This is a genomic window from Arthrobacter sp. Alg241-R88 (assembly GCF_900537115.1).
Taxonomy (GTDB): domain Bacteria; phylum Actinomycetota; class Actinomycetes; order Actinomycetales; family Micrococcaceae; genus Arthrobacter.
The window spans coordinates 1-109,066 of the sequence record NZ_UNRG01000004.1 but is presented as its reverse complement, the minus strand read 5'-3'; the positions used below and the strand labels follow the sequence as shown (position 1 = coordinate 109,066).

Genomic DNA, 109,066 nt, shown 5'->3' with positions numbered 1-109,066 from the left:
ACGCCGCGCTGGTGGCCCAGATCCGTTCCGGCCGGCGTGAGGAAGCCGCCGCCGAGCTCCGGCGCTACCTGGATGCCGCGGAACAGGAACTGCTGGCCCACATGGGCATCATTCCGTCCTGAACGGCAACATGCCCTGCGGGCAGAAAGCGCGCAGGGCATGTTGCGCCGGAACCCGGCTGAGGTGCTGCTAGGGCACCAGGTAGCTGCTGTCCCGGGCGTCGGTGATCAGCATGTGGCCCGGGGCGTGCCCGATGGCCAGGGCGGGCCGGGACTCCATCACGGCGGCCTGCGGTGTTACCCCGCAGGCCCAGAACACCGGCACGTGATGGGCCGGAATGTCCACTGCGTGGCCGAAGTCGGGCCGGGAAAGATCGGCGATGCCCAGTTGTTCGGGGTTTCCCACATGGACCGGGGCGCCATGCACGGCCGGGTAGCGCGATGTTATCCGGACGGCGTCCGCAACCTGGGATGCGGGAACAGGGCGCATGGACACCACGAGCGGCCCGGCCATGGCCCCTGCCGGTTCACAGCGGACGTTGGTCCGGTACATGGGCACATTTACCCCCTGGTCGATGTGGGCAACGCGGATTCCGTTCTCCTGGAGTGCAGCCTCGAAGGTGAAGCTGCAGCCCACGATGAACGTGACCAGGTCATCCCGCCAGTAGTGCAGGATATCTGTTGGCTCGTCCGTCTTAACGCCGTCCACGTAGACGGCGTAGCGGGCAACATCGGTGCGAACATCACCGCCGGCGAGGAGGGCGCCGCTGGTTTCGCCGGCGTCGAGCACTCCCAGGATCGGGCACGGCTTCGGGTTCCGCTGCGCAAACAGCAGGACGTCGAAGGCCTGGGCTTTGGGGACAATAATCAGGTTCGCCTGGGCGTAGCCTGCGCTCCACCCTGAGGTGGGGCTGACCAGTCCTGCGCGGAACAGGGCCCGCGCTTCTGATGGCGCCAGGGCGGCAGGGTTGGCGGGGAAATCGACACCTGCGGGCAGGTTTTTTGACAAGAACATGGCTCCTCCTCCTATGCCCACAGCTTGGTCAGGCCTACCAGCGAATTCCAGCCCAGGAACAGCGTGAGCAGCCAGGCCAGGACGCCGATGATGAGCAGCCACTTGGGGTAGGCGTAGCCCTGCATCAGGTCACGCCGGCGCCAGGCCACCCAGAGCAGGACAGCAAAGCCGACAGGAAGGATGAGGCCGTTGAAGGCGCCGGCGAAAATCAGCAGCTGCTGCGGAGCCTGCCCGATCAGCAGGTACGCAACTGCACAGAAGGTGATGAAGCCCACGGTGATCAGGTTGCGGGTCCGCTCCGGAGTGGTGGATTTGGTGATGAACGAAACTGAGGTGTACGCAGCGCCGATGACGGAGGTCACGGAAGCGGCCCACAGGATCACGCCAAACATCCGCAGGCCGATTTCTCCGGCTGCTGCTTCGAACGCGGACGCCGCGAGGTTGTTGTTGGCCAACGCTACGCCGCCGGCCACCACTCCAAGGATGGCCAGGAAGAGCAGCACCCGCATCACGCAGGTGACCAGGATTCCCACGATCGAGCTCCGGGTGATTTCCTGGACGTGCTCCACTCCCGTGGCGCCGGAGTCAAGCAGCCGGTGTGCGCCGGCATAGGTGATGTAGCCGCCGATGGTCCCGCCGATCAGGGTGGTGATGACCAGGAAATCCACCTTCTCCGGCATGACCGTGTTCCGCAGTGCTTCACCCAGGGGCGGTGCGGAGACGATGGCCACGTACAGCGTCATCAGGATCATGAGTGCGCCCAGGATCACCACGATCTTGTCCAGGGCGACGCCGGCCCGCTTGCTGAGGAAGATCAGGATGGCAATGACGGCGGAAATCGCGCCGCCCAGTTTCGGGTCCAGGCCCATCATGGCGTTGGTGCCGAGCCCTGTTCCGGCGATGTTGCCGATGTTGAATACCAGGCCGCCAAGGAAAACGAGTCCGGCAAGGAACCAGCCGATGCCGGGCAGCACCTTGTTGCCCAGTTCCTGGGCACGCATGCCCGAGACGCCGATAACCCGCCAGACATTGGTCTGTACGGCGATGTCCACCAGGATCGACACGAGGATGGCAAAGGCGAAGGCGGCCCCCAGCTGCACTGTGAATGCTGCTGTCTGGGTAATGAAACCCGGGCCGATTGCGCTGGTGGCCATGAGGAACATGGCTCCCAGGAGGGCTGAACGCCTGCCGGCCTTCGTAGTGCCCGATGTCAGTGTTGCGGTACTTTCCACAGATCCGTCCAAACGTGCGGGTGACTGGAGTCACAGAGGGGATGTACCGGCAACACTACAGACTGTTCAACAATCTAGGCAAGGGATTGTTGAACAATAATTTGATTTGTGAAAGAAAACCTCGTTGATGGAGCCCCTGGGCGCTAGGCGCGGGCCCGCTTGGCTTCCTTCTTGGCAGCTTCTTCCTTGACCCGCTGGGCCTCGGCCCGGACGGCGGCGTGCGTGGCGCGCTCGGTGACCAGCCACGCCGGGGGAGCCTGCAGCAGCGCGGTGATTTCCGCCGTCGTCAAGGCTTCGTCGATGCCGCCGCGGGCCAGGCCGCTGATGGAGACGTTCAGCTTTTGGGCCACGACCGGACGCGGGTGCGGACCGTTGCGGCGCAGTTCGGCGAGCCATTCCGGCGGGTTGGCCTGGAGTTCGGCGAACTCTTCCCGGGTGATGGTTGATTCCTGGAACTCCTGCGGTGTTGCGGGCAGGTAGATGCCAAGTTTCTTGGCAACGGTGGCCGGCTTCATGGACTGGGAGTTTGCAGAGGTCATGCTTCAAGGGTATCCGGGCGGGCGGTACTGTGAAGACGTGCCCACCGACAACGCCCCCCAGACAGACGCCGGTCCCGCAGGGTCTGCTGACCCGGCCGGGCAGGATGCCCACCGCATGCTCCGGGTCGCCTACGTGGCGGGAGTGACGCCCGGCAAGTGGATCCGCCGCTGGGAAGAACGCGTGCTGGACATTCCGCTCCAGGCGTTTATGTCCGACGACGCCGCACAGGTCCAGGTGCTGCGTGACGGGTCCGCGGACCTCAGCTTCGTCCGCCTTCCGGTGGAGCGCGAGGGCCTCAGCGTGATTCCCCTGTACGAGGAGCAGCCCGTGGTGGTTGCCCCCAAGGGCCACGAGATTTCGGTGTTCGAGGAAGTGGCGCTGGCTGATGTGGAGCAGGAGGCCTTCCTGGACGTGGCTGCGCTGGGCGGTCCGGAGGCTGCGCTGCAGGTGGTGGCCACTGGGGCAGGCCTGGTGATCCTGCCCATGTCCGTGGCCCGCCATTTCAACGTCAAAGACACGGTGGCGCGGCGGCTCACCGGAGCGCCCGCGACCGAGATAGCTGTGGCCTGGCCTGCCGATTCCACGGACGAAATCATCGAGGAATTCATCGGAATCGTCCGGGGGCGTACCGCCCAGAGCTCCCGCCAGCCCTCCGCCCAGCCCGTCAAACCCAAGAAGGAACCCAAACCGGACCGGCGCGGCAGCGGAACCAAGAAGGCGCCCAAGGTGGCCCAGCGCTACGCCCCCAATCCGGACAAGGGCCGGGGCAAGGGTTCCCGCAAGAAGGGCAAGCGCTAGACAAACACTAAAGGTGGAATTCGTCGGACGTGGCCAGCAAGTTCTGCATGCATCGCCCGGTGCCGCATACTGAGCCGGAGCCGGTGACCACGCCCAGCTGGTGGGGGGCGCCCGGAGCGGCTTCCGCCGGTTGGGGGCCGCTTCACACTTAGGGTGTAGCGGGGTAATTAAGTTAGCCTTACCTTGCCCAATTCGCGTGCGGTCCAAGAACTGCCCCTTTGAGAAGAGCTACGAGTGTCCCGTCGAAGCATGATCGCTGCCACAGCAGGCCTGACCATCCTGGCGTCCGCCGTAACTGGTTGCGGCATCATTGGTGGGCAGCCCGCTGACCTCCAGATCTATTCCGCCCGCCACTACGATTTGGAGGGCGCCTTCGGGCAGTTCCAGGACGAAACGGGAATTTCCGTGGAGTTCATCAGCGGCGACGACGCCGAGCTCCTCGAACGCCTGAAGGCTGAAGGTGAGGACTCGCCGGCTGATGTTTTTATGACGGTGGATGCCGGCAACTTGTGGAATGCGGCGCGCCAGGATGAGCTCGCCGCCGTCGACTCCGCAGCCCTGGATGAAGCGGTACCCGAGGACCTCCGTGATCCGCAGGGGCGCTGGTACGGCTTGGCCATGCGCGCGCGTACCGTTACCTACAACCCGCAGAATGTGGATCCCGCTGAATTTGACGCCACGGACACCTATGCCGGGCTGGCGGATCCGAAGTGGAAGGGGCGGCTGTGCATGCGGGACGCCACCTCGTCCTACACCCAGTCACTCGTGGCCAGCCTGATCGACCTGCACGGCCGGGAGAAGGCCCTGGAGATTGCCAAGGGCTGGGTGGCCAACGACGTACAGATCATGAGCAACGACGTGCTTTTGCTTGAAGCCATCGACGCCGGCACCTGCGACGTGGGGATCAACAACCACTACTACCTGGCCCGGACGCTGGAGGACAAGCCCGATTTCAAGGCGGAGCTCTACTGGGCCAGCCAGGACGGTGCCGGGACGCATGTCAACATTTCCGGTGCGGGCGTGGTGGAGGGCTCAGATAATGCCGGGGACGCGCAGCGGCTCATCGAGTGGCTCGCCACCAAGGGCCAGAACGCCTTCGTGGACGCGAACCACGAGTTCCCGGTCAACCCTGCGGTCAAACCCGAGCCAGTAATTGCAGGCTTTGGTGACTTCAAGCGGATGCCGCTGAACGCCGAAGCCTACGGCGACCTCAACGCCGGGGCAGTGGACCTGCTCGCCGAGGCCGGATACAAATGACCGAAACGGCGGTTCTCGCAGAAGCGGGGATGCCGAAGCGCCGTCCACGCCGGACGGCCGGTGCCGGACGCCCGGCATGGTCCGCACTCGTGGTCCTGGTGGCCGTGGTTGTTGCCACCCCCGTGTTCGCTGTGGTCCTTGATGGCCTGGGCAGTATGGGCGGCACGGCGCCGCCGCGGGACCTTTCCGGCATGGTGCTCACAACCCTGCTCCTGATGCTGGGAGTGGCAGCGGGTTCCCTCCTGGTGGGCGGCGGCCTGGCATGGCTCGTCACCGCATACCGCTTTCCGCTGCGCAATGTCTTCGCCTGGTTGCTCGTCCTGCCCCTGGCCGTACCCGCCTACATTCTGGGCTTCGTCTTCCTCTCCGTATTCGACGTCTCCGGGCCGGTGCAGTCCGCCCTGCGCGCGGTACTGGGTACGGACGTTTGGGTCCCCGACGTCCGGTCGCTGCCGGGCGCTGTGCTGGTGATGTCGCTGTCGCTCTACCCCTACGTCTACCTCCTGGCGCGCACTGCGCTCACTGAGCACGCATCCGGCACCTACGACGCTGCCCGGACCCTCGGTGCAGGGCGGGGACGGGCACTGCGGCGCGTCCTGCTGCCGCTCGCCAGGCCGTCCCTGGCCGCGGGCATGGCCCTGGTGATGATGGAGACGCTCACCGACTTCGCCACGGTGCAGTACTTCAACGTCCAGACCGTTTCCGTGGGTGTCTACCTGGTCTGGAAGGGCACCTTCAACTTCCACGCCGCAACCCAGCTGGCCGTCCTGGTCCTGCTGTTCGCCGTCGCCGTGCTGGCGGGGGAGCGGGCACTCCGCGGCCGGGCACGCTATCACCGGCAGGGCGGGAGGGGTCATGGTCTGCAGCCGGAAACGCTCCACGGCGCCCGCGGCTGGGGCGCCGCAGCTCTCTGTACGGCTGCCGTCAGTACAGGGTTCCTGATCCCCGTCCTCCAGCTGCTGGGCTGGGCCGTGGGCGGGGCGGTCAAGAATCCCGGCTTCCTCGCCGATCCGCGCTTCGGTGAGTACATCGTCAATACCCTCCTGGTCGCAGCGGTCACCGCCGCGGCCTGCGTGTTCCTCTCAGTGGCAGTGGGGCACGGCGTCCGCCTCAGCGGCGGCAGGTTCGTCTCCTCGGCGGCGCAGCTCACAACCTTCGGATACGCCGTGCCGGGTGCCGTCGTGGGCATCGGCGTCCTCATCTCCTTCGCGGCTTTGGATGATGCACTCGAGGCTGCAGGCGTTCCCGGCGGCACCGGACTATTGGTCACCGGTTCGGTCCTGGGCATCCTTTACGCCTACGTGATCCGTTTCCTCGCACCCGCGTACCAGGCAGTGGACGCGAGCTTCGCGAAAATCCCGGCAACCCTCACTTTCTCGGCCCTTAGCCTGGGTGCTGCCCCGCGGCGCATCCTGGCGCGCGTGCATGTCCCCCTGGCACGGTCCGGGATTGCCGTGGCGTTGATGCTGGTGGCAATCGACGCCGTCAAGGAGCTGCCCATCGTGCTGCTGCTCCGCCCCTTTGGGTTCACTACGGCGTCCGTCTGGGTCTACGAACTTGCCCGCGAAAACTTCTGGGAAAAGGCGTCGCTGCCCGCACTGGTGATCGTCGCGGCCGCCGTCCTCCCCGTCCTGGTCCTCGTTAGGCAAGCACGCCGCGATGAAACCCCTGGAAAGGCCCCGGCATGACCATGCGCATGGCACACGGAAATCGTCCTGCGGGCACGGAGACTGCTCCGGCAGCGCTGGTCTTTGAAAGCGTCAGCAAGCACTACGGACGGGCCGTAGGCGTGGATATGCTGGACCTCGCAGTGCCGGCTGGCGAGCTGGTCACCCTGATCGGTCCGTCGGGCTGCGGTAAGTCCACTACGCTGCGCCTCGCCGCAGGCCTGGAACGGCCGGACGGGGGCACCATCCGGGTGGCCGGGGACGTCGTGGCGGACAAGCGCCGCTTCGTCGAACCCGAGCAGCGCCGGGTGGGGCTCGTGTTCCAGGACTACGCACTGTTTCCGCACATGACAGTGGCCCAGAACGTCGAGTTCGGGCTGGACCGGCTAAGCCGCGGTGAGCGCAAGGCCCGGGCCGGGGAAGTCCTGGACCTGGTGCGGCTGGCCCATTTTGCGGGCCGGTACCCGCACGAACTTTCCGGCGGAGAACAGCAGCGCGTGGCCCTGGCCCGCGCCCTGGCGCCCCGCCCCGCCGTCGTCCTCCTGGACGAACCGTTCTCCAGCCTGGACGAGTCGTTGCGCGCGCAGGTGCGCAGGGACACTGTGGCAACGCTGCGTGAGGCCGGCACCACCGGCGTCCTCGTCACCCACGACCAGACCGAGGCGCTCTCCGTCGGCACCCGGGTGGTGGTAATGCGCGGCGGCGTCATCGAACAGGCGGACACGCCGGAGAAGGTCTTCGAGCAGCCGGCCACACGATTTGTGGCCTCCTTCATGGGTGACGCGGACTTCCTTCCGGCCCATGTGCACCGTGCGCTGCTGACGTGCGAGATCGGCGTCGTTTCAACTGTTCCGGGCTGGGCCAACAGCGAAGCGGACGTAGACGTGGTGCTCCGGCCGCACGAGGTGGCGCTGCGCCCGGACCCCGACTCTCCGGCGCGGGTGTCCGCGGTGGAGTACCACGGCGCCTTCGTCCTCCACTACGTGCGGCTGGCCTCGGGACGCACAGTGCGCTCCTGGCAGCCCCACACCGTCCGCCATCCGGTTGGAACAGCGGTAGCGGTGACCGTAGCGGCAGGCACCACGCCCACGCTGCTGCTGGGCGACCATGCCATCACATCCCCACCCCCGGGCAGCTCATTGAAGCAGCGGTCGCCCGAGCCCGTCCAGCTAAGTTAGGCCAGTTTTATGTCCCCACGTATCGCCCCGGTGACGCGTTGACCGCGCAGCCAGACCTCGCCCGGGCCGCGTTCACCGACCTCGCCCGCCACGGCGACCGCCCGGCCGTACTCACCGCCGACGGCGTCCTGTCCTACCGGGAGCTTGCCGCCCGCGTGGACGACGCCGCAGCCCGCTTAGGAACAACACGGCGCCTGGTGGTGCTGGCAGCGCGCAACGACCTGGACTCGCTGGTGGCGTACCTCGCCGCGTTGTCGGCCGGCCATGTCCTGTTGCTGGCCCCGGCCGACAAGCCGGAGGCCCTCGCGTCCCTCATGGACGCTTACGACCCCGACGTGCTGCTGCGCTCCGGTGACGGCCACGGGGTGCCCGTGCTCGAGGAGCGGCGCGACGGGTCCCGGCACCACCTGCATCCTGACCTGGCGCTGCTGCTCAGCACCTCAGGTTCCACGGGCTCACCGAAACTGGTGCGGCTCTCGCATACCAACCTCACAGCCAACGCCGAGGCCATCGCCGAGTACCTGGGCATTGGGCCGGACGACAGGGCCGCCAGCACGCTGCCCCTGCACTACTGCTACGGCCTGTCAGTTGTTAACAGCCACCTGGTCCGCGGCGCAGGGCTGGTCCTCACTGACCTCTCAGTGGTGGATCCCTGCTTTTGGGATCTCTTCCGGGAACGGCAGGCCACCTCCTTCGCGGCGGTTCCCTACACCTTCGACCTCCTGGAACGGGTCGGCTTCGCGGACTCGGACCTGCCGCACCTGCGCTACGTCACCCAGGCCGGCGGCCGGCTGGCACCGGAAAAGGTGCGCTCCTGGGCGGAAACCGGGCAGCGCCGCGGCTGGGACCTCTTCGTGATGTACGGAGCAACGGAAGCGACCGCCCGGATGGCCTACCTGCCACCTGACCTGGCCGCCGACCATGCCGAAACCATCGGCGTCCCCGTACCGGGTGGATCCTTCCGCATCGAACCGGTGGAGGACCTGGCAGACGGGGAACTGGTCTACAGCGGCCCCAACGTGATGCTCGGTTACGCCGAGCACCCCGGGGACCTGGCACTGGGCCGGGAAGTCCACGAACTGCGCACCGGCGACCTCGCCCGCCGGCACCCGAATGGCCTGTACGAGGTGGTGGGGCGGCGCAGCCGGTTCGTGAAGATTGTGGGCCTGCGCGTGGATCTCGGCCAGGTGGAGCGGATCTTCGCCGACATGGGGATTACCGCCGCCGCCGCCGGCACCGATGACCGCCTGGTGGTCGCTGTCGAAGGCGGGCACGACGGCGGTTTGCTCGCCAAGACCCTGGCCGGCACGCTTGGGCTGCCGCGCGCCGCCGTCGTGATCCATGCCGTGGAAGCCCTCCCGCGCCTGACCACCGGCAAGGTGGACTACCCGGCCGTCCTGGCACTTGCCGCTCCGGCGCCCGCTGCTGCGGGTGCCGTCGGTACCGCCCGCGCCGCAACCGCCAGGCCGGCACCGGAGGGCCCAAGCCCCGCCAGCAACCCCAACGACATCCGAAGCATCTTCGCCGAGGCCCTGGAATGCCCCGTTGTGGGAGACGACGACACGTTCGTCTCCCTTGACGGTGACTCGCTGTCCTACGTGGCGGTCTCGGTTCAGCTGGAACGCGTCCTGGGACAGCTTCCCTCGGACTGGCACCTATTGCCGGTGCGGGAATTGGAGCGCCGCCGGAAGCCCATGCGCCGTAGCCCCTTTTCCTTCCTGGAAACCTCGATTGTGCTCCGGGCCGCCGCCATCGTGTGCATTGTGGCCACGCACGTAGAGCTGATCATGTTCCAGACCGCACACCTGCTCTTCGTGGTGGCCGGCTACAACTTCGCACGCTTCCAGCTGGCGGACCAGCGGCTGCCGCGGCTGCGCCGCCAGCTCCGCGGTGCCGCCCGGATGGTTCTGCCCTCCAGCGCTTTCATCGCCGTGGCCTACCTGCTCACGGACCGCTACAGCGTCGCCAATATCTTCCTGCTGAACGCCATGGTTGGGCCCGAGCAAGTAACCACGCAGTGGCATTTCTGGTTTGTGGAACTGCTGGTTTACATCCTGCTGGCGGTGGCAGCGCTCATGGCCGTGCCCTGGGTGGACCGGGTGGAGCGCCGTGCGCCGTTCGCTTTCGCCCTGGGGCTGGTGGCCATCGCGCTGCTGAGCCGGTATGACATCGTGGATCCCGGCCTGCCCAAGCCGCCGCCGGTGTTCTGGCTCTTTGCGCTCGGCTGGGCGCTCGCCCGGGCCCGCACGCACTTCCACAGGATCACTGTCTCGGTCATCACCCTGGTGACGCTGCCGGGGTTCTTCGGCAGCACAGTCCGCGATGTCACCGTCGCCGCAGGCATTCTGCTGCTGGTGTGGGTGCCCGCCCTGCCGGTGCCGGCGGTCCTGCGCCGGGTCACCGGCTGGCTGGCGGCGGCGTCCCTGTATATCTACCTCACCCACTGGCTGGTCTACCCGGTGCTGCTTCCCGTCAATCCGGTCCTGGCGGTTGTCGGGTCCCTCGTTCTGGGGGTGGGCTACTGGGCACTCTGCAGGTGGTTGCCCACGACGGCAGCGTTCAGATGGGCGGGGCGGCGGTTCACATCGTTGCTGCGCCCCGTTGAACGGGAACGATTGACGTAAGTTCCAGCCCGCAGTGCGTTATGCAAATGTGACAAATGGGGCTCCTGTGACGTAGGGTCTGAAACCGTGCCCGTTTCTCCGAACGCGGCACTCCCGAGCAGACTTGCCTAACTCTGCCGCTGCCCGGGATCCGTTCGCAAAATCGTCCGGCAGAGACGGGGAACCCAACATCGGCCTGCTTGCGGCGGGCCTTGGGGTGAAGCCGTGCCTGATGCCTTTCGTGCATCACCACGGCCGGGTGTCTCCCATCCGAATCCGACAGCTAACCTCGCAGGCAGTGGGAGAGGCCCTTTCATGCCCAATGGCAAAGCTCACGGCCGCCGCCGCGCGGTCCCCGTCCAGACCAGCCCCCTGGCGGTCCTGTCCAAATCATTCGCCGGCCACGCCGGCGGTGTAGGCCGTCAGGCCGCCGTCATCGCAGCCGCTTCCGGCCTCGTCCTGACCAGCGGCATCGCCGCCCAGGCAGCAGACGCCCCAACCCAGCGCGAAGCCGAGCCGGCATCAAACCTGGAAGTCACCAGCCAGGTACAAACCCCGCTCAGCGCAGACGCCACCGTGCAGATCGCCTTCGAGCGTCCCGCCGTCAAGACCACTCCTGCCCCCGTCGTGGAAGCACCCAAGCCGGTCACCGTCGAGGCCCCCAAAGCGGCCGCTCCTGCCGCTTCTGCCGCCGTAAAGACACAGGCGGTTGCGCCGGCCAAGGCCCAGGTCACCGTCACGCCCGCTGCTGCCGCTCCGGCTGCTGCCCCGGCAGCGGGAGGCGTAAATGCCACCATGGTGTCCTCCGCTTACGCCCAGATCGGCATGATTCAGGACTGCACGCGATTGGTCGAAAATGCCCTGAATGCTGCAGGGATCCCGGTCGGTGACCTTGGCCCGATGCAGTTCATGAACTACGGCACCGTCGTCTCCGATCCCCAGCCCGGTGACATGGTTGTCCAGTCCGGCCACGTGGGCATCTACGTCGGCAACGGCCAGGTCCTCAGCTCCGGCCTGAACGGCAAGAACGAAACCGCTGTGCACCCCCTGACCTGGATGACCTCCAAGGGCGCCGTCACCTTCGTCCGCGCAGGCAAATAGAAACCACTGAAGGCCGGTGATTCAATGCCTTGGGGGCATTGAATCACCGGCCTTAGCATGCCCTCTGCTCGTTGGGACATTGCCATTTCCGCCGTCTCGCGTGGTTATATTGCCGCATGCTTTCCCGACCTTCGGCCGCGGTGTGGCCAGCCGTACACAGCGAACGCCACATCCTCATCAAAGAACTTGAGTCGCTCACCCCGGCGCAATGGGCCCAGCCCTCGCTCTGCCCCGGCTGGGAAATTCACGACGTCGTAGCCCATCTTGTGGATTCCGCGAAAACAACCCGGCTCGGCTTTCTCCGTCGACTGATCGCCGCGAAGTTCGATTTCGACAAAGACAACGCAAACGGCATCACCAGGGAACGTGCCCCGGCCCCGGAAGCTACCCTGGCTGAGTTCCGCCGCATCCGCGAAGCAACCAAGACACCGCCTGCTGCGCTCGCAACTCGACTCGTCGAAGTAATCGTGCATGGCGAGGACATTCGGCGTCCCCTGGGGCTTTTGCGCTCCTACCCGATCGAGTCGATCGAGCCGGCTTTGCGTTATCAACTCAAAACCGGCATCTCTCTGGGCGGCGGCAAAGAACGCGCAGCCGGGTTTCGTCTGCAAGCTTCCGATTCAAGGTTTATGCACGGCTTTGGGCCACAGGTCACAGGAACCTCGTTGGCGCTTCTCATGGCTATCTCGGGCCGCCCCGTCGATAGGGAAGATTTCTCAGGTGAGGGCGCCGCCACTTTCGTACGAAAGCTGGAACAAGCGTCTCAATGAGCAGCCTCCGGCTAGCCCGAAGCCTGTGCTGATCCGACATTGGGCACTCAGCGCCTGGTCTGATACCTGGTCATGACCACACCGTCGGGAAACTTCCGGGTCTCCACCAGGTTCAGGTTCACCCAGTTGTCCAAGGCTGTGAAGAACGGCGTGCCGCCGCCCACCAGGACCGGATGCCTGACCATCATGTATTCGTCGATCAGCCCGGCCCGCATGGCCGCCGCGGCGAGTGTGGCACCGCCGATGTCCATGAAACCGCCGTCATCGGCCTTGAGCCGGGTGATCTCGGTGACCGCGTCGCCGGTGACGAGGCGGGTGTTCCAGTCGACCGTGCTGGGCGTCGAGGAAAACACCACTTTCGGCATGTCCCGCCAGCGGCGGGCAAACTGGATGTCGGCAGGCGTGGCGCCGGGCTGCTGGTCGGCCGTCGGCCAGTGGGAGCTCATCGTCTCCCACAGTTTGCGCCCGTACAGCGCCAGGCCCGTCGCCCCCACCCGGTCGGACCACCATTGGAACAGCTCGTCGCTCGGAACACTCCAGCCGAGGTCGTCGCCGGGCGCGGCGATATAGCCGTCCACGCTCACGTTCATGCCAAAGGTCAGGTTACGCATGGCGACAGTCTCCCGTGCGTCGGTATTCCTTGTACAGACCAGCACGGAGCGGTACGGATCCCAGCATCAATTTCCAGGAATGTGGTTGGTGGCTGCTTCGTCGTTGGATTTCACCTCTTTGCTGTTAGCAGCGGCCCAATTAGCAAGCAACTGCAGCCCGTCGTGGGACGCCGAGCCTGGTTCCGCGGAGAACACCAGCATTTGGAGGCTGTGGTCGGAGGCCAGGTCGAGGCCTAGGTAGTTCAGGTCGAGGTCGCCAACGATGGGGTGGTGGACGCTTTTGATGCCGGTGCGGTGGTCCCGGACGTCGTGGGCTCCCCAGAGTTTCCGGAAGAGGTCGCTGCGGGTTGAAAGTTCGCCGACAAGATCGCTGAGCTGGCGGTCGTAGGGGGAACGGCCCGCTTCGACCCGGAGGAGGGCGACGACCTGGCGGGCGGTCGATTCCCAGTCCCGGTAGAACGTCTGTGCCCTGGCGTTCAGGAACACGAAACGTGCTGCGTTCACTGGCTGCCGGGAGTCCTCGAACATCTCTGAGAATAGAGCCCGGCCAAGGCGGTTGGCGGCCACGGCGTCCAGCCGGCCGTTTTGCACGAACACCGGGACGGTGGACATCGCGTCAAGGGTCTGATGCAGGGTTGGATTAATTTGAGTTTTGCGTGCCGGGCGTCTGCGGTGCGGGTGGGCACCGGCGTTGGCTGCGCGGATGAGTTCGTAGAGGTGTGCATGCTCGGCCTCATCCAATTGGAGGGCCCGGCTGATCCCATCGATGACGGCCTCGGACGCTCCCTTGGCATTGCCGCGTTCCAGGCGTTTGTAGTATTCCGAACTCATGCCTGCCAGGAGGGCCACTTCTTCCCGTCGCAGGCCAGGGACGCGGCGCCGCCCGCCGAAGTCCGGCAGGCCAGCCTGTTGCAGGGTCAGCTTGGCCCGCCGCGAGACGAGGAACTGGCTGAGGTCGTCCTGGTTGTCCATGGTCTCGAAGGTACTCCACCTCGGACCCGCTAGCGGGTCCCTGCCAGGGAACCTCTAGGTAGGGTCTCGTTGGCCCACGCTCCGGCCGGTTGACTTGAATCATCAGCCGCCCCGGACGGGCCGGTTGGGATTTGAGAGAGGCATCATCATGACCAACGTTTGGTTCATCACCGGAGCCGCCCGCGGCCTGGGCGTCGACCTGGCCAAGGCCGCCCTCGACGCCGGCCACCGGGTTGTTGCCACGGCCCGCGACGCCGCCAAAGTCACCGCGGCCCTCGGCGAGCATAAGAACCTGCTCGCCCTGTCGTTGGACGTCACCGATGCGGCGGCCTCGGCCGCCGCCGTCGAGGCCGCCGTCGGACGCTTTGGAAGCATCGACGTCCTCGTCAATAACGCCGGCAACTTCTACGGCGGCTACTTTGAGGAGATCAGTGACGCCCAGTTCCGGGCGCAGATGGAGACAAACTTCTTCGGCCCGCTGAACGTCACCCGGGCGATCCTGCCTGTCATGCGAAAGCAGCACCGCGGACACATCATCACCATCACCTCCGCTGCCGGCATCATTGGCCAGGAGTTCTGCGCCGCCTACGCCGCATCGAAGTTCGCCCTCGAAGGCTGGATGGAATCGCTCCAGTACGACGTGCAGCCCTACGGGATCCACACCACCATCGTCGAACCCGGATTCTTCCGCACGGAGCTCCTCGTCGAGGGCGCATCCTCCATTTGGCCCGAGCTGTCCATTAACGACTACGCCGAACGCACCAGCCGGACGATCAACGCGTGGAAGGCCATGAACGGCCAGCAGGGCGGAGACCCAGCCAAGCTCGGCTCAGCCCTTGTCACCATTGCCGCCATGGACACCCCGCCGCTGCGGTTCGTCGCCGGAGCGGACGTCGTCGCCGGCGTCGAGAAGAAGGCCCAACTCCTCCTGGACCAAGTCGAAGCCCACCGCGACCTGTCCTCCACCATGGCCCTCGACAACGCTTAGGAAAATCATGAAAAAGCCCCTGTCCCTCATTGCCATCGCCGCAACGGCCGCAATCTCCCTCGCCGCATGTTCCGCACCGGCAACCGAAAACGCCGCTACCACCTCCCCGGCAGCTGCCCCCGCCCCCGAGTCACCGGCACCACCGGAGGCTTCCACGGAAGGAACCCCGATCACCATCACCGCCGGCGATGTGATGGTGACCGCGACCCTCAATGACACCAAGGCCGCCCAGGACTTCGCCGCCACCCTGCCGGTCACGCTGCCTTGGTTCCGGAATGCGGGCATCGAGTACATCACCGAACTCAACGCCCCAATGACCGAGACCGGCCCGTTCTATACGGACGTGCAACCCGGGGACATCGTCTACTACAACCCCCTCGACAGCATCACCATCATCTACGAGGAGACCAGCTCCGTCCCAACCCTCACCAAAATGGGAGAGATCACCTCGGACCTGAGCGTCTTCGAGAACCTCCCCGACGACGTAGAGATGCGCATCGAGCGTGGCTAAAACTCCACCTAGGATTCAGCCTGGCCCGGAATCCGTGCCCCCGGGCACCGCCTGCCCGAAAACCGATTCCGCCGTCGCCGATCCTCCATTGGTCAGCTGCGGGCCACGCCCACTTCCCAGGCCCTGAAACCAGATAAGAGGAAACACTATGAAGAACGCACTCCTCAGAGACCTCGAAGTCTCTGCAATCGGACTCGGCGCGATGACCATGGCCGGCACCTACACCAGCGAGGGCGCCCTGGATAATGCGGAGTCGATCCGCACCATCCACCGTGCACTGGATCTCGGGGTCACCCACATCGACACGGCCGAGGTCTACGGTCCTTTTTTGAGCGAAGAGCTCGTCGGCCAGGCGGTCAAGGGACGCCGCGACCAGGTCAGGATCGCCACGAAGTTCGGCCTGGTCTCCCACTCCGGCGGCGGTCCCGGCGTGATCGACAGCAGTGCGGCCAACGTGAAGACCGCCGTCGAAGGCTCCCTCAAGCGCCTCGGCACCGACCACATTGACCTGTACTACCAGCACCGGGTGGACCCGAACATCCCAATCGAGGAAACCGCCGGGGCCGTCGCGGACCTGATAGCCGAGGGCAAGATGCTGCACTTCGGACTGTCCGAGGCGTCCCCGGAGACCATCCGCCGTGCCCATGCAGTGCAACCGGTCACGGCCCTGCAGACGGAATACTCCCTCTGGAGCCGCGACGTGGAGGAGGAGATCCTGCCGCTGCTGCGTGAACTCGGCATCGGCTTTGTCCCGTACTCACCGCTCGGACACGGCCTGCTCACCGGTCAAATCCGCTCCGTGGACGACTTTCCCGACGACGACTGGCGCAAGACCAACCCACGCTTCACTGGCGACAACTTCCGCCGGAACCTCGCGATCGTCGACGAAGTGAAGGCTATCGGCGCCGAGAACGGCGCGACCCCCGCACAGACAGCCCTCGCCTGGCTGCTGACCCGTGGAAACGACATCGCCCCCATCCCCGGCACCCGGCGGGTCTCCCGGGTCGAGGAGAATACCGCTGCCGCCGGCATCGAACTCACCGGCGGCCAGCTCGACCGGCTGAACGCGCTCCAACCGGCCGCGGGAGAACGTCATGACGAGGCCAACATGGCATCCATCGAACACTGATCCCCGGCGGTGGTACCGCCAGGACGCGGAAAGGCCGGCCCCTGCGGGAGCCGGCCTTTCCGTGCTTAAGCAACTCTAGGTGTTTTGGACGTTGGTTTTGGCGTCGGTGGCGCGGTCTTTGACGTCGGTGACGGCGCCTTGGCCTTCGGCTTTGACGTTCTGGGCGGCGTCGGTGGCGGTGGCTTTGACGTTGTCCATGGCTTGCTGGGCTGGTTCCTTCAGGTCCTGGACCATGTCCTTGGCGGCGTCGGTGACCTGGGTGGCGAGGGGCTCGGCGGCGGTTTTGAGCTGCTGGGCTGCTTCGCGTTCCTTKTGGCTGGCCGGGATCAGGGACGAGACGAGCATTCCGGCGCCGAAGGCGATCAGGCCGGCGGCCAGGGGRTTGCCCTGGGTTCTGGCTTTGACCTGGTCCGGKGCCTGGGAGAGTGCGGTGCCGGCGTCAGAGAGTTTGGCGGCGGCGGTGTCCTTGGCGCCGTGCAGGGATTCGCCGGTGCTGTGCAGGGCGTCCCCGGTGTGGCTGGTGCCGGAGTGGACCTTGTCCTGGACCCGGGTGGTGGTTGAGTCTGCTGCTCCCATGATTTTCTCCTTGACCCCTGTCACGGCGTCCTTCACCGATTCTGTGACTTTGTCAGTCTGGCGGTGGACGATGTTGGAGGGGGTGACTTTGTCGGCGACCGCGTCCACGTTGGTGCCCAGGCGTGCGCGGGTGGCTTCTATGTCTTGGCGGATTGCGTCCGGGTTATCGCTCATCGGTTTACCTCACCTGGTTTTAGGGTTGGGGGAATTTCAGAGAGTGTTTCGCTGGTCTGCGGGATGCCCTTGATTTGTTTGAGTTCCTTGCGGCCGATCGAGGCCAGGACCGCGGCGATGATGCCCCAGATCACGGCGACGATCACGGCGGCCCAGCCCAGCGGCATCAGGGCGCCCARGGCGAACATCAGTGCCAGGGAAAGGAACAGCAGGACGAAGTGCCCGGCGACGCCGGCTCCGGCGAGCATGCCGCCGCCYTTGCCTGCCTTKGTGGCGGACTGCTTCGCTTCGGCCTTGGCGAGCTCGAGTTCCTGGCGCATCAGGGTGGACAGATCCCGGGTCACATCACCCAGCAACTCACCCAACGACGCGTTGTCCGCCTTCACATGCGCCGCACTCGGCGGCGGCTCCGGAATAGAACTACTCATCAGAACCCGCCTGACTGCCCGCCGGCGCGGCGGTCACGGGCGAGGGGATCATCATCCAGCGGATCAGCGGCAAGCCGGGGGTCACCCAGAGGGTCCTCGGCTGTCCGGGTTCCGGTCCACGGCTCCTCTTCCACCAGCTGGGGGCTGTCCAGGGGGCTCGCGGTGCGTGCTGCGTCCGGGTAGCTGGTACCCGGGGCGCCGCCGTCGTAACCCGCTGTGGTGGTGGCCGGGCCGGGGAGCTGCACCGGGGGAGGCGGGACGGTTCCGCCGGCAGGGGTGTAACCCTCGGTGTACTGGTCGCCGTAGGGGCTGGAGTACTGGCCGGAAAGTCCTGCAGTGCCCGCATTGCCGGCGGCGCCTGAAGTTCCGGTGGTGCCTGCGGTGAGGCCGCGGGTCAGGCGGCCTGCGAGGACGCCGGCGCCGGCGGCAAGCAGGAGGAAGGTGCCGGGCTTGTTGCGGGCGAACCTCTGGACCTCGTCCAGCAAGTCGCCTGGCTGCTTGTTCTCAAGCCAGGAAGCCACCGACTCGCTGCGCTGCGCAGCCTGCCGGATCAGGTCGCTGGCCATACCCTGCTGCTCCGGGGCGTCAGCCATGCTCTGCAGCTGGCTGGAAATGGTGCGGATGCCTTCGGCCGCCTTCTGCTGCTGGGTGCCGGCCTGGCTGGAAAGCCCTGATTTTGCCTGGGACAGCAGGTCCTGCGCGCTGGACTTCGCCTCGGACGCGACGTGGGCGGCTTCTTCCTTCGCCGTCTGGGCCACATTCTGCGCGGAGCCCTTCGCCGTACGGGCTACGTCAGCTGCTTCTTCCTTTGCTGCTTCCTTACGGGACGACCCGGAGGCGTCACCGATTGGAGCCTCACCATATTGGGGGGTGGCGGCGGAGGGGAAAGTGCTCGCGCTTCGCTCGCCCGGAATTCCTGTAGAGGCCGGCGGAGCCGTGTAGGCGGGATCCTCGGGCCATTGGTTCTCTGTCATCTTCGCTCTCTCTTTCCAAGAAGGCCGGTTGTTGATCAAGAACCAGCGATACTGGCCCTAAAATAATAAGCATGATTACTAATAAAAGGTAAGTACGCTTGCTAAGCGAGTTATTAACGGTTCCAAAAAGTCAGCCGGAATGGCCTCCGCCGGCCCGGTCACATCGAAGTGGAAGTGGTGGGTAATTTGGAAATGGCTCCGTGGGTTTGGGTGGTAATTGCCGTAGTTGTGGTGGTGCTGATTGTGCTGCTGCTGCTCGCAACAGGACGGCGCCGGAAGGCGATTCAGCAAAAGCGGGACAACGCGAACCGCGAGAAGGCCGCGGAAATTCGCCGTGAGGCCGAGAACAGGGAACTTGACGCCCGGGAACGGGAAGCAAAGGCGGCACGCGCCAGGGCGGACGCGGAGCAGGCCCAGGTCGAAGCAGCGCGGCTGAGCCAGCATGCGGACCAGCAGGCCACCGAGGCCAAGTCGCTCCGCGAGGACGTGGGTGAACGGACGCGGAAAGCAGACGAGCTCGACCCCGATATCAAGGGGGACCGCGACGCCAACCGCGGCGCCACCAACCACCCCAATGCGGCCCGCGATGCTGCTGACACTGCCCGCGGGGCGGGAGGAGCCCGCGACGGCGCCCGCGAGGACCGCCGCAACGATGGTGCCAATCCTGGCCAGGGCGGCTCGCATCTGGATCGCGACAATCCGCGTTCGGGCATCTAGGGCGTTAGGCGGGGCAGCACCTAGCTCTTAGGTGCACCGCCGTGCCTCGGTTTCAGGAGGGGGGAGGGAGTAATTCCTTCCCCCTTTCCTATGCCGTCCAGCACGTCAAGAACAGCCTCTACTGATGAAGTCTTCGCTTCCCAGCCCAGGATCCGGCGGGCCCGGCCGGTGTCCATTACTGGCACCCCAGCCGCCATCTCAACCCAGCCGGAGTCGGTCGGTAGCAGCCGGAGCCGCCAGGCGAGGCCCACGGCCCTGTGGAGCAGGCCCATGGGTATGGGGAGGATTCTTTGAGCCCGCACAATCCGGGCAAGTTCCTGCGGTGTGAGTACCGGCTCCGCTGCAATATTAAAGGGCCCGGAAGCCCGCTGGTCGATGACCCGCCAGTAGGCTTCAGCCACGTCGTCCGCATGGACTGCCTGGAAAATCAGGTTGTCCGGAGCGGGCAGCAGCGGAAGCCAGGGCCTTCCTGGCAGGAGCCGGGGAATGAGGGGTCCAAGGAAATACCTGCCGATCTCACTCCCGGCGTCCCGCTGGAAGATGAGCCCGGGGCGAAGCCTTGCGACGGCAATGCCTGGCTCAGCTGCCGCAAACTCGTCCAGCAGCTTTTCCTGCGCCGCCTTGTGCCGGCTGTAATGCGAGCCCGCCATACCCTGCGCAGGCCAGGACTCATCCGAGCGCCGGTCCTTGGGGGCTTTGCTGTAGGCGCCGATTGATGACGCACAGACAACCTGTTTAACCCCGGCCTTCCGCGCGGCCTCCAGCACATTCGCCGTTCCAGTGACGTTGGTCCGGTACAGCTGGTCCAGGTCCCGGTTCGGTTGGATCTGCCACGCCAGATGCACCACGGAATCCACCCCTGCCAAAGCCGATTCCAGCTTTGGGCGGTCGCCTTCAAGCCCCACGTCCAAGGTGTGCCACTCCACGCCCGCATAAGGCGCCCGGGACGTGTCCGGCAGGCGCCGGCTGATTCCCGTCAGGTGCAGGCTTTCCGGCTTCCTGGACAGCTGGCCCTGCAGGTTCCGCAGCAAGGCTGTTCCTGCGTTTCCACTGGCTCCGATAACGGCGATGCGCATGACAAAGACTCCTTGGCAGGGGCGTGCGTTCGTCTTACATGCCGAGCCTAATGCCGCGAAGGATTGTTTTATAAGCAACCTTATGATTTCCTATGGCTAAGTCTTGCCGCAGGCTTTCGGAACCAGACCGAGGGAACCAACGACAATGCCCGAATCTTTCGCCGCGCTTGCCGTGGACGTTACGCCTGTCCTTGAGCCGTGCCCGGAACCTTCGAAGGGCAACCGCTCCGCCGCCAAGGCGGGCCGGTTGCGGGAAACCTTCGAAAATGACCTTGTCCTGAGCTATCTGGACCTTGCCGAAGCCCTGGCTGCCCGCTTCGAAGCCAGGGGCCGGGAACGGGCCGACCTAAACCAGGTGGCGTATCTCGGTCTGGTCAAGGCCGCCCGCGGCTTTGACCAGACCAAGGGGGAGAGCTTTCCCGCCTACGCCGCTCCAACCATCGCAGGCGAGTTGAAGCGATACCTGCGGGACCGCACGTGGGTGGTCCGGCCGCCCCGGCACATCCAGGACCTTCGCACCAGGATGTTCCGGGTGGAGCCGGAGCTCGTGCAGTCCCTCGGCAGGAATCCCAGCGTGGCCGAGCTGGCCATGGAGCTGGGGGCGGATGCCGCCGAGGTGCAGGAAGCCATCTCGGCGTCCAGCAGCATGCATCCGGACTCCCTGGACGCGGCGAACGTCCACAGTGACGCTCCCTCGATTGGCGATTTGCTCGCTTGCCCTGAGACGCCCCTGGAACGGCTTGAGGACCTGGCCTGCCTGCGGGAGGCCATGCAGGACCTGGATGCCGCGGACAGGGAATTGCTTTACCGCCGCTATTTCTGTGAGGAGACCCAGGTTCAGTTGGGGAAGCGGCTGGGGATGTCGCAGATGCAGGTTTCGCGCCGGCTGGCACGGGTCCTCGTTGAACTCCAGCGCAGGCTTTTGAGCAGTGCCCAGGGAGACGGCGGCCGTGAGGAGCAGGAGCGCCCCACCGGGTCCACCGCTTCTGTGGGCCCTGCCCGCCGTGCTGCCGGCACCGGCTCGTCCGGCAAGAATGCTGCCCGCCGAAGCGGCCCGCGGGCCAGGAGCAGATAGCCCTGCAGAACCGTCCTGAGGCGCGGGGAGAAGGCTCCTGACGGGCCGGTTGCAGCATCAGCAGAGGTATCTTGCCTGTTCAAACCCCTGACCCAGCACGGACGGAAAGACGAGAAAAGCCGCAGCCCCTGTTTAGGAGCAGCAGCAGTGGGGAACAGGGAGGATATGGGAAGCTCCGTATCCTCCAAGCTCCGCGCTGTCCTGTTCGACCGGGACGGGACCCTGGTGGTCGACGTGCCCTACAACGGCGACCCCAGCCTGGTCACACCAATGCCCGGTGCCAAGGCGGTCCTGGATGCACTTCGTGCCGATGGGATAGCAACCGGAGTCATCAGCAATCAGTCGGGAATCGCCCGCGGCCTGATTACCGCCGCCAACGTGGCGGACGTCAACGCCCGGGTGGAAGAACTCCTGGGCCCCTTTGACGTGTGGGAGGTGTGTCCGCACTCCGAACAGGACGGCTGTGACTGCCGCAAGCCTGCGCCGGGGATGGTGCAGAGCGCCTGCCGCAAGCTGGGCATCCAGGAATCGGAGGCGGCGCTGATCGGGGACATCGGTGCTGACGTCCTTGCCGCCGAAGCCGCCGGAGCAACCGGGGTCCTGGTACCAACACCGGTGACCCGGGCTGAGGAAGTGGCCGAGGCCCAGCTCGTGGCGCGGAACCTGGCCGAGGCCGTCTCGCTGCTGTCGGAGCGGCCCTGATGGGCCGCGTCCTGGTAGCGCGGCTGGACAGCATGGGCGACGTTCTCCTGGCAGGACCCGCCGTGCGGGCCGTGGCGAACGGACGGATCCCGGACGGCAGCCGGCCAAACCACGTGGTGATGCTCTGCGGCAGGCAGGGCGAGGCGGCGGCGGGCATGTTGCCGGGTGCCGCGGAGGTCTACAGCTGGGACAGCCCATGGATCATGAATCCAGCGCCAAAGATGACCGGCCCGCACGCTGACAGGCTGATCGAGTACGTTCGGAATTCCAGGATCACCGAAGCGGTCATCCTCACCTCCTTCCACCAGTCACCCCTGCCGCTCGCCCTGCTCCTCCGGCTGGCCGGTGTCGAACGAATCACTGGTGCCTCCACCGACTACGCCGGCTCGTTGCTGGATGTCCGGCTTAAGCCGGGCGAAGACTTCCCCGAGGACCAGCCCGAGGCGGAACGCGCGCTGGGCATCGCGGAGGCGGGAGGATTCCGACTCCCTGCAGGCGACGACGGAAAACTCCGCCTCACATCCGTCCCCAACGTCCGCGGACTGGTGGGTGAGGAACCCTACGTGGTGGTCCACCCCGGTGCCGCCGTCCCCGCCAGGGCATGGCCGCCGCTGCACCACGCGGCCGCCGTCGAACTTCTCCAGGGCGCGGGCCACCGCGTCGTGGTGACCGGCGGTCCCGGCGAGACTTCGCTGACTGCCACCGTCGCCGGTCCATCCGCACTTGACCTTGGCGGGCAGACGGACCTCCACACCCTCGCGGGAGTCATGGCGGGGGCCGACGCCGTAGTCACCGGCAACACCGGTCCCGCCCACCTCGCTGCAGCGGTGGGCACGCCCGTTGCGTGCCTCTTTTCGCCGGTAGTGCCGGCCATCCGGTGGGCGCCGTACGGAGTATCACTTGAGCTGCTCGGCGACCAGAACGCCGCCTGCCGGATGACCCGGGCCCGTGTCTGCCCCGTCCCTGGCCACCCCTGCCTTGACTCCGTTTCACCCGAGGAAGTAGTGGCGGCCGTAGAACGCCTGATCGGCGGAGTCAGCTCCTTCAGCACCCACGTCAGTACCCGTAGAAAGGCCCGCAACAGATGAGAATCCTGCTCTGGCATGTCCACGGTTCCTGGACGGACGCGTTTGTCCGCGGCCGTCATGAGTACCTCCTTCCCGTCCTGCCGGAAGGTGGTGCCTGGGGGCTTGGCCGTGCCGGCAGGGACTGGCCGGCGTCCGTGCGGGAGGTGGACCTGGCGGGGCTGGACGCCGACGCAGTTGACGCCGTCGTTCTTCAACGCCCCGAGGAAATTGACGAAGTTGCCCGTCTGCTGGGCCGGCGGCCCGGCGTTGACCTGCCCGCTGTGTACCTTGAGCACAACACCCCCAAGGGCGATTTCCCCTTCACACGGCATCCGCTCGCGGACCAGCACAGCATCCCCCTGGTGCATGTCACCCATTTCAACAGACTGGCCTGGGACAACGGGTCAGCCCGCAGCCTGGTGATCGAACACGGAATCCCGGACCCGGGGCAGCTTTATACAGGGGAGCTGCCGGAGCTGGGCGTGGTGGTGAACGAGCCCATCCGCCGGGGGCGTGTCACCGGGACGGACCTGCTGCCCGCCTTCGCCTCCGTAGCGCCGCTGCAGGTCTTCGGCATGAAAACCGACGGCCTGGCCGCCGCCGCCGGGATCGAGGAGTCCCGGCTGACAGCCCGCGGCGACCTCCAGACCCGTGAACTGCACCGGGAACTGGCCCGCTGCCGCGTCTACGTGCATCCCATGCGCTGGACCTCCCTGGGCTTGTCCCTGCTCGAAGCCATGCACCTGGGGATGCCGGTGGTCGCCCTGGCAACCACCGAAGCGCCGCGGGCGGTGCCGCCGGAGGCCGGCGCCGTTTCCGCCGATATCGACGAGCTGCTCCGATGTGCGCGGCGGCTGGTCAACAATCCGGATGAAGCCCGACGGCGGGGCGTTGCCGCCCGGGAGGCGGCACTGGAACGCTACAGCCTGGGCAGGTTCCAGGACCGCTGGGATGAGCTCCTCGCGGACCTGGGCGGCCGGCTCCGGCACTCCGACAACGAACGCCTGGACAGGAAGATCCTTGTTCCGGCGGGAGAGAGGAAGACCCCATGAAAATCTCCATGATTTCCGAGCACGCCAGTCCGCTGGCGGCATTGGGCGGGGTGGACGCCGGTGGGCAGAACGTGCACGTTGCTGCGCTGTCCGAAGCCCTTGCCAAGCGTGGCCACCACGTCACCGTTTACACGCGCCGGGATGCAACGGAGCTTCCGGCAAGGGTCCGCGTGGGGCGCCGCCTGGAGGTGGTCCACGTGGACGCCGGCCCGGCGTGCCATGTTCCCAAGGACGAACTGCTGCCTTACATGGGTGAACTTGCCGACGGCGTGGCCCGCGACTGGGGCCATCGGCCGCCCGACGTGGTCCACGGACACTTCTGGATGTCCGGCGTCGCCGCCCTGGACGCAGCCCGGCGGCCGCACCAGGGCTACCGGGTGCCCGTCATCCAGACCTTCCACGCACTGGGAACCGTCAAGCGGCGGCACCAGGGCGCAGAGGACACCAGCCCCCTGGAGCGGCGCTGGCTGGAGCCCGGCGTCGGACGCTCCGCGGACCGGATCGTCGCCACCTGCTCCGATGAGGTCTTCGAGCTCAAGGCCATGGGAATCACCACGGGGAAGATCTCCATCGCGCCCTGCGGCGTGGACCTCGGCTTCTTTTCCGCTGAGGGTCCTGTCGCCGCCAGGAAACGCACCCACCGCATCCTCTCCGTAGGCCGCCTGGTGCCGCGCAAAGGCGTGGACCTGGTGATCCGGGCGCTCCCATACCTCCGCGAGGCGGGTTTTGAGGACGTCGAACTCCTGATTGTGGGGGGTGGCGGAGACTCCGGCGCACTCCACGCCGACCCCGAGGTGCGGCGCCTGATGGACCTGGCAACGGAATTGGGCGTCTCGGACCAGGTGAGCCTGCAGGGCCAGGTGTCCCGCGGCGAGATGCCCGGGATCTTCCGCAGCGCCGACGCCGTGGTCTGCGCACCCTGGTACGAACCGTTCGGCATTGTCCCGCTGGAGGCCATGGCCTGCGGTGTCCCCGTCGTCGCTGCGGCCGTGGGTGGCCTGCGGGACACTGTGGTGGACCACGGGACAGGCCTGCACGTGCCCCCGCGGGACCCGGAAGCCATCGCATCGGCGCTCGCCCTGCTGCTTGAGGATCCCATCCTGCGGGCGGAGCTTGGCAGCGCGGGGAAGAAGCGTGCCCGCACCCGGTATTCCTGGGACCGGGTGGCGGCCGAAACCGAAAAGGCTTATCAGCTGGCGATGGCCGGTGCCGCCGCCGGTATTGTCCCGATGGAAGGAGCGGCACTGTGACTCCGGAATCGTCCCTGCGGGAGGCTGACCTGCAAACTTTGGCCACGCCTTCCGCCTTGCCCGCAGTGCTGCCAGGTGCCACCTTTGTGGACCCGGCCAGTGCAGATGCGGTCCGTATCCACCTGGACAACGTGGTACCGGCGCTCGAATCGCTGCGGAGCCAGTCCGGCCGGCTTGCGGCCTGGGGTGTGGAGCTGGCCCAGCGCCTGCTCCGCGGCCAGCGGCTGCTTGCCGCCGGCAACGGCGGTTCAGCAGCGGAGGCCCAGCACCTCACCGCGGAGCTGGTGGGCAGGTTCGACGGCGAGCGGGTTCCGTTTTCCGCCATTTCCCTGCACGCAGAGTCATCAGCGGTGACCGCCATCGCCAACGATTACGGCTACGACGACGTCTTCGCCCGCCAGGTGCGGGCGCATGGCCGGTCCGGGGACGTGCTGATACTGCTGTCCACCAGCGGCAAGAGCCCCAACCTGCTGCGGGCCGCCGAGGTTGCGTCCCGCCTGAACGTGACCACCTGGGCACTGACGGGAGCCGGACCCAACCCGTTGGCCGACGCCTGCGACGAGGCCGTTATGATCGACGCCCTCAACGCCAACGCCCAGGAGGGCCACCTGATCGCCCTTCACGCGATCTGCCGCGCCTTCGACCTGGAAGTAGCACGGCACAGCTCAACGGATGTTGTGGGCCTGCAAAACCTGGCCCTGCAGAAGGGGGGTGGCAGGGCATGAGGATCGTCGTGGTTGGTGACGTGATGCTGGACGTGGACCTGTCCGGCGAGGCCACGCGGCTGAGCCCGGACGCACCCGTCCCGGTGGTGGATGTTTCCGGGGTCAAGCGCCGTGCCGGCGGAGCCGGGCTGGTGGCCCGGATGCTTGCCGGGGACAACTGGCCCGTCACGCTGGTGACGGTCCTGGGCGATGACGACGCCGGCCGGCAGCTTGAGGCCCACCTCGCCGGAGTGCGGCTGGTGGCAGGTCCCAGCGGCCATGCCTCGCCCGTCAAGACCCGCGTGCGCGCCGGATCGCATCCAGTGGTCCGGTTCGACCAGGGCTGCGAGAAGGCTCCTGTCCCCGATGTCATTCCTGCCATGCTCCGCGAGGTGGAGAAGGCGGGCGCGATCATCGTTGCCGACTACGGCCGGGGACTGGCGGCCAACCCGCAGCTCCGCGACCTCCTAACCCGGCTCGCCGGGCACGTGCCCATCGTCTGGGACCCGCATCCTGCCGGGCCGGACCCGGTGCCGGGAGTCGCCGTCGTCACGCCCAACTTGGCCGAGGCCCAGAAAGCCGTGCAGTCACGCGGCCGGAAAGAAAACCGCGCCCCGCAGGATGTCGCGTCTCGGGACGGCGGGAACACTGCTGCCGGCGATCCGGCCGCAGAGGCCGGTGCGGTCCTGCTCGAGGAATGGGGCAGCCGCGCTGTCCTGGTCACCAAGGGTGAACAGGGCGCCGTCCTGTGCCGGCGTGACCAGAGCCCCCAGCCTGTTCCCGCGCCCCGGGTGGAAGCCGGCGATCCCTGCGGTGCCGGCGACCGGCTCGCAGCAAGCCTCGCCGTGCACCTTCTGGCAGGCCGGGACCTTGCCGAAGCCGCGGAACTTGCCGTCCATGACGCCGCCGATTTCCTCGCCAACGGCGGGGTGTCCGCCCTTCCCGATAGCGGCGGGGAACCCGCGCAGCCAAGGCTCCGGGTCAACGATCCCCTGCTGCTGGCCCGCGCCGTGCGGGAAAACGGCGGCAAGGTAGTGGCCACCGGCGGTTGCTTCGACCTGCTGCACGCCGGGCACGTCCGGTCACTGGCCGCCGCCCGTGAACTGGGGGACTGCCTGATCGTCTGCCTGAACTCGGATGATTCCGTGCGGCGGCTGAAGGGTCCGGAGCGTCCCATCATCGGCCAGCACGACAGGGCCGAACTGCTCCTGGCCATGGAGTGCGTGGACGCCGTGATGGTCTTCGACGAAGACACACCGGAGGCAGCCCTCGAACGCCTTCGCCCCGACATCTGGGTCAAAGGCGGCGACTACAAGGGTGCCAGCCTGCCCGAGGCCAGCCTGGTGGAGAGCTGGGGCGGCCGTTGCCTCACCGTGCCGTACCACCCGGCCCGTTCCACCACCGGCCTGGCCGACGCCCTCGCAAAGGTCAGCTGAACCCGGGTGGGCTAAACCGCCTGGTCGTGCCCGCCCAACCCAAGTTTTGTATTCCCCGTTGAAAGGAACACCATGACTGCAGAATCAAACACACCCGGCCGCGTGCTCGTAACCGGAGGTGCCTCCGGACTGGGTGCCGCCGTCGTCGACGCCGTTCTGAAGGCGGGCGGCACTCCGGTGGTCCTGGACCGCGATATCAGCAACGTGTCCGCGGTGAAGGCCTTTGAAGTGGACGTCTCGGACCGGCAGGCAGTGGAGGCCGCCGTACGCGAAGCCGCGGAATCCCTCGGAGGACTGGAAGCAGTGGTCACGGCCGCCGGCATCGACCGCTGCGGCAAGCTCGCTGACGTCGAGGCCACGGAGTGGGAAAAGGTCATCGGCGTGAACCTGATGGGCACCGTATCCGTGGTTCGCGCAGCCCTGCCGTACCTCAAGTCCTCGCACGGCCGGGTGGTGACTGTCGCTTCCACCCTGGGCAAGCGCGCCGTGGCCGACGCCACCGCGTACTGCGCATCCAAGTTCGGTGTGGTGGGATTCAGCCACGCGCTGGCTGCCGAGACCGGCGGGGAAATCGGTGTGACCACCATGATCCCCGGCGGCATGAAGACGCGCTTCTTCGACGACCGCACCGAGCAGTACAAGCCCCAGGACGATTCGCGGCTCAACGACCCCAACAACGTGGCCCAGGCCATCCTCTTCGCGCTGTCCCAGCCAACCGGATGCGAGGTCCGCGAGATGCTGATTTGCCACGAGGAAGAGGGCTCCTGGCCCTAAACCACACATACCACCAGGCCGGAACCGACGGGAGGAATCTCATGCCCAGCATTGCCACAGAAACGACTGCACGCCCGGAAGCCGCCGACAGCAACGGCATCACCATCCGGAACCCACGAACCGGTGACGTCCTTTGGACTGTGCCGGAGGCCGAACCGGAAGCAGTATCCCAGGCGGTAGAGGTGGCCCGGAGCGCTGCTGCTGACTGGGCTTCCACTGCGCCGGCCGAGCGGGGTGCGGCACTGCGTGCTGCGGCAAAAGCGCTCGCTGCAGCAGTCCCGGAGCTCGCGGAACTCAACGCCAGTGAAACGGGGCGGCCGGTGGAGGAATCGCTCGCCGGCATCGGCGCAGGGGTTTCCACGCTGGAACAGTACGCGGAGCTGGGGCCCGTCCACCGCGGGCACAGCCTGCGGGGCAACCGGCTCGCCTCCGATTACACCGTGGCCGAGCCCCGCGGCGTGGCCGTCCTGCTGACCCCCTGGAACGATCCTGTTGCGGTGGCATGCGGCCTGATCGGCGCCGCGCTGGCCACCGGCAACACCGTGGTGCACAAACCAAGCGAGCGTTGCCCGCGGCTGGGTGAGGCCCTGGGCGACGTCCTGGCGCCAGCCTTTCCGCCCGGCGTTTTCCAGACGATTTCGGGCGGCGCCGGCGTTGGTGCACTTCTGGCACAGTCCGGGGTGGACGTCATCGCGCACGTGGGCTCCAGTGCTGCCGGCGCGCGGATCGCCAGGGCCGGAGCGCTGACGGGAGCCCACGTCATCCGGGAGAACGGCGGAAATGATCCGCTACTGGTGGATCGGGACGTTGACCCGCTATGGGCTGCCGAGCAGGCCGCGATTGGTGCCTTCAGCAACAGCGGCCAGATCTGCGTGGCCGTTGAGCGGATTTACGTCCATGAGGATATCGCCGCAGAGTTCTGTGCAGCCTTGGAAACCGAAGCAGCGATGCGCAACGGCAACGGGACGGTGGCCCCGCTGGTGGATCGAAGGATGCGCGACGAGGTCCACGCCCAGGTGCGCGACGCCTTGAACCAGGGTGCGCACGCCGTCGAGGGCGGTGCCCTCCCGGACGGCCCGGGCTCCTTCTACCCCGCCACCGTGCTGCTGGAATGCACGGACCGGATGCAGGTCATGACGGAGGAAACCTTTGGACCGGTTGCCCCCGTGCAGGTGGTGAAATCGTTCGACGACGGGCTCCGCCTGGCATGCAGCGGCAGGTACGGCCTGGCCGCCACCGTCCTCAGCAACAACATCGCCCACATCCAGCGGGCAGTCGCTGCCCTCCCGGTGGGAACGGTGAAGATCAACGAAGTCTTCGGTGGCGCACCCGGCGGTGCTGCCCAGCCGCGCGGCGAAAGCGGCGCGGGTTTCGGCTACGGCCCGGAACTCCTGGACGAGTTCAGCCGGGTCAAGGTGGTGCACATTGCCGCGCCGCCGGCTGCAGCCCATGACCCGGCGGCGGATGCGGAATCCGCGGCTGAACAGCAGGACGAGTTATGAGTCTGTCACCAGAGAACCTGCCCGCCGAAACTGCAGGCCTCCCGGTTGAGCCTGCCGACGTGGACCTTTCCAGCCAGCGGGCGCTCTCCGAATGGCTGCCAGGGCGATTGGCCGCGGAAGAGCCGGCGATCCTGGTAATCGGCGACCTGATGCTGGACGGCTGGTGGAGCGGCAGCATCGAACGGCTGTGCCGGGAAGCCCCTGCTCCGGTGGTGGACGTGCAAACCCGGGAGTCCGTTCCCGGCGGAGCCGCCAATACCGCCATGAACCTGGCAGCCCTCGGTGCCCGGGTCTCCGTGGCCGGCATCATCGGAACCGACGATGCCGGCGTAGACCTGCGCAGCCAGCTGGTGCACGCAGGCATCGATGTCAGCCATCTGCACAGCCACCCGGACATGGTGACCACCACCAAGATCCGCATCAGCAGCGGCGGGCAGGTGATGCTCCGCATCGACGACTCCGCCAAGGCGGTGCCGGCCGAGGCGCTGGCCGCGCTGGCTGCTTCCGTCCGTGTCGCCGTCGAAGAGCAGGACGCCGTGCTGGTCTGCGACTACGGCAACGGGGTGCTGGCGGATCCGGTCCGGGCCAGCCTGGTGGATGCCCTCGCCGGCCCCGCTGCCGGCGGGGACCGTCCGCTGCTGGTGGTCGATTCGCACGACCCCCGGCCCTGGGCGCCGCTCCGCCCGGACCTGGTAACCCCGAATGCGCAGGAAACCGCGCGCATGCTGGACCTGCGGCTTCCCGACGGGCAGGACAGGGTGGCCGAGGTAAGCAAACACGCCGATGCCCTGCTGGAAGCCACGGGCGCAGGGGCCGTGGTGGTCACCCTGGACCGCGACGGCACCGTCCTGCTAAGGCCCGACGGCGTGACGCACCGAACGTGGGCCCGCCCGGCCGCGGAAAAGCAGGCCTCCGGTGCAGGCGACACGTTCGTGGCGGCGCTGACCCTGGCGCGCGCTGCCGGGCTGCCGTTGACGGCGAGCCTGGACCTGGCGCAGTCGGCCGCGGACGTGGTGGTGCACCAGCCGGGCACGTCCGTTTGCAGTACAGGCCAGCTCAGCCGGTACCTCAAGGCCTTCGCCGACACTGCCCTGGGTGCGGACGAGCTGCAACGGCAGTTGGAGCTGCACCGTGCCCAGGGCCAGCGCATCGTGCTGACCAACGGCTGCTTCGACGTGCTGCACAGCGGCCACACCCGCTACCTCAACCAGGCGAAACAGCTGGGGGACGTGCTGGTGGTGGCACTTAACAGCGACGATTCGGTCCGCAAGCTTAAGGGAGCAGGCCGCCCCATCAACGGGGTGGCGGACCGCGCCGCGGTGGTGGCGGCACTGAGCTGCGTGGACTACGTGACCGTCTTTGACACTCCCACCGCGGCCCCGCTCATAGCGCAGCTCCGGCCCGAGGTTTATGCCAAGGGCGGGGACTACACCCCGGAAATGCTCGCCGAGACGCCGGCAGTGGAGGAGTACGGCGGCCGGGTGGCCATCCTGGACTACGTGGCAGAACGGTCCACCACTGCCGTGGTCAAGCGGATCCGGGAGGGCGAAGGGGCTGTGCCTGGCAACTGAGGTGCGGAGTGCCGGGATGCACCAATTAGGGTTGCAGTATGACGGAAGCGCGGCACGGGTAATGGCAAAACGCGGCAGGTCTGGTGGCCGGAACGGCATGCGCCCGGTGGCGGGAGTGGTGGAGGTTCCCGCTGGAGCCCGGCCCAGCGGGCCAGTTGAAGGCGTCTATTACATTGACACGGGGGACTGCGAGCTGATCGCGGACCAGGACAACTCCACCGGCTGGCTCCTGAAGATCAACGGCGTGATGAGTTCCCACATCGACCTCGCCGACCCGCTGTTCCTGGACTTCGAGTACATGCGCTGGATGGCCGCGCTGATCGAGTCGCGCTGGCCGCCGTCGGGAACGTCGGAAACCAAGCCGAAGCTCCGCGGCCTGCACCTGGGCGGCGGCGCCTGCTCGCTGGCCCGCTACTTCCACGCTGTCTATCCGGACGCCCGGCAGGTGGTGGTGGAGCTGGACGGCAAGCTGGCCGAGTACGTCCGCGGCTGGTTCGACCTGCCCAAGGCGCCGCTGCTTCGCCTGCGGGTAGGGGAGGCCCGCGAGGTCACCGAGACCCTGACTGCCGAGACACGGGACTTCATCATCCGGGACGTTTTCGCCGGTGCTTTGACCCCGCGCCCGCTGACCACAGCCGAGTTCACCCGGCATGTCAGGCGGGTCCTCGCGCCCGGCGGGCTGTACGTGGTGAACTCCGGGGATGCGCCGGACCTGAGGAACGCCAGGCAGGACGCCGCCACCATCGCGGCTGCCTTTAAGCACACCCTGATCCTCGCGGACCCGGCCATGTTGAAGGGGCGCCGCTACGGAAACATGGTCATGGCCGGCAGCGATACCCCGTTCGCTGACGACCCCCAACTTGCGCGCCGGCTCCTGGGCGGCGCCGTTCCGGCACACCTGTGGGACGACTCCCAGGTGCGGGCCTTTGCGGCCGGATCACCGGTGCGGCACGACCCGCCCGGTAACTAGCTCAATTACCGGAACCCCGGCCCAGCAGCTTTTCCCGGTGCTCCGCCATTTGTTTCCGCAGCGCGTGCACTACCGCCGCCACCGCAGGCCGCCGCAGCGAGTCCGGCCGGAGCACCATCCAGTACGGCAGCAACTCGGCGATCTCTGAGGGCAGCAGGCGGACCAGGTCATCGTGGAGGTCGCCCATAAAGCAGGGCAGGAAACCGATGCCGGCCCCGGCGCGGGTTGCCTCCACGTGGACAAAGACGTTGGTGGAGGTGAGGCCGTCGCGCATCCCCGGGACCAGGCGGCGGGGCGCGTCAAGGTCATCCACCTGCAACATGGAATCAACGAAGTAGACCAGCGGGTGTTCGTTGAGTTCGGCCACGGTGGCGGGCGTGCCGTGCTCCTCCAGGTAGGCGCGCGAGGCATACATGCCCAGCATGTAGTCACCCAGCCGCACCGCCTCGGCCCGGTGCACCTGCGGTTCGCCCACCACCACTTCAATGTCCAGTCCGGAGCGCTGCTGCAGTGCCCGCCGGGTCATGGTCACCACCTCAACGCTCAGCCCCGGATGATCACGGCGCAGCCGGGCGACGGCAGGGGCGGCGATATAGGCGCTGAAGCCATCCGTCGCCGTCATACGGACGACGCCGGTAATCGGGTCAGGTGCCTTCCCGGCCGCTCCCAGCGTGCCCACCACCGCTTCCACCTGTTCGGCGACCTGCACGGCCCGGGTTCCGAGGTCAGTCAGTTCCCACCCGCCGGTGGCACGCGCCAGGACCCGGCCGCCGAGCGCCTTCTCAAGGGCTGCTATCCGGCGCGAGACGGTGGTGTGGTTGAGCCCCAAGGCCTGGGCCGCCGTTGTGTACTTGGCGGAGCGGGAAACCGCGAGGAGTACGAGCAAGTCATCGGGGTTTGCTTTCATATCTGCAATTCTGCATGCACTTGGTGCTTGATTAGTCATTGAAGGTGCATGTCTGTGCAGTAATACTCAGTGGGAAACACCCGAGGGGATTGCTATGGAAAACACTTTGAATGGCCGCAAGGCATTGGTCACCGGCGGTGCAAGCGGCATCGGCGCCGCCTGCGTCCGGGAACTGGCCGCCCGTGGAGCGAAAGTGGTGGTGGCCGACGTCGACGCCGACGGTGCCGCCGAGCTCGCCGACGAGGTGGGCGGCACCTCCTGGGCTGTTGACCTGCTGGACGTTGACTCGCTCGCCACCCTGAGCCTGGACTGCGACATCCTGGTGAACAACGCCGGGATCCAGCGCATCAGTCCCATTGAGGAATTCGACCCGGTGGAGTTCCGCCGGATCATCGCCCTGATGCTGGAGGCGCCGTTCCTGTTGATCCGGGCTGCCCTGCCGCACATGTACACCAGCGGGTTCGGCCGGATCATCAACCTGTCCTCCGTGCACGGCATCCGGGCCTCGCCGTTCAAGAGCGCCTATGTTTCGGCAAAGCACGGCTTGGAAGGGCTGAGCAAGGTCACAGCGCTCGAAGGCGGGGACCACGGGGTGACCTCCAACTGCATCAACCCGGGATATGTGCGCACGCCCCTGGTGGAGAAGCAGCTCGCGGACCAGGCCCAGGTGCACGGCATCCCGGAGTCCGAGGTGCTGGCCAAGGTCATGCTCACCGAGTCGGCCATCAAGCGGCTGGTGGAGCCTGAGGAAGTCGCGTCCCTGGTCGCCTGGCTGGCCTCGGACCACGCCGGCATGGTGACCGGCGCCAGCTACACCATGGACGGCGGCTGGTCGGCGCGGTAGTTCCGCCCTGGAGGCACGGAGTTTTTGTCCAGATATGCAGGGCTGAACGCCGCTGAAGTCTGCATATCTGGACAAAAACTCAATCCAGCTTTTTGAGCTGCCGGTGGTCGTAGAAGAAGACGCCCTCGGCGGTGTCCACCCCCGCGGACAAGCCCTGCAGGAACACCACCACTCCCTCACGGCGGCCCTTGAAGGGATCGTCTGCCACTACTGCGTCACCGATCCTGTAGGGGGACCGTGGGGCGAAGGGCTTCACGACGCGGCTCCACGTTTGCGCCGCGGCGGAGGCCAAGGTTACCGGCTGTCCCATGCTGGACAGGTCCTGGACAAGAGGTTTGACCATGCGTACCAACTCCTTGCGGGCGGCAAGCCGCCCACTGGCGGTGCAGGTAATCCGGAACGCTCCCAGCGGAGGACGGCCCTCCCATTCCGGCTGGCACCTTACGCCAAAGCTATGCGCTATTCACATCAGTCACACCAGTAACATGTACTCGTTTTTCTGAGGCCCCCATACTCGCTCCGGTTGGTTACCTGAGGAGTGCCTGGTAAACCCTTCGGGTTGCTCCGGCTATTCGGTCAAGGCTGCCCTTTGATGATGTCGTCAGCGTTCTCGAAGGCCCACGCCACCAACGGAACGAGCAGCGCGCTCAGCTCATAGCCGCGCCCGGTCAGGCTGTAATCCACCCGCGGCGGAATGACGGGCTGGGCCGTCCGCGTGACGAGGCCATCCCGCTCCAGGGTCTTGAGGGTTTGGGCCAGCATCTTCTCGCTGATGCCCTCTGCCCGCCGCCGCAAGTCGCTCCAGCGCTGCTCGCCTTCGGACAGTGCCAGCAGTATCAGTACACCCCATTTGCTGGTGATGTGATCCAGGACGGTGCGGCTGGGGCAGCCGGCCGGGAAAACGCCGTCGGCAAGGGCGGCGGGAAGGGCGGCGGGAAGGGGTGCTGCGGAGGCGGTAAACTCTTGGGCACTAACTTTCATGTAAGTACCTTACCTGAAAGTGCGTACTCTCTTTCGGGAAGTAATCGGGGAAGGGCGTGGTTGTGCTCCCTGACAGACCCCGAATGAAAGGAAAATCATGAGCATCGTTATCACCGGAGCAACCGGACAACTGGGCCGCCACGTCGTCGAGGCCCTGCTGGAGCGGAACGTTCCCGCCGGGGAGATCGTGGCCGCGGGCCGTTCCGTCGAAAAGATCGCAGACCTTGCCGGACGCGGCGTCCAGGTTAGGACAATGGACTACTCCGATGCAGCGTCCGTCGCCGAGGCCTTGAAGGGCGCCCGCAAGGTGCTCCTCATCTCGGGCAGCGAGGTTGGGCAGCGGGTGGAGCAGCACCGTACCGTCATTGAGGCGGCGAAGGCTGAGGGCGTTGAGCTGGTGGCGTACACCAGCATCGCGAACGCCGACACCACCGGGATGAAGCTGGCAGCCGAGCACCAGGCAACGGAGGCCATCCTGCAGGAATCCGGCGTTCCGTTCGTCCTGCTGCGCAATGGCTGGTACCTCGAGAACTACACCGACCAGCTGCCCGGCACGCTCGCGCAGGGCGCCATCGCAGGCAGCGCGGGAGAAGGGCGTGTCAGCGCAGCTTCCCGCGCAGACTACGCCAACGCGGCTGCTGCAGTGCTGGTTGCCAACGACCAGGCCGGCAGGATCTACGAGCTGGGCGGCGATGAACCGTTCACCATGGCTGAGCTTGCGGCCGAGATCAGCGCCGCGGCCGGCACGCACGTTTCCTACCAGGACCTCCCGCCGCAGGAATACGCCGGAATGTTGACCGGCTTCGGAGTTCCGGAGGCGTTCGCGGAGATCCTCGCCGACTCCGACCTGGGCATCGCCCGCGGTGACCTCCTGGTGAGCTCGGGCGACCTGCGAAAGCTGATTGGGCGCCCGGCCACGTCGTTGGCAGAGGCGGTTCGTTCAGCCGCTGCCACTGCGTAGCAGCACCCCGCCTGCGAGCTGCCTACGGGCAACTAGGACTTGGTGCCGGTGAGCGCCAAGGTCCCGCCCAGGCCGATCATGATCGCCCCGCCGGTTGCCTCCATGGCTGAGACCCGGCGGGGCGACCGGGCAAACCATTGGCGGGCGGAACCTGCTGCTATTGCCCACAGGCTGTCCGAGACCAGTGCGATGACCAGGAACACCACCCCCAGCAGCGCCAACTGGAACGGGATGGCGCCTGACGGGTAGTGGACAAACTGCGGCAGCACGGCCACGAAGAACACCACTGACTTGGGGTTGGTTACGCCTACCACCAAGCCCTCAGCAACCAGCCGCAGCGGGCGTGCGTCTACGGGCCGGGCCTCCATGGAGTGGTGGCTCCGCCGGTGTCGAATGGCTTTGATGCCCAGATAGATCAGGTAGGCGGCGCCCGCCAGCTTGACCACACTGAAGAGGAGCACGGACTGGGCAACAACCATGCCCACCCCCAACGCCACGGCCGCCACTTGCACCAACTGCCCGGCCGCGTTGCCAAGGACGGTGAGGACGCCGCCCTTCCACCCGAGTGCCAGCGACCGCCCAATCACGAACAAAACGCTCGGGCCCGGCACTGCGATGAGGATCACGGCTGCAAGCGCAAAGGCCAGCAGGTTCGAGAGTGGAACCATGCCTGATCTTAGCTCCGGCAGGCAATGGTTTAGCCTCCCGGAGTCCTGATACTTACTTGCTGCCGGGGACTGCGGTGACCACCGGCAGGGGCGAGGTCTCGTCCACGAGGTCGGCACGTCGTCGTCCGTCACCCTTGACCCACAGGCCGTAGGCAAGGACCAGAAGCGCCAGCCAGGCCCCGCCAACGTAGAGCGCGATCCTGGTGTCCTCGAATGCGCCCAGCACGGCGATCACCAGCGCCATGAAGGCAATAGTGAGGAGGGACGCCGCGGGCCAAAAAGGCGACGGGAATTCCGACGCCGGCAGGCCGGTACGCGCGATTTCCCGCTTCATGGCCACATGGGAGGCCAGGATCATGACCCACACCCAGACTGTGGCAAACGTGGCGATCGAGGAGATGAGGATGAAGACGTTCTCAGGAATTACGGCGTTCAGGATGACTCCGACAAGGAGGATCCCGGCCATCATCACTACGGTCATCCAGGGCACCCCGTGCCTGGAAACCTTGCCGAAGGCGGCGGGAGCGTGGCCTTGCCGGGAGAGCCCGAAGAGGATGCGGCCGGCGCCGAAGATGTCGCTGTTGATGGCGGAGAGGGCCGCCGTGATCACCACGGCGTTCAGGATGTGCGGCGCTGCCGGGATGCCAAGCCCGCTGAAGATCTGCACGAAGGGGCTGCCGTTGCTGCCGATTTCATTCCATGGGAAGAGGCTCATGAGCACTCCGAGGGTCAAAACGTAGAACAGCAGGACGCGCACCGGGACGGTATTGACTGCCTTGGGGATGACAGTCTTCGGGTCCGCGGCCTCACCCGCCGTAATGCCCAGCGTCTCGATACCGCCAAACGCGAACATCACCACCGCGAAGGATGCCAGCAGGCCTTCGAAGCCGAACGGGAAGAATCCGCCATGGTCCACAAGGTTCCCAAGGCCCGGGGCAACACCTGAGCCGCCGGCCTGGAAGCCGAACCCGATAATGGCTGCGCCGCCGGCGATCATGGCGATGATGGCCACTACCTTGATCAGCGAGAACCAAAACTCCAGCTCGCCGAAGACCTTGACGCTGAGGAGGTTCAACGCGGCGAGGAAGAAGATGATGGCCAGAATCCAGACCCAGCGCTCCACCTGGGGGAACCAGAAGCCCATGTAGATACTGAAGGCTGTCACATCCGCGATGGCAACGATGGCCATTTCGAAGACATAGGTCCAGCCGGTGACGAAGCCTGCCAGAGGACCAAGGTAGCGGCTCGCATACTGGCCAAAGGAGCCGGAGACCGGATGCCGCACGGCCATCTCGCCCAAGGCCCGCATCACCATAAACACTGCCGCGCCGCCAATGACGTAAGCCAGCAGGACCGCTGGTCCGGCTTTCTGGATTGCGGAGGCGGAACCATAGAAGAGGCCTGTGCCGATCGCGGAGCCCAGGGCCATGAACCGGATGTGGCGCACGTTCAGTCCGCGGTTGAGGACGCTTCCGACGGCGGCTGCGGCCGCCTGTTGTCCGGCCGGACTTTTGGTCCGGGTAGGGCTGGGTGGTGGTTGCATACAAATACCTTCTCGTCTTTGGGAGGGGAGCCGCTAACCAGCAGACCACTTTCGGAAGCGGCGTGATGAGTCTCACGGGGCGTTGGTGTCTTTGATTTCAGACGACGTGCTGTTTCAGCTTTTCCGGTTTCCGCGCGGTGCAACCCTTGACTCAATGGCGGGGTTTTCCTTAGTTTGAGGGGCCCGCTGTTGAGCCCGGCGAATGACGCTGGACGGAAACTGCTTGAGGACGGGGTCAAGTACCCGCAGCCTGAAGGAGATTGACCATGAAAGCCATCGTGCAGGACGTTTATGGACCGGCCGACGTACTCGAACTGCGGGATATCGCCGCGCCAGTGCCCCGCGGGGGTGAGGTACTGATCCGCGTGAGGGCGGCAGGCGTTGACCAGGGCGTGTGGCACCTGATGACCGGGCTGCCGTATCTGATCCGGCTCTTCGGTTACGGCTTGAAGAGGCCCAAGGTTCCCGTGCGGGGCCGGGAGGTGGCGGGCATTGTGGAGGCCGTCGGTGCCGGAGTAACCCGCTTCTCTGCCGGTGATGAGGTCTATGGAACGTGCGACGGATCCTTCGCGGAGTACGTCTGCGCGAAGGCGGACAAGGTGGCCCGGAAGCCCGCGAACCTCTCGTTTGAGGAAGCGGCTGCTGCACCCATCTCCGGTGTCACCGCCCTGCAGGCTGTCCGGGATGCCGGCGGGGTCACCGTGGGCCAAAAGGTGCTTATCATCGGAGCCGGCGGGGGAGTTGGCTCCTTTGCGGTCCAACTGGCCAAGGCCTTTGGAGCAGAAGTCACGGGAGTGTGCAGTACCCGCAAGGTGGAGCTGGTCCGGTCCCTTGGCGCTGATGCAGTCATCGATTACACCAAGTCCGATATTGCCGGATCCGGGGTCCTGTACGACGTCATCCTGGACACGGCCGGCAACCGCCCGCTGTCCGTCCTGCGGCGGGTTCTGGCGCCGAAGGGCACGTTGGTGATCGTGGGAGGCGAAGGGGGTGGCAAGCTGACCGGCGGCTTTGAGCGGTCCCTTGGCGCACCGTTTGCTTCAGTGTTCTCGGGGCAGAAATTCAAGGGGCTGGTTTCGAAGGAAACGTACCTGGATCTCGAAGCCCTCACATCGCTGATCGAAGCCGGCCGCGTGAAGCCTGCCGTTGATAGGGTTTTTCCCCTTGCTGAAGCTCCCGCCGCCATTAGGTACCTGCACGAGGGGCGCAGCCGCGGCAAGGTTGTAGTCACGATCTGAACGGACGGCGAGCTTGCCGCGCTCACGCCGGACTGGGAGCTGTTCCTGACGCCGGAATCAGTCCTCCACGTTTGAAGCCCAGCGTATATTTCAGCGTGCCTGTTCTGTCCAAGGGACGTTATTCAGTGCTGGACGCAGCTCGCGCGGCAGCCTCGATCGAGGCGCGGTGGGCCGCCCATTCTTCCGCGCTCCGAACGGTCAGGTTCGAATCTCCGGGCCGTTGGCCGGCGCTGCCGTCGATGAGTTCGCGCAGGATGTCGGCGTGGCCCAGGTGTTGCGCCCGCTCTGCAACCATATGGACCAAAATCTGGTGCAGGGTGACGTGGCGCCGCTCCTCCGGCCACCATGGCACTACACCCGGAGCATCCAACGGCAGTGCCTCGATGGTCGCATCACTGTGGGCAGCGGCAAACCGGTGCAGTTCAATGATGAAGTCCGTGGATTCACCGGCCGCCGCCCACATGTCGGCGTCGGGGCTTGCATCGTCATCCAGCCAGGGGAGGTGGCGTCCGCTGGGCCGGCCGAAAACCTCACCGAAGTAACCGAGCTCAACGCTTGCCACATGCTTCACCAGGCCCAGCAGATTGGTGCCGGTAGGCGTCAGCGGGCGGCGGAGGTCGTATTCGCTCAGGCCATCCAGCTTGCCCAGGAGATTGTCCCGCCTGACGCGCAGATAGTGATGCAGTCTCTCTTTTTCGTCCATAGCGGGAGCATACCCAAGGCAAGTCTTGCCAACGGCCCGGGCATCCAGGAGTGGCCCCTAACAATGCGCAACGCGCCCCGACACACCTGGCTGGTCGTTCCCTCGCTCCTGTCTGGTACTCCAGACAGGATGAGCGTCCAAGATGGCAATCGAGAACCGGCAGAGGCGCATGCTTAAGTACGGGATCCCGGATAGCAGCGGGAGATCCCGCGAGGAACTAAGGAGATTCCGGTGTTGGCTACAGAAGCAAGCCCGCAGGCGGTCAGCGAACCGAGGGCGGCATCAAGGGTGGCGTCGAAGGTTCCGGCAGCCGAGAACACGCTGCGCATCCTGAAACTGCTGGCTTCCCGCCGGGGGCCGATGGCGGCGTCGCAAATTGCGTCTTCCCTTGGCCTGCCCCGCTCAAGTGTTTACCACCTGCTGGGCGTCATGGAGGCAAATGGTTTTGTGCTCCACCTCCATGAGGAGCAACGGTACGGACTCGGCATCAGCGCCTTCGAGCTCAGTTCCGCGTACTCCCGGCAGGAGCCACTGTCCCGGCTCGGCCGGCCACTGCTGGCTTCCCTCGTGGATGCCCTTGGAGAAAGTGCACACCTGGCGGTGCTGCACGGCCGGGATGTGCTCTACATCGTGGAGGAGCGGGCCAAGAACCGCCCGTCCCTGGTGACCGACGTCGGCGTCCGGCTCCCCAGCCACCTCACCGCCAGCGGGCGGGCCATCCTCGCGGCCCTGCCGAAGTCCCAGGTGCGCGCGCTGTACCCGAACGCCGCAGCCTTTACCGCCCGGCACGAGGTGGAGGGCGCCATCATGAAGTACTCGGCATTGTCCTCGCACCTGGACCAGGTGAGGCAGCGCGGCTACGCCACCGAACACGGCGAGGTCACACCCGGTTTTGGCTCCATCGCCGCCGCCGTCACCGACCACCTGGGATGGCCGACGGCGGCAGTCGCCGTGACGTTCCTTGAGGACAAATTGCCCCCGCAGGAATGGCCGGTGCTGGCTGGCCGGGTCCAAAAGGTAGCGGACGAACTGTCCGTCCGGCTTCACGGCCGCCCCGGAAAGTAACCGCCCCCGCTCCCCGCTTTTGCCCTATCACCTATGGTCCCCAACCGGGGCTTTTGGCAACCAAAAGTGATGGCGCAACGGGAGGGGTGGGATCGTCTGGAATACCGGACACCACCCCCCTGAAACCTCTGTAAAGCCCGCCCGCCAAGGGCTTTAGTTGATACAGAACCTCTTTCACACCACAGACACCAGACGAAAAGGAGCCAACCATGGCACCCGCCGATTTCACCACCGGTGCCCGCCCGGTCAAAGCAGCCCGCGGCACCGAGCTCACCGCCAAGTCCTGGCAGACGGAAGCCCCGCTGCGCATGCTTATGAATAACCTGGACCCCGAGGTGGCCGAGCGCCCGGATGACCTGGTGGTCTACGGCGGCACCGGCCGCGCCGTCCGCTCCTGGGCAGCGTTCGATGCCATCACCCGCACCCTGGAGACCATGGAAAAGGACGAGACCCTGCTGGTCCAGTCGGGCAAGCCGGTGGGCGTGTTCCGCACCAATGAGTGGGCGCCCCGGGTCCTGCTGGCGAACTCCAACCTGGTGGGCGACTGGGCCACCTGGCCCGAATTCCGCCGGCTCGAGGCCGAGGGCCTGATGATGTACGGCCAGATGACCGCAGGTTCCTGGATCTACATCGGCACCCAGGGGATCCTGCAGGGCACCTTCGAGACGTTCGCCGCCATCGCCCGCAAACTGACCGGCGACGAAAACGGTACCTTGGCCGGCACCCTCACCCTCACCGGCGGCTGCGGCGGCATGGGCGGCGCCCAGCCGCTGGCCGTTACCCTGAACGACGGCGCCTGCCTGATAGTCGACGTCGACCAAACCCGCCTGCGCCGCCGCGCCGGCAAGCGCTACCTCGACGAAGTGGAAACAGACCTCGACGCCGCCATCGCCAAGGTGCTCAAGGCCAAGGAAGAGCGCCGTGGCTGGTCCGTGGGCTACGTGGGCAACGCGGCCGAGGTCTTCCCCGAAATCCTGCGCCGCCACAAGGCCGGGGAGCTCACGGTGGACATCGTCACCGACCAGACCTCCGCGCACGATCCGCTGTCCTACCTGCCCGAGGGCATCTCGGTGGAGGAGTGGCACCGCGAAGCCGAAGCAGACCCCGAAGGCTTCACCAAAAAGGCCCAGGCCTCGATGGCACGCCACGTCCAGGCGATGGTGGAATTCCAGGACGCGGGCGCGGAGGTCTTCGACTACGGCAACTCCATCCGGGACGAAGCCCGCAAGGGCGGCTACACCCGGGCGTTCGAGTTCCCCGGCTTCGTTCCCGCCTATATCAGGCCACTGTTCTGCGAGGGCCTTGGGCCCTTCCGCTGGGTCGCGCTCTCTGGTGACCCCGAGGACATCCGGGTCACCGATGAGGCCATCAAGGAACTCTTCCCCGAGAACAAGCACCTGCACCGCTGGATCGACGCCGCCCAGGAGCGGGTGGAGTTCGAAGGCCTGCCTGCCCGGATTTGTTGGCTCGGCTACGGCGAACGCCACAAGGCCGGTCTCCTGTTCAACCAGCTCGTCAAGGAAGGCAAGGTGAAGGCCCCCATCGTGATCGGCCGCGACCACCTGGACTCCGGCTCCGTCGCCTCCCCGTACCGCGAAACCGAGGCCATGGCGGACGGTTCGGACGCCATCGCCGACTGGCCCCTGCTGAACGCCCTGCTCAACACCGCCTCCGGCGCCACCTGGGTATCCCTGCACCATGGCGGCGGCGTGGGCATCGGCCGGTCCATCCACGCCGGCCAGGTCTCCGTGGCCGACGGCACGGACCTCGCTGCCCAAAAACTTGAGCGCCTCCTCACCAATGACCCCGGCATGGGCGTCATCCGTCACGCCGACGCCGGCTACGACCGCGCCCTCGACGTCGCCAAGGAACGCGGCGTCCGCATCCCCATGAAGGAATCAGCAGATTCCGTAGAAGCAAAGAAGTAGGAACCACAAGTGACACTCACAACCCACGAACCGCTGACCGTCACCCTCGGGTCCAGCGGGGTCACGCCCGAGGACGTCGTCGCCGTCGCGCGCCACAACGCCAAGGTCGCCATCTCCCCGGAAGCGCTGGAAACCGCTGCCAAGGTCCGGGCACACATCGACGACCTGGCTGCCAGCGACGTCCCGGCATACGGAATCTCCACCGGCTTCGGCGCCCTGGCCAACCGCCACATCCCCAACGAACTGCGCACGCAGTTGCAGAAGAGCCTGATCCGCAGCCACGCCGCCGGCATGGGGCCGGCCGTGGAACGTGAAGTGGTGCGCGGCATCATGTTCCTGCGCGCCAAGACCCTCGCCTCCGGCCGCACCGGTGTCCGCCCCGTGGTCCTGCAGACCATGGTGGACGTGCTCAACGCCGGCATCACGCCCCTGGTCCGCGAATTCGGTTCCCTGGGCTGCTCCGGCGACCTCGCCCCGCTGTCCCACTGCGCCCTGGTCCTGATGGGGGAGGGTGAAGCAGCAGGGCCCGACGGCGAGCTCTACGGCATTGCCGGCCGCCCCGCCGTCGCCGAACTTCTCGCCGAGCATGGCATCGAGCCCGTCACCCTCGCCGAAAAGGAAGGACTGGCACTGGTCAACGGCACGGAAGGCATGCTGGGCATGCTCCTCATGGCCATCGCGGACCTTCGCCAGCTCCTGACGACGGCGGACATCACCGCCGCGCTCAGCGTCGAGGCATTGCTGGGCACCGACCAGGTGTTCCTGCCGGAACTTCACGCCGCGCTGCGCCCGCACCCGGGGCAGGCCGCAAGTGCCGACAACATGCTGCGCGTGCTGTCCGATTCTCCAATTGTGGCTTCCCACCGGGTGGGGGACTCGCGGGTACAGGACGCCTACTCGCTCCGCTGCGCCCCGCAGGTTGCCGGTGCCGTCCGGGACACGCTGGACCATGCAGCGCTGGTCGCTTCACGTGAGCTGGACGCCGCCATCGACAACCCAGTGGTCCTGCCCGATGGACGGGTCAGCTCCAACGGCAACTTCCATGGCGCTCCGGTGGCCTACGTCCTGGACTTCCTGGCCATCGCCGTCGCCGACCTGAGCTCTATCGCCGAGCGGCGCACGGACAGGATGCTGGATCCGGCCCGTTCCCACGGCCTCCCCGCCTTCCTCGCAGCGGACCCCGGCGTCGACTCCGGGCTCATGATTGCCCAGTACACGCAGGCAGGCCTGGTATCGGACAACAAGCGGCTCGCTGTTCCCGCATCAGTGGACTCCATCCCGAGTTCCGCCATGCAGGAAGACCACGTCTCCATGGGCTGGCACGCGGCGCGCAAGTTGCGGAAGGCAGTGGAGAACCTGCGGCGGGTCCTGGCGATCGAACTGGTGGCGTCAGCCCGAGCCCTGGACATCCGCACGCAGCTCTCCGGTGGCGTGCTGACGCCGGGGCCGGCAGGCGCCGCCGTTGTCGCTGCGCTTCGCGCTGTGGTGGAGGGGCCGGGAACGGACCGTTTCCTTTCACCGGAGCTGGAGGCGGCGGACAGCCTTGTCGCAGCAGGGGAGGTGCGCCGGGCAGCCGAATCGGCCGTCGGCGCCTTGGCCTGAGCGCGAACATTATTCAGCGTTTCTGCACAAAACGTCCGCCTGGTGAAATTTCCGGCGACACGGTCATCAGGCGGACGGGGAGTGTAGTAGAACTGAAGGTGTAGTGAAAGTCACATCAAAGAGGCTGTGGCGCGGAACATATACAAAGGGGTAGAAGTTCAAATGAAAGCACGTGGGGCAGTCCTGTCGAGGCGCAATGCCCATTCCGCCGCGGTTACCGACTGGAGGACTCTTCAGGCCGGGGAAAGCGTCGAGATCATCAAGCAGGCGCATGTGGTGGCCACCGGCGAGGTGGAAGAAGTGTCCCAGAGCGGAAACGTTCTGTGGCTTGTGCCGGCTGGTCCAACTGAGAAGCAGCTTTTTCTGAAGTCCGACGGCGTGCAGGTACGCCGCGGCTGACAGCCTTCGCATTTCCAAAACAAAAGTCCCCGCCGCTGCTTGACGCAGGGCGGGGACTTTTGTTTGCTGCGCTGCAGAGGCGTTTGTCGCAAACTGTTAGGCAGCGATGGCCTCGTAGGTTTCGCCGAACGGCACTGATTCATCCAGCGCTACCGTGTATCGGCCGGGGTGCAGCCGGGTAACCAGGATTCCGCAGGAGGAGTCCTTCGCAGCTACCTCGATCAGCTCGGCAACGGCCTCTTCCAGGCCAGCGTGCATTTCGCCTGCAGTGGAAAACTCCAGGTCGATGGTCCGGTTCAGCGGCTCTTCCGCGGATACGGATGCCGGAACGCGTTCCAAAGTGGCTGTAGACATGTACTGAACTTTCTGTGGTTTGTCCCCCAGGGCCTGCCCAGTCTACCGGCCGAGCGCCCTAATGTCAGATGACTGCCCTATCAAGAGCCAGAGGGGCGGGCAAGGGAAGCCCTACAGACACGCGGAAGTGCAGTCACAAATGGTGCGGTGGCGGAAGCCAACCCGCCTCGGCCACCATGGTGGTAGTCCACCTGCGATCCGGCTCCAGAAAGAAGGAATTCCTGTATGAAGATCATGCGCCTTGGGGACGCCGGCAATGAGGAGCCGGCCGTCCTGGTGTCAGCCCCAGACGGATCCGAACGGTACTTCAGCCTCCTGCCCCTCACCCGCGATGTGGACGGCGACTTCCTGGCAGCGGGAGGGCTGGGCAAAATCCGGGAAGCACTGGATGAAGGTACCTTGCCGGTCCTCACAGAAGCAGCCGCCCTGCGCATCGGGCCACCACTGGCACGCCCGGGAGCAGTGGTGGGCATCGGCATGAACTATGCCGCCCACGCGGCTGAGTCCGGCTCGGCACCACCGGAAATTCCTGTGGTGTTCCTCAAGCCCGCCAACACGGTAACGGGGCCCTACGACCCCGCCCCCGTGCCGCCGCACTCCAGTAAATATGACTGGGAGGTGGAACTGGGCATCGTGATCGGCAGGGAAGCCAGCTACCTCGGGTCCGTGGCCGAGGCACAGCAGTGCATCGCCGGCTACGTCACGGCCAACGACTTCTCCGAGCGGGAGTACCAGCTTCCGGGGGCTGCCGGGCAGTGGACCAAGGGCAAGACGCTGCCTGGTTCAACGCCGCTGGGCCCATGGCTTGTCCCGGCAGACGACACCGACGGCGGCAACCTTCGGCTGCGCAGCTGGGTTAACGGGGAAGCGCGGCAGGACTCCAGCACGTCGGAACTCATTTTTGACCCACCCACACTGGTCCACCACTGCAGCCAGTACATGCGACTGGAGCCCGGCGATGTGATTCTCACCGGGACTCCAGAGGGGGTGGCGCTGAGCGGCCGCTTCCCCTACCTCCAGCCGGGCGATGTCGTCGAGGTGGAGGTAGAGGGGCTGGGACGCCAGCGCCAGGAACTTTACCGTGCAGGGCAGCCCCGGACCGGGCAGCCTGCGGCGCAGGAACAGGAAAAGCCGCAGGGGCAGCTGCAGTCCCGCTAGCCTAACCGGCCTTTACCGCCAGGACCGGGCAGTCCGCCTCCAACAGAATCCGCTGCGATACGCTGCCCATGATGAGCTTGCCCACCGGCGTACGCCGGCGCAGGCCAATCACGATCAGCTCGGCGTTGTTCTCCTCTGCGGCATCCAACACCTCTGCGGCGGCATCGTGGCCACGGACCGGCTGCTTGATCACGTGGTCGATGCCCTGGGTGGCCAGCCGGTCCTCGATGCTCTGGATCTCCGGCTCCTGGGCGTAGCGGTTGTCCACCAGAGCGTCGCCCTTGGACGAGTTGATAACCAGCAGGGTGGTGTTGCTCTTCCGGGCTTCGTGGATGGCCTGGGTCAGGGCTGCTTCGCCCTCGGGGGTCGGGACGTATCCCACCACGATGGTCATGGTGTCTCCTTTGTTGTTCTGGGGCCACATGGACAGGGTTCCCCGGCCGAGCTTGCGAGGTTAGGGGGTCCGTGGGGAGGGTAGTTGATGCCGGGAGGAACTGCAGGACGGCTTCTCAGCCGTCGCCGTCGCCGTCGGCCGGACCGTCGGCGCGGTGGCTGCCGTGGCTTACGCTGCCGCCAACCTCCCTGGGGACGGTTGCGCCGGAGTTGGCGGGGACCGCGGTCTTGGGCGCCGGACGCGTCCTACGGAACAGCTTGAAGAGCAGCGGCCACAGCAGGATGAGCCCCACGATGATGTAAACAACGACGGCGATCGGCTCGCTGAAGAGACCTGCGGGGTCACCGGCGCTGAGCTGCAGGGTCTTCCGGAGCTGGCCTTCGATGCGGGGCCCAAGGATCACGCCGAGGATGAGCGGCAGGACGGGAAGGCCGAACCGCCGCATCATGAAGCCGAGTGTGCCGAGGACCAGCAGGAGCACCAGGTCGAATGCCTGCAGGTTCACCGAATAGGCGCCCAGCGTGGCAAAGAACAGGATGCCCGCGTACAGGTACGGCCGGGGGAGCTGCAGGAGCTTGGCCCACATTGGTGCCAGCGGCAGGTTGATCAGCAGGAGCAGCAGGTTGCCGATGAACAGGCTGGCGATCAGTGCCCACACTAGGGGACCCTGGCTGGAGAACAGCTGCGGGCCGGGCTGGATGCCGTAGGAAGTGAAGGCTGCGAGCATCACCGCGGCCGTGGCGTTGGTGGGCAGGCCGAGCGCCAGCATCGGGGTGAGCGTGCCGGCGGCGGCGGCGTTATTGGCAGCTTCGGGGCCGGCAACACCCTCGATGGCGCCCTTGCCGAATTCTTCGGGGTGTTTGCTGAGGCGCTTCTCGGTGACGTAGGAGAGGAAGGTGGGGATCTCGGCGCCACCTGCCGGCAGCGCGCCGAAGGGGAAGCCGAAGGCGGTACCCCGCAACCACGGCTTCCAGGACCGCTTCCAGTCGGACTTGCCCATCCACGGCTGCCCCACGGGAATGGCGTGCAGCGGGGTGCGGCGCAGGTGGGCGGCCACCCACAGGGCTTCACCCACGGCGAAAATGGCCACGGCCACCACAACAATGTCCAGGCCGTCCGCCAGCAGCGGCTGGCCGAAGGTCAGGCGGCGCTGGCCCGTGACGGAGTCGATTCCCACCAGGCCGATGGCCAGGCCGAGGGCCAGCGAGGCAAAGCCCCGGAGCCGGGACGATCCCAGGACCGCGGTGACGGCCAGCAGTGCGAGGACCATGATGGCGAAGTAGCTGGGCGCACCCAGGCTGACGGCGAACTGGACCACGATCGGCGCGCAGACGGCAAGCAGGGCGGTGCCGATGGTGCCGGCGACGAACGAGCCGATGGCCGCCGTCGCAAGCGCCTGCGCAGCCCGGCCCGCCTTGGCCATCTTGTTGCCTTCGATCGCCGTCACCACCGACGACGATTCACCGGGCGTATTCAGCAGGATGGAGGTGGTGGAGCCGCCGTACATACCGCCGTAGTAGATGCCGGCGAACATAATGAAGGCGCTGGTGGGTTCCAGGGCGTAGGTGACCGGAAGCAGCAGTGCCACAGTCATGGCGGGGCCAAGGCCCGGAAGGACGCCGACGGCGGTGCCCAGGAGTACGCCGATCACGGCGTAGAGGAAGTTCATGGGGGTGAGGGCGGTGGCGAAACCGTCCATCAGTGAGGACCAGACGTCCATCAGAGGATTCCTTCCAGGAGTCCGGCGGGCAGTGCGATGCCGAGGCCGAGGTAAAAGCCGTAGAAGGTCAGCAGGGACAGTGCCACGGAGATGAGCCCGTCACGGATGTAGTGCCGGCTGCCCAGCGCCAGGACGCTGCCCCAAAAAAGGACAGTGCCGGAGATGACCCATCCGGCCCAGTCGATGAGCAGGATGTTCAGGATGAAGGCTCCCGCCAGGGGCAGGATGGTCTTCCAGTCCGCAGGGTGGGTGAGGTCGACGTCTTCGCCGCCTTCCGCCTCGCCCTGGCCGCCGCGGATGACGTTAACGGCCAGCAGGACCGCGCAGACCAGCAACAGGCCGGCCACGATGTACGGAACGGTCTTGGGGCCCACCGGATCCGACTGGGAGTACGGGGTCACCAGCCTGTTGGCGTCCAGGAAGACCAGGACGCCGGCCGCGCCGAGCAGGAGTGCAACTCCCAGCTCGGCGCGGCCTTTCAGGCCTGAAATCAGGGAGCTCACGCCAACCCAAGCTTGGTGAGGACGTCCGCCACCCGCTTGTCCTGGTCGGTGAGGAAGGTTTCGAACTCGTCGCCGGTGATGAAGGCGTCGGACCAGCTGTGCGTCTTCAGTGCTTCCTTCCAGCCCTCGGTGGCGTGCATCTTCTCAAGGGCGGCGATCAGGGAAGCCTTGTCCTCGTCGCTGATGCCCGGAGGTGCCACGATGCCGCGCCAGTTGGTGAACACCAGGTCGATGTTGGATTCCTTCAGCGTGGGGGCGTCCACACCCTCAAGCCGCTCTTCGCCGCTGGTGGCCAGGACGCGCACTTCGCCGGACTGAATCTGCTGCAGGAACTCGCCCGCGCCGGAGGCGGCGAAGCCAAGCTTGTTGCCGAGGATCGCCGGCAGGAGGTCGCCACCGCCGTCGTAGGAGACAAAGTTGACCTTGGTCGCGTCGATGCCCACTGCACCCGCAAGCTGCATCGGCAGGAGGTGGTCCGGGCCGCCGGGGGAGGAGCCGCCGCCCACGGAGATGGAAGCGGGATCAGCCTTCCAGGCCGTTACCAGGTCATCGATGGTCTTGTAGGGGGAGTCCTTGCTGACCATGATGGCACCGGGCTCTTCGATGAGCCGTGCCAGCGGAGTGGTCTCGGTCAGCTTCGACTCCGACTTGTTGGTGTAGCTGGCGCCAACGACGCCCAAGCCCATGAGCATGGCGAGGTCGCCGTTGCCTTTTTCGTTGACCACGCGGGCCAGGCCCACGGTGCCGCCGGCACCGGCGAGGTTGAAGACTTCGGTGTTGGTGGAGATCTTCTCGTCGTCGAGGACCTTGGCTGCTGCACGGGCGGTGGTGTCGTAACCGCCACCGGGGGTGTTGGGGACCATGATCTGCAGTCCGGTAATGGGGCCTGCAGCGGCGCCGGAGCTTTCCGAACCGGTGGAGCTCTTCCCGGTGGCACCGCAGCCGGTGGCCATCAGGGCGATGCCGGCGGCGACGGCGGCGACTCGCAATGCGCGGATCTGGCGCATGGTGTTCCTCTTCTCAGTGATGCATGCTCTACGGGGATGATCAGCGAACCTGACCTTGTGCTTCGATGCTAGGTCCATCCGTGACGGCCATCACTCTTGTGTACGCAGAGAAAGTTAAGTTCATTGCGTTCACGTTTCCGGGGTCCCACCCCGCCTCCGGCAACAGGGCACCGGGACGGGCACGACGGCGGTCCCCGCTGGTTTCCACATGCCCTGCGGTATAGTTCCGATACGCCGGGAGGGGACGGGCGGCGCGCCCCTGGGCACCAGTGCCCGCGGCACTTCAACCACCACTAAAGGAATCCACGCAGTGACTCGACGAAGAGGAATGTCCCTCGCCGGACAGTACCTTGTGCTGCAGTTGCTGATCGTCCTGGCGGTTCTGGTGGCGGTGGTGGCCATCTCTCTTGCGCAGTCTGCTGCCGCCTTCGAGCGCACCGAGGGCCGCCGGGCGCTGTCCGCGGCCGAAGCCCTGGGCAACAACCCCGCGGTACGGGCTCTGCTGCCCGACGCGCAACCGCGGGTGGGTGCCGCCCTGCCCGCAGTGGCCGAATCCGTCCGGACAGTGTCGGGGTCCTCGCACGTGGCGCTGGCAAGGCTGGACCAGACGGTGGTGGCCGCTTCCGATCCAAGCCTGCTGGGCAATCCCCTGGAACTTGGCCCCAGCAGGGTAATGGAAGGCCGGGCTTGGACGGGTGTGGTGGGTGGCAGTGGTGCCGCCGTCCTGTCCGCCCATGTGCCGGTGCTCGACGACGCCGGAAAAATGATCGGCATCGCCTCCGTCAGCCGCAACTACCCCTCCACCCTGGAGCGGCTGGGCGACGCGGTTCCCAACCTCCTGACCTATCTCGGCGTCGCGAGCGTCCTGGGTGTGGCCGGGTCGCTGCTGCTGGCCCGTCGCGTCAAACGGCAGACCCTCGGCATGGAGCCCAGCGAAATTACCGGACTCGTGGAAAACCGGGAGGCCATGGTGCATGGCCTGAAGGAAGGCGTGGTGGCGCTGGATCCCCATGAGCGCATCACGGTGGCCAATGACAGCGCACGGATACTGCTGGGGCTTCCGCAGGACTGCGTGGGCAAGAAGCTCGCCTCCCTGCCCGTGGACCCCGCGCTCAAGGTGGTCCTGACCCGCGAGCAGCAGGACCCGGACCAGCTGGTGCTGGTGGGGGAGCGCCTGGTGGTGGCGAACCGGGTCCCCATCCGCTCCCGCGGCCGGGACATCGGCTCGGTCACTACCCTGCGGGACCGGACCGAGCTGTCCTCGCTGGAACGTGAGCTGGGCGCCACCCGCACCGCCACGGACACGCTGCGGGCCCAGGCCCATGAGTTCGCCAACCAGCTGCACGTCATCTCAGGCCTGATCCAGATCGGTGAATATGATTCCGTGGTGCAGTTCGTCAATGGGGCCACGGTGGACCGGACCAGGCTGAACGATGAAGTGACCAGCCGCATCCAGGACCCTGCCCTCGCGGCACTGCTGATCGCCAAGTCCAGCCTCGCCGCCGAACGCGGCGTGGCCCTTCAGCTCGATCCCGACTCCGCCCTGAGCCAGGTCAGCGATGATCTGTCCCGGGACCTCACCACCGTGGTGGGTAACCTCGTGGACAACGCGTTCGACGCCGTCACCGGACTTCCGGGCGCAACTGTCCGGGTGCTGGTTGAGGACAGCGATGACTACGTCACCGTCACCGTCCGCGACACTGGCCCAGGCGTCCCGGCCGAGGATCTGGAGGAGATCTTCCGGCAGGGGTTCTCCACCAAGGAAACAGGACCGGCAGACGGCCGCGGTTTTGGGCTGGCTCTCTCTCGGGTGGTCTGCCGGCGGTCAGGCGGCGACCTCACAGTGGCCAATGACAACGGGGCAGTCTTCACAGCACGATTCAAAAGAGGTACAACGCAGCCATGATCAAGGTGCTGATCGTCGATGACGACTTTATGGTGGCCAAGGTCCACGCCGGGTTCATCCAGCGGACCCCCGGGTTCTCCGTTGTGGGGGTGGCCCACACGGGTGCCCAAGCCGTGCTTGAAACGGAACGGCTGCAGCCGGACCTTGTGCTGCTGGACATCCACCTCCCCGACATCAACGGGCTGGACCTGATGCACCGGCTGCGCGACGTTGCCCCGGAGCTGGATGTACTGGTGATCAGCGCGGCCCGCGAGGTTGAGACCGTGCGTAAGGCCCTGCGCGGCGGGATCGTGCACTACCTGATCAAGCCGTTTTCGCAGTCCGACCTGCAGGAGCGCCTGGAGCATTACCGGAGCGCGTACCAGGGGCTGGATTCGGCCAAGGACGTGGCGGAGCAGTCGGACGTGAACCGGGTGTTCGGCCTGGACGGCGCTGGTACCCAAGGCGGGCGGCCGCTTCCGAAAGGCTGCAGCATCGAGACGCTCAAGCTCGTGGAAGCAACACTTAACGCTGCCGACGGCGATCTGTCCGCGGCCGAGGTGGCCGAACAGCTGGGCACGTCCCGGGTCAGCGCCCGCCGGTACCTCGAATACCTGCATGATGAAGGGACCCTTGAGGTACGGCTCAAGTACGGGGTGGGGCGCCCGGAGCGGCGCTACGTCCTCAAGGGCCAGTAAACGGCACCCGGCGCCTTAGTGCTCGGCGCCTGGCGTGGGGCCGGGAAGGAACTCGGAGGGCAGCTCTGCCACAGGCACGATCACCATGTCCTGGACTTTCCAGTCCATGGCCACGCAGGCCTCGCGCGCCGCTTCGAGCTGTTCCAGGGAAGGCGTGGCCTTGCCGGCCGGGACCACGAAGGACTCCACGTGGAACACGTGTCCTTCGTCGCGGATCCGCGACTTTGCATCCTCAGTCCAGTCGAGGCTGCGGAGGTACTCATCCAGTTGCCGCCCGAGCGGGTGGGGCTTGCCGTCGTCGTAGGTCATGGCGCGCTTGTCCATCAGGGCGGAAACGGCGGCGCGGGTGTTCTTGAAGCCGTCGTGCAGGATGCTTGCTGAGATGATCAGCGCGGCCGCGTAGTCAGCCCACCAGAGCCCCATGCCGATTCCAGCCACGCCGGCTACCGCCGCTATCGCCGTCATCCAGTCGGCCTTGTTCATGTCCGCATCCGCGTAGAGCACTTTGTCGTGCAGTTTCTCGGCGAGTTTCATCTTGGCCCTGCCCAGGAAGACCGGCGGCGCTGAGGTGATGATCATGACGGCCATCATCAGCCAGCCAAGCCAAATGGTATTGCCGAAAAGCTCGATGCCGCCGATGGTGGGATGCTCCGCCTTGAGCAGGCCAAGCCCGGACTCCACAAGGAGGTAGCCGCCCATAACCGTCAGCGCGACGGCGGCCACCAGGTGCGCCACCCCGGTGGACCGGTGGTAGCCATAGGGATGCTTCTCGGACGGAGGTTTGCGGATGGCATGGGCCGCCACCAGGAAGGAGATGGGCGGCAGGAAGGAAAGCAGGTCCTCGATCCAGGCGGCCTTCATGGCCTGCGAGTTGCCCAACACCAGGAACACCATGGTGGTGGTGACCACCAGGAAACCCATGGTGGCCCATTCGACCCTGATGGCCTTGCGCAGCGCCTCCTGCTGTTCGGGCGGCAACTCGGTGTTCCCGAACCGGACGGCGTCGTGGCTGGCGATGTTTGTCATTTCTGCTCCTTCGCTGCCATCAGGAACTTATCGAGCTCAAGCAGGAAGGCGTTTTCGCCCAGCGGCACCAACATGACGTGTTTGTGGAGGTTTCCGCGCTCGTCGCGGGATTCGGAGTAGGGGCGGGTGAGGCCGGCATGCGTCACCCACGGTGTTTTATCGTCCAGCCCGCCGATCACCAGGTCCAGCCCGCCGTGCTTAAGCTCTTCGGCCAGGACCTGCTCGGTTCCTGCCACCCATTCCACGTCGGAGCCGAGCTTCGCCGCGAAGTCCCGCACCAGGTCTGCTTCCGTGCCCTGGACCTCGCTGCTGCTGACATCACCGCTGGCATCCGCGGAGATCCGGACCCAATCGCCGTTCATGCTTGCGCCGACACGGAGGGTTCCGCCCTGGGCTTTCTCCAGGGTCCCCTGGGGGTCGGCGGGGAAGCTGCCAGCGCAGCCGGTGAGCATCAGCAGGACGGCCAGCAGCAGTCCTGCCACCATTCCTCGGCGCCGCATTCCGCTTACTCCCTTCCTTCGGTAGAAAGTCCAATATTAGACAGCCTACTTACTTTTTGTGGAATAGGGCCGCATGAAAGGACCAGCCACAGAGGGCTCAGCGCAGCAGGGTCTCGACCAGGCGCGCCGCGACTTTCGCGGTCCTGCCATCGATATCGAACCCGGGGTTCAGCTCTGCGACGTCCAGGTGCAGCAGCTTGCCGGAGCGGGCCACTTGGCGGCACACCGCGCTGATGACGGCAAGCGGTACACCGTACGCCGCCGGTGCGCTGACGCCCGGGGCCACGGCCGCCGGCAGTACGTCAAGGTCAATGGTCAGGTACAGGACATCAATATCCGCGAGGAAGCCTGCCACGAAGTCCCGCACGCGCTCCGCCCCGCAGTCCTCGTCGAGCAGGTACCGGACGCCCAGTTTCTTTGCGGTATCGAAGAGGGTGCGGGTGTTGTTGGGTTCGGAAATCCCGACGACGGCGTACCGGAAGTCCCGTCCGGCGGCGGCTTCCGCCCGGGCCATCTGGAGGAACGGCGTCCCGGAACTGGGCTCCTCATCGCGAAGGTCGAAATGCGCGTCGAGGTTCAGGACGCCCAGCCGCCGGCCACCCTGGACGGCAGCGGACCCGGCCACGCCCAGGTAGCTGGCGAACGCGGTTTCGTGGCCGCCGCCCAGCACCGCGGTGAGGTGCCCGCCGTCGAGCATTGCCGTTACTGCCTTGCCGGTGCGCGCCTGGCCAGCCTCAAGATCGTTGCCGGCAACCACCACATCCCCGGCATCGGCAACAGGGCGGTCCAGATGGAACGCCAGCGGGCCGAGGGCAGCCCGCAGTGCAGCGGGGGCGGCGGCCGCTCCCGTCCGGCCCTTGTTCCGGCGCACTCCTTCGTCGCTGCAGAAACCGAGCAGGACGGCGGGTTTTGGTGCGGCCCCTGTTGCAGGGTTGCCTTGGTAGGGCGTGACGGCCTGCCACCAGCGGCGGTGCTCTGCGCCGTCACCGTCAAACCTGCCGTTCCAGGGCTGCGGCGGGACATCGACGGCGGGGATTGATGCAGGCATGCCTCAAGCTCACCGCATGCCGGCGGCCAAAACCAGCAACGCCGCCGTCGTGATGTCTGGAATCCAAGAATCAGAATGTCGAAACAGGTCCGAAGCTACAAACGGAAGCCTCCACGGACCGAAGCTCCACAAACCGTGCGGAACACTGAAGGGGCTATTGTGGAGCAATCCCTTCCCGGGACCTTAACGCCATCTTGCCGCGCCAGCAGGGCGCAACGATCCAGCCGGAGAGCAGCAACGTGTTTGAAGCCCCCAACATCCTGTTTGCGGCCGCTGGCCTTGCGGTGTTCATTGCCGCGGTGCTTCCCAAGCTGCTGCGTGACATGCCCTTCTCCATGCCCATGGTCTTTTTGGGTGCGGGAATGGCTGCGTTCGCCCTGATTCCTACGCTTCCGGATCCCGACCCGGTGGTCCATTCCGACTTTGTCCTGCACATTTCGGAAGTCTGCGTGATCATCTCGCTGATGGGGGCGGGGTTGGCCCTTGACCGGCCTGTGGGCCGTAAACGCTGGTCCACCACGTGGCGGCTGCTCGGGATCGCCATGCCCCTGTGCATCATTGCCCTGACCTTGCTGGGGCTGTGGTTCCTCGGACTGGGCCTCGGCGCCGCCCTGCTGGTGGCGTCCAGCCTCGCGCCCACGGATCCGGTCCTGGCATCCGAGGTGCAGGTGGGCGAGCCGGCAGACCACGAGGAGGGTACCAACAAAGAGGACGAGGTGCGGTTCGGCCTCACCTCCGAAGCCGGCCTCAACGACGGCCTGGCCTTTCCTTTTGTCTACCTTGCCATCGCCATCAGCATCGCGGGATCATCCCCGTCGGCCTGGTTCCCCGAATGGTTTGGGGTGGACGTACTGTGGCGGCTCGCCGTCGGGTTGCTCCTGGGCTTCCTCACCGGCAAGGTGCTGGCCAGGATATTCTTTTCCGCCCGTACCGAAAGCCTGCGGCTCTCCAACCACTCGGAAGGCTTCGTGGCGCTGGCTGCCACGTTCCTGGCCTACGGCGTCACCGAAATGATTGAGGGCTACGGGTTCATCGCAGTGTTTGTGTGCGCGGTAACCATCCGCGCCGCTGAGCACACGCACGGCTACCACCGGGTGCTGCACTCCTACGTGGAGCAGTTGGAGCGGCTCATGACAGTACTGATCCTGGTCCTGCTCGGCGGTGCAATCGCGCGCGGGCTGCTCGAAGGCATTGGCTGGACAGAAGTGCTTGTGGCGCTTGCCTTCCTGCTGGTGGTCCGGCCGCTGGCTGGCTGGCTGGGGCTGCTGGGCGGCAAAACCGGGCCCAGGGAGCGGATCGCCCTCTCGTTCTTCGGCATCCGCGGGATCGGCTCGCTGTACTACCTCTCCTACGCCCTGGGCAAGGGCCAGTTTTCGGACCAGGCGGAGTGGCTGTGGGCGTTTGTTGGCCTGGTGGTGGCCCTGTCCATCGTGATCCATGGCGCCACCACCTCGCCGCTTATGAACCGGCTGGACAAGCTCCGCGCGAAGAAGGCCCGCGCTGTGTCCGGTGACGAAGGGCTGGCTCCCAACACTCCCGTGTAACCCGCCCTGGCCCGCGTGGCCTGGTGTGCACCCGCCTGGCCTGCGGCCGACAGCCTGGCGCCACAGGCCTGCGGCAGCAGGCTACATGCCCACGGCTGCCTCGATCGGACCGATCGCGAAGAACAGCAGGAACGCCCCGGCCACTGCCCACATCAGCGGGTGGACGTCCTTGATCCGGCCCTGCACAGTGCGGATCAGGACGAACGCGATGAATCCGGCGCCAAGGCCGTTGGCGATGGAGTACGTGAACGGCATCAGCGTGAACGTCAGGAAGGCGGGAATCGCGATGCCCCAGTCCTGCCAGTCGATCTTGCCCACCTGGGACACCATCATGAAGCCCACCACCACCAGGGCCGGGGCAACAGCCTCGAAGGGAACCAGGTTGATCAGCGGGGTGAAGAACATGGCCACCAGGAACAGCAGGCCGGTCACGATTGAGGCGATGCCGGTGCGGGCGCCTTCACCGATGCCGGCACCGGCCTCGACGTAGATCTGGTTGGAGGATACCGAAGCGCCGCCGCCGGCGATCGCGCCGAGCGCGTCCACCTGGAGGACCCTGTCGACGTTGGGAATGTTGCCGTGCTCATCCACCGTCCCGGCCTCGTTCGCAAGGCCCACCATCGTGCCCATGGCGTCGAAGAAGATGCTCAGCAGGATCACGAAGGCCAGCAGCGTGGCGGCCACGAAGCCCAGGTGCTCGAAGGCGCCGAACGGGTTGGCCTTGCCGATCAGGGAGAGATCAGGAGCAGCCCATTCAGAGAAAGTAGGAGCCACCAGGGACCAGCCCTGCGGGTTGAAAGGTTTGCCCGGCTGGACGCTCGGACCGATCTGCAGCGTCATTTCCAGGATCACAGCTATGACGGTGGACGTGATGATGCCGATCAAGATGGCACCCTTGACCTTGCGCACCACCAGGGCGATGGTCAGGATCAGGCCAAAGACGAACACTGCGGTGGGCCAGCCCAGGAGCTTGCCCTCAAAGCCCAGCCCCACCGGAACGGTGGTGCCGGCCACGTCCGGGATGCGGCGGACAAAGCCGGCGTTAACCAGCCCGATCAAGGCAATGAACAGCCCGATGCCCACCACAATCGCCGTTTTGAGCCCCTCCGGCACAGCCCGGAACACGGCGGTACGGAAGCCGGTGAGGACCAGGATCAGCATCGTGACGCCGGACAAGACCACTAAGCCCATCATGTCGGGCCAGGTCAGGCCCGGATTGGTGGCGACGGTGACCGCCACAAACGCGTTGACGCCCAGCCCGGTGGCCAGCGCGAAGGGATGCTTGGCCCAGGCTCCCATCAGGATGGTGAGGATGCCCGCAACAAAGGCCGTGACGGCGGCAACTGCCGGGAACCCGAGTGTGTTGCCGCTGGAGTCAGGTCCGGAGAGGATCAACGGGTTCAGCACCACGATGTAACTCATGGCGAAGAACGTGGCGAAGCCGCCGCGGATCTCGCGCGAGAAGTTGGAGCCGCGCTCGGTGATCATGAAATACCGGTCCAGGGCAGAGCCTTGCTTAAGCATTAGTCCTCCGGGGGAGTCTTTGGGGATACCTGAATCCTATGGGGGCTCCGGCAGGGTCACCGTCAATTTCGCCTAGTCTGTTAGGAAGCCAACACCAAGGGAGCAGTCCAAGCATGCGTTCCATCCGCCACTTACTGAGCTTCGTCCTCGGGTCCTTTGTTTTTGCTGCCGCTGTCCTGGGCCTCGCCGGACCGGTTGCAGCACACGACGCCGTCGAATCCAGCACCCCTGCCGAGGGCGCAACAGTGGCGGCGCCGCCGGAGCAGGTATCGGTGACCCTCAGCAACAACCCGTTGGGTATTGGCTCATCCTTCTCCGTCAAGGATGCTTCGGGCACAGAGTGGGCGGACGGGCCGGTGGACATCGTGGACAACGTGGCCAGCCAGAAGCTCAAGGCGGGCGGACCGGCAGGGCAATATACGGTCGCCTGGCGCGTAGTGAGCTCCGATTCGCATCCCATCGAGGGGACCTTCACATTCACGGCTTCTTCGGCAGCCGAGGGGGCCGCTCCGGCACCAGGTTCGACGGCGGGTTCGACGCCGGCCGCTACCGTTCCGGGCATGGGAACCGCTGAGCCGGGAGTGACAGCGGCGCCGGAAAACACCGGCTCCGGGGAACCGTTCCAGTGGAGCATCGTCATTTTCGCAGCGGCCGCCGTGGGCTTGCTTGTCACCCTCGCCATCCTGGCCCGCCGGAGGCTCGCGGCGGGCACCGATGATGAGGGCTGACCGGCACTAGCAGGGCAGGATCGCCAGGCTTCCGGTGTACGGGAGAGCCGGGTTCTCCGGGTTGACCTTCGCGGAGATGGCCTGGCCCACCGTCTTGGCCTGGCGCAGGACCTCTTTGGGCGAAGGGGTGATCAGCTCCCCGACGCCTACCAGGTAGATGCCGATGGCCCGCATGGCGGCAACGAGGTTGCGGCCCACCGAGATGCCGAAGTCGTTAATCATCCGCCGCAGCTGGCTGTGGGCGCACCGCGTGAGGACGATATGGTCCGCCACCAGGATGCCGGTGGGGGTATGTACCTCCCACTGCGGGACCGCACGTCCCGTCGATGCGGCATCAACCTTTGTCAGTTGAACGGCGCGGGTGGTGTTGCGGACATCCACATCGTGGCTGGCGGCATAGTTGCGCAGGTGCCGCAGGATTTCGTTCCGTTCCCGCAGGTTGGCCGAGTCCGCCGCGTCGCAGCGCTGCAGTGACGCTGTGTTGGCCGGCTGTGCGGCGCCCAGGATGTCCAGTCCGTCCACCACTATCGAGTCCACCCCGCGGCGGCACAGTTCAGCGGCCACGGCCAGGCCGGACAAGCCCGTGCCAATGATCACAGTGGTGGTCTGCTCGGTCCCGGCATTCCCAGGCATGCTTGACACTACAGTTTCCTCCTTCGAAGCTTCGGCAGGTGCGGGCGTCGTCGCCCGCGCGCGTCCCGTTACCCCCAAAGTCCGGCCGCAGTGCGTTGCCGGGCAGCTCTGACTGGAAGATGCAGCAGGCGCCCGGACCAACAATGTCCTGAAGACTACAGAAGATTCGCGGCGCTGGATAGCCCAATCCGAAAAGATTCGCCTGCTGGTGAACACGCTTTCCAACCTGCCGGGCCGAGCCTGTGGATAACCGCCGTTTCCTGCCCTGAACAGGCTTGCTAAGCAACGGTGGACGGAGAATAGTGAGAACTGGAAGCGGGCCTTCCTGAGCAGCGGCGGCTGCGATACGGGTGCACGGGGAACGGCCGGCTTTCTGGCAGAATAGCCGCAATATCAGGCAGTATCGCGAGGAGGCGGCCCAATGGGCGCACAAGAGTTGCATCCGGACCCAGCGCGGGACAGCGGTGGCGCTCATGCCGCTCCCGACGGGATCGTTGTGGGCGTGGACGGGTCGGACCACGGCCAGTGTGCGCTGGTGTGGGCAGCCCGGGAAGCCCGGCGCCGCCGCCGTCCGCTGCACATCGTCACTGCTTACTCGGTGCCGATCTTCGCCGCCTCCGGCCTCGACGGCGGATATGCCACCGTGGATGATTCAGTCATCCGCGAAGGCGCCGAAGCGGTGGTCAAGCAGGCCCTGGAGAAGGTCTCGGCCTATGACATTGACGTGAGCGCCTCGGTGGAAAACGGGGATGCCTCCGGTGTGCTGCTGGACATGTCCCAAACAGCAGAGCTCCTGGTCTTCGGCACCCGCGGCCGTGGCGGCTTCGTTGGCAGGCTTCTTGGCTCCGTCAGCAGCGCGCTGCCTGCGCACGCGAAATGCCCTACGGTTACCGTGCCGCTGGTCTGCTCGGACCGGCTGGGCGAAACCACCGAGGACCGGCGCGTGAAAGCTGAACAGGCCAAGGCCGGGCACCAGCGCGTGGAGAATGTGGTCGTCGTCGGTGTGGACGGCTCTGAACAGGCACGGGTAGCCGTGCTGGAAGCCGCGGACCAGGCTGAGCGGCTGGGGGCATCGCTCCGGGTTGTCTGCGCGGTTCCGCAATACAGCGGCTCGTTGGCCTGGGTTCCTGCTCCGATGGACCGAAAGGCGCTTTTCGCCGATATCCAGGTGACCCTTGATGCGGGGATGGCCTGGTTGAGGAGCCACTACCCCAACCTGTCCGCAGAATCCGAGCTGATGGACGGTTCCCCGGTTGACGTCCTGGTGGAAGCAAGCCGGCATGTGGAGCTGGTGGTAGTCGGGACCCGCGGCCGCGGCGGCTTCACCGGGATGCTCCTGGGATCCACATCGGACGGTGTTCTCCATCATGCCAAGGGGCCCGTAATGGTGGTTCCGGACCGCGAGGACCCGCGCCTGGCCGACCGGGCCCGCTTCGGGCCGATCCTCGGCGCAGCCTGACCAGATCCTGCGGCAGGAAGAGATCATGGCAGCCGACCCATCAGGGAAGGCCGGGCAGGGTTCCCGTCCACAGGACGGACATACCGCCCCCGGCCTCATCCTTCGCCTCAGCCATGTTGACGGCGGCATGCTTCCCCTGGTGGGAGGCAAGGCCGCCAACCTCGGCGAACTGATAGCAGCGGGCCTGCCGGTGCCGGATGGGTTCTGCCTCACCACCCAGGCCTACCGCGAAACCACCGGGACGGTCCGGGACGGGGTGCTGGCAGAGCTGGGGAACCTGCAAGCCGTGCGGCAACCGGGAACCCCGGGCCAGGCCGCTGAACTGGCCGCCGTGGCCGGCAGGGTACGGGAGGCTATCCGCGCCATCCCGGTTCCGCCCCGGATTGTTGCCGCCGTGGAGCAGGCATACGCCGCGCTTGGGAAAGCGACTCCGGTGGCCGTCAGGTCCTCCGCCACGGCGGAGGACCTTCCGTTTGCGAGCTTCGCGGGCCAGCAGGACACCTACCTGAATGTCGTAGGCATCGAGGCCGTACTCGAGGCGGTGCGCAACTGTTGGGCCTCCCTCTGGACAGACCGGGCAGTGGCTTACCGGGCGGCACTGGGGATCGCGCCGCACGAAGTAGCGCTCGCCGTCGTCATCCAGCGGATGGTTGATGCCGCAGCGGCCGGGGTGATGTTCACAGCAAATCCATTGACTGGCCGGCGCCGGGAGGCCGTCATCGATGCCGCCCCGGGGCTGGGCGAAGCGGTGGTTTCCGGGGCCGTCAATCCAGACCACTTCGTCGTGGATTCGCAAAACGGCCGGATCCTCGAGCGGAAGCTGGGCGACAAACGCGTTATGGTGCGGCCGCTTCCGGGCGGCGGAACGGAGACGCAGGACCTCGCCGGCTCCGCGGAGGCCTCCAGTCTGACGGACGGGCAGGCCCTGGAGCTTGCCGCCCTCGGCCTGCAGGCCGAGCGGCACTTCGGGTCGCCGCAGGACACCGAATGGGCCATCGACACCGGCGGCGCCCTTTGGCTGACCCAGTCCCGGCCAATCACCACCCTCTACCCGATTCCCGAGAGCCGTTCCGCCGGAACCGGAAGCAGGGTCTACCTGTGCTTCAGCCTCGCCCAGGGCCTCACCCGGCCCCTCACGCCAATGGGACTGGCGTCGCTGCGGCTGGTTGCCTCTTCAGTAGCCAAAGCGGCGGGCTTCGCCGTCCCCGACCCCCGTGGCGGTCCGCCGCCGTTTGCCGAGGCAGCACAGCGCATCTACTTTGACCTCACCACGCCGGTCAGGAGCAGCGTGGGCCGCCGGATTCTTCCACGGGTTTTTGACGTGATGGAAGCCAGGTCAGCCATGGTGCTGCGCCAGGTTTTTGATGATCCCCGGTTCTCGGTGACCCGCAGGACACCGCTCGGGCTCGTGCGCCATATCCTGCCGGCGGCGGTGCGGGCCCGCGTCCCGGAATCGGTGCTCCGGGGACTGTTCAGGCCCAAGGCGGCCCTGCGCCGCCTGGACCGTTTCACCCGGCAATTCGCTGAGGACCTCGAGCTCGAGGCAGGAGCAGGGCCAGCTGAACGGCTGGACCACGCAGAGCGGCTCCTGGGAGGCCGGCTCTTTGCGATTGTGCCCGCCATCCTGCCCCTGCCCGCACTGGGCTTCGCGATGCTGTGGTTGGCAGGAAAGCTGCTGGGCGGACCGGGCCGTGGAGAGGACCTGCAGAAGGTACTCCGGGGCCTGCCGCACAACGCAACCACAGAGATGGACCTCGACCTGTGGCGCCTGGCCTCAGCAATGAAGGACGATCGCGAGTCACGTGCGGCCCTGGAGACACTGGAGCCATCCGTGCTGGCAGCGGAGTTCGACGCCGGGCGCCTGCCCCCTGTCCTGCACGCGGGCCTGGCGCGGTTTCTCGAACGCTACGGGCACCGGGCCGTAGCCGAAATCGATGTGGGCCTGCCCCGGTGGTCCGACGACCCCACACACATCCTGGGTGTGCTGGCCAACTACCTGCGCCTCACTGATCCCGCCATGGCGCCGGAGGTGCAGTTCAGCCGGGCGAATGCAGAGGCTGAGGCGGAAGTGGAGCGGCTGGTGGCCGAGGCGAGCAGCCGCGGCAGGGCACGTGCGTTGCTGGTCGGCGCGGCATTGCGCCGCACCAGGCTTTTCGCCGGGCTGCGGGAACTGCCCAAGTACCAGTTGGTCCTGGGCCTTGCTGAAGTACGGAAGCAACTAGCCCACGTGGGAGCTGTGCTTGCAGCGGACGGCAAGCTGGAGAGCCCGGACGACATCTTTTTCCTCGACTTCGAGGAAGCCCGGCAGGCATTGGGCGGAGGCAGCGCCAAGAGGGAGAGCCAGCTGCGGCGGCTGCACGGACTCGTCCTGGAGCGCCGTGCCGCCTATGCCAGTGAACTGGGCAGGCGTCACATCCCCAGGGTCCTGCTCTCGGACGGCACCGAGCCTGAGGTGCTGCATGCCGCAGGTGCTGCGGTGGCCGACGGTGCGCTGTCCGGCAGCCCCGCCTCGGCAGGTTCGGTCACGGCCCCTGCCCGGGTCATCCTGGATCCCGTCGGTGCCCATCTCGAACCCGGGGAAATCCTGGTGGCACCGTCCACCGATCCTGGATGGACTCCCTTGTTCCTGACGGCTGGCGGCCTGGTGATGGAAATGGGCGGGCCCAACTCGCACGGTGCAGTGGTGGCGCGGGAGTACGGCATACCCGCCGTGGTGGGGGTTCCGGATGCCACCGCCCGGCTTGCCACCGGACAAAGAATAACGGTCGACGGCGGCGCTGGGACCGTTGTGCCCGAGTAGCACCCCTGAGAACCGGCGGGCAGGTGTCGGGCAGGTGTAGGGAGTGGTCCCGAGGCGTACCCTTGGACTATGGGCTCCAAGGACGGAGACGGCCGGACAATGAACGACAGTTTGAACCGCCGGAGTAGGAACGGCCCGGATATGGACCGGGTTGCAAGCGGCGGCATGAACCGCGCCTGGTTGCGGTGGGTTCCTGCAGTGGCGGTGCCCGCGGTGATCGCCGCTGGGGTTTTGGCGGGATCCATTCCGGCGCGCGCCGGCGATCCACTGCCGGACAAGACCCCCGCCGAAGTGATCGCCCTGCTTGCCGGCCACAGGACACACACGTTCTCGGGCACCATCGAACAAACCTCGGAGCTGGGGCTGCCGGAACTGCCGGCAACGGGTCCCACCTCCGGCCCTGCATCTGCCGGCGGTGCAGCATCCATCATGGAGTTGCTCACCGGTGAGCACACCGCCAGGGTCTACATGGACGGCAAGGCCAAAGCACGCATCCAGGTGGTTGACCGGCTCGCCGAGCGGGACATCATTCGCCACGGCAACGACGTCTGGTTCTACTCGTCAAAGGACAACTCCGCCGCCCACCTGACCCTGCCGGCTCACGCCCGTGACCTTCCGCTGACCGACCCGGGCAACACCGGGACGCCGCCGCCGGCTGCACCCGAGCCGGACATGCCGGTCCCGCCCACGCCACAGGAGCTTGCCGACAAATTCCTGGCCGCGGCTGACAGTTCAACTGCAATGTCCGTGGGTCCTGCGGTGGAGGCCGCCGGACGCCCTGCCTACAATTTGCTCCTCGAGCCGCGCGCCGAAGGCACGCTGGTGGGGTCGGTGGCCATCGCCGTCGACGCAGCGAATGGAATGCCGCTGTCCGTGGCGGTGACGGCACGTGGTGCAGCGCAACCTGCCTTCAGCGCCGGATTCACCAGCCTGTCCCTGGATGCTCCCGACGAGGCACTGTTCAATTTCGTCCCGCCGCCCGGCAGCACCGTGGAGGAGCTGCAGTTCCGCCATCCCGAACATGTGCCGCCCACAGGGGTCCCGGGCGCTCCCGGCATGCATGAGGCTCCGGATGACCCGGCAGGGAGCATTAAGGCCAAGATCCGGCCATACCTGGACGGCACAGGCTGGGAAACGGTGGTGGAAGTCCCGGCGGAGGCGGGGGCAGCCTCAGCCGCTAACACCTTGCTGTCGCGGAATCCGCTGCTGGCCCAGGCCGCCGTCGCCGTCCCTGGCGGGCGGTTGCTCTCCACCTCGCTGTTCAACGTCCTGCTCACCGACGACGGCCGGATCTTCGCGGGTATGGTCCCGCCGGAGAGGCTGCAAGCCGCATCAACGGCTCCGTGACCGGGGCCGCAGGAGGCCGCGGCTCCCGGGCTTATGGCCTGACCATCGAGACGCAGGGGCTGACCAAGCGCTTCGGGCAGCAGTTAGCCGTGAATGACATAAATCTGGCGGTGCCTCCCGGCGCCGTCTTTGGGTTCCTGGGCCCCAACGGCTCCGGAAAAACAACCACCATCCGGATGCTGTTGGGCCTTGCCGCTGCCTCAGCGGGAACCGTCCGCCTGCTGGGGATGGACATGCCGGGCAAGTTCCAGGAGGTCCTTCCGCACGTGGGGGCGCTGGTGGAGGGCCCGGCCTTCTATCCCTTTCTCTCCGGCACCGCGAACCTCCACCGCCTTGACGCCGCTACCCGGCATGCCGCCCCCGCCACCCGCAAAGCCCGGGTAAGCGAGGCCCTGGAACGGGTGGGGCTGGGTCACGCCGCAGGCAAGCGGGTCCACGCCTATTCATTGGGTATGAAGCAGCGGCTGGGTATCGCTAACGCCCTGCTGTCACCCCGGGAACTGCTGGTTCTGGACGAACCCACCAACGGCCTGGACCCGCAGGGCACACGCGAAGTGCGCAACCTCGTCCGATCCCTCGCGGCGGACGGGACCACCGTTTTTGTTTCGAGCCACCTGCTGGCCGAGGTCGAACAGATCTGTACGCATGCAGCAGTCATGAGTGCCGGCCGGCTCGTGGCCCAGGGTCCGCTTCCGGAGTTGCGCCGCTCCGGAACCACCGGCATCCGGCTGGTGACACCGGACACCGGGGCTGCCATGGACGTCCTGGCGCGCCTTGGGCTATTCCCGGAGCTGGCAGCCGCGCAGTCGGATGGCGGGGTGGTGACGGCGGCTCTTGCCGGGAACCCTGCGCCTGAAGAAATTGTGGCGCACCTGGTGGAGGCCGGCGTCCGGGTCCGTGGCTTCGCGGTGGAACGCGAAAGCCTTGAGGACCGCTTTGTTGCCTTGACGGGGGAGGGTTTCGATGTTGCCCAGTAGCGCACGGCTTGGGGCCAGCGGAACACCTGGCGCAGAGGCTGGGGCAGCGCCGCGCGGATCCGGGCTTTCCCTCCTTTGGTCCGAACTTCGGGTGCTGTTCGGACGGCGGCGCACCTGGGCCTTGCTGCTCGCGCTGGCCGCAATTCCGGTGCTGGTCGCAGTGGCCGTCAGGATCTCCTCAACGGTTCCCCCGGGGCGGGGCCCTGCTTTCCTTGACCGCATCACGCAGAACGGGCTGTTCGTGGCCTTCACCGCCATGCTGGTGTCTGTTCCACTGTTCCTGCCGCTGACCGTGGGCGTGGTGGCAGGGGACACCATCGCAGGCGAGGCCAACATGGGAACGCTGCGGTACCTGCTGGTTGCTCCCACGGGCCGGGTACGGCTGCTTTTGGTGAAGTACGCGGGGGCGCTGGCCTTCTGCCTGGCTGCGCCCGTTACGGTGGGCCTTGCTGGTGCCGCCATTGGGGCCGCGCTGTTTCCGGTGGGGCCGGTGACATTGCTGTCCGGGGACGTGATCGAGGCGCCGGAGGCCGCACTGCGCATCCTCCTGATCGCGGCCTACTTGTCGGTTTCCCTTGCCGGGCTCTCCGCGATAGGTCTCTTCCTGTCTACCCTCACAGTGGTTCCGGTGGGGGCCATGGCCGCCACGGTGGTCGTCTCCGTGGTGTCCCAGGTCCTTGACCAGTTGCCGCAGCTGGAGTGGCTGCACCCGTGGTTGTTCAGCCACTACTGGCTGGGGTTCGGTGACCTGCTCCGCCAACCAGTGCTGTGGGACTCCTTCGCCAGCAACGCCCTGCTGCAGGCGGGGTACGTGGCCGTGTTCGGGGCGCTCGCCTACGGACGTTTCGTCACCAAGGACGTGCTGAGCTGAGAGGTGCTGAGCTGGACAGCTGAGCTGAGCAGGCCGGTCCCTGCCCGTTAGTAGCGCGCAGCGTATGGGTGAAGCTGCATGCCGGCCATCGCGCTGAGCTGCGTGACACCGATTCCCTCCTGCGGGTTGAGCGCCTGCACCACCTGGCCGTTGCCCAGGTAAATGGCAACATGGTAGAAGTTCGACGGCGACCCCCACACCAGCAGGTCGCCGCGCCGTGCCTGCGAGATGGGTACGTGGACGGGAGCCGCAGCGTACTGTTGGGCGGCTGTCCGCGGAAGATATTTCCCGGCGGCCGCAAACGCTGTTTGCACCAGGCCTGAGCAGTCGAAACCGTAAGGGCCCGTGCCACCCCATTGGTAGTGGAACGGCGCGCCCACCTTGCTGAGTGCCACCGAGATGGCGGCCTCATGGGTTCCACTCCCAGTCGAGGGAGCAGGCGCGGGCGCGGGGACAGGGGCGGGCGCGGGGACAGGTGCGGGGGCCGGCGCGGGTGCGGGTGCTGGTGCGGCCGGCGCGGGAGCTGCAGGTGCTGCCGGCGCGGGAGCTGGGGCCGGTGCAGGTGCGGCCGGTGCCGGAGCTGCGGGAAGTGCAGGTGCGGCAGGTGCGGCCGGTGCGGGAGCGGGAGCGGCCGGTGCAGGTGCCACCGCGGCAGGACGGCTGGCCGACGGAGACGGTTGTTCCTGGTTGCCCCGTTCGGCAGCCGCCAGTGCAGCAGCAAGCCGGGCCTCCTCGCGTTGCCGGTCGAGGGCGTCCACCCGTGCCGATTCTAGGGCAACGGTGGTGTTCCGGAGTTGGGCCAGCTGGTCCACCAGCACGGTGCGCTGGGCCCTTGCGTCGGCAACGGCCTTCGCCTGGGCTGCGTTGGCCTCCTCCGCCTGGGTCTTCCGGATTTCCGCCGTTATTGCTGCGTCGTCGGCAGCTTTTGTGGCATCTTCCGCAGCTGCGGTCAATGACTGTGAGGCTTGGGCTGCCGCATCTGCCGCTTCGAAAGCGCGGCTTCTGCCGGCGGAGAGGGCCTGCAGCGTGGCTGCCTGCTCAAGAGTTTCACCGTTGCCGCTGACAAGAGTGCCGAGGGTGGGGTTGAGCCCGCCGTGGCGGTAGAGGTCGCCCGCGAGTTGTCCCACCAGTTTCCGGGCCTCGTCCTGCTGTTCCTGCGCGGACGTTGCCTTGGCTGAAGCGACAGCCGCCGCCGACGATCGTTGCTGCAGCTCTACGAGGGCCTCGCTGTAGGCATTGTTGGCCTGCATCGACACGGCGAAGGCCGCCTGCTGTGAGCTTGCCGCTGCTTCCAGGATGCGTTCGATGGTGGAGACCTGGTCCGCGGTGGCGGCCTCGCTGGCCTTGGCTGCGGCGATGTCTTCGGGGGATGGAGTTTCAGGAGCTGCAGGAATGGAGACGGCTGGCAAGAGCGGTGATGTGCCGGCCCCGGCCGGCGCTGCCACGGTTCCCAGAAGTATGGCAGTAGCGCACAGCACGGCCGCTTTGCGCCCGGATCCGGTCAAAACCATGTGCAGAAACCCCGTAATGATCAGGCTGGAGTTCCTGTTCACGGCAAGGCAATGCCCTGGCATGCTCCCCAGCAGACCCGAGGCTACGTGAGCTTTTGCACTTTGGCAACAATGGTCACATCAATAACATAAACCACAGCGGGGTCATGCCGGGGGAAAGCATGCGGGCGTGTCGCCGGTTAGGGGGTTAGAGGGCTCGTGAGGCTCCCATCAGTAGCGGGCAGGCTAGGCGTGCTGGTGAGCCTCGTGTTCGGAGTGCGTGGCCGGTTCGAGCTGAAACGTGCAGTGGTCGGTATCGAAGTGCGAGCCCAGGCAGGTGACCAGCTTGTCCAGCAATTCGTCGGCTCCGCGGGCAGTCAGCACGCCGTCCTCCACCACAACATGCGCAGAAAAGACGGGCACTCCGGAGGTGATCGTCCAGATGTGGATGTCGTGCACATCCGAGACGCCCTCTACGGAGAGGATGTGCTCCCGGATCATCTGCACCTCCACGCCCTTCGGGCTGGCTTCGAGGAGCACGTCGACAACGTCGCGCAGCAGGCGCCATGCACGGGGCAGGATCAACAGGGCAATCACCACAGAGGCGATGGTGTCGGCGGCTTGGAATCCGGTCGCCATGATGACCACGGCCGCCGCTATAACGGCGAAGGAGCCCAATAGGTCGCCCAGGACCTCCAGGTAGGCGCCGCGTACGTTCAGGCTTTCCTCGTGGGCGCCCCGCAGAATCAGGAGCGACACCAGGTTCGCCACCGCGCCCAGGATGGCGGCAAAAAGCATGATGTCCGTTTGCACCTCAGGCGCGGAACCGATCCGCCGGACCGCCTCGGTAAAAATGACTACGGAAATCACGATCAGGATCAATGCGTTGGCCAGGGCCGCGAGGACTTCGGCCCGCTGGTACCCGTAGGTCCGCTGGTCGCTTGCCGGTTGGCCTGCTATCCAGGCGGCCAGCAGTGCGATGGTCACGCCGGCGGCGTCCGAAAGCATGTGGCCGGCGTCGGCAAGCAGGGACAGTGAACCCGAGAGGGCCGCCCCCGCCACTTGGACGAGGACCACAACAAGCGTGATGACCAGGACGGCCACAAGCCGGTTGCGGTGCCGGCCTGTTGCGGTGACGCCGTGCGTATGGCTGTGGTCGTGTCCCATGCCTACAAGGCTAGCCCCAGCCAAGCTCGTGCAGCCGGTCATCATCGATCCCGAAGTGGTGGGCGATCTCGTGGACCACTGTCACCGCCACTTCGTGGATGACGTCTTCGCGTGACGAGCAAATATCAAGAATCGGTTCCCGGAAGATGGTGATGCGGTCAGGCAGGGAACCCGCGCCCCACCACGAGTCCCGTTCGGTCAGCGGCACGCCCTCATAGAGTCCCAGCAGGACAGTGTCCGGGTCCTCCCCGGGCCGCGGAACGTAGTCGTCCTCGATGAACACCGCCACGTTGTCCATCGCCCTGGCCAGTTTCCCCGGAATACTGTCCAGGGCATCCTGGACCGCCGCCTCGAATTCGTCTGCGGACATGGTGAAGCCGTGGGGCCCGGTGAAGGGAAGGGGCTCGCTGGGACCCTCGGGAACGATGGGCAGGCCCGGCGGGAGGGTGGCTGGCATACTCTGACTTTAGCGAAGAACCTTTCGCTTGGGTTTGCGTCCCGGCCGGGTCCTGCGCCGGGTGAGCCCCACCCCCACGAGGCAGACCAGGCCGCCCACCAGGCCCAGCGCGGTGGGGATCTCGCCCAGGAGGAGCCACGAGATCAGGATGGTGGTGCCGGGCACCAGGTACGTGGTGGCTGCAAGCTTGCCGGCCTCGATCAGCGAGAGCGCGTACGCCCAGGTGGTGAACGCAATCGCCGTGGGAAAGATCCCAAGGTAGACCAGACCCATCGTCGCTTCGGGCGGCGCTGCCTGCACTTCGGAAACCAGCTGTCCGGTAAACGGCAGGCAGCACAGGGCGCCCACCATGATCCCGAACCATGTCGCCTGGGCGGCGGGAAACTTCCGCAGCACCGGCTTTTGGATGATGACACTGACTGCGGCGAGCACAGCGGCAAGGAGGCACAGCAGCACGCCGGCCACATCCGCCGTCGGGCTTTCCCCTGGCGCAGAGGGCTGGGCCGAACCGACGGCGATCAGGGCAACCCCGGCGAAGGCAACCAGGCTTCCGATGATCAGCCATCGCGGGAAGCCCTCCTTGAGGAAGATACCGGCCATGATTGCCACGAGGATGGGATTGACGTTGATGAGCAGGGCGCTGGTGCCTGCATCGAGCACGTGCTCCGCCGCGTTCAAGGCCACGTTGTACCCGCCGAACCACATCACGCCGTAAGCGAGGATCGGCCACCACTCCCCGCCCCGGGGAAGGAGCCGGCTCTTCATCAGTTGGGGGAGGACCAGCAGGGCCAGGACGACGGCGGCGATCGCCAGCCTGCCGAGCGTCAGGGAGCCGGGGGAAAAGTGGGGGCCGATCGCGCGGATTCCCACAAAAGCCGACGCCCAGAGGACCACGGTGATGGCCATTGCGGTCACGCCGAGGGCTTTGACCCGGGACGCGGGTGTGGGCGGGGGAGCCGTTGTGCTGGTGGGGGTGCTTGATGCCATGGAGCCAATCTAGCCGTGGCCAGGGATTCGGGGCTGGCGGAAATCGGCCACGTCTAGCCAAGTTCCTGCCAAAGATGAGACTCCCGGACGCAGCCAGGTAAGGCTAGCGCGTCCCTGCCCACTCCAGCAGCCGCTCCACCGGCCAGGTGGTGACGATACGGTCCGCCGGAACACCATTCCGGTCTGCGCGCTCGGCGCCGTACTGCAGGAAGTCCAGCTGTCCGGGTGCGTGTGCGTCGCTGTCGATCGAGAAGATGCAGCCGGCGTCCAGTGCCAGCTGAATCAGTGCGTCCGGTGGGTCCTGGCGCTCAGGCCGTGAATTGATTTCCACTGCCACGTTGTGTTCGGCACAGGCCGCAAACACCTCCTTGGCATCGAATTCCGACGGCGGCCGCGTCCCCCGGGATCCCTCCACCAGGCGCCCCGTGCAGTGTCCCAGCACGTTGGTGTGCGGATCCTCGATGCCCTGGAGCATCCGCCGGGTCATGGTTTTCCGATCCGACCTCAGCTTGGAATGAACGCTGGCCACTACGATGTCGAGGCGGTCCAGCAGTTCCGGATCCTGGTCCAGCTCACCCGACTCCAGGATGTCCACCTCGATGCCAGCCAGCAGCCGCACCGGCTGGTCCTGCTGCCCGTCGGACCCGGGATGGGTGCCGTCATTGATAGCCGCTACGACGTCCAGCTGCTGTAGGAGGCGTTCCGCCGAGAGCCCGTTAGCGATCGTGAGGTTGGGAGAGTGGTCAGTCAGCGCGAGGTAATCCCTGCCCAGGACCCCGGCCGCAGCCACCATCAGCTCGATGGGGGACCCGCCGTCGGACCATTCGCTGTGGCTGTGCAGGTCTCCGCGGAGTGCTTCACGGATGGCCGTGCCGCCGGAAGCCAAGGGCTGGGCACCCTTCTCCCGCAGGTCGGCGAGGTAGTCCGGGACCTGCCCCTCCACCGCCTCCCGGATCACCTGGTAGGTCCGGTCGCCGATTCCTTTCATGGATTTCAGCCGGCCGCTCCGGACCCGGTCTGCCACCTCTTCCGGCGGCAGCGGCGCGATCACCCCGGCGGCTTTCCGGAAGGCCTGGACCTTAAAGGTGGCAGCGCGTCCGCGCTCCAGCCAGAAGGCAATCTCGTTCAGTGCTGCAACGGCGTCCATCAGTCCATCTTCACCTGTTCTTCCCCGCCGTTGGCGGGGAAATTGGCCGATTTTGGATAATTCCTACCTAGGCCCTATAGTTTTAGAGTCCAGTTCGGAGAAACGCAAAGGACAAAGACGGAAAGCCTCGCTTGACGCCTTTTATTTTGTTCCGAACGGGTTCTGGCCCCCATCGTCTAGCGGCCTAGGACACCGCCCTTTCACGGCGGCGGCACGGGTTCGAATCCCGTTGGGGGTACGCAAGGAACTGGTCAAACAGACAAAAAATGTCTGGTAGGCTGGAAGCCTTGAAAAAAGCGGTAGAGATACTGCTAAAGCAAGAAACGCAAGGCCCTGTAGCGCAGTTGGTTAGCGCGCCGCCCTGTCACGGCGGAGGTCGCGGGTTCAAGTCCCGTCAGGGTCGCTCTGATTGCTGGAAGAGATTCCGGCTCTCATGGTGACTAGTCACCTAGGCTCTGTAGCTCAGTTGGTAGAGCGTTCGACTGAAAATCGAAAGGTCACCGGATCGACGCCGGTCGGAGCCACCACTGGGAAGCATCAGTTCTTCGGAACTGGTGCTTTTCTTGTTTAACCCGTGCTCCCACCCGTCCCCCGCCTCCTGCCGTTAAACCGCAGGCGGGGATAGGGTTGGGATCAACAGAAGGGGGAGTGCCTGATGGAATACCAGAACCCGCAACCCGGCCAAGGCATCCAGAGCCGTGCCGTGCCGGTTCCTGTGCCGGCACCCAGCCACGGCCGCACCGTGATTTCCGAGACAGCCGTCGCCAAGGTGGCAGGAATTGCCGCCCGGTCCGTCCCCGGGGTCTACTCCCTCGGCTCAGGACCTTCACGGGCGCTCGGCGCCATCCGCGACGCCGTCGGCAGTTCTGACCATGCCGCCGGCGTGCGTGCCGAAGTCGGTGAAACGCAAGTTGCCGTGGATATCAGCCTCGTGGCGAGCTACGGAACGCCGCTCCACTCACTGGCCAACGAGGTCCGCGCGGCCGTCTACCGGGCTGTCGAGGAACTCGTGGGGCTGCAGGTGATCGAGGTCAACGTGGAAGTCACTGACGTCTACGTGCCGCCTCCGGTCAAACCCACCGTTGCCGGCTCGGCAGAAAGGGAGGCGTTGCTGTGAACCTCACCGTGGCCGGCACAGCGATGGGCGCGTTCGTGGCCTTTATGTCCCTGCAGTTCGGTTTGTGGGGTTTCCTGATTTCCCTCCTCTTTATGGCCATCGGGGCACTCCTGGGCCGTGCCGCGGAAGGGAAACTGGACCTTCGCGGCGTCCTGGACGCCATCACCGGCCGGCGCTCGTCCTCATGAGCTCCGCCGTCCCGACTGTCCGGGGCCAGGAGCTTAGCGGCCACAACCGCATCAGCACGCAGGCCCTGACAAGCCTCGCCAAGGCCGCAGCTGCCCAGTTCCTGGGCGTGGACGCCGAGGATGTCCGGGCTGACTGGACGGACGACGACGGCATGCTGGCGCTGTCCCTCGTCACGCCGATCAGCATCCCGCCTTTGACTGCCGTGGTCCGTGACCCCTCGCGCGTGGAGGGCGCCGGCGGCTCCATCTGGGACCGCACGGTCAAGGCAAAGGCCCGTATCCTGGCGACAGTGACGGAGCTTAGCGGTGCACGGCTGAGCAGGGTGGACATCAGGATCAGCGGAGCAACGACCATTGAAGGGGGACGCGTGCGATGAGCCGGCAGGTGGAGAGCCGCGGCCCGGATATGGACCGCATCCTGCACCGGGAGACGCATTCCTCACGTGCAGTAGTGGCCACAGCGGCCGCGGTCCTGGTTATTGGGCTCGCTGCCTACGGGCTCCTTGAGGCAGCCGTCCATGCCATCGGGCAGCCTGCCTGGCTGATCGAGCCGCAGGTGGCAGCTGAACGCCTCGTGGCCTTGCCCGCAGGGATTTCACCGCTGCTGCTGGGCGCCATCGGAGGGGTCCTGGCAATGTTCGGGCTGGTCTTTTTCCTCAATGGGGTTCTGCCCGGGCGCCGGGCCCGTCACCTTCTAGGTGGCGGCCGGGACACCGCCGGTCCTGCTGTGGTGGTGGATGATGAAGTCATCGCTTCCTCCCTGGCGCGCCGTGCCCGGCTCGCCGCAAACGTCACGCCGGAACAGGTCATGGTGGTCGTCTCGCAACGGCAGGCAGAGGTGAATGTGCGGCCCACTTCCGGAGTCCCTGTTGACGAGGCCGCTGTGCTCGCGGCAGTCCAAAGCGAGCTCGATTCCATGGCACTTGATCCTTCACCTGAAGTGCGCGTCAAGGTGGCACATTCGGGAGTGATCGGCGCATGAACAGCACCCCCACCCTTCTCAACCGCATACTGATAGCGGTCCTGGGTTTGACGCTTCTTGCAGTGGGCGCCCTGCTGATGCTGCTGGCCGCAGTGCCGGCAGTAGCTTCGTGGTGGCATGCCTGGTCTGCGGGCGCGTGGAGCCGGGTCAATGAGGCCTTTAACGCCACCAGGTTTCCCGGGCGTACCGAAAGCTGGTTGTGGATCCTGGTAGCGCTGGCCCTGCTGGTGCTTATTGGACTCATGGTGGCCTGGGTTGCCCAGCAGGGAAAGGGCCGGGCAAACCTCCTGGCCATGGAATACGATCCCGGCGATGTCCCCGGCGACGTGAGGATCGGCGGGGGAGTGGCCGAGCAGGCGCTCAAGCATGCCCTCGCGAACCGTCCCGATTTAGCCGGCGCAACCGTAGCCACCTACGACGTCAAAGGCACGCCCGCCTTGAAGGTGCGCCTCCTGCCGCGCCAGGGCGTGGCCCCGCACCTGCTCGCAGACGAGGTGTACGCCCTCGTGGCGGCGCTGGAAACGGTGGTGGGAAAGAACATCCCCGTGCTGATTCACATTGGAGCAGGTGCACGGACACGCTTCAGCAGGGCTGAGCGCGTGCGCTGACGCAACCTTTAAGTTACTGTTCAGAAACAAAAGCGTGTAAACGCTTGCACTATCGCACCCGGAATGATTACCGTGATGGTCATCACATCGTTCCTGGCGGACGTAATTTTGCAACTCATAGAGGAGTTCTCTGCATGAAAAATCGCAAGTACCTGCTACCCGTAGCGGTGACCGGAATCCTGGCGCTTTCCCTCAGCGCATGCAGCTCGGAAGAAAGCGCGACTGACCCGGCCGCCACCGCCGATTGCTCCAAGTTCGAAAGCTACGGCAAGCACGACGGCAAGACGGTCTCCGTTTACTCGACCATCACGGACACCGAGGCCACCAACCTCGAGAAGACCTGGGCCGCATTCGAAAAGTGCACCGGCGCCACCGTCAAGTACGAGGGCAGCAAAGAGTTCGAGACCCAGATTGGCGTTCGGGCCAAGGCCGGCAACGCCCCTGACATTGCTATCTTCCCCCAGCCCGGCCTGATGGCAGACCAGGCCCGTGCCGGGAACCTGAAGCCTGCACCGCAGGCCGTATCGGACGCTGTTGACAAGAACTGGTCGGCGGACTGGAAGAAGTACGGCACTGTAGACGGCGTTTTCTACACCGCACCCATGCTTGCCAACGTCAAGGGATATGTCTGGTACGCGCCCAAGACCTTCGAAGACAAGGGCTGGGAAGTTCCCAAGACCTGGGACGAGATGCTGGAGCTTTCCAAGAAAATTGCCGACGACGGCAGCATGAAGCCCTGGTGTGCCGGCTTCGAGTCCGGCGAAGCCACCGGCTGGCCGGGCACCGACTGGGTGGAAGATGTGGTGCTTCGCTCGCAGGGACCTGAGGTTTACGACCAGTGGGTCAACCACGAAATCCCCTTCAACGACCCCCGCATCGTTGAAGCGCTGGATAAGACCGGCGAAATCCTGCTTGACGACAAGATGGTCAACGGCGGGTTCGGCGACGTTCGCTCCATTCTCACCACCGGCTTCCAGCAGGCAGGCCAGCCGGTGCTCGACGGGCAGTGCGCCATGCACCACCAGGCAAACTTCCAGGCCGCAAACTGGCCTGAAGGAACGGTCGTGGCCGAGGATGGCGACGTCTGGGCCTTCATGACCCCGCCGGTTGACGCTTCCAAGGGCCTGGCCATTACGGGTGGCGGCGAAATGGTTGGCGCCTACAAGGACACTCCCGAGGCCCAGGCCTTCCAGGCCTACCTGGCCAGTGCTGAATTCGCCAATGAACGCGTCAAGCTGGGCGGTGTGGTCAGTGCAAACAAGGGCCTGGATCCGGCAAATGCCCAGACTGAACTGGACAAGCTGAGCATCGAGTTGCTTCAGGATGAGGAAACAACGTTCCGCTTCGACGGTTCGGACCTGATGCCGGGCGCTGTTGGTTCCAACTCGTTCTGGAAGGGCGTCGTTGCATGGATCAACGGCACGCCGTCTAAGGAAGTTGCGGACAGCATCGAAAGCAGCTGGCCTAAGAGCTAACTCTCCCTGGTTCTGCGCCTCCGGCTTCAACGCCGGAGGCGCAGTGTCATCCTGCACATTCGATCTACCCACAACCATGGAGATGGGCAATGGAATTCATCGGAGGAAAATTCCTTCAAGTCGTGATCGCATTGGCGGTTTTCGCTGCGATTATTGGACTTATCATGCTGTTGGTGGACAGGGCTCCAAAGTCCGCCAAAGATAAAATCACTGTGGCCGGCTTCCTGGCTCCTGCAGCAATCCTTTTGCTTGTAGGGCTGGTTTACCCCGCCGCGCAGACCTCATTCCTCGCGTTCACTGACGCCAGCGGCAAGCTAAACGGGGTTGATAACTTCGTCTGGATGTTCACGCAGCCAGAAGCTCTGGTAACGCTCCGAAACACCATTATCTGGACTGTGCTGGTGCCGCTGCTTTCCACCGTTTTCGGTTTGGCCTATGCAGTCTTCATCGACAAAGCCAAGGGCGAGCGGATACTGAAGGCCCTCGTGTTTATGCCCATGGCCATTTCGTTTGTGGGCGCCGGTATCATCTGGAAACTTGTCTACGACTACCGCGGACCCGAGATTGAGCAAACCGGCGTGCTGAATGCGCTGCGTGTCGCTTTCGGGATGGAGCCAAAGCAATTCCTGCTGGATGCTCCCGAGAACACCATTTTCTTGATTATTGTGATGGTCTGGATCCAGACCGGGTTTGCCATGGTGATTCTTTCGGCGGCCATCAAGGGCGTCCCGGCAGAACTGGTGGAAGCGTCCCGCCTGGATGGCGCCAATCCATGGCAGCAGTTCCGCAACGTCACCATTCCGGGAATTCGCGGGTCACTCGTCGTTGTGCTCACCACGATCACCATCGCTACTTTGAAGGTCTTCGACATCGTCCGCACCATGACCGCGGGCAACTACGAAACTTCCGTGGTTGCCAATGAAATGTATACCCAGGCGTTCCGTGCCGGCGAACCGGGCAGGGGTGCCGCCCTGGCGCTGATCCTCTTCCTTCTGGTCCTGCCAATCGTCGTTTACAACGCCCGCGTACTTCGTCAGCAAAAGGAAATCCGATGACCGTCATGCCAGCGCCGGATGAGGCGGCAAATACACGAACTGCGGCCACGCGTGGGGGCGGTACGGCTGCACCTGCTGAAAGTTCCGCTCCGATAATGCGCCGGGTCAAAAGCAAGCTGACGTCCCGCTGGGCGACAGCCGCTGCCCTGGTCATTGCAGTGGTCTGGACTATTCCGACTTTCGGCCTGCTGGTGTCTTCCTTCCGTCCAGCCGCAAAGCAAGTGGGGCCCCGTTCAGACGGATGGTGGAACTTCTTCGGCGACTGGCAGTTCACCTTCAAGAACTACGCGGACGTTACTGCCGCGGGGGGATCACAGTCGGCCAACCTGACGCAGTACTTCGCCAATTCCCTGGCAATTGTCATTCCGGTCACTGTCTTCGTCCTGGTACTCGCCTCCATGGCCGCGTACATTTTTGCCTGGGGAAAGTTCAGGGGCCGGGAAGCCGCCTTTATTTTCGTTTTTGCCCTGCAGATTATCCCCCTGCAAATGACCCTGATTCCACTCCTCCAGCTGTTCACCCAAGTCCTGCAAATTCCGCCAGGTTCCTACACACAGCTATGGATCGCCCATACAATCTTCGGGCTGCCACTCGGAATCTTCCTCTTGCATAACTTCATCTCCGAAATTCCAGGTGAGGTCATTGAAGCCGCAAAAATGGACGGCGCCGGCCACACGACCATCTTCTGGCGGGTCATCCTGCCACTGTCAGTGCCCGCCCTTGCGTCGCTGGCAATCTTCCAGTTCCTCTGGGTCTGGAATGACCTTCTTGTAGCGCTGGTGTTCTCCGGCGGAACTGCGGACGTTGCCCCCATCACCCAGCGCCTGGCGGAAATCTCAGGAACCCGTGGCGCAAGGGACTACCTGAATCCCGCCGCTGCCTTCGTTTCCATCATCGTTCCGCTGGCCGTCTTCTTCAGCCTGCAGCGGTACTTCGTCCGGGGACTCCTCGCGGGAGGCCTCAAGGGCTAATAACCGACAGGGCCAGGGCGGCCGGCCGGTACGCCGGCCGGCTGCGGCCCTGCTAACCCCGGAAGGGCCATCATTTAGTGGCGGCCGGAAACGCTCAAGGGACAAATAAGGGGGCACCGTGGCACGCGCAGGCGAAAGGTCACAACGAGGCGGCCACAGTGGTGTCAGCATCGAAGACGTGGCGGCAGCGGCGGGAGTATCCACGGCCACGGTCTCGCGGGCAGTCCGGGGCCTGCCCCGGGTATCGCCGGCCACAAGGGAGAAAATCCTCGAGGTAGCCGGAAACCTGGGCTACGTCGCCTCCAGTTCCGCCTCGGGGCTGGCGACCGGCCGTACCAGAACGATTGGCGTGCTGGCACCCTTTGTGAGCAGGTGGTTCTTCTCCAAGGCCATCGAGGGCGCCGACCGGGAACTGCATGCCCGGAACTACAACCTTTCACTGTTCAACCTGGGCGGCCATGGCAGCAACCGTGAGCGGCTGTTCAGCAAGACCATGGTCTATAAGCAGATCGACGCCCTGCTGGTCCTGTGTATGGCACTGTCGCACGAGGAACTCGACCACCTGCAGAAGATCGATATCCCGCTGGTGGTGGTTGGCGGCCATGTTGAGGAATGCGCCTACATCGGCATCGACGACTACGCCGCCGCGTCCACGGCCGTCAGGCACCTCATCGACCAGGGCCACCGGGATATTGCCCTGCTGCACGGAGACGACGAGACAGACCTTAACTTTGATGTCCCGCGCGTCCGGATCCTCGCGTTCAAGGACGTTATGACGGCGGCCGGCCTGCCCACCCGCCCGGAATGGGACGAGTGGGGGGACTTCACCGTTCGCAGCGGGCAGGAGGCCTTCCGCCGGCTCTGGTCCAAGCCCGGGGGCAGGCCGACCGCAATTTTCTGTGCCTCGGATGAGATGGCGATGGGCGTCATTTTCGAAGCTTCCCGGATGGGCGTCCGGGTCCCCGAGGACCTTTCCGTCGTGGGCATTGACAACCACGATTTCGCAGAGGCGATGGGCCTCACTACGGTGGGCCAGCGGCCTGACGAGCAGGCCGAGCAAGCCACCAAGATGCTGCTCGACGAACTGGACGGTGACGCGGGAGCGGTGCAGTCCGCCGTCGCGCCCCATGAACTAATCGTCAGAAGGACCACCGCGCCGCCCCAGTCCTAGCGCCGTGAGTTCTTAGGCGCAGGCACAGGCACAGGCACAAGCTCAGGAAGCGCGGGCCAGCTGGCGGATGGGAATCCATCGGGAAGCCAGGCGGCGGTACGCCGCGGCTGCGCCCGTCATGTCACCCTCGGCCAGGCATTCGATTCCAAGCCTGATGTCCATGGGCGAATCGTCCGGGTACACCTTGTCGGCAACAGCTCCGTAGTCCAGCTCCACCATGGAGTTCACATGGAAGAGTTCAAGCCACTCGGTGAGCTGGGCAAGATCGTCCAGCATGTCAAGGTCCGGTGCCGCCAGTGCCAGGTTGGCCACGGCATAACGCGCACGCTCCAGGGCTTCCGTGATGGGTGCCCACACCCGGACCGTGAGGATCCGCCCGGAAGCCTCCACCACGTCTTTATGGTCTGAGTCCATAAACAGGGAAAACCAGCTGAAGGGGATCCCCCAGGTGGATGCCCTGGTGTGCACCCGGATGGACCCGTCACGCGCCTTCACTTGGTCGATCCGCTCCTGGTGCTTGTCCCGCTGCTCTTCAGGAATCAGCAGCTCAGCCAGCGGGCCGTGGATTCCCTCCATCAGCGCGTTCGCCGCCAGGCCGGCCCGCAGTACCAGTTGGCTGGGACAGTACAGCAGTTCGGGCTCTGCGTCAGCACCGTCGTCGGACGTGCCTCCCCCGGCCGCCGGGGCAGTGGTGACGCGCACCAGGTCGGTTCGTCCGGTGGGGAACGGGTCACCGCCGGACCGGGTGATCCGCCCCAGCGAGGCCAGCAGTTCCGCGTTTTCGACGGCGGCGCGCGAAGCAGTCTGCGCCCCCGCGGCGGCAATTGCTTGCCGCTGCTCCTCGGGAAAGGCGTCCAGGGGTTCGTAGACGCGGAGCGTCGAGGAGAATGGCAGGCCTGCCTGGCCCCGGTAGAGGTTTCCCGTCATCACGGCCTCCTTGAATGGGTCCAGGACAATGTCATTAGTCTGCCAGTTCCACCAGCACGGGTGCATGGTCCGACGCGCCCTTGCCCTTGCGCTCCTCGCGGTCGATCGACGCGCCGGTCACCCGTGCAGCCAGGGCCGGGGAGGCCAGCACGAAGTCGATCCGCATGCCTTCCTTCTTGGGAAAGCGCAGCTGAGTGTAATCCCAGTAGGTGTAGACGCCGGGACCGGGCGTGTACGGGCGCACCACATCCGTGAAGCCTGCGGACTCGAAAGCATGGAACGCCTCACGCTCCGGCGGGCTGACGTGGGTGTACCTGTTGTTAACGAACAGATCGATGTCCCACACGTCGTCGTCGAACGGTGCGATGTTCCAGTCACCCATCAGTGCCACCTGTGCCTGAGGGTTCTGCGTGACGAGTCCCTGCGCATGCGTTTTGAGGCTTTCCAGCCACTTGAGCTTGTACGGCATGTGTTCGTCGTCCAGCGAGCGGCCGTTGGGGACGTAAAGGCTCCAGATCCGGACGCCGGCGCAGGTGGCAGCCATCGCACGGGCTTCCTGCACGGGCTCCGTGCCGGTCTTGCCAAACGCGGGCTGGTCAAGGAACGTCCGCTCAACATCTTCGAGTCCCACGCGGGAGGCGATGGCTACGCCGTTCCACTGGTTCACGCCGAAGTGGGCCACTTCGTAGCCCATCCGCTCAAAGAGTTCCCACGGGAAGTTTTCGTCCTTGCACTTGGTTTCCTGGATGGCCAGGACGTCACAGTCGCTGCGCTGCAGCCAGGCCTCCACGCGGTCGGCACGGGCTCTGAGCGAATTCACATTCCAGGTAGCAATCTTCACAGTTCCTAACTTACCGTGGCCGCGCCACCGCGGGTAAAGCCCAGGTAAAGCTCCGGCAAGGCACCGGGCAAGCTCCCGGCAGGCGCATCCGCGATGATCCCTGTCCGGTGGAGTTTAGTAGGAAGTCCGAGTATATTCGCAACCAGAAATGACCTGGGTCACACGCGAAGGAGCTTCCGGCCATGGTGCGCGAGCTTTCCCACTACGTCGGCGGCCAGCATGCGGGCGGCAGCTCCGGCCGCTTCGGCGACGTCTTTGACCCCTGCACCGGAACCGTCCAGGCCCATGTTCCGTTGGCCGGCCGGGACGAGGTGACCAATGCCGTTGCTGTCGCCGCAAAGGCCCAGGAGGAATGGGCGGCCATGAACACCCAGCGCCGCGGCCGGATCCTGCTCCGGTTCGTGGACCTGGTCAACAGGGACATGGACGCACTGGCGCGGCTACTGTCCTCGGAACACGGAAAAACCCTCGCCGACGCCAGAGGAGACATCCAGCGTGGCCTGGAAGTGGTGGAGTTCGCCGCCGGCGCGCCGCACCTGCTCAAGGGGGAGTTCTCCACCGAGGCCGGACCCGGGATAGACATCCATTCACTGCGCCAGCCCCTTGGTGTGGTGGCCGGGATCACGCCGTTCAACTTTCCCGCCATGATTCCGCTCTGGAAGTCCGGGCCGGCCCTGGCCGCGGGCAACGCCTTCATCCTGAAGCCCTCCGAGCGGGATCCGTCCGTGCCGCTGCGCCTGGCGGAGCTGTACTCCGAAGCTGGCGTGCCGGACGGCGTGTTCAACGTGGTCAACGGCGACAAGGAGGCGGTGGACGCCCTCCTGGAGGATCCCCGGGTCAAAGCCATCGGGTTTGTGGGCTCCACCCCTGTTGCCCAGTACATCTATGCCACGGCGGCCGCCCACGGCAAGCGGGCCCAGTGCTTCGGCGGAGCCAAGAACCACATGGTGGTGATGCCGGACGCAGACCTGGACCAGGCTGCCGACGCCCTCATCGGTGCAGGGTACGGCTCCGCGGGGGAGCGCTGCATGGCCGTTTCGGTGGCTGTTCCGGTGGGGCAGGAAACCGCTGACCGGCTTGTCGCCAAACTCCAGGACCGGGTGAAGAGCCTGAAGGTGGGCCACAGCCTCGACCGGGACTCGGACTTCGGCCCGGTGGTGGCCGCCTCCGCCAAGGAACGGATCGAAGGCCTGATCCAGGCGGGACTGGACGAGGGCGCCACGCTCCTGGCGGACGGCCGGGGAATCACGGTGGAAGGCTACGGGAACGGTTTCTGGGTGGGGCCAACGCTTTTTGACCACGTGACGCCAGACATGGGCATTTACCGGCAAGAGATCTTCGGTCCCGTCCTCAGCGTGGTGCGGGCGTCCGACTACGACGAGGCGCTGCAGTTGTGCAGCAGCAATGAGTTCGGCAACGGCGTGGCCATCTTCACGCGCGATGGCGACGCAGCCCGGGATTTCGCCGCCCGGGTTGACGTGGGGATGGTGGGCATCAACGTCCCCATCCCGGTGCCGATCGCGTACTACACGTTCGGCGGCTGGAAGGCGTCGGGGTTCGGCGACTTGAACCAGCACGGCGCGGACGCCTTCCGTTTCTACACCAAGACCAAGACGGTCACCACACGGTGGCCCTCAGGAATACGTCACGGGGCCAGCTTCGTGATGCCGGAAGGAAGCTGATGACGGACAGCCCGAAGCCGGCTGCGGACAACCAGGCCGAGGTGCTGTTCGAGCGCCGCGGCAGGCTGGGGATCATGACCCTCAACCGGCCCCAAGCCGTCAACGCGTTGACCGCGGGAATGGTGGATGGGCTGCTCGAGCAGCTCACCGCGTGGGCGGACGACGACGGCGTTGCCACGGTCCTGGTGCGGGGCGCCGGTGACCGTGGGCTGTGCGCCGGGGGCGACATCGTGGCCATCTACCAGGACATGCTGGCCGGCGGCGGGCTGACGGCGGACTTTTGGCAGGTGGAGTACCGGCTCAATTCCCTGATCTCCCGCTACCCGAAGCCATATGTGGCGCTGATGGATGGCCTGGTGCTGGGCGGCGGCGTGGGGATTTCCGCGCACGGTTCGGTCCGGGTGGTGACTGACCGGACCCGGATGGGCATGCCGGAGACGACCATTGGTTTTGCGCCCGACGTCGGCGGCACCCTGCTGCTGTCCCGGGCGCCGGGGGAGGCGGGTACCCATGCGGCGCTGACCGGCGCCCACCTCAGCGGGGCGGATGCCCTGCACCTTGGACTCGCAGACCACTACCTGCCGTCGGACAGGCTCGAGGACCTCCTGGCGGCACTGGAAACCGAAACTGCGGAAGCCGCCGTCGCGCGGCACAGCAAGGCGCCGCCGCCCTCGGCCCTTGAGGAGCAGCGTGACTGGATTGACAGGTGCTACGCCTCGGATGACGCCGGGGAAATTATCCGGCACCTCCGGAGCTTCGACGGCGAAGGCGGCGCAGTGGCCCGGATTGCCGCCGACACCATCGAGGCGAAATCGCCCACGGCCGTGAAGGTCACGCTGGCCTCCCTCCGCCGCGTGAAGGGCCTCACCCTCGATGAGGCCCTGGCGCAGGAGTACCGGGTAGGTTTGCGGTTCCTGGAAGCACCGGACTTCCGGGAGGGCATCAGGGCGCAGGTAGTGGACAAGGACCGCACGCCACACTGGCGGCCGCCCACCCTGGCGGAGGTGCTGCCCCAGCAGGTGGAACGCTTCTTTGAGCCCCTGGGCAGCAAGGAACTTGACCTGCAGCTAAAGGAGACGGACCATGCCTGAGAAGTTCACCGTTGCGTTCCTGGGCCTCGGCCACATGGGCGGACCCATGGCGGTGAACCTGGTCAAAGCGGGGTACACGGTAGCCGGCTTCGACGTCGTGCCCGCAGCCCTTGAAGCAGCCCGTACACATGGTGTTCCGGTTGCGGCCAGTGCTGGTGAGGCAGTATCCGGTGCAGACGTGGTCCTCACCATGTTCCCGGGCGGCCGGCATGTGCTCGATGCCTACCTGGGCACAGCCGGCGGGCCTGGCCTGCTGGCGGTGGCTGCCCCCGGAACGATGTTCCTGGACTGTTCCACCATTAACGTGGACGAAGCCCGGGAAGCAGCGAGGCTGGCTATTGAAGCCGGCCACCGCTCGGTGGATGCCCCGGTATCCGGCGGAGTGGTGGGCGCCGAAGCGGGCAGCCTTACGTTTATGGTCGGCGGCGATAAAGCGGACTTCGAGGCAGTCCTGCCGCTGCTGGACGTGATGGGCAAACGCGTTGTCCACTGCGGTGCCCACGGCGCAGGACAGGCAGCCAAAATCTGCAACAACCTGATCCTGGGCGCCTCCATGATTGCCGTCAGCGAGGCTTTTGTGCTGGGGGAAAAGCTGGGCCTGAGCCACCAGGCGCTGTTCGATGTGGCGTCGGCGGCGTCGGGGCAATGCTGGGCGCTCACCACGAACTGCCCCGTGCCCGGTCCCGTCCCCACGAGCCCGGCCAACCGCGACTACCAGCCCGGTTTCGCCGGAGCCCTGATGGCCAAGGACCTCAACCTGGCCGTCAACGCACTGCACAGTACAGGAGTTGCAGCCCGGGTTGGCCCGCTGGCTGCTGAAATCTACGATACGTTTGCCGCGGAAGGCGGTGCAGGCCGGGATTTCTCCGGGATCATCACGGACATTCGGGACAGGTCGAACGCCCAGGGAAATCCGGCGGACGTGGCGGCATCCGGATCGCCGGCGGCTGGAAACCCGGCGGCCGGCGTTCCAGCCCCGGAATCACCGGCACCACCAGCATCACAGGCAGCGCAGGACGACGGGAGCCCCGAATGACGGAATACACAAACATCCTCGTGGAACAGCGGGGCCGGGTGGGCCTGGTGACGTTGAACCGGCCGCAGGCGTTGAATGCGCTGAACAAAGCCACCATGGAGGAGCTCGTGTCCGCCGTCCGCGCCATGGATACCGATCCCGGTGTGGGGGCCGTGGTCATCACCGGCTCAGGCAAGGCCTTCGCCGCCGGGGCTGACATCAAAGAAATGGCGGCCCAGGGTTACATGGACATGTACGCCGCGGACTGGTTCCGCGGCTGGGAGGACTTCACCAGGCTCCGCATACCCGCGATTGCCGCAGTCTCGGGATTCGCCCTGGGCGGGGGCTGCGAGCTGGCGATGATGTGCGATCTCATCATCGCCGGGGACAACGCGAAGTTCGGCCAGCCGGAGATCAACCTGGGCGTACTGCCCGGCATGGGCGGATCCCAGCGCCTCACCCGCGCCGTGGGCAAGGCCAAAGCAATGGACCTGATCCTGACCGGAAGGTTCATCGGGGCGGAGGAAGCTGACCGTTGCGGCCTGGTGTCCCGGGTGGTGCCCGCTGAGGATGTTGTGGAGGAAGCGCTGAAGGCCGCCGAGGTGATCGCCGCCAAGTCCAAGCCGGCGGCCATGGTGGCGAAAGAGGCCGTGAACGCCGCCTTCGAAACCGGGCTGGCGCAAGGCGTCCTGTTCGAGCGCAGGCTGTTCCACTCCCTTTTCGCCACCGAGGACCAGAAGGAAGGCATGGCGGCTTTCACGGAAAAACGCCAGCCCGAATTCAAGCACCGCTGAGCGAAAGCGACTCCCGGTAGGCGGCCAGGTCGACGGCCATCTCCTCGGCCATCAGATGGTTATTGATCACGACGGCGGTCCAGGCGGCAGCTGCCGCGGAGGCAAGCACCTGCGCCTTCAGGTCCGTCACGTTTCCCGCCGCCCATACGCCCGGTACGGACGTGGCGCCATCCGCATCGGTGGCAAGGTAGGTTCCCATTCCGGAGGAGTGCTCGGACGGAACGAGCCCGAGGCCGGCAAAGGCTTCCAGCCGTGCCCGCACCCGTGCACCCACCACCAGGGCCTCCACCGCAACGTCCGGTCCGCCGGCCAGGGCAACACCCCGCAGGCGGTCCTCCTCCACCCGGACCGATTCCACCGCGCCGGCTGCCACCTTGATCCCGCGGGCAGCCAGTTGTTCCGCTTCGGCGTCGGACGGGACAACCCTGTTGTTGAGGAACAGCGTGATGTCGCTGCTCCACTGCCGGAAGAGCAGGGCCTGGTGCACGGACCACGGTCCGTTCCCCAGGATGCCAATCACCTGGTCCTGCACCTCCCAGCCGTGGCAGAACGGGCAGTGCAGCACGTCCTTGCCCCAGCGTTCCCGGAGACCGGGAAGGCCCGGCAGTTCGTCGTCCAGGCCCGTGGTGACCAGGAGCCGGCGTCCGCGAAGCTGTGTCCCGTCGTCGAGCATCACTTCGAAGCCCTGGTCCACGTCCCCGCGGGCGGCAACCACCCTGCCCCGGACCATGGCCGCACCGTAGCTCTCGGCCTCGCCCCGGCCAATGGCGAGGAGGTCCGCGGGCTTGATGCCGTCGCGGGACAGGAAGCCATGGACTCCCTCGGCGGGGGCGTTGCGTGGTTCACCGCTGTCCACCACCACTACGGAGCGGCGGCTGCGGCCCAGCATCTGCGCGGCGCTCAGCCCGGCTGCGCCGCCGCCGATAATCACGACGTCAGGCATTGATTCTTTGGATTTTGTCATAGGTCCAATGATCTGGCGCCTCTCCTTCGGCTGGCAAAGGCTTTTGCTGAAGTGGCAAGATTGGACCATGGATGAACAACTGGATGACGTCCTGGCGGCTGTCGGCCCGAGGCTGCGGGCGCTCCGTCTCGCGAGGGACATCACCTTGTCAGCATTGGCGGAGGCCACCGGAATCTCGGTCAGCACGCTGTCCCGGCTGGAGTCCGGCCAACGCCGGCCCAACCTCGAGCTCCTCCTGCCGCTGGCCAAAGCCCACCAGGTACCGCTCGATGAACTGGTCGGTGCTCCTGCCACTGGGGATCCGCGTGTCCACCTGCGTCCCATCAAGGCAAGGGGGATGACGATCATTCCGCTGACCAGGAAGCCGGGCGGTATCCAGGCCTATAAACACATCCTGCCCGCCGGGCCGCTCGAGGAGCCCAGCCCGAAGGTGCATGAGGGCTACGAGTGGCTGTACGTCCTCAACGGAAAACTTCGAATGATCCTCGGTAGCCAGGACCTCGTACTCCGCGCCGGGGAAGCGGCAGAGTTCGATACCCGCGTCCCGCACTGGTTCGGCCGCGCGGACGGCAAGCCCGTGGAATTCCTCAGCCTTTTCGGCACGCAGGGGGAGCGGATGCATGTCAGGGCAAAGCCCGCCTGAACCAGGGTCCCAGCCTCTGTGCAGGTGCGTAAGGTAGACAGGGCAGACCAAACGTGGACGCGGACGGGGGAGTTGTATGTGGGGAACGGCGGCGGACGAAGGCGGCTCGACCGAGAACCTTACCGGACTCGTGGGGATAGCTGCCCGCGGCATCGAGCAGTTGGGCGAGTGGGGGGTCGGGCTCTTCACCCTTGCTGAAACCGTGGTGCCGCCCATCCCCAGCGAAGTGATTTTGCCACTGGCCGGCTACCTTGCAAGGCAAGGGGCCCTGAACCTGGTCCTCGTTTTTGTCACCAGCACGCTGGGAGCCTACCTGGGTGCACTTTTCCTGTATTGGCTGGGCGCCAAGCTCGGGCTGGAGCGTTCCATCCGCGGCTTATCCCGGCTGCCCCTGGTGGACCGCGAGGACTTCGAGAATGCAGCGGGCTGGTTCCGCCGTCATGGACGGTCGTCCATCTTTTTTGGCAGGTTGCTTCCGGGCGTGCGGAGCCTGATCTCCCTTCCTGCCGGGGCTTCCGCCATGCACCTTGGAACGTTCAGCCTTTACACCCTGGCAGGCAGCGGGCTGTGGAACGGGGCACTCCTGGGACTGGGCTACCTGGTGGGCACGCAGTACAGAATTATCGAGGAGTACTCCAGGTTCCTGAACTACGCCGTCTATGCCGCCGTGGGCGTAACCGTGGTGCTGCTCGTGGTCAGGCGCATCAAGCGCAAGAAGGCCGCACGCTGATCCGGCAGTTGGGAAGTGCGTCCAGGAGCGGCTCGGTGCACTGTTCAGGAATCAGTGAAGTCGCCGGCATTCCGGCGGAAGTCCCGTAGGATCCGGATCAGCTGGTCCACATCATCCGGCCCGAATCCGGGATCGCTGAAAACAGCTGCGTTCAGTGCCGCGGTCGAGCGCTTGGCCAGGGTGCGCCCCTCGTCGGTGAGCTCAACCAGTGTGGTGCGCCCGTCCGTAGGGTGCGGGCTGCGACGCACCAGCCCTGCGTCCTGGAGCCGGTCCACCGCGTTGGTGATGGAGGTCGGGTGGACCTGGAGGAGGGTGCTCGCCTTCTTCATCGGAAGGGACCCGTTCCTTGCGAAGCTCAGCAGCGCGAGCAGTTCATAGCGGGCGAACGTCAGCCCGAAGGGCTTGAGGGTGAGTTCGATCCTGGCCAGCAGGATCTGCTGGGTCCGCATGATTGCCGTGATGGCAGCCATCGGCGCAGCGACGTCCGCCCAGCCGCGCTCCTCCCAGTTGCGGCGGGCATCTGCAATGGGATCGCGGGATAGCGGACTGCCCACAGCCAGCCTTTCGCCAAGTGATGTACCTCACGTGAGTGGTGGACCTGTGCAATATACTAGGACATCCAATGGTTTCGTACAGCAGTTTGGGAGCGAGGGGGATCGCCGATGCACCCCCCGGCACATGACGCAGGAGCACCACCGTTTCCGGATGCCGACCTGATGTACATCGTGGACCTCCTGCCGGCGGCTGAGCGGGACAGGTACTTCACCATCCGCCGCTTCCTGCAGGCATCCGTCCGGCAGCCCTCCATTGAGTACTGGAACCGCGAGGAGTTCCCTTTTGGCCTGCTGGCGGACATGGGAACGTACGGCCTCGGAGCCCTGCAGCTGGACGGCAGCTCCACCCTCTTCAAGGGCCTGATGTACGTAGAGCTGGCCCGGGCGGATGTGTCCCTGTCTGCGTTGGCCGGGATCCACAACGAGCTGATTCTCGGGATGATCAGCCAACTGGGGTCCGAGGAGCAAAAGGCCCGGTGGCTGCCGGGCCTGAAAACTTTCCGCCACCTAGGAGCCTTCGCGCTGACGGAGCCGGAGCACGGCTCGGACATCGCCGGCGGGCTGGAAACCTCGGCCAGGCTCGACGGCGGTACCTGGGTCCTCAACGGGGCCAAGCGCTGGATCGGGGCCGGGACCATCGCCGATTTCGCCCTGGTATGGGCACGGGACGAGGCGGACGGGGAAATCAAGGGTTTCATCGTTGAGACAGACCGTGACGGCTATACAGCCACCAAGATCGCCAACAAGATCGGGCTGCGACTCATGCAGAACGCGGACATTGGGCTCCAGGACGTGAGGATTCCTGCAGGCAATCTTCTGCCCGGGGCCACCAGCTTCTCCCGCACCAACGAACTGCTCCGGGACTCCCGGGCCTGGGTCGGCTGGCAAGGTGCCGGCATCCAGCTCGCGGCCTTCGACGTCGCCCGTGCCTACACCTTGGGCAGGCGGCAGTTCGGCAAGGAGCTGGCCCGATTCCAGCTGGTCCAGCAGCAGCTGGCGGACATCCTGGGCAACGCGTCCGCATCCTTGGCGCTGATGGTGCAGTTGGCCCGCATCCAGGAAGGCGGGAAGCTTGAGATGGCGCAGGCGGCCATGGCCAAAGCGACCATCACCCGGTTGGCACGTGCCTCGGTGGCCATGGGCCGTTCACTCCTGGGCGGCAATGGCATCAGCAGCGATTATGAAATGGGCAAGCTGTTCGGTGACGCCGAAATCCTTTACACCTACGAGGGCACCTACGAGATCAACTCGCTGATCGTGGGCAGGGCGGTCACCGGAAAATCCGCTTTCACCTGAGTTCCCCCTTCTTCACCTAAGCCGCAGACGGACCGATGTCGTGCCGGACCGTTGTCCCGCCGGCCCCGCGTAGGTAGCATCGAACACTAAGCCTACTTAGTGTTTAATCGGGTGTTCGTTCGAAAGGGGAGGCGGAATGCGCGTCAGCAATTCGGTGGTGGTGATCACCGGCGCGTCCAGCGGGATCGGGAGGGCCACTGCCCTGCGCTTCGCCGCCAAGGGTGCCCGGCTGGTCCTGGCTGCCCGGGGATCGGAATCACTGGAAGCCGTGGCTGCACAATGCAGGAAACGCGGTGCGAAGGCCATCGCCGTCCCCACCGACGTCACCGATCCGGGCAAGGTGGAGGCACTGGCATCCCGTGCCGTCGAGGAATTCGGGCGGTTGGATGTGTGGGTCAACAACGCAGCGGTCGGCGCCTTCGGCCTGCTCACCGAGATCCCTCCAAAGGAGTTCCAGCGGGTACTGGATGTCAACATCACCGGCTATGTCAATGGCGCCCGGGCGGCGCTGACCCGCCAAACAGCCCAAGGCTCGGGCACCCTGATTAATGTTTCGTCCATCGTGGCAGAAGTCCCGCTGCCCTACTCCGCCGCATATTCCGTCTCCAAGGCCGCGGTGCGGGCACTCAGCATCAGCCTGCGCTCGGAACTGGCCCGCGAAGGCGTCAGCGGGGTGCACGTGTGCACGGTGCTCCCGGCCACCATTGACACCCCGTTTTACCAGAACGCAGCCAACTTCACCGGCCGCCGCCCGATGGCGATGCCCCCCGTCTACACGCCGCAGCGGGTGGCGAAAGCCGTCGTGAAGCTGGCAGCGCGTCCGCGCCGGGAAACCGTCGCAGGAGGATTTGGGGGCCGCCTCCTGGTGCTGCAGCACAAGTTCACCCCAGGCGCAGTGGAAGCGGCCGCTGCTCGCCAGGTGGACCACCGCCAGCTCTCCCGGTGGCGGTCCACCTCCGTAACTCCCGGAAACCTTCACCAGGCGTCGCAATCCATCGGAAAGGCTGCCACAACAGGGGGATGGCACGGGCGGCGGCGGACGGCGCAGCGGATGGTAGCGGGCGCGGCAGCACTGACGGGAGCTGTCGTGGCCTTGCGGAAGCGGCTGGGCTGATTGCGGGGAGCTTTCCGCGGCTGCACATCCCGGGGCCACGCCGTACATCCCGGGCCACGCCGTCGTTCCGGCAGGTATTTGCTAGAGGTTCCTTTCGGCGTACGCCCGCAGCGCGTCCCGAACGAAACCGGCGCCCGCTTCGCCACCGTAGTTGGCCGCGAACCTGGCGTCGGCAACGTACATCTCCGCCAGTCCCACGACATACCCCTTCACGTCCCCGCCGCTTTCGGACGCGGGAGTGCCGGGTATGGACGTGAACCAGTCAACGTGGCGCCGTGCCAGGTCCTGCGCTTCGGGGCTGTCGGCGGCGAGTCCTGATCCCGACGCTGCAATCCAGTCGCTGCCCAGCTTTTCGGCGCGGGACTTCCACTCCTGTTTCTGCTCCGTTCCCATGCCCCGCCACCAGGCGTCGCTTTTGGCGTAGGCCTCCTTGCCCCAGCGCTCCTCCACCTCGTCCTTGTACTGGGTGTGGTCGAAGCCGTCAAACATCTTTTCGGCCATGAGTTCGCCTCCTCCTTTCACTGTTTCGATTGTTTGCTGTACGGACAGAACCTGGCGGGCCAGCCGCGCCTGCTCCTGCCGCAGCCAGTCCAGGTGGCGGCTCAGCGCCTTGAGCGCGTCTGTCTCGTGCTGGAAGACCTCGGCGATGGCCGGCAGCCCCAGCCCGAGTCCCCGGAGCAGGAGGATCCGCTGCAGCTGCAGGAGCGCTGCCCCGTTGTAATAGCGGTAGCCGTTACGCCCAACGCGGCTGGCCTTCAGCAGCCCGATGTCGTCGTAGTGCCGGAGGGTCCGGCTTGTTGTGCCTGCCATCCTGGCGACATCCTGGATGGACCAGTCGGTGGCCGTCTCCGCTTCGGTTGCTTCCATGCTCCGAGCGTAGGGGTTGACGCAGCGTCAAGGTCAAGCAGGTTTCCCGGGGTATCGGTTACGCAGTGGGCGGGTGCGGGGCGAGCGGGCGCGGGCCTGGGCGACGAGGCGCGTGAAGGCGAAGATGAAGACTGCCTCGATAATGATCATCAACGCCACAAGCAGCCATTGTTCCTCGGCAATAAAAACGACGCAGCCTGCGAGCGCGAGCAATGTCCCCAGCACCAGGGTGTAAACGGCAAATCCTACGGCAACGCGTGCGCTGCGGACGCCGGTCCGGAAACCGAAACCGTGCGGCTCCCCGCCGGGCTGCCCGGGAACGCGGTCCGGGGCGGCAGGCGGAAGCCTGTCGAACTCTTCCCACGGATCCTTCGCTGGGTCGTTGCCCGGAACGTTGTCCGGGTGCTGTCCGGTCATAATCCAATTATCCCAGTACCCGCCCAGGGATGGGGATGGGGATAGGGATTGGGAACCGGGACGGGGCAGGTCACGAAGCCCCGCGCGACGTTCACCAATGTCATCCGCGAAGCAGAAGCAGGGGACACAAAAACAGCGGCCCCTCCAACTGACGTTGGGGAGGCCGCTGCTGTGGCGACATTCCTCCTGCAGGTGCGGGAGGGAAGCCGAAGCCTTAGAGCGGGCGGATGTTCTCTGCCTGCGGGCCCTTGGGACCCTGGGTCACATCGAATTCAACCTTCTGGTTCTCATCGAGTGAGCGGTATCCGCTGCTGGCGATTGCTGAGTAGTGGGCGAAAACGTCAGCGGACCCGTCATCGGGGGCAATGAAGCCAAAACCCTTTTCGGCGTTGAACCATTTAACTGTGCCTGTTGCCATGGCTGCATTCCTTCGTGTGACTCTGATTCTCTCCCCGGGCCACCGGCCCGAGGTGCGCGGAGAACGTCCCCCGCAGTCCCCAACGTACGGGGCCAACGCCAACCATGCAAGGGTAACGACATTAAAGTGTCGTCAGCGCATCCCCTCGCGGCGGATTGCGGTGGCAATGGCAGCGGCCCTGGTTTCCACTCCCAGCTTGGCGTAGATGTGCGCGAGGTGGGTCTTGACCGTGGCCTCCGAGATGAAGAGGCGCTGTCCGAGTTCCCGGTTGCTGAGGCCTTGCGTGAGGAGGCTGAGCAGTTCGGCCTCGCGCGGAGTGAGGATCTCGTCGGGGTTGCGCAGCTGCTGGAAAAGCCGGGATGCCACGGGGGCGCTCATGACGCTCTTGCCTTGGACTGCCCCGCGGATGGCCGCGAAAATCTCATCAGGTGCGGCATCCTTCAGGAGGTAGCCCATCGCGCCGGCGTCCACTGCCCGGACGATGTCCGCATCGGAGTCGTAGGTGGTGAACACCAGGATGGCCTGCCCTTTGTTGCGCTCGCGGATCCGCTGGATGGCCTCGATCCCGTCCATGCCCGCGCCCATGGCCAGGTCCATCACCACCACCGCCACGGCGTCCTGTTCCAGCCGTTCCAGCGCTTCCTCCCCGGACGCTGCCTCGGCGACGACGGCGATATCAGGTTGGGTACCCAGCAGAGCCCGCAGCCCGCTTCTCACCACCAGGTGGTCGTCCACCAGCAGCACTGTGATGGCACTCATGCAGGATTGTCCATGCTTCCCGGCTCCGCCGGCGCGGGCAGCTGGGCCGCGACGATGGTCCCTTCGCCAGGTGCGCTTTCCACTGAGAAAACGCCGCCCAGCTGCTCCACCCGCTGCCGCATGGCACGCAGCCCGTACCCTCCGGCGTCCGACGGCGGTGCTGCCGCCGCGGGATCGAACCCGGCACCGTCGTCGTGGACGTCCAGGGTGACGGCGTCCGGAAGGTAGCCGAGAGTTACCGTGGCGGTGGCGGCGCCCGCATGGAGCTTAATGTTTGAGGCAGCGCTTTGGACTACCCGGAGGAGGGCGTGGCGCACATCCGGCGGCACCGGCCGCGGTTCACCCGTGACCAGGAGCCTGGCGTCCGGGACGTACTGCCTGGCCGCGAAAAGCAGGGCCTCAGGCAAGGGCGACGCGTCCAGTCCGGGGGAGGCAAGTTCGTGGACCAAGCTCCGGGTCTCGGACAGGTTGCCCCGGAGCAATGCAGTGGCCTGGCCGAGGTCGGCGTGGGCTGAAGGACTGGGCCATGCCCGGCCGGCTGCCTCCAGCAGGAGCAGGCTGCTGGCCAGCCCCTGGGTGACGGTGTCGTGGATTTCCCGGGAGACACGCTCCCGTTCGGCGATGGTTCCTGCCCGGCGCTCGCTGGCCGCCAGCTGCCCTTGGGCGAGGGAGACTTCCGCGTGCAGGCGGCGCTGTTCCTCGGCGTCGTGCTGAATCCTGTCGTAGATCAAGGTCAGCATCAGCCCCACGGCGAGCGGGCCGAGGAGCATGGCAAGGTCAGTGCCGCTGCTCAGCCGGAACAGCCCTGCCGCAGTGGCAAGAGCGGTGGCTCCCGCCGCTGCGTACGCGGCTGCACCGCTCAGTGCGCTGCGGCACACGAAGAAAAGCGCGAACGAGCACCAGGCAAAGCTCGGCGCCGCAATGACCAGGACGGCCCACACTGCAACCAGGGTGAATACCCATAACGCTCCCGGTTTCCCCCGCGATGAAAGGACGGCGACGGCGAAGTACAGCAGGCAGGCCGCTGCCGCCAGCCCCAGGACGAGGACGTTGTCCGCGGGGCTGTGCCGCATCACGTACCGGACCAGGGACGCCACCAGCAGGACGGCGAAGCCACCATGAACGGCGGCATCAATGCTGCCGAAGCGGGCTGCGGGGCTGGTGGACGCGCTGGTCCCGTCCGCGCCGGTCCCGCCGGGAGCGATCGAGTCGGGGACGGATGCGGCTTGCGCGGCGCTGGCGGAGGGAGGCATGGGAATTCCGGTTCCAGTGGGGAATGCTACCCACCATGCTATTGCCCCGGCCCGTGCACCGTCTCTCAGCCTTTTGGCTGATACGGCTGGCCTATTGGATCAGGACGCCACAGCCAAAAGCCCGATGGCAGGCAGCCGGAGTCCCGGAAGGATTGGGGATGAAACGAACCCCGCTTCGACTGTGGGGCTCCGAGCAAAGGAAACAGCATGAAGAAGTCCACGAAAGTTCTTGCCGCCGCAGCCGCCAGCGCGCTTGCCCTCACCGCCGGGGTGACGGTTGCCGCCAATGCCGGCGCCGGTTCCGCTCCCATTGCCGTCCCTGCTGCCGACATCCAGCCCGTGCCGGAGAACGTGGTACAGCAGAACCGTATCTCGGTGGGCGCCTCGGCCAAGGCGGTGCAAGCGGCGCTGGCCAAATGCCAGGCTGACAAACTTCCCTTTGTGACGGTGGCCCTGGTGGACCGCTTCGGGACTGTCCAGGCGCTGCTTCGGGGCGACAATGCGGCCGAGCACACCATTGAAGCCGCACAGCAGAAGGCCTACACCGCCGCCGCCTTTGGGACCCCCACCAGCGAACTGGCAAAGCGAATCAACGGAACCGGCCCCAGCATCGCCGACCTCCCCGGCACCCTCTTCCTGGCCGGCGGCGTCCCGCTGAAGGTGAACGGGGTTTCGGTGGCCGGCATCGGCGTCGGCGGTGCTCCTGATGGCGCGCTGGATGAGGCCTGTGCTGCAGCCGGTGCGGACGCCATCGCGGCCGCCGGCGCGCCTAAGTAGGCTAAGCGCATGAGGTGGTTCGGGGCCCTGATTGTGGTGCTTATCCTGACCGGGTGCCAGGCGGGTCCGGGGGAGCCGCAGCAGGCGGCGTCCCCTCCGCCGTCGGCCCTGGCGACTCCGGACGCCCTACCGTCCGCGGGGGACCCGGCGTCCCCCGCACCGGCTGCACCGGCAACCACGCCGCCCGCGCTCTCTGCGGAAGCACAGGCCCAGCTTGACCAGGACCTGATAGCCGCAGCCAAGGCCAACAACGCGCCGCTGATCAGCCAACTGATCGCCCGTGGCGGCAATGTCAATGCCAAGGACGCCATCCAGGATTCGGCTTTCCTCTACGCAGGTGCCGAAGGATTCAATGAGGTGCTCCGGCTGACGTTGGCCGCCGGGGCCGATGTCGCGAGCACCAACCGGTACGGCGGGACCGCCCTTATTCCGGCCAGCGAACACGGCCACGTGGAGACGGTGCAGATCCTGATCGACGCAGGAGTGCCGGTGAACCATGTCAACAACCTGGGCTGGACTGCCATGCAGGAGGCCATCCTGCTGAACAACGGCGGGCCCAGGCAGCAGGAAGTGGTCCGGCTTCTCCTGGCAGCAGGCGCCGACCCCAACATCAGGGATCCGCAGGGGAGGACCGCACTGCAGAACGCCGAACGGCTGGGCTTCGGCGAAATCGCCACCCTGATCCGCGCCCGCGGCTAGCCTCAAGGACAAGGAGTTTTTGTCCAGATATGCAGGGTTTGAGACGGTCAAAGTCCGCATATCTGGACAAAAACTCCAAGGGGTTACACAGCCTCCAGGACGCTGACGTAGTTGGCGATGCCCACGCCGCCCATGTTCTGGACCGCGGCGCGGCGGGGGTTGGCGAGCTGCATGCCGCCTGCGGTCCCGCTCAGCTGCATGGCGGCGATGACGTGCTGTGATACCCCGGTTGCTCCCACGGGATGGCCCTTGGCCTTGAGGCCGCCGGAAACGTTGATGGGCAGTTTGCCGTCCTTGTACACCCAGCCCTCCTCGATGGCCCGGGCACCCTGGCCCGGTTCCGTCAGGCCCATCGCCTCGTACATCAGCAGCTCCGCGATGGTGAAGCAGTCGTGTACTTCCGCGAAGTCCAGGCCCTCCAGCCCGACGCCGGCCATCGTCAGCGCGCGCTGCCAGGACACCCGGGTGGCGTTGAAGGCAACCGGGTCCCGGCGGGATGCGGGGAAGAAGTCGTTGGCGTGGCCAAAGCCTGCCAACCGTACGGGTGCAGTGGCACCGCCGGTCGGGGAAGTGGACAGCACGACGGCGGCGGCGCCGTCGGACACGGGGGAGCAGTCGGTGCGGCGCAGCGGGTCGGCCACCATGGGGTTCTTGTCCGAGACCCTTCGGCAGAAGTCCTCGCCCAGGTCCTTGCGCAGCTGCGCGTAGGGGTTGTCCACGCCGTTGCGGTGGTTCTTTGCCGCGATGCTGCCCAGGACGTCACCCAGGTTGCCGTCGCCGTACCGCTTCCCGTAGTGCTTGGCCACCTCGGCAAAGAGCCCCGTGAAGCCGGTGGTGGAGGCCTTGCCCGCCATGTCGTAGTCGGCGCCCAGCAGGCCTGCCCCCACAACCTCGGCGCCCGCGTGGGTCATCTTTTCCGCGCCGATCACCAGCACCGTCTTCGCCGTGCCCGCCAGCAGGGACTTGGTGCCCTGCTGGAACGCAGCGGAACCGGAGGCACAGGCATTTTCCACCCGGGTGGCGGAAACGTTCGCCAGATCTGCCGAGACCTGCAGCGCCAGCGACGACGGGAAGGCCAACGGCATCATGCCGGAGTTGAACTGGCCGAGGTAGATTTCGTCGATCTGGCCGGGCTCGATGCCGGCGTTCGCGATGGCCTCGGTGGCAACCTGGACGATCAGGGACTCAAGGGTTTCCTCCGTGAATTTTCCGAAGCGGCTGTGTCCCCAGCCTGTCAGCAGGACATCCCTGCCAAACTGTTCCTGCAGGCTCATGCTGTGGCTCCTTCCAGGGCAGCAGCTGCCGGTGCCGGCGTGTCCAGGGCCACGGTGAAGCCGGCTTCCGTCTTTTCCCGGATCTCCTCCACCGTGACGCCCGGGGCGAGGCGGGTCAGCGTGAGCTGCCGCCCGCCGTCGTCCGTCCTGTAGAGGTCGAAGACCGCGAGGTCGCTGATGATCCGGTCCACCACAGCAAGGCCTGTCAGGGGCAGGGTGCACTCGCGGACGATCTTGGCGCTGCCGTCCTTGGCATTGTGCTCGGTGAGGACCACCACGCGGGGCGTCCCGGCCACGAGGTCCATGGCGCCGCCCATGCCCTTGACCATCTTGCCGGGGATGGTCCAGTTGGCGAGGTCGCCATTGCCGGAGACCTGCATGGCCCCCAGGATGGCTACCTTGACGTGGCCGCCCCGGATCATGCCGAAGGAGGTGGCGGAATCGAAGATGCTCCCGCCCGGCAGCACCGTGACGGTTTGTTTGCCGGCGTTGATGAGATCGGCGTCCTCCTCGCCCTCGTAAGGGAACGGTCCCATGCCGAGCAGTCCGTTTTCGCTCTGCAGCACAACCCGGACGCCGTCGGGCAGGTTGTTGGCCACCAGCGTGGGGATCCCGATGCCGAGGTTAACGTAGTCGCCGTCGTTGAGTTCTTCGGCTGCGATGGCAGCCATTTCATCCCTGGTCCAGGCCATGGGGGTCTCCTTGAATGAGTAGTGGGGTTAGGCCGGAACAGTTTCGGAATTGCGGCGTGCGGCGGGGCGCACGGTGCGCTGCTCGATGTCCTTGACGCGGTCCCTGGCCTGTACCAGGCGCTGGACGTACACGCCGGGCGTGACGATGTGGTTGGGATCCAGTTGGCCCGGTTCCACAATCACCTCAGCCTCCGCGATGGTCAGGAGGCCGGCGGTTGCAACCACCGGGTTGAAGTTCCGGGCGGTGTAGCGGTAGATCAGGTTTCCGTCCGTGTCTGCGGTGTGCGCGTGGACAAGCGCGACGTCGGCCCGAATGGCGCGCTCCTGGACGTACGTTTCGCCGTCGAACACCTCGTGCGGCTTGCCCTCGGCAACCAGGGTGCCCACGCCGGTTTTGGTGTAGAAGGCGGGGATGCCGGCGCCGCCGGCGCGGAGACGCTCGGCCAGGGTGCCCTGCGGCGTGAACTCCACCTCCAGGTTGCCGGCCAGGTACTGCTCGGCGAAGAGCTTGTTTTCGCCCACGTAGCTGGCGATGACTTTGCGGACCTGGCCTGCTTCGATCAGGATGCCGAGACCCTTCCCGTCCACCCCCATGTTGTTGGAGACCACTGTCAGGTCCTTCACGCCGGAATCGCGGACGGCCTCGATCAGGTCCGCGGGAATTCCGCTCAGCCCGAATCCGCCCACGGCAAGGGTGATGCCGTCCTGCAGTGCGCCCTCCAGGGCGACGGCGGCTGCTGGTTGAAGTTTGGACATGGCGCCTCCTCATTGAGAATCCCGCGATGGTGGTCCATTTTGTGGACGCGGGGCTTGGGAAAGGACACTACGGGCGCGCTGAAAGGCCTGTCAAGCCCACAAATTCGGGCTCTAACTGCTGGTTTTACAGTGTGGACGGTAGTGTTGCCGGAGTCCATAATGTGGATAACCGGAGGGATAAATGACAAATTTGCCAGTACAGGGCGCCCAGGTGGTCAGCCGCATCGCCGGATTGCTGCGGCTTGTGGGCCGCAGTGCGGAGGGGCTGCCGCTGTCCGCACTGGTGAGGGAATCCGGCCTTACCAGGCCCACCGTCCACCGACTCCTCACCTCCCTCGCATCGGAGGGGCTGCTGGATCACGACGCCGGCAGCGGGAACTGGGTGCTGGGCCCGGAGATGCTCCTCATGGGGTCGGTGGCTGCCGCGCGGTTTCCGCTGGAGGACCTTGCCCGGCCCAGTCTCCGCAGGCTGGCCGAGGCCACCGGCGAGAGTGCCTTCTTCTCCATCCGCCGCGGTTCCGAGACGGTATGCCTGCTGCGTGAGGAGGGGAGCTTCCCGGTCCGGTCCTTTGTGCTGCACGAGGGCGTCCGGTTCCCCCTCGGTGTGGCCTCCGCGGGCACCGCGATCATGGCGTTCCTGCCCGAGGCCGAGCAGGAGGATTTGCTGAGGGGGTGGGCTGGACACGCAGGTGCTTTCGCCACTGCGCACACGGAGGAACTCGTCCGGGCCAACCTCGCACAGACCAGGCTGCTGGGTTACTCGGTGAATCCGGGGCTGGTCCTCGAAGGCAGTTGGGGGATGGGCGCCGCGGTGTTTGATGCCTCAGGCAGGCCCGCCTGGGCCCTTTCCCTCACCGGTATAGAGCCGCGCTTCAAGCCCGAGCGGCAGGAGGAGCTGGGCGGGCTCCTGATGGCCGAGGCGCACCGGATCACCCAGCAGCTCAGCGGGGACGGGAAGGGGAGCCGGCCGCGCTGAATCTCCCCCCTTTGCGGGGGGAACGACGACGGCGCGCCGCCCTTTCCGGTGCGACGCGCCGTCGTGCTTCCCAAAAGTGGGGAGGCTCAGCGGCCCCTGACCTCAATTCCCAGCTGAATTTCTACACAGCTGAATTTCCTACAGCCCTGCGCGTGGCTCTTCGGGGCCTTGGTGCCTCCACCAAGTATCAAAAATGGTGACGGGGACGGTGCGCTTGTGCCGGGTACGCAGGTACTTCTCTTCGATCAGGGCGGCAACGGATTCAGGGACGTCCCGGCCTTCCAGGTAATCGTCGATCTGGTCGTAGCTCAGGCCCAGTTCGTCCTCATCGGTGCGGCCCGGCTTGTCGTCCAGCAGGTCCGCCGTGGGTACCTTTTCCCAGACGCGGGCGGGAGCGCCGAGTTCGGCCAGCAAGGCGCGGTTCTGCCGCTTGTTCAGCCCAAACAGCGGAAGGATGTCCGCGCCGCCGTCGCCGTATTTGGTGAAGAAGCCGGTGACGGACTCCGCGCCGTGGTCCGTGCCGATGACAAGATAGTTGTGTTCCCCGGCCAGGGCATACTGGGCGATCATGCGGGTGCGTGCCTTGGTGTTGCCTTTGTGGAAGTCGGAGATCTCCGAGCCCACGGTCTTCTCGAACTCATCCTCGAAGCCATCCACAGCCGCCGAGATATTGAACGTCCACTCGGTTTTGGGCTGGATGAAGTCCAGGGCAGCCTGGGCGTCTTCCTCGTCATGCTGGACTCCATAGGGCAGGCGTACGGCCACGAAGTTCGCGTCCACACCTTCGGCCTCAAGCTCCTCGACAGCCAGCTGGGCCAGTTTTCCGGCCAGGGACGAGTCCAGGCCGCCTGAAATGCCCAGGACGAAGCCCTTGGTGTGGGTGGCTTTCAGGTAGTCCTTCAGGAAGGTGACGCGCTTGCGCACCTCCCCGGAGGGGTCGATCCGGGGCTGAACGCCCATTTCTTCAATGATGCTGGCCTGGAGTTCGCGCATGTGGTCCAGCCTAGCCAGACCTGTCAATCGGCCTCAACCATCCACACCGGCCGGCCCCCACTAAACTGGAGTCCATGACTTCCCCCAGTGAGACTGCAGTAGACGCTGCAGCCGCCCGCGCCCGCCTGCTCGAACTGATCAAGGAACTCGCCGTCGTCCGCGGCAAGGTCATCCTGTCCAGCGGAGCGGAAGCCGATTACTACATAGATCTCCGCCGTATTACGCTGCACCACGAGGCCTCCAAGCTCGTGGGCCAGGTCATGCTGGCCTTGGCGGACGACGCCGGGATCGACTTCGAGTGCGCAGGCGGACTCACCATGGGGGCCGATCCTGTTGGTACCGCGGTGATGCGCGCCGCCGCAGACGCCGGGCGGGCCGTTGACGCGTTTGTGGTCCGCAAGGCCCAGAAGTCCTACGGCATGGGCCGGCAGGTGGAAGGCCCGTCCGTGGAAGGCCGCAAGGTGCTTGTCCTGGAGGACACCTCCACCACGGGCGGCTCGGCCCTGGCCGCCGTGGAAGGCGTCCGCAAAGCCGGCGGCAACGTTGTGGCTGTCGCCGTCATCGTTGACCGGGATACCGGGGCCAAGGAAAAGATCGAAGCGGAGACCGGCGTCCCCTACCTGTTCGCCTTCAGCAAGGATGAGCTCGGGCTTTCCTAGACCCATCGACACGGGGCCCGGGCACACTGTGCCCGGGCCCTGATGTTGGAGCGCGAGGCGGGGCTGGCCTATCATTTGCGTTATCCCCTTAACTCCCCTGTACGGAGAACGTGCACGATGCTCCCCCCTCAACAGTCCTTAAGCGCGACCGACCAGATCCAGAACCTCATTCTGGAAAGTGCCGACTTCGAGGACTTCCTGAACGAACTGGCCCGGTTCTCCGCTCATCAGATGGCTGGCGACGGCGACGACGCACTCTGTGGCATCACCCTGCTCCGGGACCGCAAGGCGGCAACGATTGGCTGGAGCAGCGACTCTGCGCGGGAAGTGGACGAGATCCAGTACTCCTTGTCCCAGGGCCCCTGCCTGACTGCGGCAGAGGAGGAACGCGAAGTCCACGTTCCGGACCTCTTCGAGGAAGACCGCTGGGGACCGGACTACGCGTCAGCGGTGGCATCGCACGGACTGCGGTCAGTTCTGTCGCTGCCCTTCAACCTGCAGGGCGAGGCGAAAGCTGCCCTGAACCTGTATTCCGACGTCCCCCATAAATTCGATGACCGTGCCACCGCAAAGGCCCGTGGCTATACGCGGGAAATTTCCCAGGCACTGAGGCTTGCGGTGCGGTTCTCGCTTCACTCGGACAGCGCCGCAAATCTCCGGGCAACCCTGGAATCCCGGACCATCATCGACATCGCCATTGGCATTGTGATGGCGCAGAACAGGTGCAGCCAGGAGGCGGCGGTCAGCATCCTCACCGAAGCCTCCAGCAACAGCAACACAAAGCTGCGGGATATCGCCAAATCCTTGGTGGACTCGGTCGGGGGTGCGGGTACGCGCACGCATTACCAGGAGCCCGGGCAGCGGCAGGCCGGCCAAACCGCGTGACCAACGGCTTGTGCCTGACTCGTGCTGGAGGTTACGCTTACCGAGGTTGAGCCGTCGGCCATAGACACCCTTTTTTGGAGTACCTATGGACCGCGCATTAAACGCCCTCGTTAACCTTGATGTCCCTGCCGACATTGTTTGCATCGATGTCCAGGGGAGCCTGAACCAGGACTCCCGTCCGGGTCTTGTCCAGATCATCCGCCGCATCAGGAGGATGGGAATCCGTTCACACATCAGAGTGGAGCTTTCCAGCGCTACCTTGGTGGAGTCCTCGGCGCTGGCGGGCCTCCGCAGTGACCTCAACGCCATCGACACCGGGAGCCTGACCGGGATTTCCGGCGCAGGGGTTTCCCTTGATCTTTCGCCCGCCGGAAACGAATGGGCTGCAGCTTCAGGCTCCGCTGGCCAACCCCTGACAATCCTCGACGGCTTTCCGGTCGGCGCCGTTGCAGACATCAGCGCCCTTGGCTACCCGGCTGCCGCTCCTGGCGAAGCCGGGATCCCGCCGTTGGATCTGACCGGGCTCGAAGTGCTGTGCGGGCGCACGCTGCAGGAGTACTCGGATGAGGAACTGCTGCTTGCCAGCGACACCCTCTTCACTCTCCTGGACAACCCGGCAGCTTTCCCGGGATCGGACCTGCTGGCCAGGTACGACGACATCGGGCAGGAGATGCTGCGCCGCCAGCAGGACACCGCGGCCCCAATCCCGGCAGCCGAAGGACAGGCTGCCAGCTGATACGGCGTCACTGAAAGGTTACCGGCGGCTTCTTGCGACGGTGACTTCCAGTGTGCCTACGGTAGTGGTGTGCCATATGAGGGGGAAGTAAATCCGCAGGACCGGCGCGGGGCTTCTGGAGCCCGGCTGCTGCAGGAGGCCGCTGCCCTCAAGCAGTTTTCACGCCGGGGCTTCCTGGCCGGGGCAGGCATGTCAGGCCTGCTTGCTGCAGACATGCTGGTCACCCGCCAAGTTCAGTCCGCCCGCCAGGTAAACCGGATCCTCCCTGTTCCCGACGACTTCGCTGATGTGTACTACCCCGACGCCAGCTGGTTCCTCTTCCCCGGCTATAAGACCAGCTGGGAGGAGGGGCAGTGGATCCTGAACTCCCTCCGGGGCACGCTGAACAAGCGCGCCAGGCTCGCCGCCGTCGGCTATTCCAACCTCGGCCTGGACATCGATGAGATTGTCATCGCCGTCATCGAGCACGTCCGCGCCCAAAAGCTGACCAAGTTGTTTTTCTATGGGCACAGCTTCGGTGGAATGGTGGCCACCCAGGTGGCCGCACGGCTGCTGGAGCTCCATGGGGTGGAGGTGGAATTCATCGTGTTGGACTCGAGCCCGTACAGCAAGCACGACGTCCTGGACCAAAGCTGGTTCGACGGCGTGGTGTTCCTGTACGAAAGGGGTTTCCGGTTCCCGTCCACCTTCCGCGGCGGGTACGAACTGGGGGAGAGGGTCATCCACAAAGACGAACGGACGTGGCGGCAGATCCTTGACCAGACACTCGAACAGCTCTCGCCCATCGCGCCATCCAGCCTGCTCGTCCAGTCGGAGTCTGCCTACATTTACCACTTCGACGGCACCCGGTTCACGGACAAAATAGGCGGCGCCAAGATGGCCTACATCGGCAACCCCCGGGACCGCACCGTGCGCTACCAGACAGCCGTGGGAGCCTGGGCAGTTGCCTTCAAGAACAACATGGTCCCCAGCGAGCTTCAGACGGAAGGGGCCGTACCCGCCCACGCCAGCCCCGGCTGGAACCCGAACATCTACCGCCCCATCCTTGAAGAGCTCCTGGACGAGAACTTCCCGCTGCCCCGCGGCGGATCGCGCGTGACGGTCTTTTAGCGCCGGTCCTAGATCTGGTTCTTCAGGTCCGCCACGGAGTTCAACACCTGGTTGGGCCGGAACGGGTACGAGCCGATCTCTTCGCGCTGGGTGATGCCGCTGAGGACCAGGACGGTGTGCAGTCCCGCTTCCATGCCGGCGATGATGTCCGTATCCATCCGGTCCCCGATCATGGCGGTGGTCTCGGAGTGTGCGTCGATCTGGTTCATGGCCGAGCGGAACATCATCGGGTTGGGCTTGCCCACGATGTAGGGTGCCCGGTCCGTGGCTTTGGTGATGAGCGCTGCGATGGCGCCGGTGGCCGGCAGCGGGCCGTCCTTGGAAGGACCGGTGGCATCAGGATTCGTGGCGATGAACCGTGCCCCGGCCAGGATGAGGCGGATGGCCGTGGTGATGGCCTCGAAGGAATACGTGCGCGTTTCGCCAAGTACCACAAAGTCCGGATCCTGGTCGGTGAGAATGAAGCCGGCCTCGTGCAGCGCCGTCGTTAATCCTGCCTCGCCGATGGTGTAGGCGCGGTTCCCCGATCCGGAACCCTCCACCTGGTCCTTGAGGAACTGGGCGGTGGCCAGGGCCGAAGTCCAGATGTTCTCCTCGGGAACCTCCAAGCCGGAGGCACGCAGCCGCGCGGCAAGGTCGCGCGGGGTGAAGATGGAGTTGTTGGTAAGCACCAGGAAGCGCTTGGACGTGTCCACCCACCGCTGGATCAGCTCGGCGGCGCCGGGCACGGCCTGGTTTTCATGGACCAGGACGCCGTCCATGTCCGTCAGCCAGCACTCGATGTCCTGCCCGCTGCGGTACACCGATGGTGACCCTTTGACCTTGTCCGCTTCTGCCATGCCTACCTCCGCCGGTGATGAAAGCCCGAAAGGTCCAGTCTAGTGTTGAGGGGTGAACCAAACGCCCGGTATGACGTCCGAACCGCCTGCAGCATCTGGACAGGAACACCCGGAGGCGCCGGGCGAAAAGCCGGAAGTCGGCGTCGGACCCTGGGAAGGCGAGCTGCCGGAAGGTGACCATTGGGACCCTGACCTCCTCGCGGACGGCGACCGCCGCAATGTGCTGGACAAGTACCGCTACTGGAAGCATGACGCGATCGTGGCGGAGCTGGACTCACGGCGGCACAACTTCCACGTCGCCATCGAGAACTGGCAGCACGACCTCAACATCGGCACGGTGGTGCGCACCGCGAATGCGTTCCTCGCCAAGGAGGTGCACATCATCGGACGACGGCGGTGGAACCGCCGGGGCGCCATGGTCACCGACCGCTACCAGCACGTCCGCCACCATCCCACCGTGGACGATTTCGTGGCGTGGGCGCGGGGGGAGGGGCTGGCGATCATCGGGATAGACATCTTCCCGGACTCCGTTCCGCTGGAGACCTATGAACTGCCCAAGGACTGCGTGCTGGTGTTTGGCCAGGAAGGTCCCGGGCTCACGCCTGAGGTGCACGAGGCGGCCCTCGCCACTTTGTCGATCGAGCAGTTCGGTTCCACCAGGTCCATCAATGCGGCCTCGGCGGCCGCAATTGCCATGCACGCCTGGGTACGCCGGCACGTGTTTAACCAGCACGTGTAGCGGGCAAACGGGATGGGCGGCGCGCTTGCGAGCCCTCGTGCCGGTGCGGGTGGGGCGTAACCCACAGCACTCCCAGCGCGGTAATGACTAGGATGGTGCTAGCCGTAAGCGGTACTCCAGGGTTACCAGCCCACAGACGAACCTCAGCATAGGAGTCAGCATGCCCATTGCAACCCCAGAGATCTACTCCGAGATGATCGACCGCGCAAAGGCGGGCGGCTTCGCATTCCCGGCCGTGAACGTAACGTCCTCGCAGACGCTGAACGCAGCCCTCCGCGGCTTCGCCGAAGCTGAGTCCGACGGCATCGTTCAGGTCTCCACCGGCGGTGCGGCCTACTGGTCCGGCGCCTCCACCAAGGACATGGTTGCAGGCTCCCTGGGCTTCGCCGCCTTCGCCCGCGAAGTGGCGAAGAACTACAACGTGAACATCGCGCTGCACACGGACCACTGCCCCAAGGACAAGCTGGACGGTTTCGTCCTGCCCCTGCTCGCAGCGTCCGAGGCTGAGGTCAAGGCCGGCCGCAACCCGCTGTTCAACTCCCACATGTGGGACGGCTCCGCCGAGACGCTGCAGGAAAATCTGCGCATCGCCCGCGAGCTGCTCGAACGCACCGCGGCCGCGAAGATGATCCTTGAGGTCGAGATCGGCACCGTAGGCGGCGAAGAAGACGGCGTCGAGAACGAGATCAATGAAAAGCTCTACACCACGGTCGAGGATGCCCTGGCCACCATTGAGGCGTTGGGCGCCGGCGAGAACGGCCGCTACATCACGGCATTGACCTTCGGCAACGTCCACGGCGTCTACAAGCCCGGCGGCGTCAAGCTCCGCCCGGAGATCCTCAAGGACATCCAGGCTCAGGTGGGCGCCAAGATCGGCAAGGACAGCCCGTTCGACCTCGTGTTCCACGGCGGTTCCGGCTCCTCTGACCAGGAAATCGCCGACGCCGTTTCCTACGGCACCATCAAGATGAACATCGACACCGACACCCAGTACGCCTACACGCGTCCGGTGGCCGACCACATGTTCCGCAACTATGACGGTGTCCTGAAGGTCGACGGCGAAGTGGGCAACAAGAAGACGTACGATCCCCGCGTCTGGGGTGCCTCGGCCGAAGCCGGCCTGGCAGCCCGCGTGGTGGAAGCGACTAAGCAGCTCGGTTCGGCCGGAAAGACCTTCTAGATGTCGGACGAGTTCCGCAAGAACCTGATGGGCCCGGAACCCACGCTCCTGCCTGCCGAGACGGAGGTCTACCAGCAGCTGGAAGCCGGCCAGGAAGCCCTGGACCTGGTGGAGAAGCACCCCACGTCCTCGTTGCTGTGGGCCGTCCTGGCTGAAGAGGCCTGGGCCGAGGGACGCACCATCGATTCCTACGCCTACTCACGCGTGGGCTACCACCGCGGGCTGGACTCGCTTCGGCGCAACGGCTGGCGCGGCGTAGGCCCCATCCCGTGGGAGCATGAGCCCAACCGCGGCTTCCTCCGCGCGCTGTACTCCCTCGGGCGCGCTGCCGCGGCGATTGGTGAGGCGGAGGAGCCGGAACGGATCGAGAAGTTCCTGAACGACTCGGACCCCACGGCGAAAGCAGCCATCGAAGGCTCCTAATATGTGGGCCCACGCCCGCAGGGTTCCCTGGCCGAGCTTGCGAGGCTAGGGGGCGGGTGGGGAACGACGGCGGCCGGTCACCTTTTCGAAAGGCGGATTCCATGGGTCGTTGCAACACTGCTGGTGGCTAAGTAGTCAAGAGTAGATCGCGCAGGCGCTCGGCTGGTGTTTTCCAGCCGAGCGTTTTGCGTGGGCGGCCGTTGAGTTCCTGGGCGACGTGCTCGAGATCTTCAGGCCCGTAGACGGACAGGTCGGTGCCTTTGGGGAAGTACTGGCGCAGCAGCCCGTTGGTGTTCTCGTTCGAGCCGCGTTGCCAGGGGCTTGCGGGGTCGCAGAAGTAGACGGGCATGTCGGTGGCCATGGTGAAGGATCGGTGTCCGGCCATTTCGGCGCCTTGGTCCCAGGTCAGTGAGCCGCGCAGGTGTGCTGGCAGGGTGGCCATGGTCTTGACGAGGCCGGCGCGGACGGTTTCAGCGGTGTGGTCTGCGGGCAGATGCACGAGCATCACGTACCGGGTGGTGCGTTCAACCAGGGTTGCGATGGCGGACTGGTTTAGTGTCCCGGTGATCAGGTCGCCTTCCCAGTGGCCGGGCACGGCACGGTCCTCGACCTCAGGCGGTCGTTCGGAGATCATGACCATGGGGTCCGTAAAGCGGGAGATGCGCTGTTCGCCGGTGTTATGGGGTTTGCGGCGGGTCCGGCCGGTGCGCMGGG

General features: G+C 65.9%; 112 protein-coding genes, 3 tRNA genes and 1 riboswitch (1 of these 116 cut by a window edge). Of the genes, 70 read left to right on the top strand and 45 right to left on the bottom strand.

What is annotated here, in order from left to right; all coding sequences use genetic code 11:
* A protein-coding gene (locus G6R19_RS11225; protein WP_163164905.1) for a GntR family transcriptional regulator crosses the window boundary here: on the top strand, positions 1-122 show its 3' end. It extends 568 nt beyond the left edge of the window; the window shows 122 of its 690 coding nt (coding positions 569-690); the start codon falls outside the window, past its left edge; the stop codon is at positions 120-122.
* A gap of 67 nt (positions 123-189) precedes the next feature.
* Here G6R19_RS11225 and G6R19_RS11220 read toward each other — a convergent pair whose 3' ends face one another.
* The 3 genes from G6R19_RS11220 to G6R19_RS11210 all read right to left on the bottom strand — a co-directional run bounded on the left by G6R19_RS11220 (position 190) and on the right by G6R19_RS11210 (position 2,785).
* Entirely contained in the window at positions 190-1,014 is an 825-nt protein-coding gene (locus G6R19_RS11220) for a putative hydro-lyase (RefSeq protein WP_163164903.1), read from the bottom strand.
* Positions 1,015-1,025: 11 nt separating this feature from the next.
* Positions 1,026-2,246, bottom strand: coding sequence for an NRAMP family divalent metal transporter (locus tag G6R19_RS11215; protein ID WP_240341840.1), 1,221 nt, complete (start codon positions 2,244-2,246; stop codon positions 1,026-1,028).
* A gap of 143 nt (positions 2,247-2,389) precedes the next feature.
* On the bottom strand, positions 2,390-2,785 hold the full coding sequence (locus tag G6R19_RS11210) for a DUF5997 family protein (RefSeq protein WP_163164901.1): 396 nt from the start codon (positions 2,783-2,785) through the stop codon (positions 2,390-2,392).
* On the opposite strand from G6R19_RS11210, the gene G6R19_RS11205 reads away from it, so the two are divergent.
* The 7 genes from G6R19_RS11205 (at position 2,748) to G6R19_RS11175 (ending at position 12,160) form a co-directional block, all read left to right on the top strand.
* On the top strand, positions 2,748-3,584 hold the full coding sequence (locus G6R19_RS11205) for a LysR substrate-binding domain-containing protein (protein WP_240341839.1): 837 nt from the start codon (positions 2,748-2,750) through the stop codon (positions 3,582-3,584). The genes G6R19_RS11210 and G6R19_RS11205 overlap by 38 nt on opposite strands.
* A gap of 234 nt (positions 3,585-3,818) precedes the next feature.
* The gene (locus G6R19_RS11200) at positions 3,819-4,841 is read left to right on the top strand and encodes an extracellular solute-binding protein (protein WP_163164899.1); all 1,023 of its coding nucleotides are present in this window, start codon (positions 3,819-3,821) and stop codon (positions 4,839-4,841) included.
* The gene (locus G6R19_RS11195) at positions 4,838-6,529 is read left to right on the top strand and encodes an iron ABC transporter permease (RefSeq protein WP_163164897.1); all 1,692 of its coding nucleotides are present in this window, start codon (positions 4,838-4,840) and stop codon (positions 6,527-6,529) included. Before G6R19_RS11200 ends, G6R19_RS11195 begins: the two co-directional genes overlap by 4 nt.
* Positions 6,526-7,686, top strand: coding sequence for an ABC transporter ATP-binding protein (locus G6R19_RS11190; RefSeq protein ID WP_205484373.1), 1,161 nt, complete (start codon positions 6,526-6,528; stop codon positions 7,684-7,686). Before G6R19_RS11195 ends, G6R19_RS11190 begins: the two co-directional genes overlap by 4 nt.
* 38 nt (positions 7,687-7,724) lie before the next feature.
* Positions 7,725-10,310, top strand: a complete 2,586-nt coding sequence (locus G6R19_RS11185; RefSeq protein WP_163164895.1) for an AMP-binding protein — start codon at positions 7,725-7,727, stop codon at positions 10,308-10,310.
* A 94-nt stretch (positions 10,311-10,404) separates the two neighbouring features.
* Positions 10,405-10,601, top strand: a riboswitch (cyclic di-AMP (ydaO/yuaA leader).
* Between the two features lie 3 nt (positions 10,602-10,604).
* Entirely contained in the window at positions 10,605-11,390 is a 786-nt protein-coding gene (locus G6R19_RS11180) for an NlpC/P60 family protein (RefSeq protein WP_163164894.1), read from the top strand.
* Between the two features lie 116 nt (positions 11,391-11,506).
* The gene (locus tag G6R19_RS11175) at positions 11,507-12,160 is read left to right on the top strand and encodes a maleylpyruvate isomerase family mycothiol-dependent enzyme (RefSeq protein WP_163164892.1); all 654 of its coding nucleotides are present in this window, start codon (positions 11,507-11,509) and stop codon (positions 12,158-12,160) included.
* Between the two features lie 47 nt (positions 12,161-12,207).
* Here G6R19_RS11175 and G6R19_RS11170 read toward each other — a convergent pair whose 3' ends face one another.
* Together G6R19_RS11170 and G6R19_RS11165 are read right to left on the bottom strand one after the other, a co-directional pair.
* On the bottom strand, positions 12,208-12,771 hold the full coding sequence (locus tag G6R19_RS11170) for a dihydrofolate reductase family protein (RefSeq protein ID WP_163164890.1): 564 nt from the start codon (positions 12,769-12,771) through the stop codon (positions 12,208-12,210).
* 66 nt (positions 12,772-12,837) lie between these two features.
* Positions 12,838-13,743 (bottom strand): helix-turn-helix transcriptional regulator, encoded by a 906-nt coding sequence (locus tag G6R19_RS11165; RefSeq protein ID WP_163164888.1) that lies wholly within the window; start codon positions 13,741-13,743, stop codon positions 12,838-12,840.
* A 148-nt stretch (positions 13,744-13,891) separates the two neighbouring features.
* Here G6R19_RS11165 and G6R19_RS11160 point away from each other — a divergent pair, with 148 nt between their 5' ends.
* The 3 genes from G6R19_RS11160 to G6R19_RS11150 all read left to right on the top strand — a co-directional run bounded on the left by G6R19_RS11160 (position 13,892) and on the right by G6R19_RS11150 (position 16,371).
* Entirely contained in the window at positions 13,892-14,731 is an 840-nt protein-coding gene (locus G6R19_RS11160) for an SDR family NAD(P)-dependent oxidoreductase (RefSeq protein ID WP_163164886.1), read from the top strand.
* A 7-nt stretch (positions 14,732-14,738) separates the two neighbouring features.
* Positions 14,739-15,242: a cyclophilin-like fold protein gene (locus tag G6R19_RS11155; protein ID WP_163164884.1), complete on the top strand. Its 504-nt coding sequence runs from the start codon at positions 14,739-14,741 to the stop codon at positions 15,240-15,242.
* A 148-nt stretch (positions 15,243-15,390) separates the two neighbouring features.
* A complete protein-coding gene (locus G6R19_RS11150; protein ID WP_163164882.1) occupies positions 15,391-16,371 on the top strand; it encodes an aldo/keto reductase in 981 nt (326 codons plus the stop codon).
* A 75-nt stretch (positions 16,372-16,446) separates the two neighbouring features.
* Here G6R19_RS11150 and G6R19_RS11145 read toward each other — a convergent pair whose 3' ends face one another.
* Genes G6R19_RS11145 through G6R19_RS11135 form a run of 3 tightly spaced genes read right to left on the bottom strand, consistent with a single transcriptional unit; the run spans position 16,447 to position 18,523 of the window.
* Entirely contained in the window at positions 16,447-17,121 is a 675-nt protein-coding gene (locus G6R19_RS11145) for a DUF3618 domain-containing protein (protein WP_163164880.1), read from the bottom strand.
* Positions 17,118-17,549, bottom strand: a complete 432-nt coding sequence (locus G6R19_RS11140) for a phage holin family protein (RefSeq protein WP_163164878.1) — start codon at positions 17,547-17,549, stop codon at positions 17,118-17,120. Before G6R19_RS11140 ends, G6R19_RS11145 begins: the two co-directional genes overlap by 4 nt.
* Positions 17,549-18,523 carry a hypothetical protein gene (locus tag G6R19_RS11135; RefSeq protein WP_163164876.1) on the bottom strand — a complete coding sequence of 325 codons (975 nt, stop codon included), beginning with the start codon at positions 18,521-18,523 and terminating at the stop codon, positions 17,549-17,551. The genes G6R19_RS11140 and G6R19_RS11135 overlap by 1 nt, the downstream gene beginning before the upstream one ends.
* A 192-nt stretch (positions 18,524-18,715) precedes the next feature.
* Between G6R19_RS11135 and G6R19_RS11130 the strand changes: the two genes are divergently transcribed.
* The gene (locus G6R19_RS11130) at positions 18,716-19,240 is read left to right on the top strand and encodes a hypothetical protein (protein ID WP_163164874.1); all 525 of its coding nucleotides are present in this window, start codon (positions 18,716-18,718) and stop codon (positions 19,238-19,240) included.
* A 20-nt stretch (positions 19,241-19,260) separates the two neighbouring features.
* On the opposite strand, the gene G6R19_RS11125 is transcribed toward G6R19_RS11130, so the two are convergent.
* Positions 19,261-20,316: an NAD-dependent epimerase/dehydratase family protein gene (locus G6R19_RS11125; RefSeq protein ID WP_163164872.1), complete on the bottom strand. Its 1,056-nt coding sequence runs from the start codon at positions 20,314-20,316 to the stop codon at positions 19,261-19,263.
* Between the two features lie 145 nt (positions 20,317-20,461).
* On the opposite strand from G6R19_RS11125, the gene G6R19_RS11120 reads away from it, so the two are divergent.
* The 11 genes from G6R19_RS11120 (at position 20,462) to G6R19_RS11070 (ending at position 32,419) form a co-directional block, all read left to right on the top strand.
* Positions 20,462-21,391: a sigma-70 family RNA polymerase sigma factor gene (locus tag G6R19_RS11120; RefSeq protein ID WP_163164870.1), complete on the top strand. Its 930-nt coding sequence runs from the start codon at positions 20,462-20,464 to the stop codon at positions 21,389-21,391.
* Between the two features lie 165 nt (positions 21,392-21,556).
* Positions 21,557-22,093, top strand: a complete 537-nt coding sequence (locus tag G6R19_RS11115; protein ID WP_163164868.1) for an HAD-IIIA family hydrolase — start codon at positions 21,557-21,559, stop codon at positions 22,091-22,093.
* The gene (locus G6R19_RS11110; RefSeq protein ID WP_163164866.1) at positions 22,093-23,181 is read left to right on the top strand and encodes a glycosyltransferase family 9 protein; all 1,089 of its coding nucleotides are present in this window, start codon (positions 22,093-22,095) and stop codon (positions 23,179-23,181) included. The genes G6R19_RS11115 and G6R19_RS11110 overlap by 1 nt, the downstream gene beginning before the upstream one ends.
* Positions 23,178-24,212 (top strand): glycosyltransferase, encoded by a 1,035-nt coding sequence (locus tag G6R19_RS11105; RefSeq protein WP_163164864.1) that lies wholly within the window; start codon positions 23,178-23,180, stop codon positions 24,210-24,212. Before G6R19_RS11110 ends, G6R19_RS11105 begins: the two co-directional genes overlap by 4 nt.
* Positions 24,209-25,462, top strand: coding sequence for a glycosyltransferase (locus G6R19_RS11100; protein WP_163164862.1), 1,254 nt, complete (start codon positions 24,209-24,211; stop codon positions 25,460-25,462). Before G6R19_RS11105 ends, G6R19_RS11100 begins: the two co-directional genes overlap by 4 nt.
* Entirely contained in the window at positions 25,459-26,187 is a 729-nt protein-coding gene (locus G6R19_RS11095; RefSeq protein WP_163164860.1) for an SIS domain-containing protein, read from the top strand. Before G6R19_RS11100 ends, G6R19_RS11095 begins: the two co-directional genes overlap by 4 nt.
* Positions 26,184-27,602, top strand: coding sequence for a PfkB family carbohydrate kinase (locus tag G6R19_RS11090; protein ID WP_163164858.1), 1,419 nt, complete (start codon positions 26,184-26,186; stop codon positions 27,600-27,602). The genes G6R19_RS11095 and G6R19_RS11090 overlap by 4 nt, the downstream gene beginning before the upstream one ends.
* A 72-nt stretch (positions 27,603-27,674) precedes the next feature.
* Entirely contained in the window at positions 27,675-28,376 is a 702-nt protein-coding gene (locus G6R19_RS11085) for an SDR family oxidoreductase (RefSeq protein WP_163164856.1), read from the top strand.
* Between the two features lie 41 nt (positions 28,377-28,417).
* Positions 28,418-29,878, top strand: coding sequence for an aldehyde dehydrogenase (locus G6R19_RS11080; protein ID WP_163164854.1), 1,461 nt, complete (start codon positions 28,418-28,420; stop codon positions 29,876-29,878).
* The gene (rfaE2, locus tag G6R19_RS11075) at positions 29,875-31,449 is read left to right on the top strand and encodes a D-glycero-beta-D-manno-heptose 1-phosphate adenylyltransferase (protein WP_163164852.1); all 1,575 of its coding nucleotides are present in this window, start codon (positions 29,875-29,877) and stop codon (positions 31,447-31,449) included. The genes G6R19_RS11080 and rfaE2 overlap by 4 nt, the downstream gene beginning before the upstream one ends.
* Positions 31,450-31,510: 61 nt before the next feature.
* Positions 31,511-32,419, top strand: a complete 909-nt coding sequence (locus tag G6R19_RS11070) for a fused MFS/spermidine synthase (protein WP_163164850.1) — start codon at positions 31,511-31,513, stop codon at positions 32,417-32,419.
* Position 32,420: 1 nt separating this feature from the next.
* Here G6R19_RS11070 and G6R19_RS11065 read toward each other — a convergent pair whose 3' ends face one another.
* Positions 32,421-33,326: a LysR family transcriptional regulator gene (locus G6R19_RS11065; protein WP_163164848.1), complete on the bottom strand. Its 906-nt coding sequence runs from the start codon at positions 33,324-33,326 to the stop codon at positions 32,421-32,423.
* Positions 33,327-33,420: 94 nt separating this feature from the next.
* Between G6R19_RS11065 and G6R19_RS11060 the strand changes: the two genes are divergently transcribed.
* Complete coding sequence (locus G6R19_RS11060; protein ID WP_163164846.1) at positions 33,421-34,170, top strand: 3-hydroxybutyrate dehydrogenase; 750 nt, start codon at positions 33,421-33,423, stop codon at positions 34,168-34,170.
* Positions 34,171-34,249: 79 nt separating this feature from the next.
* Here G6R19_RS11060 and G6R19_RS11055 read toward each other — a convergent pair whose 3' ends face one another.
* Positions 34,250-34,513, bottom strand: a complete 264-nt coding sequence (locus G6R19_RS11055) for a hypothetical protein (protein WP_163164844.1) — start codon at positions 34,511-34,513, stop codon at positions 34,250-34,252.
* A gap of 233 nt (positions 34,514-34,746) precedes the next feature.
* Entirely contained in the window at positions 34,747-35,151 is a 405-nt protein-coding gene (locus G6R19_RS11050; protein ID WP_163164842.1) for a helix-turn-helix domain-containing protein, read from the bottom strand.
* Between the two features lie 97 nt (positions 35,152-35,248).
* Between G6R19_RS11050 and G6R19_RS11045 the strand changes: the two genes are divergently transcribed.
* Positions 35,249-36,112: an SDR family oxidoreductase gene (locus tag G6R19_RS11045; RefSeq protein ID WP_163164840.1), complete on the top strand. Its 864-nt coding sequence runs from the start codon at positions 35,249-35,251 to the stop codon at positions 36,110-36,112.
* 32 nt (positions 36,113-36,144) lie between these two features.
* Here G6R19_RS11045 and G6R19_RS11040 read toward each other — a convergent pair whose 3' ends face one another.
* Positions 36,145-36,780, bottom strand: a complete 636-nt coding sequence (locus G6R19_RS11040) for a LysE family translocator (RefSeq protein ID WP_163164838.1) — start codon at positions 36,778-36,780, stop codon at positions 36,145-36,147.
* A gap of 52 nt (positions 36,781-36,832) precedes the next feature.
* Complete coding sequence (locus G6R19_RS11035; RefSeq protein ID WP_163164832.1) at positions 36,833-38,323, bottom strand: amino acid permease; 1,491 nt, start codon at positions 38,321-38,323, stop codon at positions 36,833-36,835.
* A gap of 266 nt (positions 38,324-38,589) precedes the next feature.
* On the opposite strand from G6R19_RS11035, the gene G6R19_RS11030 reads away from it, so the two are divergent.
* Complete coding sequence (locus G6R19_RS11030) at positions 38,590-39,561, top strand: NAD(P)-dependent alcohol dehydrogenase (protein ID WP_163164830.1); 972 nt, start codon at positions 38,590-38,592, stop codon at positions 39,559-39,561.
* A 118-nt stretch (positions 39,562-39,679) separates the two neighbouring features.
* Here G6R19_RS11030 and G6R19_RS11025 read toward each other — a convergent pair whose 3' ends face one another.
* Entirely contained in the window at positions 39,680-40,264 is a 585-nt protein-coding gene (locus G6R19_RS11025; protein WP_163164828.1) for a DinB family protein, read from the bottom strand.
* A gap of 234 nt (positions 40,265-40,498) precedes the next feature.
* Between G6R19_RS11025 and G6R19_RS11020 the strand changes: the two genes are divergently transcribed.
* The 4 genes from G6R19_RS11020 (at position 40,499) to G6R19_RS11005 (ending at position 45,258) form a co-directional block, all read left to right on the top strand.
* Positions 40,499-41,329: an IclR family transcriptional regulator gene (locus G6R19_RS11020; RefSeq protein WP_205484372.1), complete on the top strand. Its 831-nt coding sequence runs from the start codon at positions 40,499-40,501 to the stop codon at positions 41,327-41,329.
* Between the two features lie 209 nt (positions 41,330-41,538).
* A complete protein-coding gene (locus G6R19_RS11015; protein ID WP_163164826.1) occupies positions 41,539-43,257 on the top strand; it encodes a urocanate hydratase in 1,719 nt (572 codons plus the stop codon).
* A gap of 9 nt (positions 43,258-43,266) precedes the next feature.
* Positions 43,267-44,859: a histidine ammonia-lyase gene (gene hutH / locus G6R19_RS11010; RefSeq protein WP_163164824.1), complete on the top strand. Its 1,593-nt coding sequence runs from the start codon at positions 43,267-43,269 to the stop codon at positions 44,857-44,859.
* A gap of 162 nt (positions 44,860-45,021) precedes the next feature.
* Positions 45,022-45,258 carry a hypothetical protein gene (locus tag G6R19_RS11005; RefSeq protein ID WP_163164822.1) on the top strand — a complete coding sequence of 79 codons (237 nt, stop codon included), beginning with the start codon at positions 45,022-45,024 and terminating at the stop codon, positions 45,256-45,258.
* A 96-nt stretch (positions 45,259-45,354) separates the two neighbouring features.
* On the opposite strand, the gene G6R19_RS11000 is transcribed toward G6R19_RS11005, so the two are convergent.
* Complete coding sequence (locus tag G6R19_RS11000) at positions 45,355-45,612, bottom strand: hypothetical protein (protein WP_163164820.1); 258 nt, start codon at positions 45,610-45,612, stop codon at positions 45,355-45,357.
* A gap of 225 nt (positions 45,613-45,837) precedes the next feature.
* On the opposite strand from G6R19_RS11000, the gene G6R19_RS10995 reads away from it, so the two are divergent.
* The gene (locus tag G6R19_RS10995) at positions 45,838-46,770 is read left to right on the top strand and encodes a fumarylacetoacetate hydrolase family protein (RefSeq protein WP_163164818.1); all 933 of its coding nucleotides are present in this window, start codon (positions 45,838-45,840) and stop codon (positions 46,768-46,770) included.
* Position 46,771: 1 nt separating this feature from the next.
* Here the strand turns inward: G6R19_RS10995 and G6R19_RS10990 are convergent, their stop codons facing one another.
* The 4 genes from G6R19_RS10990 to G6R19_RS10975 form a co-directional block, all read right to left on the bottom strand.
* Positions 46,772-47,164 carry a universal stress protein gene (locus G6R19_RS10990; RefSeq protein WP_142043255.1) on the bottom strand — a complete coding sequence of 131 codons (393 nt, stop codon included), beginning with the start codon at positions 47,162-47,164 and terminating at the stop codon, positions 46,772-46,774.
* A 115-nt stretch (positions 47,165-47,279) separates the two neighbouring features.
* On the bottom strand, positions 47,280-48,884 hold the full coding sequence (locus G6R19_RS10985; protein WP_163164816.1) for a tripartite tricarboxylate transporter permease: 1,605 nt from the start codon (positions 48,882-48,884) through the stop codon (positions 47,280-47,282).
* Positions 48,884-49,387 carry a tripartite tricarboxylate transporter TctB family protein gene (locus G6R19_RS10980; RefSeq protein WP_163164814.1) on the bottom strand — a complete coding sequence of 168 codons (504 nt, stop codon included), beginning with the start codon at positions 49,385-49,387 and terminating at the stop codon, positions 48,884-48,886. Before G6R19_RS10980 ends, G6R19_RS10985 begins: the two co-directional genes overlap by 1 nt.
* A complete protein-coding gene (locus tag G6R19_RS10975; RefSeq protein ID WP_163164812.1) occupies positions 49,384-50,394 on the bottom strand; it encodes a tripartite tricarboxylate transporter substrate-binding protein in 1,011 nt (336 codons plus the stop codon). The genes G6R19_RS10980 and G6R19_RS10975 overlap by 4 nt, the downstream gene beginning before the upstream one ends.
* 328 nt (positions 50,395-50,722) lie before the next feature.
* Between G6R19_RS10975 and G6R19_RS10970 the strand changes: the two genes are divergently transcribed.
* Positions 50,723-52,300 (top strand): sensor histidine kinase, encoded by a 1,578-nt coding sequence (locus G6R19_RS10970; protein WP_163165291.1) that lies wholly within the window; start codon positions 50,723-50,725, stop codon positions 52,298-52,300.
* The gene (locus tag G6R19_RS10965) at positions 52,297-52,977 is read left to right on the top strand and encodes a response regulator (RefSeq protein WP_163164810.1); all 681 of its coding nucleotides are present in this window, start codon (positions 52,297-52,299) and stop codon (positions 52,975-52,977) included. The genes G6R19_RS10970 and G6R19_RS10965 overlap by 4 nt, the downstream gene beginning before the upstream one ends.
* 15 nt (positions 52,978-52,992) lie before the next feature.
* Here G6R19_RS10965 and G6R19_RS10960 read toward each other — a convergent pair whose 3' ends face one another.
* The 3 genes from G6R19_RS10960 to hutG all read right to left on the bottom strand — a co-directional run bounded on the left by G6R19_RS10960 (position 52,993) and on the right by hutG (position 55,551).
* Positions 52,993-54,003 (bottom strand): cation transporter, encoded by a 1,011-nt coding sequence (locus tag G6R19_RS10960; RefSeq protein ID WP_163164808.1) that lies wholly within the window; start codon positions 54,001-54,003, stop codon positions 52,993-52,995.
* Positions 54,000-54,503: an ABC transporter substrate-binding protein gene (locus G6R19_RS10955; protein ID WP_163164806.1), complete on the bottom strand. Its 504-nt coding sequence runs from the start codon at positions 54,501-54,503 to the stop codon at positions 54,000-54,002. Before G6R19_RS10955 ends, G6R19_RS10960 begins: the two co-directional genes overlap by 4 nt.
* 97 nt (positions 54,504-54,600) lie before the next feature.
* Positions 54,601-55,551, bottom strand: coding sequence for a formimidoylglutamase (gene hutG / locus G6R19_RS10950; RefSeq protein ID WP_163164804.1), 951 nt, complete (start codon positions 55,549-55,551; stop codon positions 54,601-54,603).
* A gap of 239 nt (positions 55,552-55,790) precedes the next feature.
* Here hutG and G6R19_RS10945 point away from each other — a divergent pair, with 239 nt between their 5' ends.
* A complete protein-coding gene (locus G6R19_RS10945; protein WP_163164802.1) occupies positions 55,791-57,095 on the top strand; it encodes a cation:proton antiporter in 1,305 nt (434 codons plus the stop codon).
* A gap of 81 nt (positions 57,096-57,176) precedes the next feature.
* On the opposite strand, the gene G6R19_RS10940 is transcribed toward G6R19_RS10945, so the two are convergent.
* Positions 57,177-58,619, bottom strand: coding sequence for an NCS2 family permease (locus G6R19_RS10940; protein ID WP_163164800.1), 1,443 nt, complete (start codon positions 58,617-58,619; stop codon positions 57,177-57,179).
* 113 nt (positions 58,620-58,732) lie between these two features.
* On the opposite strand from G6R19_RS10940, the gene G6R19_RS10935 reads away from it, so the two are divergent.
* Entirely contained in the window at positions 58,733-59,347 is a 615-nt protein-coding gene (locus tag G6R19_RS10935) for a copper resistance CopC family protein (RefSeq protein ID WP_163164798.1), read from the top strand.
* 6 nt (positions 59,348-59,353) lie between these two features.
* Here G6R19_RS10935 and G6R19_RS10930 read toward each other — a convergent pair whose 3' ends face one another.
* Entirely contained in the window at positions 59,354-59,980 is a 627-nt protein-coding gene (locus G6R19_RS10930; RefSeq protein ID WP_163165289.1) for an NAD(P)-binding protein, read from the bottom strand.
* Between the two features lie 421 nt (positions 59,981-60,401).
* Between G6R19_RS10930 and G6R19_RS10925 the strand changes: the two genes are divergently transcribed.
* The 5 genes from G6R19_RS10925 (at position 60,402) to G6R19_RS10905 (ending at position 67,434) form a co-directional block, all read left to right on the top strand.
* Positions 60,402-61,439 carry a universal stress protein gene (locus G6R19_RS10925; RefSeq protein WP_163164796.1) on the top strand — a complete coding sequence of 346 codons (1,038 nt, stop codon included), beginning with the start codon at positions 60,402-60,404 and terminating at the stop codon, positions 61,437-61,439.
* A gap of 127 nt (positions 61,440-61,566) precedes the next feature.
* On the top strand, positions 61,567-64,239 hold the full coding sequence (locus tag G6R19_RS10920) for a PEP/pyruvate-binding domain-containing protein (RefSeq protein WP_240341854.1): 2,673 nt from the start codon (positions 61,567-61,569) through the stop codon (positions 64,237-64,239).
* A gap of 141 nt (positions 64,240-64,380) precedes the next feature.
* The gene (locus tag G6R19_RS10915; protein WP_240341838.1) at positions 64,381-65,586 is read left to right on the top strand and encodes a hypothetical protein; all 1,206 of its coding nucleotides are present in this window, start codon (positions 64,381-64,383) and stop codon (positions 65,584-65,586) included.
* Complete coding sequence (locus G6R19_RS10910) at positions 65,583-66,563, top strand: ABC transporter ATP-binding protein (protein WP_163164792.1); 981 nt, start codon at positions 65,583-65,585, stop codon at positions 66,561-66,563. The genes G6R19_RS10915 and G6R19_RS10910 overlap by 4 nt, the downstream gene beginning before the upstream one ends.
* Positions 66,550-67,434 (top strand): ABC transporter permease, encoded by an 885-nt coding sequence (locus tag G6R19_RS10905; protein WP_163164790.1) that lies wholly within the window; start codon positions 66,550-66,552, stop codon positions 67,432-67,434. The genes G6R19_RS10910 and G6R19_RS10905 overlap by 14 nt, the downstream gene beginning before the upstream one ends.
* A 47-nt stretch (positions 67,435-67,481) precedes the next feature.
* Here G6R19_RS10905 and G6R19_RS10900 read toward each other — a convergent pair whose 3' ends face one another.
* The 5 genes from G6R19_RS10900 to G6R19_RS10880 form a co-directional block, all read right to left on the bottom strand.
* Positions 67,482-68,945: a C40 family peptidase gene (locus tag G6R19_RS10900; protein ID WP_163164788.1), complete on the bottom strand. Its 1,464-nt coding sequence runs from the start codon at positions 68,943-68,945 to the stop codon at positions 67,482-67,484.
* Between the two features lie 225 nt (positions 68,946-69,170).
* Complete coding sequence (locus G6R19_RS10895) at positions 69,171-70,091, bottom strand: cation diffusion facilitator family transporter (RefSeq protein WP_163164786.1); 921 nt, start codon at positions 70,089-70,091, stop codon at positions 69,171-69,173.
* Between the two features lie 10 nt (positions 70,092-70,101).
* On the bottom strand, positions 70,102-70,548 hold the full coding sequence (locus G6R19_RS10890; RefSeq protein WP_163164785.1) for a metallopeptidase family protein: 447 nt from the start codon (positions 70,546-70,548) through the stop codon (positions 70,102-70,104).
* 9 nt (positions 70,549-70,557) lie between these two features.
* Positions 70,558-71,535, bottom strand: a complete 978-nt coding sequence (locus tag G6R19_RS10885) for a DMT family transporter (protein WP_163164783.1) — start codon at positions 71,533-71,535, stop codon at positions 70,558-70,560.
* Between the two features lie 103 nt (positions 71,536-71,638).
* Positions 71,639-72,682 carry a PHP domain-containing protein gene (locus tag G6R19_RS10880; RefSeq protein ID WP_163164781.1) on the bottom strand — a complete coding sequence of 348 codons (1,044 nt, stop codon included), beginning with the start codon at positions 72,680-72,682 and terminating at the stop codon, positions 71,639-71,641.
* Between the two features lie 165 nt (positions 72,683-72,847).
* Between G6R19_RS10880 and G6R19_RS10875 the strand changes: the two genes are divergently transcribed.
* The 12 genes from G6R19_RS10875 to G6R19_RS10820 all read left to right on the top strand — a co-directional run bounded on the left by G6R19_RS10875 (position 72,848) and on the right by G6R19_RS10820 (position 80,249).
* Positions 72,848-72,920 (top strand) — tRNA-Glu (locus G6R19_RS10875).
* Positions 72,921-73,011: 91 nt separating this feature from the next.
* Positions 73,012-73,085, top strand: a tRNA-Asp gene (locus tag G6R19_RS10870).
* A 48-nt stretch (positions 73,086-73,133) separates the two neighbouring features.
* Positions 73,134-73,209 (top strand) — tRNA-Phe (locus tag G6R19_RS10865).
* A 128-nt stretch (positions 73,210-73,337) separates the two neighbouring features.
* Positions 73,338-73,799: an Asp23/Gls24 family envelope stress response protein gene (locus G6R19_RS10860; protein WP_163164779.1), complete on the top strand. Its 462-nt coding sequence runs from the start codon at positions 73,338-73,340 to the stop codon at positions 73,797-73,799.
* The gene (locus tag G6R19_RS10855; protein WP_163164777.1) at positions 73,796-73,987 is read left to right on the top strand and encodes a hypothetical protein; all 192 of its coding nucleotides are present in this window, start codon (positions 73,796-73,798) and stop codon (positions 73,985-73,987) included. The genes G6R19_RS10860 and G6R19_RS10855 overlap by 4 nt, the downstream gene beginning before the upstream one ends.
* On the top strand, positions 73,984-74,364 hold the full coding sequence (locus tag G6R19_RS10850; RefSeq protein ID WP_163164775.1) for a hypothetical protein: 381 nt from the start codon (positions 73,984-73,986) through the stop codon (positions 74,362-74,364). The genes G6R19_RS10855 and G6R19_RS10850 overlap by 4 nt, the downstream gene beginning before the upstream one ends.
* The gene (locus tag G6R19_RS10845) at positions 74,361-74,969 is read left to right on the top strand and encodes a DUF6286 domain-containing protein (protein ID WP_163164773.1); all 609 of its coding nucleotides are present in this window, start codon (positions 74,361-74,363) and stop codon (positions 74,967-74,969) included. Before G6R19_RS10850 ends, G6R19_RS10845 begins: the two co-directional genes overlap by 4 nt.
* Positions 74,966-75,577, top strand: a complete 612-nt coding sequence (locus G6R19_RS10840; RefSeq protein ID WP_163164771.1) for a hypothetical protein — start codon at positions 74,966-74,968, stop codon at positions 75,575-75,577. The genes G6R19_RS10845 and G6R19_RS10840 overlap by 4 nt, the downstream gene beginning before the upstream one ends.
* A gap of 134 nt (positions 75,578-75,711) precedes the next feature.
* Positions 75,712-77,052 carry an extracellular solute-binding protein gene (locus G6R19_RS10835; protein ID WP_163164769.1) on the top strand — a complete coding sequence of 447 codons (1,341 nt, stop codon included), beginning with the start codon at positions 75,712-75,714 and terminating at the stop codon, positions 77,050-77,052.
* Between the two features lie 89 nt (positions 77,053-77,141).
* Positions 77,142-78,107, top strand: coding sequence for a sugar ABC transporter permease (locus G6R19_RS10830; protein WP_163164767.1), 966 nt, complete (start codon positions 77,142-77,144; stop codon positions 78,105-78,107).
* Positions 78,104-79,078 carry a carbohydrate ABC transporter permease gene (locus G6R19_RS10825; protein WP_163164765.1) on the top strand — a complete coding sequence of 325 codons (975 nt, stop codon included), beginning with the start codon at positions 78,104-78,106 and terminating at the stop codon, positions 79,076-79,078. The genes G6R19_RS10830 and G6R19_RS10825 overlap by 4 nt, the downstream gene beginning before the upstream one ends.
* 118 nt (positions 79,079-79,196) lie before the next feature.
* The gene (locus tag G6R19_RS10820) at positions 79,197-80,249 is read left to right on the top strand and encodes a LacI family DNA-binding transcriptional regulator (RefSeq protein ID WP_163164763.1); all 1,053 of its coding nucleotides are present in this window, start codon (positions 79,197-79,199) and stop codon (positions 80,247-80,249) included.
* 42 nt (positions 80,250-80,291) lie between these two features.
* On the opposite strand, the gene G6R19_RS10815 is transcribed toward G6R19_RS10820, so the two are convergent.
* Positions 80,292-81,176 carry a hypothetical protein gene (locus G6R19_RS10815; protein WP_163164761.1) on the bottom strand — a complete coding sequence of 295 codons (885 nt, stop codon included), beginning with the start codon at positions 81,174-81,176 and terminating at the stop codon, positions 80,292-80,294.
* A 34-nt stretch (positions 81,177-81,210) separates the two neighbouring features.
* Positions 81,211-82,017, bottom strand: coding sequence for an exodeoxyribonuclease III (locus G6R19_RS10810; protein WP_163164759.1), 807 nt, complete (start codon positions 82,015-82,017; stop codon positions 81,211-81,213).
* A gap of 182 nt (positions 82,018-82,199) precedes the next feature.
* On the opposite strand from G6R19_RS10810, the gene G6R19_RS10805 reads away from it, so the two are divergent.
* The 4 genes from G6R19_RS10805 to G6R19_RS10790 are packed head-to-tail and all read left to right on the top strand — an operon-like array spanning position 82,200 to position 86,599.
* On the top strand, positions 82,200-83,699 hold the full coding sequence (locus tag G6R19_RS10805) for a CoA-acylating methylmalonate-semialdehyde dehydrogenase (RefSeq protein WP_163164757.1): 1,500 nt from the start codon (positions 82,200-82,202) through the stop codon (positions 83,697-83,699).
* Positions 83,699-84,790 (top strand): enoyl-CoA hydratase/isomerase family protein, encoded by a 1,092-nt coding sequence (locus tag G6R19_RS10800; RefSeq protein WP_163164755.1) that lies wholly within the window; start codon positions 83,699-83,701, stop codon positions 84,788-84,790. The genes G6R19_RS10805 and G6R19_RS10800 overlap by 1 nt, the downstream gene beginning before the upstream one ends.
* The gene (mmsB, locus tag G6R19_RS10795; RefSeq protein WP_163164753.1) at positions 84,783-85,826 is read left to right on the top strand and encodes a 3-hydroxyisobutyrate dehydrogenase; all 1,044 of its coding nucleotides are present in this window, start codon (positions 84,783-84,785) and stop codon (positions 85,824-85,826) included. Before G6R19_RS10800 ends, mmsB begins: the two co-directional genes overlap by 8 nt.
* Positions 85,823-86,599, top strand: a complete 777-nt coding sequence (locus tag G6R19_RS10790) for an enoyl-CoA hydratase (protein WP_163164751.1) — start codon at positions 85,823-85,825, stop codon at positions 86,597-86,599. The genes mmsB and G6R19_RS10790 overlap by 4 nt, the downstream gene beginning before the upstream one ends.
* On the opposite strand, the gene G6R19_RS10785 is transcribed toward G6R19_RS10790, so the two are convergent.
* The gene (locus G6R19_RS10785; RefSeq protein WP_163164749.1) at positions 86,586-87,563 is read right to left on the bottom strand and encodes an NAD(P)/FAD-dependent oxidoreductase; all 978 of its coding nucleotides are present in this window, start codon (positions 87,561-87,563) and stop codon (positions 86,586-86,588) included. The genes G6R19_RS10790 and G6R19_RS10785 overlap by 14 nt on opposite strands.
* Positions 87,564-87,630: 67 nt before the next feature.
* Between G6R19_RS10785 and G6R19_RS10780 the strand changes: the two genes are divergently transcribed.
* Positions 87,631-88,206: an XRE family transcriptional regulator gene (locus G6R19_RS10780; protein ID WP_163164747.1), complete on the top strand. Its 576-nt coding sequence runs from the start codon at positions 87,631-87,633 to the stop codon at positions 88,204-88,206.
* Positions 88,207-88,282: 76 nt separating this feature from the next.
* Positions 88,283-88,936 carry a DedA family protein gene (locus tag G6R19_RS10775; RefSeq protein ID WP_163164745.1) on the top strand — a complete coding sequence of 218 codons (654 nt, stop codon included), beginning with the start codon at positions 88,283-88,285 and terminating at the stop codon, positions 88,934-88,936.
* Between the two features lie 44 nt (positions 88,937-88,980).
* Here G6R19_RS10775 and G6R19_RS10770 read toward each other — a convergent pair whose 3' ends face one another.
* Positions 88,981-89,490 carry a MarR family transcriptional regulator gene (locus G6R19_RS10770; protein WP_163164744.1) on the bottom strand — a complete coding sequence of 170 codons (510 nt, stop codon included), beginning with the start codon at positions 89,488-89,490 and terminating at the stop codon, positions 88,981-88,983.
* 108 nt (positions 89,491-89,598) lie between these two features.
* Here G6R19_RS10770 and G6R19_RS10765 point away from each other — a divergent pair, with 108 nt between their 5' ends.
* Both G6R19_RS10765 and G6R19_RS10760 read left to right on the top strand, forming a co-directional pair.
* Positions 89,599-90,786: an acyl-CoA dehydrogenase family protein gene (locus G6R19_RS10765; protein ID WP_163164742.1), complete on the top strand. Its 1,188-nt coding sequence runs from the start codon at positions 89,599-89,601 to the stop codon at positions 90,784-90,786.
* Positions 90,787-90,922: 136 nt separating this feature from the next.
* A complete protein-coding gene (locus G6R19_RS10760; RefSeq protein ID WP_163164740.1) occupies positions 90,923-91,900 on the top strand; it encodes an SDR family oxidoreductase in 978 nt (325 codons plus the stop codon).
* Between the two features lie 81 nt (positions 91,901-91,981).
* Here the strand turns inward: G6R19_RS10760 and G6R19_RS10755 are convergent, their stop codons facing one another.
* The 5 genes from G6R19_RS10755 to G6R19_RS10735 all read right to left on the bottom strand — a co-directional run bounded on the left by G6R19_RS10755 (position 91,982) and on the right by G6R19_RS10735 (position 95,614).
* Complete coding sequence (locus tag G6R19_RS10755) at positions 91,982-92,767, bottom strand: TipAS antibiotic-recognition domain-containing protein (protein ID WP_163164738.1); 786 nt, start codon at positions 92,765-92,767, stop codon at positions 91,982-91,984.
* Positions 92,768-92,800: 33 nt separating this feature from the next.
* On the bottom strand, positions 92,801-93,184 hold the full coding sequence (locus tag G6R19_RS10750; RefSeq protein WP_163164736.1) for a hypothetical protein: 384 nt from the start codon (positions 93,182-93,184) through the stop codon (positions 92,801-92,803).
* 214 nt (positions 93,185-93,398) lie between these two features.
* The gene (locus tag G6R19_RS10745; RefSeq protein WP_013599688.1) at positions 93,399-93,602 is read right to left on the bottom strand and encodes a cold-shock protein; all 204 of its coding nucleotides are present in this window, start codon (positions 93,600-93,602) and stop codon (positions 93,399-93,401) included.
* 132 nt (positions 93,603-93,734) lie between these two features.
* Positions 93,735-94,361: a response regulator transcription factor gene (locus G6R19_RS10740; protein ID WP_163164734.1), complete on the bottom strand. Its 627-nt coding sequence runs from the start codon at positions 94,359-94,361 to the stop codon at positions 93,735-93,737.
* Positions 94,358-95,614, bottom strand: coding sequence for a histidine kinase (locus G6R19_RS10735; protein WP_163164731.1), 1,257 nt, complete (start codon positions 95,612-95,614; stop codon positions 94,358-94,360). Before G6R19_RS10735 ends, G6R19_RS10740 begins: the two co-directional genes overlap by 4 nt.
* 207 nt (positions 95,615-95,821) lie before the next feature.
* Between G6R19_RS10735 and G6R19_RS10730 the strand changes: the two genes are divergently transcribed.
* Both G6R19_RS10730 and G6R19_RS10725 read left to right on the top strand, forming a co-directional pair.
* On the top strand, positions 95,822-96,391 hold the full coding sequence (locus tag G6R19_RS10730; RefSeq protein WP_163164729.1) for a heme-binding protein: 570 nt from the start codon (positions 95,822-95,824) through the stop codon (positions 96,389-96,391).
* Positions 96,392-96,400: 9 nt separating this feature from the next.
* Positions 96,401-97,090, top strand: coding sequence for an ankyrin repeat domain-containing protein (locus tag G6R19_RS10725; RefSeq protein WP_163164727.1), 690 nt, complete (start codon positions 96,401-96,403; stop codon positions 97,088-97,090).
* Positions 97,091-97,173: 83 nt separating this feature from the next.
* Here the strand turns inward: G6R19_RS10725 and G6R19_RS10720 are convergent, their stop codons facing one another.
* Genes G6R19_RS10720 through G6R19_RS10710 form a run of 3 tightly spaced genes read right to left on the bottom strand, consistent with a single transcriptional unit; the run spans position 97,174 to position 99,812 of the window.
* Positions 97,174-98,364, bottom strand: coding sequence for an acetyl-CoA acetyltransferase (locus tag G6R19_RS10720; RefSeq protein WP_163164725.1), 1,191 nt, complete (start codon positions 98,362-98,364; stop codon positions 97,174-97,176).
* A complete protein-coding gene (locus G6R19_RS10715; RefSeq protein WP_163164723.1) occupies positions 98,361-99,056 on the bottom strand; it encodes a CoA transferase subunit B in 696 nt (231 codons plus the stop codon). The genes G6R19_RS10720 and G6R19_RS10715 overlap by 4 nt, the downstream gene beginning before the upstream one ends.
* A 27-nt stretch (positions 99,057-99,083) precedes the next feature.
* The gene (locus G6R19_RS10710) at positions 99,084-99,812 is read right to left on the bottom strand and encodes a CoA transferase subunit A (protein ID WP_163164721.1); all 729 of its coding nucleotides are present in this window, start codon (positions 99,810-99,812) and stop codon (positions 99,084-99,086) included.
* Between the two features lie 181 nt (positions 99,813-99,993).
* On the opposite strand from G6R19_RS10710, the gene G6R19_RS10705 reads away from it, so the two are divergent.
* Positions 99,994-100,788 (top strand): IclR family transcriptional regulator, encoded by a 795-nt coding sequence (locus G6R19_RS10705; RefSeq protein ID WP_163164719.1) that lies wholly within the window; start codon positions 99,994-99,996, stop codon positions 100,786-100,788.
* A gap of 138 nt (positions 100,789-100,926) precedes the next feature.
* Here G6R19_RS10705 and nadE read toward each other — a convergent pair whose 3' ends face one another.
* The gene (nadE, locus tag G6R19_RS10700) at positions 100,927-101,781 is read right to left on the bottom strand and encodes an ammonia-dependent NAD(+) synthetase (RefSeq protein WP_163164717.1); all 855 of its coding nucleotides are present in this window, start codon (positions 101,779-101,781) and stop codon (positions 100,927-100,929) included.
* Positions 101,782-101,855: 74 nt separating this feature from the next.
* Here nadE and pyrE point away from each other — a divergent pair, with 74 nt between their 5' ends.
* The 4 genes from pyrE to G6R19_RS10680 all read left to right on the top strand — a co-directional run bounded on the left by pyrE (position 101,856) and on the right by G6R19_RS10680 (position 105,171).
* Positions 101,856-102,440 (top strand): orotate phosphoribosyltransferase, encoded by a 585-nt coding sequence (pyrE, locus tag G6R19_RS10695; protein WP_163164715.1) that lies wholly within the window; start codon positions 101,856-101,858, stop codon positions 102,438-102,440.
* A 117-nt stretch (positions 102,441-102,557) separates the two neighbouring features.
* A complete protein-coding gene (locus G6R19_RS10690) occupies positions 102,558-103,325 on the top strand; it encodes a GAF and ANTAR domain-containing protein (protein ID WP_163164713.1) in 768 nt (255 codons plus the stop codon).
* 85 nt (positions 103,326-103,410) lie between these two features.
* Positions 103,411-104,061 carry a hypothetical protein gene (locus G6R19_RS10685; RefSeq protein ID WP_163164711.1) on the top strand — a complete coding sequence of 217 codons (651 nt, stop codon included), beginning with the start codon at positions 103,411-103,413 and terminating at the stop codon, positions 104,059-104,061.
* Between the two features lie 69 nt (positions 104,062-104,130).
* The gene (locus tag G6R19_RS10680) at positions 104,131-105,171 is read left to right on the top strand and encodes an alpha/beta fold hydrolase (protein WP_163164709.1); all 1,041 of its coding nucleotides are present in this window, start codon (positions 104,131-104,133) and stop codon (positions 105,169-105,171) included.
* A gap of 8 nt (positions 105,172-105,179) precedes the next feature.
* Here G6R19_RS10680 and G6R19_RS10675 read toward each other — a convergent pair whose 3' ends face one another.
* The gene (locus tag G6R19_RS10675) at positions 105,180-106,010 is read right to left on the bottom strand and encodes an HAD-IIA family hydrolase (RefSeq protein WP_163164707.1); all 831 of its coding nucleotides are present in this window, start codon (positions 106,008-106,010) and stop codon (positions 105,180-105,182) included.
* A 70-nt stretch (positions 106,011-106,080) separates the two neighbouring features.
* Here G6R19_RS10675 and G6R19_RS10670 point away from each other — a divergent pair, with 70 nt between their 5' ends.
* The 3 genes from G6R19_RS10670 to G6R19_RS10660 all read left to right on the top strand — a co-directional run bounded on the left by G6R19_RS10670 (position 106,081) and on the right by G6R19_RS10660 (position 108,352).
* Positions 106,081-106,749: a TrmH family RNA methyltransferase gene (locus G6R19_RS10670; RefSeq protein ID WP_163164705.1), complete on the top strand. Its 669-nt coding sequence runs from the start codon at positions 106,081-106,083 to the stop codon at positions 106,747-106,749.
* Between the two features lie 160 nt (positions 106,750-106,909).
* The gene (fbaA, locus tag G6R19_RS10665; protein ID WP_163164703.1) at positions 106,910-107,929 is read left to right on the top strand and encodes a class II fructose-bisphosphate aldolase; all 1,020 of its coding nucleotides are present in this window, start codon (positions 106,910-106,912) and stop codon (positions 107,927-107,929) included.
* Positions 107,930-108,352: a DUF3151 domain-containing protein gene (locus G6R19_RS10660; protein WP_163164702.1), complete on the top strand. Its 423-nt coding sequence runs from the start codon at positions 107,930-107,932 to the stop codon at positions 108,350-108,352.
* Between the two features lie 127 nt (positions 108,353-108,479).
* Here the strand turns inward: G6R19_RS10660 and G6R19_RS10655 are convergent.
* Positions 108,480-109,066 (bottom strand): IS30 family transposase (locus G6R19_RS10655; RefSeq protein ID WP_163164700.1); only part of this gene is annotated, 587 nt, incomplete at its 5' end.

Excerpts from the sequence above, each read along its gene's own strand:
- G6R19_RS11220 (WP_163164903.1), bottom strand. The coding sequence starts at position 1,014 with ATGTTCTTGTCAAAAAACCTGCCCGCAGGTGTCGATTTCCCCGCCAAC.
- G6R19_RS11210 (WP_163164901.1), bottom strand. The coding sequence starts at position 2,785 with ATGACCTCTGCAAACTCCCAGTCCATGAAGCCGGCCACCGTTGCCAAG.
- G6R19_RS11195 (WP_163164897.1), top strand. The coding sequence starts at position 4,838 with ATGACCGAAACGGCGGTTCTCGCAGAAGCGGGGATGCCGAAGCGCCGT.
- G6R19_RS11190 (WP_205484373.1), top strand. The coding sequence starts at position 6,526 with ATGACCATGCGCATGGCACACGGAAATCGTCCTGCGGGCACGGAGACT.
- G6R19_RS11180 (WP_163164894.1), top strand. The coding sequence starts at position 10,605 with ATGCCCAATGGCAAAGCTCACGGCCGCCGCCGCGCGGTCCCCGTCCAG.
- G6R19_RS11175 (WP_163164892.1), top strand. The coding sequence starts at position 11,507 with ATGCTTTCCCGACCTTCGGCCGCGGTGTGGCCAGCCGTACACAGCGAA.
- G6R19_RS11170 (WP_163164890.1), bottom strand. The coding sequence starts at position 12,771 with ATGCGTAACCTGACCTTTGGCATGAACGTGAGCGTGGACGGCTATATC.
- G6R19_RS11165 (WP_163164888.1), bottom strand. The coding sequence starts at position 13,743 with ATGGACAACCAGGACGACCTCAGCCAGTTCCTCGTCTCGCGGCGGGCC.
- G6R19_RS11160 (WP_163164886.1), top strand. The coding sequence starts at position 13,892 with ATGACCAACGTTTGGTTCATCACCGGAGCCGCCCGCGGCCTGGGCGTC.
- G6R19_RS11155 (WP_163164884.1), top strand. The coding sequence starts at position 14,739 with ATGAAAAAGCCCCTGTCCCTCATTGCCATCGCCGCAACGGCCGCAATC.
- G6R19_RS11150 (WP_163164882.1), top strand. The coding sequence starts at position 15,391 with ATGAAGAACGCACTCCTCAGAGACCTCGAAGTCTCTGCAATCGGACTC.
- G6R19_RS11135 (WP_163164876.1), bottom strand. The coding sequence starts at position 18,523 with ATGACAGAGAACCAATGGCCCGAGGATCCCGCCTACACGGCTCCGCCG.
- G6R19_RS11130 (WP_163164874.1), top strand. The coding sequence starts at position 18,716 with ATGGCTCCGTGGGTTTGGGTGGTAATTGCCGTAGTTGTGGTGGTGCTG.
- G6R19_RS11125 (WP_163164872.1), bottom strand. The coding sequence starts at position 20,316 with ATGCGCATCGCCGTTATCGGAGCCAGTGGAAACGCAGGAACAGCCTTG.
- G6R19_RS11120 (WP_163164870.1), top strand. The coding sequence starts at position 20,462 with ATGCCCGAATCTTTCGCCGCGCTTGCCGTGGACGTTACGCCTGTCCTT.
- G6R19_RS11115 (WP_163164868.1), top strand. The coding sequence starts at position 21,557 with ATGGGAAGCTCCGTATCCTCCAAGCTCCGCGCTGTCCTGTTCGACCGG.
- G6R19_RS11110 (WP_163164866.1), top strand. The coding sequence starts at position 22,093 with ATGGGCCGCGTCCTGGTAGCGCGGCTGGACAGCATGGGCGACGTTCTC.
- G6R19_RS11105 (WP_163164864.1), top strand. The coding sequence starts at position 23,178 with ATGAGAATCCTGCTCTGGCATGTCCACGGTTCCTGGACGGACGCGTTT.
- G6R19_RS11100 (WP_163164862.1), top strand. The coding sequence starts at position 24,209 with ATGAAAATCTCCATGATTTCCGAGCACGCCAGTCCGCTGGCGGCATTG.
- G6R19_RS11090 (WP_163164858.1), top strand. The coding sequence starts at position 26,184 with ATGAGGATCGTCGTGGTTGGTGACGTGATGCTGGACGTGGACCTGTCC.
- G6R19_RS11085 (WP_163164856.1), top strand. The coding sequence starts at position 27,675 with ATGACTGCAGAATCAAACACACCCGGCCGCGTGCTCGTAACCGGAGGT.
- G6R19_RS11080 (WP_163164854.1), top strand. The coding sequence starts at position 28,418 with ATGCCCAGCATTGCCACAGAAACGACTGCACGCCCGGAAGCCGCCGAC.
- rfaE2 (WP_163164852.1), top strand. The coding sequence starts at position 29,875 with ATGAGTCTGTCACCAGAGAACCTGCCCGCCGAAACTGCAGGCCTCCCG.
- G6R19_RS11070 (WP_163164850.1), top strand. The coding sequence starts at position 31,511 with ATGGCAAAACGCGGCAGGTCTGGTGGCCGGAACGGCATGCGCCCGGTG.
- G6R19_RS11065 (WP_163164848.1), bottom strand. The coding sequence starts at position 33,326 with ATGAAAGCAAACCCCGATGACTTGCTCGTACTCCTCGCGGTTTCCCGC.
- G6R19_RS11060 (WP_163164846.1), top strand. The coding sequence starts at position 33,421 with ATGGAAAACACTTTGAATGGCCGCAAGGCATTGGTCACCGGCGGTGCA.
- G6R19_RS11055 (WP_163164844.1), bottom strand. The coding sequence starts at position 34,513 with ATGGTCAAACCTCTTGTCCAGGACCTGTCCAGCATGGGACAGCCGGTA.
- G6R19_RS11050 (WP_163164842.1), bottom strand. The coding sequence starts at position 35,151 with ATGAAAGTTAGTGCCCAAGAGTTTACCGCCTCCGCAGCACCCCTTCCC.
- G6R19_RS11045 (WP_163164840.1), top strand. The coding sequence starts at position 35,249 with ATGAGCATCGTTATCACCGGAGCAACCGGACAACTGGGCCGCCACGTC.
- G6R19_RS11040 (WP_163164838.1), bottom strand. The coding sequence starts at position 36,780 with ATGGTTCCACTCTCGAACCTGCTGGCCTTTGCGCTTGCAGCCGTGATC.
- G6R19_RS11035 (WP_163164832.1), bottom strand. The coding sequence starts at position 38,323 with ATGCAACCACCACCCAGCCCTACCCGGACCAAAAGTCCGGCCGGACAA.
- G6R19_RS11030 (WP_163164830.1), top strand. The coding sequence starts at position 38,590 with ATGAAAGCCATCGTGCAGGACGTTTATGGACCGGCCGACGTACTCGAA.
- G6R19_RS11025 (WP_163164828.1), bottom strand. The coding sequence starts at position 40,264 with ATGGACGAAAAAGAGAGACTGCATCACTATCTGCGCGTCAGGCGGGAC.
- G6R19_RS11015 (WP_163164826.1), top strand. The coding sequence starts at position 41,539 with ATGGCACCCGCCGATTTCACCACCGGTGCCCGCCCGGTCAAAGCAGCC.
- G6R19_RS11005 (WP_163164822.1), top strand. The coding sequence starts at position 45,022 with ATGAAAGCACGTGGGGCAGTCCTGTCGAGGCGCAATGCCCATTCCGCC.
- G6R19_RS11000 (WP_163164820.1), bottom strand. The coding sequence starts at position 45,612 with ATGTCTACAGCCACTTTGGAACGCGTTCCGGCATCCGTATCCGCGGAA.
- G6R19_RS10995 (WP_163164818.1), top strand. The coding sequence starts at position 45,838 with ATGAAGATCATGCGCCTTGGGGACGCCGGCAATGAGGAGCCGGCCGTC.
- G6R19_RS10990 (WP_142043255.1), bottom strand. The coding sequence starts at position 47,164 with ATGACCATCGTGGTGGGATACGTCCCGACCCCCGAGGGCGAAGCAGCC.
- G6R19_RS10985 (WP_163164816.1), bottom strand. The coding sequence starts at position 48,884 with ATGGACGTCTGGTCCTCACTGATGGACGGTTTCGCCACCGCCCTCACC.
- G6R19_RS10975 (WP_163164812.1), bottom strand. The coding sequence starts at position 50,394 with ATGCGCCAGATCCGCGCATTGCGAGTCGCCGCCGTCGCCGCCGGCATC.
- G6R19_RS10970 (WP_163165291.1), top strand. The coding sequence starts at position 50,723 with ATGTCCCTCGCCGGACAGTACCTTGTGCTGCAGTTGCTGATCGTCCTG.
- G6R19_RS10965 (WP_163164810.1), top strand. The coding sequence starts at position 52,297 with ATGATCAAGGTGCTGATCGTCGATGACGACTTTATGGTGGCCAAGGTC.
- G6R19_RS10960 (WP_163164808.1), bottom strand. The coding sequence starts at position 54,003 with ATGACAAACATCGCCAGCCACGACGCCGTCCGGTTCGGGAACACCGAG.
- G6R19_RS10955 (WP_163164806.1), bottom strand. The coding sequence starts at position 54,503 with ATGCGGCGCCGAGGAATGGTGGCAGGACTGCTGCTGGCCGTCCTGCTG.
- hutG (WP_163164804.1), bottom strand. The coding sequence starts at position 55,551 with ATGCCTGCATCAATCCCCGCCGTCGATGTCCCGCCGCAGCCCTGGAAC.
- G6R19_RS10940 (WP_163164800.1), bottom strand. The coding sequence starts at position 58,619 with ATGCTTAAGCAAGGCTCTGCCCTGGACCGGTATTTCATGATCACCGAG.
- G6R19_RS10935 (WP_163164798.1), top strand. The coding sequence starts at position 58,733 with ATGCGTTCCATCCGCCACTTACTGAGCTTCGTCCTCGGGTCCTTTGTT.
- G6R19_RS10930 (WP_163165289.1), bottom strand. The coding sequence starts at position 59,980 with ATGCCTGGGAATGCCGGGACCGAGCAGACCACCACTGTGATCATTGGC.
- G6R19_RS10925 (WP_163164796.1), top strand. The coding sequence starts at position 60,402 with ATGGGCGCACAAGAGTTGCATCCGGACCCAGCGCGGGACAGCGGTGGC.
- G6R19_RS10920 (WP_240341854.1), top strand. The coding sequence starts at position 61,567 with ATGCTTCCCCTGGTGGGAGGCAAGGCCGCCAACCTCGGCGAACTGATA.
- G6R19_RS10915 (WP_240341838.1), top strand. The coding sequence starts at position 64,381 with ATGGACCGGGTTGCAAGCGGCGGCATGAACCGCGCCTGGTTGCGGTGG.
- G6R19_RS10905 (WP_163164790.1), top strand. The coding sequence starts at position 66,550 with ATGTTGCCCAGTAGCGCACGGCTTGGGGCCAGCGGAACACCTGGCGCA.
- G6R19_RS10900 (WP_163164788.1), bottom strand. The coding sequence starts at position 68,945 with ATGGTTTTGACCGGATCCGGGCGCAAAGCGGCCGTGCTGTGCGCTACT.
- G6R19_RS10895 (WP_163164786.1), bottom strand. The coding sequence starts at position 70,091 with ATGGGACACGACCACAGCCATACGCACGGCGTCACCGCAACAGGCCGG.
- G6R19_RS10890 (WP_163164785.1), bottom strand. The coding sequence starts at position 70,548 with ATGCCAGCCACCCTCCCGCCGGGCCTGCCCATCGTTCCCGAGGGTCCC.
- G6R19_RS10885 (WP_163164783.1), bottom strand. The coding sequence starts at position 71,535 with ATGGCATCAAGCACCCCCACCAGCACAACGGCTCCCCCGCCCACACCC.
- G6R19_RS10880 (WP_163164781.1), bottom strand. The coding sequence starts at position 72,682 with ATGGACGCCGTTGCAGCACTGAACGAGATTGCCTTCTGGCTGGAGCGC.
- G6R19_RS10860 (WP_163164779.1), top strand. The coding sequence starts at position 73,338 with ATGGAATACCAGAACCCGCAACCCGGCCAAGGCATCCAGAGCCGTGCC.
- G6R19_RS10850 (WP_163164775.1), top strand. The coding sequence starts at position 73,984 with ATGAGCTCCGCCGTCCCGACTGTCCGGGGCCAGGAGCTTAGCGGCCAC.
- G6R19_RS10845 (WP_163164773.1), top strand. The coding sequence starts at position 74,361 with ATGAGCCGGCAGGTGGAGAGCCGCGGCCCGGATATGGACCGCATCCTG.
- G6R19_RS10840 (WP_163164771.1), top strand. The coding sequence starts at position 74,966 with ATGAACAGCACCCCCACCCTTCTCAACCGCATACTGATAGCGGTCCTG.
- G6R19_RS10835 (WP_163164769.1), top strand. The coding sequence starts at position 75,712 with ATGAAAAATCGCAAGTACCTGCTACCCGTAGCGGTGACCGGAATCCTG.
- G6R19_RS10830 (WP_163164767.1), top strand. The coding sequence starts at position 77,142 with ATGGAATTCATCGGAGGAAAATTCCTTCAAGTCGTGATCGCATTGGCG.
- G6R19_RS10825 (WP_163164765.1), top strand. The coding sequence starts at position 78,104 with ATGACCGTCATGCCAGCGCCGGATGAGGCGGCAAATACACGAACTGCG.
- G6R19_RS10815 (WP_163164761.1), bottom strand. The coding sequence starts at position 81,176 with ATGACGGGAAACCTCTACCGGGGCCAGGCAGGCCTGCCATTCTCCTCG.
- G6R19_RS10805 (WP_163164757.1), top strand. The coding sequence starts at position 82,200 with ATGGTGCGCGAGCTTTCCCACTACGTCGGCGGCCAGCATGCGGGCGGC.
- G6R19_RS10800 (WP_163164755.1), top strand. The coding sequence starts at position 83,699 with ATGACGGACAGCCCGAAGCCGGCTGCGGACAACCAGGCCGAGGTGCTG.
- mmsB (WP_163164753.1), top strand. The coding sequence starts at position 84,783 with ATGCCTGAGAAGTTCACCGTTGCGTTCCTGGGCCTCGGCCACATGGGC.
- G6R19_RS10790 (WP_163164751.1), top strand. The coding sequence starts at position 85,823 with ATGACGGAATACACAAACATCCTCGTGGAACAGCGGGGCCGGGTGGGC.
- G6R19_RS10785 (WP_163164749.1), bottom strand. The coding sequence starts at position 87,563 with ATGACAAAATCCAAAGAATCAATGCCTGACGTCGTGATTATCGGCGGC.
- G6R19_RS10780 (WP_163164747.1), top strand. The coding sequence starts at position 87,631 with ATGGATGAACAACTGGATGACGTCCTGGCGGCTGTCGGCCCGAGGCTG.
- G6R19_RS10775 (WP_163164745.1), top strand. The coding sequence starts at position 88,283 with ATGTGGGGAACGGCGGCGGACGAAGGCGGCTCGACCGAGAACCTTACC.
- G6R19_RS10765 (WP_163164742.1), top strand. The coding sequence starts at position 89,599 with ATGCACCCCCCGGCACATGACGCAGGAGCACCACCGTTTCCGGATGCC.
- G6R19_RS10760 (WP_163164740.1), top strand. The coding sequence starts at position 90,923 with ATGCGCGTCAGCAATTCGGTGGTGGTGATCACCGGCGCGTCCAGCGGG.
- G6R19_RS10755 (WP_163164738.1), bottom strand. The coding sequence starts at position 92,767 with ATGGAAGCAACCGAAGCGGAGACGGCCACCGACTGGTCCATCCAGGAT.
- G6R19_RS10750 (WP_163164736.1), bottom strand. The coding sequence starts at position 93,184 with ATGACCGGACAGCACCCGGACAACGTTCCGGGCAACGACCCAGCGAAG.
- G6R19_RS10745 (WP_013599688.1), bottom strand. The coding sequence starts at position 93,602 with ATGGCAACAGGCACAGTTAAATGGTTCAACGCCGAAAAGGGTTTTGGC.
- G6R19_RS10740 (WP_163164734.1), bottom strand. The coding sequence starts at position 94,361 with ATGAGTGCCATCACAGTGCTGCTGGTGGACGACCACCTGGTGGTGAGA.
- G6R19_RS10735 (WP_163164731.1), bottom strand. The coding sequence starts at position 95,614 with ATGCCTCCCTCCGCCAGCGCCGCGCAAGCCGCATCCGTCCCCGACTCG.
- G6R19_RS10730 (WP_163164729.1), top strand. The coding sequence starts at position 95,822 with ATGAAGAAGTCCACGAAAGTTCTTGCCGCCGCAGCCGCCAGCGCGCTT.
- G6R19_RS10725 (WP_163164727.1), top strand. The coding sequence starts at position 96,401 with ATGAGGTGGTTCGGGGCCCTGATTGTGGTGCTTATCCTGACCGGGTGC.
- G6R19_RS10720 (WP_163164725.1), bottom strand. The coding sequence starts at position 98,364 with ATGAGCCTGCAGGAACAGTTTGGCAGGGATGTCCTGCTGACAGGCTGG.
- G6R19_RS10715 (WP_163164723.1), bottom strand. The coding sequence starts at position 99,056 with ATGGCCTGGACCAGGGATGAAATGGCTGCCATCGCAGCCGAAGAACTC.
- G6R19_RS10710 (WP_163164721.1), bottom strand. The coding sequence starts at position 99,812 with ATGTCCAAACTTCAACCAGCAGCCGCCGTCGCCCTGGAGGGCGCACTG.
- G6R19_RS10705 (WP_163164719.1), top strand. The coding sequence starts at position 99,994 with ATGACAAATTTGCCAGTACAGGGCGCCCAGGTGGTCAGCCGCATCGCC.
- nadE (WP_163164717.1), bottom strand. The coding sequence starts at position 101,781 with ATGCGCGAACTCCAGGCCAGCATCATTGAAGAAATGGGCGTTCAGCCC.
- pyrE (WP_163164715.1), top strand. The coding sequence starts at position 101,856 with ATGACTTCCCCCAGTGAGACTGCAGTAGACGCTGCAGCCGCCCGCGCC.
- G6R19_RS10690 (WP_163164713.1), top strand. The coding sequence starts at position 102,558 with ATGCTCCCCCCTCAACAGTCCTTAAGCGCGACCGACCAGATCCAGAAC.
- G6R19_RS10685 (WP_163164711.1), top strand. The coding sequence starts at position 103,411 with ATGGACCGCGCATTAAACGCCCTCGTTAACCTTGATGTCCCTGCCGAC.
- G6R19_RS10675 (WP_163164707.1), bottom strand. The coding sequence starts at position 106,010 with ATGGCAGAAGCGGACAAGGTCAAAGGGTCACCATCGGTGTACCGCAGC.
- G6R19_RS10670 (WP_163164705.1), top strand. The coding sequence starts at position 106,081 with ATGACGTCCGAACCGCCTGCAGCATCTGGACAGGAACACCCGGAGGCG.
- fbaA (WP_163164703.1), top strand. The coding sequence starts at position 106,910 with ATGCCCATTGCAACCCCAGAGATCTACTCCGAGATGATCGACCGCGCA.
- G6R19_RS10660 (WP_163164702.1), top strand. The coding sequence starts at position 107,930 with ATGTCGGACGAGTTCCGCAAGAACCTGATGGGCCCGGAACCCACGCTC.